Here is a 110479-nt window from a genome sequence, read left to right on the forward strand (position 1 = left end):
GATCGAGGACGGCATGGCCGAGGGCGATTGGGCCGGATGGAAACTCCTGTCGGATCGTTTGGGACAGCGCGTGCAGTTGGTCGGCGATGACTTGTTCGTGACCAACACGCGGATCCTTGAAGAAGGTATCGACAAGGGGATTGCCAACTCGATCCTGATCAAGGTCAATCAGATCGGGACACTGACCGAGACCCGTGCGGCGATCGACATGGCTCAGGCCGCCGGTTACACGACCGTGATATCGCATCGTTCGGGCGAGACCGAGGACACCACGATTGCCGATCTCGCGGTCGCGACCCATGCCGGCCAGATCAAGACCGGGTCGTTGTCGCGATCGGATCGGGTCGCCAAATACAATCAACTGATGCGCATCGAGGAGCAACTCGGCGACGAGGCCACCTATGCCGGTCGCACCGCCTTCCGGTGGCTCTGACGTGGGCGGCCCTGGTGCCGCGGGTTGCGCTGATCGCTGATCCTCGACCGGTTTCGCGTATGCGCTGGCTCATCGTCATTCTGCTGTTGCTGTTGGGTCTGCTCCAGTATCGGCTGTGGGTCGGCGAGGGCAGCCTGGCCGAGGTCCACGCATTGCGCGGCGAGATTGCGCGCCAGCACGAGGAGCTGGCGGCGATGCGCGTCCGTAACGCCGCGCTCCAGGCGGAGGTCCAGAGTCTGCGCGAGGGCTTCGATGCGTTGGAGGAGCGCGCACGCAGCGATCTGGGGATGATCAAGCGCGGCGAGATCTTCCTGCAGATCCTGGACGAGCCTGCGCACGGAGCGACGCGATGATGGAGCCTGTGAGATTCTGGGCAGTCGTGCCGGCGGCTGGCGTCGGTCGCCGCGTCGGTGCGCCGATCCCGAAACAGTATCTGCCGTTGTTCGGGCAGGCCGTCCTCGACCATAGTCTCGAGGTCCTGCTCGGCGAGTCGCGCATCGAGGGCGTCGTGGTTGCCGTCGATCCGCACGACCAGCGATGGTCGACGACCCGCTATGCCGCCCACCCGAAGGTGCGGAAGGTCGCCGGCGGTGCCGAGCGCTGTCATTCGGTTCTCAATGCGTTGGCCCTGTTGACCCAAACGGCGGCCGCCGAGGACTGGGTGCTCGTCCATGACGCGGCGCGGCCCTGTCTGCGCCAAACGGATCTGGCCGCGATGATCGACACCCTGCGGGCCGACCCGGTGGGCGGGATCCTGGCTGTCCCGGTTTGCGACACGATGAAGCAGGCCGATCGCCAGGGATGCATCGCGCGCACCGTCGTCCGCGACGGCCTTTGGCATGCGTTCACGCCGCAGATGTTTCGTCTCGGCCCACTGCGGGAAGCCTTGGCGCGCGCACTCGCGGACGGATATCTGGTCACCGATGAAGCGAGCGGGCTGGAATACATCGGCCAGACGCCGCGACTCGTCGAAGGCCATGCCGACAATATCAAGATCACGCGGCCGGAGGACCTCCCGCTGGCCGAGTTCTATTTGCGACAGCAGGGGCGAACATGCGAATCGGACAAGGTATCGATGCACACAGATTCGTGACCGGTCGCCCCTTGGTGCTTGGCGGGGTCGCGATCGACCACGATCAGGGACTGGAGGCGCACTCGGATGGCGATGTCGTGATCCATGCGTTGTGCGATGCGCTGCTCGGGGCCGCCGGGCTCGGGGACATCGGCCGGCATTTCCCGGATACCGATGCGGCCTTTGCCGGGATCGACAGCCGCATCCTGTTGCGTCGGGTCATCGCGAGTCTGCGCGAACAGGGTCTGGCCGTGCACAACGCCGATATCACGATCGTCGCCCAGCGGCCGCGGATGGCGGCCCATATCCCGGCGATGGTCGAGGTCCTCGCGGCGGACATGGGATGCCCCCCGGCGCGGGTCAATGTCAAGGCGACGACGACGGAGCGGATGGGATTCACGGGTCGCGGCGAGGGCATCGCCGCGTCGGCCGTGGTCCTCTTGTCTTCCTGATCGGTTCGCGGCGAAGCGGATGGCGGGCGCCGTGGCGCGCCTCACCGTTGGCCCGCGCGTTCGGCGCGTGCCTTGTTCGGGTTGCGCAGCAGGACGTACAGGGCGCCGGTTCCGCCGTCGCGGCGCGTCGCCGAGCAGAAGGCCAAGACGTCACGGCGCAGTCGCAGCCAGTAATTGACCTTGCGTTTGAGTACCGGCTGCCCCGAGCCGAATCCCTTGCCGTGGATGATCCGCGCGCAGCGGATGCGCCGTTCGTGGCATTCGCGCAGGAAGGCCCAGAGCGTCTCCCGGGCGAGCTCGGCGGTCAGGCCGTGCAGGTCGAGTTCCAGTCCGATCTCGAGATCGCCGCGTTGCAGGTCCGAGAAGAGCCGTTTCTGAATCCCCGGGCGGGCGAATTCGAGATATTCATGGGTGTCGACTTCGGCCTCCGACAAGGTATCGAGCAGCTCGTCGTCGTCGGCCAGTCTCGGGCGGGGCCTCGGTCTCGGCCGCTGGCGATAGGGTTCGACCTGGTCGTGGCGCAAGGGCTCGATCCCTTCGGTCTCGGCGCGAAAGAGGTCACGATCGGCTGGCGGTATGGATTTGCTCATGGTTGCTACCTCGTGCGAGGCCTCGGGGCGTGTCGCGCAGGACGCGGCGCCTTCGCACTATCCGGCCGGCCGTGGTCTGGGGTGCGGCGAGCGTATCGAGGTCGATTGGGATCTGGCATCCTTCGGCCGGGGTTGCAAGGGTCCGGTGAACAGGCGAGAGAGGGTGCATCGTGACGATGAGGATACTGGTCAGCAATGACGATGGCTATCAATCGCCGGGGTTGGCCGCGTTGGCCGACGCCTTGGCGCCACTGGGTGACATCGTCGTCGTGGCACCCGAACGCGATCGCAGCGGGGCCAGCCATTCGCTTACGCTGGATGTGCCGCTGCGCGCCGTGCGGGCCGCGAACGGGTTCATCCGGGTCGATGGCACACCGACCGATTGTGTTCACCTGGCCATCACCGGGCTCCTCGATCAGGAGCCCGACCTCGTGGTCGCCGGGATCAACCATGGCCCGAACCTCGGCGATGACGTCATCTACTCCGGGACCGTGGCGGCCGCGACCGAGGGGCGGTTTCTCGGATTGCCGGCGATGGCGGTCTCGATGGATGCCTTCGATCCGCGCCATCTGGCGACCGGGGCAAGGGTGGCTGCCGAGTTGGTGGCGCGCCTGCGTCACACCAGGTTGCAGACGGATGTCATCTTGAACGTCAACGTGCCGGATCGGCCTTACGACCAGATCCGCGGATTCGCGGCGACCCGGCTTGGACACCGGCACCGCGCGGAACCAGTCACGATGGCGCACGACCCCCGCGGTCGCCCGATCTATTGGGTCGGCCCGGCAGGCCCCGAACAGGACGCCGGCCCCGGCACCGATTTCCACGCCGTGCGCCATGGCTTCGTGTCCATCACCCCGCTTCAGGTCGATCTGACCAGGCACAGTTCGATCGGGGTCCTGGAGGAGTGGTTGGCGCGATGATCCATGCGGTCGCGTCATGCCGCGACAAGCCGACCGCCGAGGGCTAGCGCATGCTTGATGCCGCGGGTCGGTCGCAGGCCCCTGTTCCCGACATTGGTACCGGTCTTGACCAGTTAGGCCAAACCGTCCGTTCGGTCGTGGGGTCCTGTTGTCGGGGGGCAGGGCGGTGTGCGATCGGGGCCGGGCGCCGCTTTCATCGATCCGTTTCATCACCCTGTTAGTTAGAAGGCAGTCGTCGATGCGCATCTTTTCGCCGCTCTACAACCGTGTCATGCAGTGGTCGCGCCACCCGCGGGCCCCTTGGTATCTGGGGGGCTTGAGCTTTGCCGAGTCGTCCTTCTTTCCGATCCCGCCGGATGTCATGTTGGCTCCGATGAGCATGGCCAATCCTCGTCGGAGTTGGGCCTTTGCCGCCCTGACGACGGTGGCCTCGGTTGCCGGCGGCGTACTGGGTTACCTGATCGGCGTGTTCGCGTTCGAACTCGTCGAGCCCTTGCTCCATCGCTTCGATTATTGGGATCACTATCTGGCCGCTCAGGCCTGGTTCGCGAAATGGGGGTTCTGGGCGATCTTCCTCGCTGGGTTCTCGCCGATTCCCTACAAGGTGTTCACCATCACCGCTGGCGTCATTGCCATGCCGCTGTTGCCCTTCATCGTGGCATCCCTGATTGGCCGCGGCGCCCGCTTCTTCCTCGTCGCGGGTTTGATGGCCTGGGGCGGCGAGCGAATGGAAGGCATGCTCCGTACCTACGTCGACCGCATCGGTTGGCTGGTGGTGGCGTTGCTGGGCGGCGCTTTCCTGCTCTATCAGTCGGGAATCTTGTCGGGTTGAAGAACCGCACGAGCGGCGCGTCACCTGCCCGTTCCTTGTCCGCGATCCCGGTTGCGCACGGGATCGGCTCGGCGTTCCGTGGGCTGTTGATCAGCGCCCTCTGCGTGGTCGTCACGGTCGCTTGTGGTACCCGAGGTGATCCAGCGCCGGTCGTCGCGCCTTACGATCCAGCGCCGCCTGGTTTCTATCGCATTCGTCCCGGCGACTCCCTGAGTCGGATCGCTGTGGATCAGGGTATCGATATCGCGTCCCTGGCTGATTGGAACCGTCTTTCGCCGCCTTATCGGATCCAGGCCGGCCACCTGTTGCGGGTCGGGCCGCCGCCGGTCGCGTCCGGCCCGAAGCGCTCGGTTCGTGCTCCGACGCTTCCGCGCACCGAGGTCGAAAAGAGGCCGAGCCCCGCCACGCCGATGAGGACGCCTGCCAGCTCTCCAGCCGGTTCGGCCCAGCGATCGGCCATGACCGCGCGACCTGTTGCCGAGGGTCAGGCCCCCTCGATCGATTGGCAGTGGCCGTTGCGTGGTCCGGTGCAACAGACCTTCAACGCGGCCGACCGAACACGACAGGGGATCCGTATCGGCGGCGCGCTGGGGCAGGAAGTCGTCGCGGCCGCGGCCGGGTCGGTGGTCTACAGCGGCGGTGGACTCAAGGGTTACGGGAACCTTATCATCGTCCGACACCGCGACGATTTTCTGACGGCCTATGGCTTCAATCGCCGGCTCCTGGCAGCCGAAGGGGACCGGGTCGAGGGCGGGCAACGCATTGCCGAGGTTGGACAGCCGCCCGGGGGCAAGGCCCAACTCCACTTCGAAATTCGTAAGGAGGGAGCGGCTGTGGATCCGCTGAAGCTTTTGCCGTCGGTGCGCTGAGGCCCCTGACCGGGACGGAGGAAGACTGGATGGCAGCCCCCGACGAGCGAGATCAGCCACCACGCCGATCGACTTCGCGCGAGCCGGGAATCTACCTCCAGGTTGATGACGAGGAATCCGTCTCCGGTGACGACGAGCTCGAGGATGCGGATCCCTTCGTCAATGAGGATGCGGCATCGGTGCTCGTCGATCCTATCGACGGCGGCGAGGCGGACAATGAGCGCTTTCACGCCGGCGATGCGGATTTCGATGCGACCCGTCTCTATTTGAACGAGATCGGCGAGGCCAAGCTGCTCACCGCCGAAGAGGAGGTCCATTTCGCGCGCCGCGCGCAGCAGGGTGACGATGCCGCCCGGCAGCGGATGATCGTCAGCAACTTGCGGCTCGTCGTGAAGATTGCGCGCCGGTACCTGAATCGCGGTTTACCTCTGCTCGACCTGATCGAGGAAGGCAACCTCGGTCTGATTCGGGCCGTCGAGAAGTTCGATCCGGAGCGCGGCTTCCGCTTCTCGACCTATGCGACCTGGTGGATCCGCCAGACGATCGAGCGGGCGATCATGAATCAGACTCGTACCGTGCGGTTGCCGATCCACGTGCTCAAGGAGATCAACTTCTACCTGAAGGCCACGCGCCGCCTCACGCAGCGGCTCGATCACGAGCCGACCTCGGAGGAAGTCGCCGACTTGCTCGACAAGCCGATCGCCGAGGTCAAGCGGATGCTGGGCCTCAATGAACGGATTGCGTCGGTCGACACCCCGTACAGCCGTGAGACGGATAAGCCGCTGGTGGATATGCTGCAGGATGAAGCGGCCGAGGACCCGGCCGAATGCGTTTATGATCGGGATCTGCGGGACAGCCTCGATCAATGGCTGAACAAACTCAACGACAAGCAGCGCGAGGTCGTGTTGCGCCGATTCGGGTTGCACGGTTACGAGCATTCGACGCTCGAGCGGGTGGCCCAGGAACTTGGCGTGACGCGCGAGCGCGTCCGCCAGATCCAGCTGGATGCCTTGCGGCGGCTACGCGATATCCTGGAACGGGACGGTTTCTCCGTCGATTCCTTCTTCAAATAATGCCACTCGGGGTCGGTTCGGGCTGACTCCAGGACTTCCTCTCCCTGTCTTGAAGACCCGGCGACGCCAGACGGGGGCGTCTGCGTCGTTCCGCGGGCCGGCCGTCGAACCGGCTGCTCCTGTGCGCGAGTCGGGCTCCGGCCGGCCATTCGCGATCGCAACTCCGGCCAGGTGACAAATTCCGTCCGAATGTGCCCGGCAGGGTCCCGCCTACTGGCCTCGCGGGTCGCTCCCAAGGTGTCCGTGCCTCGATCCCGGCGTTCGTTCGCGGTCCTGGGTAAGTCTCTATGTCACGGTATTGAATATTTATTTTCGGCTGCATGGCGATGTCTGGGCTGCGCCGGTCGACGCGCGTTCGTCGTACGGTCGATTGTGGCATTCGCTTTGCTTCTCTGATGGTCAGGCGGACCAATGGGTCCAGATCAATGGACGGCACGCGCGGCGACGGGATGCATCGTGCGGCCGCCGAGGAAACGGGCACCCCTCGAGGCGCCGAACACGCAGGCCTTCCTGCGAGAGGTGACGAGGGGGCGACGCATCGACCCGAGTGAGGAGAGCAGAATCATGACAACACCATCGAGGGACAACGCGGAACGTCGCTTCCATTCGCGGTTGCCGATGAAGGTCTCGGTGCGGCTCGTCGCCGACGGCGGCGATCAGCCACTCGTGGTCCAGAACCAAGATATCTCTTGGGGCGGGGTTCAGTTCCTCGTGCCGAGGGACGCACTGAAGGAACGCTCCTCGGTCACCATGGCCTTTCCCTGGGCCAAGGGCGAGCAATTCAGCGTAGAGGCCGAGGTGGTTCGAACACGCAACATCGATGACGGTCACGCATTGGTCGCGGCCCGGTTCTCGAACCTATCGCGAGCCGATCAGAAGCGACTCGAGAAGCTGCTCGCGATGCTGCACGCAACGAACAATCAAGCCGCCGGGCATCGCGAGGACCAGAGCCTGCTGGCGCCGAGCCTGGAGATCCTGTTCAACGATCTCGATGACATGCAGCAGCAGTTGGCCGAGATCGCCAAGGGGCGCCTATCGGTCACCGTCTTTCAGGCCTATGAGGTCAATCAAAGCATTCGTTTGACCTTGGCGGGGATCGCTGACCTGCCGGCGCTCCGGCTTCGGGCGCGGGTCAAACGCGTTACGGCCTTGACGACCGAAGCGGCCCAGGCCTTCCGGATGTTCGATGTCGATCTGAGCTTCGAGCATCCGCTGCTGGAACTCGAGGCGGCCGTCGAATCCTTGATGAAGCGCCTGGCCAGTCCGGCCGCGACCACCCCGAACTGGTCCGACACCGAATTCTTACTTGACCGAGACATGTAACGGTACATCGCCATGAAACCTATCCTTGTCGAGAGAACGCGAATCATCAGCCCACCCGGCCGGCTGGCCGGGATCACGCTGATCGAACTGATGGTCTCGGTGGCCGTCGTCGGTATCCTGGCCGCCTTGGCGCTGCCGGCCTATGAGAGCCATGTGGTGCGATCCAAGACCAGCGAGGGGTTGTCGCTGGCGAGCGGACCGCAGGTCGCCGTGATGATGGCGTATCAGGATCTCGGGCACGCGCCGGCCGATAACGCGGCGGCCGACCTGCCGGATCCGGCGAAGATCAGCGGGCAGTATGTCGAAGCCATCGAGGTTCAAGACGGGCACCTGCGGATCCGATTCAACGACTCCGTGTCCCAGTTGGCCGGTCGTCATCTGATCCTCGGATCGAGTGAGGATCGCGGCTCGGTCACTTGGTGTTGCTACAGCCCGGACCTTCCGTCTCGCTACCTGCCGGCCGATTGTCGCGGTGATGGGGCGGCTTGCGTGTTGTTGGCGGACCATACCGAGCCCGGGACCACGACCGGGACCACGACCGGGAACACGACCGGGAACACGACCGAGACCACGACCGAGACCACGACCGGGAACACGACCGGGAACACGACCGAGAGGGCGTGTCCAGTTGGCTACAATTATGAGCAGGCCGGCAATAGCCACATCTGTAAACCGACGGCCGGTAACCGTGTACGTGGTTGGTGCCCGGAGGGTTGGGATCCGGTCGGTCGCTCCGGAAACTGCAGCGCCAAGTAGCAATCGACTGTCATAGACCGGCTGGGAAGGGACGCCCCGCCGGGCTCCCCGAACGCATCGAGTGGGGTGCGTGCGGAGCGCACCACCACTCGCCATTCCCAGCCCCCGTCAGATGGTTGGCTCGATCCCGCCGCCGAGGCTAGACCATCTTGCGCAGTTCGAACTCGAGGATGCCTTCGGCACCGGCGGCCCGCAAACGCGGGATCAGATCGCGTACCTGCTGCGCATCGACGACCGTCTCGATGGCCAGCCAGCGGTGGTCGTAGAGGTGGTTGACGGTGGGCGCGTGCAGGCTCGGTAGCAGCGCGACGATGGCATCGAGGTTCTCGGCCGCGCAATTGAGCTTGAGGACGACCTTGTGGCGGGCCGCGAGCGCGGCTTGCAACATCATCGCGATCTGTTCGATCTTGGCGCGCTTGCGCGGGTCATCCATCGCCGCCGGGTTCGCGATCAGCCGGGTCTCGGTGTAGAGCAGGTCGGCGACGATGCGCAAGCCATGGGCGCGGATCGTGCTGCCGGTCTCGGTGATCTCGACGGCCGCATCCACGAGCCCCTCGACCACCTTGGCCTCGGTCGCGCCCCAGGAGAACTCGACCTCGGCCGCAATGCGGCGCTCGGCGAGAAAGCGGCGCGTGAAGCCGACTAGTTCGGTGGCGATCTTCTTGCCGGCCAGATCCTCGATCGAGCGAATCGGCGAGTCCTGGGGCACCACGAGCACCCAGCGGCTCGGCTGATCAGAGCTCTTGGAATAGGTCAGCGGACAGATCTCGGTCACCTCGGCCTGGGTCTCGAGGATCCAGTCGAGCCCGGTCAGCCCGAGGTCGAAGGTGCCGTTGGCGACATAGGGGGCCATCTCTTGGGCGCGGACCAGGGCGCATGAGAGTTCCGGGTCGTTGACCTCCGGATAGTAATGGCGGGAACGAGGCGTGATCCGCCAGCCGGCCTGCCCGAATAATGCGATCGTCGCCTCTTCGAGGCTGCCTTTGGGGATTCCGAGTTTGATCAGAGGCATCATGCGTGATATCGCCATGGTTGGTCATCGCGGCGCGCAGAGGCTAGCAGAGCGAGCCGGCCCATTCCAGCACTGATTGTCGGGCCAACGCGGCGCGGGACCTGGCAACAGGGGCGCCGATGTGCGCGGACCTCGGCGTTTCGACGCGGTTGCGACTAGAATGGTCAGGAGCCGCGTTCTTAAGGGGAGCCCGAATGCCCAATGATGGTCGATTCGCCGCCGTTGTCCTGACGCTCTTCGTGTGGGGGCTGGCCGGGGCTCTCTTTGGCGGGTTGTTCGCCGGCCTCTACCAGATGCTCGCTGTCCTCGGCGTCAGCGGCTGGTGGCTGCCTCTGCTCGCGGCCACGGCTGCCGCGATGACCACGGCGACCTTCTATAGCGCCATGCCGGTCGCGCTGGCTGGGGCCATGGGTGGTGTTCTGGGTTCGATCGGCTATCTGGTTGCCGCGGGTCATCGAATCGACCTGGCGACGATCCTGTTCGTGACGACGCTGTCGGGTTTCGTCGCCGGCGTCTTCTACGCCTGGACGGTGCGCGGGAACCCGCGGCCGCTGGCCGGGCCCTTGACCGGTATGTTGGCCGGTCTCGGAGCCGGTGTTGTGCTGATCCTGGGTTTGAGGTTCTTCGAGGGGCCGGTCGGGATGTTCGTGCTCGCGGCCGGCGTGGTCGCGCTGGTCGGGACCTTGTTCGAGGTGACCGAGCGCCGCATCGATCGCATCGCGGGTCTTCTCCCGGTCGCCGTCGGGGCGCCGCTGATCGCGGGATTGATCGCCAGTGTCGTCGGGGCCGGCATCTGGCTGATGTCCGGGACGACGCTCGGGGCTTTGGATCCGGGCACTCGCGATGCGATCCAGCGTCTCGTCACCGAGATCCCGCCGGGCGCCCTCGGCGGTATGCTCGGCGGGGCCGTCACGGGTGTCCTGTTGGAGTTCATGGGTTATCGGCTCGAGGACCGCCTGCGCCGAGGGGGGCTGGATTGATGTCCGTACCCTGCGTTGGAACTCGGTGTGGCGGTCTCGCATCGAATCTGTCGCAGCCGAACGAGCCCCGCACCGCTTCGGCGAATCCACCCAGACCCGGGATGCCGCAATGATGAAACCATTCACCTCGCTGTTGCTCGGTTTGCTGGTGGCGTTTTCTTCGACGGTCGATGCCGAGTACGAGCGCCGCTCGCCGGGCGACCGGGACGAGGCCACTCAAGCCCTGACCGCGTCGGTCGACAAGGCCATGCCAGGTCATGCGGGCACGGCTCTGTCGAAAGCCCAGCTCAAGCCCCTGATCGATCGGATCGCCAGCCGGTACGGGGTCGAACTGGCGTTGGTGCACGCGATCGTCGCAGCCGAGTCAGCCTATCAAGTACAGGCCGTGTCGCGTGCTGGTGCCCTGGGGTTGATGCAGGTCATGCCGGAGACCGCGGCCGATTACGGGGTGACCGACCCGCAGGATCTGTTCGATCCGAAGATCAACGTCGAAACCGGTGTGCGCCACTTGCGACGCCTCCTGAGCAAATACGATAACGATTATGGTCGGGTGATCATGGCCTACAATGCCGGAGAGGGGGTCGTCGATCGCACCAACAACCGGGTCACCTATGCGGAGACCTTGAACTACACAGAGGCCGTGATCCGCTTCTACCGGCGCAACGGCGGCACCCAGCCGACCGACGACGCCCTGCGCCATGTCGCGCTGTTGCGGCGCACGACGAACCGCGGCGAGGCGCGCCGCCTGATGAAGGGCTACCTGGATCCGTCGCTGTTGTCGCTGAAGATTCAGCCGACCCTGTCGCTGGACCGGCTGGATCCTGGTCTTCACCGCGTTGGTCCGGAAAGCCGGCCCATGTTCGAGTTGCGCCCGAATCCGTCGGGGACATTCCCCGATTAGCGGCCTTGAATCCTCGATGCTCGTCCGCATGTCCGTGATCGCTTCCCGATGATCGCCGCTATGCTTATTTCTGCCGAATCTGTGCCTGCGCGACGACCGACATGTCCGACCAGCCGGATCTGAGCGCCGTTCGCGACTACCTGCGCGCGCTGCAGGACCGTTTGACCTTGGCCTTCGAGGCTGCCGACGGTCGAGCGCGTTTTCGCGAAGACCTGTGGGTCAGGCCAACTGGTGGCGGGGGCCGCACCCGGGTCCTCGAGTCCGGCGCTTTGTTCGAGCAGGCCGGAGTCGGTTTCTCCCATGTCCATGGCGAGCGCTTGCCGCCATCGGCGACGGCCGCGCGCCCTGAATTGTCGGGCTGCCGGTTTCAGGCGTTGGGTGTGTCCCTGGTCGTGCATCCGGTCAATCCCTATGTGCCGACGTCGCATGCGAACCTGCGCTTTTTTCTTGCCGAGCGCGACGGTGCCAAGCCGGTCTGGTGGTTCGGCGGCGGCTTCGACCTGACCCCTTACTATGGTTTCGACGAGGATGCCGTCGCCTGGCATCGGCAGGCGCGCGCCCTGTGCGCGCCGTTCGGCGCCGACCTCTATCCACGCCTGAAGCGCGCCTGCGACCAGTACTTCTTCCTCGAGCACCGCAACGAGCCACGAGGCATCGGCGGGATCTTCTTCGACGACCTCGACGAATGGGGGTTCGCGCGCTGCTTCGCCTTCGTTCGGGCGATCGGCGACGGTTATCTCGATGCCTACCGGCCGATCGTCGAGCGCCGTCGTCATCTGGCCTATGGCGAGCGCGAACGGGCCTTCCAGAAGTATCGCCGCGGGCGCTACGTCGAGTTCAATCTCGTCTACGACCGTGGCACCCTGTTCGGGCTGCAATCGGGCGGGCGCACCGAATCGATCCTGATGTCGCTGCCGCCCGAGGTCAGTTGGCGTTACGACTGGCGGCCCGAGCCCGGCAGCCCGGAGGCGGCCCTGACCGAGCACTTCCTGACGGCTCGGGATTGGCTCGGCCCGGAGCCAAAATGAGCCTGCGTCGCATCGGGGTTTCCAAGCGTCGCCCGTTGCGCGGCGAACGACCCCCGCCGCTTGCCGAACCGCGGTGCCCGGCATGCGAGGGCAGCCATGGCCCTGCCGTCTGACGCCTTGCCGGTGACCGACCGGTGCCTCGATGCGGCGCCGATCCATGATCATGACTTCGGCCAAGGACGGCCGCGGCGTGCCGAGCGGCGCACCCTGGTCGTCATGGTCCTGACACTGGTCACGATGTTCGCCGAGGTCGCCGGCGGGCTGATCACGGGCTCGATGGCCTTGCTCGCCGACGGCATCCACATGGGCGGGCACAGCATCGCGCTCGGCCTTGCGGCGGGGGCCTACTATCTGGCTCGTCGTCATGCGCAGGATCGGCGCTTCAGTCTCGGCAGCGGCAAGATCATGGACCTCACCGCCTACACCAGTGCGTTGCTGCTGGTCGTCACGACCCTGTGGCTGGTGGTCGAATCCGTGCACCGACTGCTCGACCCGCAAGCGTTGCGTGCCGCGGAGGCGCTGGCGGTGGCCGTGATCGGACTGGTCGTGAACCTGGTTTCGGCCTGGTTGCTAGCCGGCGCCCACGAACACCACCGGGCGGATGCTCATGACGACGGCGATTCAGCGGTGGCCGGCGCGGCGGCGCACGGACACGGCCACGATCAAGACCACAACCTGAGGGCTGCATTGGTCCATGTACTGGCCGATGCCCTGACCTCGATTGCGGCGATCGCGGGTCTGATCGCGGCCTGGTTATGGGGCTGGAATTGGCTCGATCCAGTCATCGCGCTGATCGCGGCGGTCGTGATCATGAAATGGGCCATCGGGCTGTTGCGACGAACCGGCGCCATCCTGCTCGATTCGGAAGGACCGGCCGCGCTGCGCGACCAGGTCACGGAACGGCTGGAAGGAGTCGGCCCGAGCCGGGTCACGGATCTGCACCTGTGGTCGGTGGGGCAGGGCGGCTGGACGCTGGTCGCCTCGGTCGTGACCCATGCCTCGGTGTCGCCGCAGGACTACCGGCTGGCGCTCGGGTCGGTGCACGGTCTTCACCACCCAATCATAGAAATCCACCATTGCCGACTTTGTCCGGCGCAGCCAACCGGCTCCGGCGGTCCGGGTTAGGCTGGCTCGAGGCACCTGGCCACGTCCAGGGTGCGGCACTGAGAGCCGCACCCGTCGGCGTGGCGTGGATCAGTCTTCGAGCCGGTAGTGGGCGCCGCAATAGGGGCAGACCGCCTCCCGATTCGGCTCGTCCTCGATCGGCAGGAATACGCGCGGGTGCATGTTCCATAGCGTGTCGGCCGGTCGCGGACAGCATAGCGGCAGGTCCGCGTGCGTGACCCGGATGATTCCGGATTCCGGATGGGGCGCGCTGGGGGCGGCAGGGTTTGTGTTGGGCATCGCCATCGGCATGTCTCTCGTTTCGTTTCCGCGGCGGCCTGTCGAGAGGCCGTCCCGTCAGACCAGGGTGAGCCACTCCGGGTGCTCTCCGCGACGGCCATGGACCTGATCGAAGTAGAGGCTTTGCAGCCGCTCCGTGATCGGACCCCGGGTACCACAGCCGATCGCGCGCCCGTCGACCTCACGAATCGGCGTGACCTCGGCGGCGGTGCCGGTGAAGAAGGCCTCGTCGGCGATGTAGACCTCGTCGCGGGTGATGCGCTTTTCGATGACCGGCAGGCCGATCTCGGCGGCCAACGTCATCACCGTGCGGCGCGTGATGCCGTCGAGCGCCGACGTCAGGTCCGGCGTGTACAGGACGCCATCGCGCACGATGAAGATGTTCTCGCCGCTGCCCTCCATCACATAGCCGGCCGTATCGAGCAGCAGCGCCTCGTCGTAACCGTCGCGCAGCGCCTCTTGCAGTGCCATCATCGAATTCATGTAGTTGCCGTTGGCCTTGGCCCGGCACATGGTCACGTTGACATGGTGGCGCGTGAAAGACGACACCCGCACGCGGATCCCGCGGCGCATGTTGTCTTCCCCCAGGTAGGCGCCCCAGGACCAGGCAGCGACCATGACATGGACCTTCAGGTTGTCGGCGCGCAGGCCCATCCCCTCGGAACCATAGAAGCACATCGGGCGGATGTAGCCGGAGCTCAAGCCGTTCTCGCGAACCGCGTCGCACTGCGCCTGGTTCAGCGTGGCTCGGTCGTAAGGGATCGTCATGCCGAGGATGTGCGCCGAGTTGAATAGACGATCCGTGTGCTCCCGGAGCCGGAAGATCGCTGCTCCCTGGGCCGTTTCGTAAGCCCGGACACCTTCGAAGACCCCCATGCCGTAATGCAAGGTATGGGTCAGCACATGGATCTTGGCCTCGCGCCAAGGCCGCATCTCGCCGTCCAGCCAGATCAATCCGTCTCGGTCTGCCATCGTCGTCATCGCATCACTCCAGATCGGCGGTCGGTGCCGCCCGATACCCAAAAGCCAGTCGTCGTCGTCCACCGGGTCGAGGTTGGATCCCGGGCTGTCGTGGTTACGGTTCTCATCGAGCCGACGTTCGATGGATCACGAACCGGTCCGCTCGCCCATCAGTACGGCCCACAGTTCGGCGACGCGGTGCCGCTGAGCGAGCAGCTGGTCGTCGGGGACCGATGCCGGGCGACCGCACAGCGTGCTGCGGTGGTAGGCGGCACGCAGCACCTTGTAGGCGTCGGTCAGGTCCGTGGCCGCCGAACCGGGTAGCAGATCCAGCGCCGCGAGGGTCTCGAGCAGTCGGATGTTGTCGGTCCAGCGGGTTAGTTCCGGGTGGTCCGCGGACCAACGCAGCACCGCGTATTGGACCATAAACTCGATGTCGGCAATACCGCCAGTGCCCTGTTTGAGATCGAACAGACCGCGGCCGCTTCGATCGAGGTTCGCGCGCATCTTCTCGCGCATCGCGCGGACCTCCTCGCGTAGCCTTCCGGGGTCGCGCCGACGCGCGAGGATCTCGCGGCGTAGCGCCTCGAAACCTTGCGCGAGGACTGGGTCCCCGGCGATCGGGCGGGCCCGGACCAGGGCTTGGTGTTCCCAGGTCCAGGCGTCGTTCGCTTGATAACCGGCGAAGGCGTGCAGCGAACGGACCAGGAGCCCTTTATTGCCGTCTGGGCGCAGGCGCATGTCGACCTCGTAGAGCAGACCCGAAGGGGTCCGCGTGGTCAGCATGTGGATCATGCGTTGGCCCAGCCGCAGGAAGAACTGCTGGTTGGAGATCGGGTGCGGGCCATCGGTCATCGCCGTGACCGGATGGTTGCCGTGGATGAAGACGAGATCGAGGTCCGATCCGTAACCGAGCTCGATGCCGCCCAGCTTGCCGTAGCCGATCACGACGAAACCGAGGCCCGAGCCCGAGACCTCCCGTGGTGGGCCGTGGCGCGTGGCCAGATGTCCATAGGCCAAGGGCAGGACGCGAGATACCGTGGCCTCGGCGATCTCGGTCAGGTAATCGCTGACGATCATCAGCGGAATCGCATCGGTCAGGTCCGCAGCGGCGACCCGCAGGATGTTTCCGTGTGCGAATTGTCTCAGGTACTCCATTTGTTGCTCGAGATCCTGGTCACCGACCCGCGCGAGCAGGACGCCGAGTTGTTCCTCGAGATCGCTGCGACGCAGCGGCGCATAGAGACGCTGTGGATCGATCAGCTCGTCGAGCAGCAGGGGATAACGTGCGATCTGGTCGCTGACCCACCCGCTCATCCCGGTCAACCTCGCCAATTGCGCGAGGATCGTCGGATACTCGATCAGCATGGCCAGATAGGCCGTGCGTCGGGCCACGGCCGTCAGCACCTTGAGGATCCGTTCCAGCGCGGCATCCGGCGTATCCGACGAGGCGATCACGCCGATGACGCGCGGCATCAGTTCAGCGAGCCGCTCGCGACCGCGGCGACTGATGTCCATGCGCTCGGTCGCCGCACGGAATTGATCGAGACGGGTCAGCGCCGCGGCGGGGTCGGCGAAGCCAGCCTGTGCCAACAGTTCCTGATCCCGCAAGGCGTCCGTGTCACCCCGCCACAGGGCCTCGAAAGACGAGGTGTCGGCCGCCTGTTCGACCGGGCTCGCGAACACCTGGTCGAAATGCGCTTGCACGGCGTGGCGGTAGCGATCGAGCTCGGCCATGAACGCCGTCCAGTCGGAGAACCCCAAGCCATGCGCCAATCGGCCGCGGTCTTCCGGTGCACGCGGCAGCGAGTGGGTCTGTCGATCACGCCAGGCCTGCAGGTGGTTCTCGACCCGCCTCAGAAAGCAGTAAGCGTCGTCGAGTTCTCGGACGGCCTCACCCGGTAACAGGCCTTTTGCGGCCAACCGCGCCAACACCTGGCGCAAGGGTCGTATCTGCAGATCCGGATCGCGTCCGCCGCGGATCAATTGGAAGGCCTGGGCGATGAATTCGATCTCGCGGATGCCGCCTGGCCCGAGCTTGATGTTGTCGACCATGCCCTTGCGTTGAAGATCCTTGGCGATCAGACGCTTCAGCTCACGCAACGAGTCGATGGCGCCAAAATCCAGGTAACGACGGTAGACGAAAGGCCGCAACAAGGTCATCAGTCGCGCGCCATCCGCCGGGTCTCCGGCGACGATCCGCGCCTTGATCATCGCGTATCTTTCCCATTCGCGGGCCTGGAACTGGTAATAGTCCTCGATCGCCGAGAAACTCATCGCCAGCGGGCCGGAGTCGCCGAACGGCCTGAGCCGGGTATCGACGCGAAAGACGAAGCCGTCGATGGTCTGGGTGTCGAGCGCCTGCACCAGGCGTTGTGCGAGGCGGATGAAGAACTGTTCATGGGTCAGCGGGCGGGGCGCCGTCAGCTCGCCGTGGCTCGGAAAGGCGAAGATCAGGTCGATGTCCGACGACAGATTCAGTTCGCGGCCACCAAGCTTGCCCATGCCGAGGACCACGAGTCGCAATGGCCGGCCGTCGGCATCGAGCGGCGAGCCGAGCTCCGCCACGGCCCATTGGTGGAGGCGATCCAGGGTCTGGGCGATACAGCAGTCGGCCAATTCGCTCAGCTCGGCGAGGGTCTCATCGAGGTCGGCCCAGGCGGCCAGGTCGCGCCAGATGATGCGCACCATCTGCCGCCGCCGGAAGCCGCGCAGCGCGGTCATCAAACCGGTGTCGTCGCTGACGTCGGCGAGCGCCGAGGTCAGTTGCTGGGTTAGTTCGCCCTCGCGGAGGCGGCGTTCCAGCATGCCCTCGGCGAGGAGTTCGGCGAGTATCTCCGGTGCCCTGGCGCAGCTGCTGGCGACGTACTCGCTGCCGTGCCAGACCCGCTGACGCGCCTCGCTCCAGACCGGATCGTCCGGCCATGTCACACCTTGCTCACGCGTCCAAGCGAGCCAATCTTGCCAGTGGCGTTCGGTGGTGCTGGTCGTATCGTTCATCTCAGTAGGGTGCCGTAGCACGAAGCTAGACCGCCAGCCACCCGCTTTGCTCCGGCCGCGGCATCTTCTCGCCCATGCCGCGTTGTGCGCCGTGACGGCCAGGCGTGATGGTCGACGCGATCGTCAGGGTCGGAAATCCCACGGTGATCGGGCGAATCGAGGTAGTGCCGGGTTGTGTTAGACTCCGGGCGCTTAAGCCGAGTTGAATGGATCCGAGCACCGCGAGGCCTGAATGCGTGGGCGATCCTCGAATCCAGCGAGCTCGAACGCCCAGCGTCACTCGATCGACAGAGCGCGGGTGGTCGGAGGCGAGCCATCGAAAACCTTCGCATCGCGCGATAGACGCGGCGCGAGCAGGCCGGATACGCAGCGATCATCGGGGTCTTGCACAGCGATGGCCATGAATAGACAAGCCTGTGGGCGTCGCCGGGCGACCTTTGGTTCGGGCACAACGTGCCCGGACGAACCCTATCATAAGGCATTCGCGGGGGCGAGATCGGCCGCCTTGGTCGAATCCCGGCAGCTCGCTCTGAGGTAGCCCTGGTGCGTCGAGCGGGACGTGGATTATTGCCACGGATACACGCGGATCAACACGGATATGGACCAGAACGGCTTGGTTCGAGCGGAAAAATCCGTGTTCATCCGTGTCGGTCGGTGGTCTATTTCGGGATTTCGTCGAGACTGTCGGGGCCGCGATGATGGCCTTGGAGGTGACATGATGTCTGTGTTGGACTGCGCCGACCGGCGAGCACGGCGAGCCCGTTCGAAGCCGAGGTCGGGACGGTTTCTCAGTCTCGTCGGTCTGGCCTTGGTTTGGCAATGCGTCGTCGCGGAGGAACCGATGCCGGCGGAACAGCGGATCGGCGAGGATGCCCAACGCGGGCTGTCGCTCACCATCTATCAGGATGACCTGGCCTTGGTCCGCGACCGGCGCCAGGTCGAGTTGGACCAAGGGGAGAATCGCATCGCCTGGCGGTCCGTGTCGGTCGGGATCCGCCCCGAGACGGCCTTGCTCTCGCGCAGCGATGGTCAGCTCGCGGTGAGGCTGCTCGAACAGAACTTCGACTTCGACCTGCTGACCGCCGACAGCCTTCTTCGGAAGTATGTGGGTCGCACCGTCCAAGTGATCCGAACCAATGACGCCGGGGAGCGGATCGTCGAGGAGGCCAGTGTGTTGGCCGCGAACGATGGGGTGGTCCTGCGCTACGCCGATCGGATCGAGACCCAGGTCATCGGGCATCTGGCATTTCCGGATGTGCCGCCGGACCTGCGCGACCAGCCGACGCTGGTGCTGCACCTCGAGGCGGCGGCCGGCGGCGCCGGCGAGCTCGAGCTGACGTATCTGACCGGCGGGCTCGAATGGCAAGCCGATTACGTCGCCGATCTGACGCTCGATGCCTCGATGATGGACCTCGCGGGCTGGGTGACCCTGACCAATCGCAGCGGCATCGCCTATCGCCAGGCCGAGGTCCAGCTGGTGGCCGGCGAGGTCCATCAGGTGACCGCGCCTGCACGGCTGGCGCCATTGGCGTCGCTGGCCCTCAGGGCGGAACCGATGGCCCTGCCCGAGCAGGAGGCCTTGTTCGAGTACCATCTCTACCAGCTGCCGCGCCGAACCGATATCCTCGATCAGCAGACGAAACAGGTAGCCTTGCTCGCGGCGCCCGGGGTTCCGGTGATGCAGGAACTGGTGCTCGAAGGTGCGGCCTTTGCTTATCGGACGCAGGTCGGCACCGGTTGGACCCGCCAGCCGGTCGAGGCGCGCCTGGTCTTCGACAACCGCGACGGCCCTCTCGGCATCCCGTTGCCAAAGGGTGTCGTGCGTGTCTACGGGCGCGATCGATCGGGTCGCCCTCAGTTTCTCGGTGAGGACCGGATTGACCATACGCCGAAGAACGAGACCGTGACGCTGAAGCTTGGCGAGAGCTTCGATGTCACAGCCCAACGCAAGCAAACCGCGTTTCGCAAATTGGGCGGGACCGGACCTTACGACTACCTGTTCGAGGCGGCCTTCGCACTCGAGCTCAAGAACGCGAAGACCGAGCCCGTGACGGTCAAGGTCTACGAGTCATTGCCCGGCGATTGGCGGATGCTCGATGAAAGCGAGCGTCACACCAAGGAAGCGGCGAATCGGCTGTCCTGGGTGGTCGAGGTCCCGGGCGAAGGGTCGACGACGCTGACCTGGCGCGCCGAGGTCCGCCAGTGAGGCCCCGGCGCGAAGCCGGCGGTGCGTCGAGCTCCGCGAAATCCGCGACCGCTGGAGAGCTGAGATGTCCGGTTTGACTCACTTCAATGCGGCCGGCGAGGCCCAGATGGTCGACGTCGGTGACAAGCCCGCGACCCTCCGCGTCGCGGTAGCCGAAGGCTGGATCCGGATGCGACCCGACACCCTCGCGCGAATCGTCGCGGGTGCGCATGACAAAGGGGACGTGCTCGGCGTCGCTCGCGTCGCCGGGATCATGGGGGCCAAACGAACCGCGGACTTGGTGCCCTTGTGTCACCCATTGAGCCTGACCCAGGTCACGATCGATCTGGATCCGCACCCGCAGCAGTCGGCTGTCCATTGTCGGGCCCGGGTCGCGACGCGCGGGGCCACCGGCGTCGAGATGGAGGCCCTGTGTGCCGTCCAGGTCGCCCTGTTGACCATCTATGACATGTGCAAAGCGGTCGACCGCGCGATGACCATCGAGGGTGTCAGGTTGCTCGAGAAGCAGGGTGGTCGATCGGGCCATTGGCTGGCCGATGAGCCGCAGGGTCCCTCCGCGTCGAATCGATGCGCGCATCCCCCGAAGTCCCCATGAATCGCTACGCGCCAACGGATACCACGAATTCCTTTTATCAAGGCGCCCGGTTCCTGACCGCGGCGTCGCAACTCGACCAGGCACCGCCGGATCAGGGTTCGGAGGTGGCCTTCATTGGCCGTTCCAATGCGGGGAAATCCAGTGCGATCAACGCGATCTGCCATCAGGGCAGTCTGGCTCGCACCAGCAAGACACCAGGTCGTACGCAGCAGTTGATCTTTTTCGCGCTCGACGCCGAACGCCGCCTGGTCGATCTGCCAGGTTACGGCTATGCCAGGGTCGCGATCGACATCAAGGCCGAATGGCAAGGCTTGATGTCGCACTATCTGGAGCGCCGCCGCGCGCTCACCGGGCTCGTCATCTTGATGGATTGCCGCCATCCGCTGACCGTATTCGATCGCGAACTCCTCGCTTGGGGAGACCGACGCGGCCTGCCGCGGCTGCTCCTGCTGACCAAGGCCGACAAACTGCGCCGCGGCCCAGCGGCGGCCGTTCGCAGCGAGGTCCAAAAGGGCGTACGGGACCATGCCGGGCCGATTCAGGTGGAACTCTTCTCGGCGCACGCCCGCGTCGGCATCGGGCCGGTCCAGGCGTGGCTCGACGAACGGCTCGGGGTCCCGCGCGCCGGCTAGCCGGTTTCCGGTACCCCGTCGTCGGGTGTCGCGCAGTCAGAACTCGCCCGCCGCGGCCCCTTGCATGATCCGGAGAATGGTGTCGCGGACGCGGATCGCCGAGGCCTTGAGGTCGTCTGGAAGCGGGTGGCCGCCGTAGATCATCAGATCCAGGTTCATCGAGTAGAGCCACAGGCGCCCGTCGTGATCCTCGAGCAGTGCGATCCGGCATGGCATGAAGCCGCTGTAGTGATCGCGGTAGTCGAGCATATCGCGACCGACAAGGGCATCGCAGAAGGACAGGAAGTTGACATATCGGTAGGTTTCGCCGGTGATCGCCTCGATCTGGCGATAGAAGGGGGCCTCTCCGGCGAAGAAGAAGTCGTTCGCAATGGCCAGGCTCTTCAAGGACTCGATGACGTCATCGGTGCTGAGACCTTCTTCGACCGGGACCGCCCACATCATCGCGGCACCCGGCTCACCGGTGCGCCACAGTTCGCTCGCGAACTCGCGGTAGACACTGACGAACCCTGGATCGAACTCGTCGAGTTTCGGTAACAGCCGCAGCGATACGACGATCACCAATATCAGGGTTGCGACCCCGATCAGGGCGAACAGGTTACGGATCAGTTTCATCAGGTTGGGTTCCTTGGCGGTGAGATGTCGAGGCAGGCGGTCGGCGGTGCGGCGTGTCGCCGGAGCCTCTGTCGAGCTCGATCGACACGCCGACCGTCGGCTGATTGGACCATGCCGACCGCCGCCGTTGTTGGAAGCGGCGGCGAGTCGACACGGCCCGAGGCGTTCGGACTGGACTCAGTCGTCCGCCTCCGGGACCGGCATCATCGGGGCCGGCCCTGACCACGCAGGCGGCGCGCCGTAGGGCACCGGTTCGGCATCGCCGGGCCAGGCTGGCGGATAGGCCGGGCCCCAGTAAGACCCCTTTGGGCCAGGACCCCAGCCGTCACGTGGCCCGAACTCCGGCCAGCCCGGGGCAAAGGCGGGGCCACCCCGCTCGAAGGCCGGGACGCCCGGTTCGCTGTCGAACGGGTAGGGTGCTGCGCCGAAGATCGCGGCCGCGGCCTCACGCTGTTCGTCGGTCATCGCCTCGACGGTCTCTCGATAGGTCTCCCAGCGTTTGCGCATCGCCTCACGGCGCTGCTCGACGGCCTCCCATGGCGGGCTCGCCGGCAGTTCGTAGCCGCGCTGCGCCGCTCGCGAGCGGGTCTCTTCCCAGCGTAACCTGTTCAGCGTCCGGCGTTGGTCGGCGGTCAGATCGCGCACGAAGGCGTGGTAGGCGCGGCGCTCGGCGTCGGTCGTCAGGCGCCATGGTGGCGTTTCGGGAAGCTCGATCCCTTCTCCTGCCGCGCGTTCGCGCAAGGCCGCGTAGTGCTCGTCGCGCACAGCGTCGCGTTGCATCGCGGGCATCCCGCGCCCGGCCCAGCCAGGCATTGCTGGTGGTGATTCGTGCGACCAGGGTGGCGCCTCCGGCAGGTCGAGCCCAACCTCGGCAGCACGTTCGCGTAACTCTTGATAGCGGCGTTCCCGTTCCGCGTTCGTCTGCGCGCGCCACTGCTCGGCGCGGGCCTGGGCCGCGGACCTTGGATCCGGCGCCGCCGTCTCCGTACTGGCCTGGGTCGTGTCGTCGGCTGGTTCCGTTGCGGTCGACTCGGTCTCAGCGATCGCCGACTGGGCGAGCGTGAGGCCGAGCGCCGTGACAGAGGCGAACAGGATCAGTCGGTCTGGTCTCTTCGTCATGTTGGCAAGCTCCGTTGTGGATCGATGGTCTCCCGGCGCGCGCCCGGGCGAGGCCCGGCTCGTTCGCGTGTGTCGATTATGAACGAGTCGCGGCCAGGATTCACGAGCGTGCCGAGCGAAACGGTCGGGTTTCGCCAGGGGCGCCGGGGATCGCGCTCGTGGTCCGGTCAGCCGGGTCCATGGACGCGCGCCACTTCGATCCGTCGCCGGTGGCTGCCACCAAGCTGTTAAGATCCTGACCAGAGTCCAGGCATACGGAACGAGGATGGAGGAGACCCGATGCGGATCGACGACCTGATGAGCAAGACGGGTGTCGCCTTCGGTACGAGTGGGGCACGAGGTCTGGTCGCAGCCATGACGGATCAGGTGTGCTACCTCTACGTGCTCGGCTTTCTGCAATATCTGAGGGAGCAAGGTGAGCTCGGCGATTCTGGCGAGGTTGGCATCGCCGGGGATCTGCGACCGAGCAGCCCACGCATCATGGCGGCCTGCGCCGAAGCGGTGGCCGATTTCGGTCTGCGGCCGCGCTATTTCGGCTGCATCCCGACTCCGGCCCTCGCGGCCATCGGGATCGCGCATCGGATGCCGACCATGATGGTGACCGGCAGTCATATTCCGGACGATCGGAATGGAATCAAGTTCAATCGACCCGACGGCGAGATCCTGAAGGAACACGAAGCCGGGATTCGTGCCCAGGATGTACCCTCCCCGGATGACCGCTTCACGGCCGATGGTGCCTTCGTCGCTCCCATGGCCATGGCCTTGCCGCCGGAGGACCCCAGCGCGTACGAGGCCTATATCAGGCGCTATCTGGATTTCTACCCGGCCGCGGGCCTTGCCGGGGTGCGAGTCGGGCTCTACGAGCACTCGACGGTCGCGCGGGGCGCCTTCGATGCGGTCTTGACCGCGCTCGGCGCCGAGGTCGTGCGGCTCGGACGCTCCGAGACCTTCGTTCCGGTCGATACCGAAGCAATCCGCGCCGAAGATCTGACCTTGGCCCGTGAGTGGGCCGCGGGCGGGGCGTTCGATGCGTTGGTCTCGGCTGACGGTGATGGGGACCGGCCCCTGGTCGCTGATGAGTCCGGGACCTGGCTGCGCGGCGACATCGCTGGTGTCCTCTGCGCCCGTCACCTGGGCGCCCGGTACGTGGTCACGCCGGTCAGCAGCAACAGTGTCGTCGAGCGATGTGGTCGGTTCGAGGGTGTCGTGCGGACCCGCATCGGCTCCCCGTACGTGATCGCCGCGATGGAGGAGCTGCGACGGATCGCTCCCGGCCCGGTCGTCGGCTACGAAGCCAACGGTGGATTCATGACCGCGAGCGATATCGAGCGCACCGGTCGCCGGCTCCCGGCCTTGCCAACCAGGGACGCGCTGATCGTGGTCTTGAGCCTGTTGTTCGACGGCCCCGCCCGGCGCCGGCCGATCTCGCAACTGCTCGCCGAGATGCCGGAGCGCCATACCTATAGCGATCGGCTCGTGGACTTTCCTTCCGCGCTCAGCGACCAGCGTCTCGCCGAGCTGACGCGTGGCGACGATGAGGAAAACCGCCAGGCGGTCGATGCGCTGTTCGCGGCCGACTTCGGGCCTGCGGTGGAGATCGATACGACCGATGGGTTACGGATCACCTTCGCCAGCGGAACGGTTGCGCATCTGCGCCCGTCCGGCAATGCCCCGGAGCTGCGCGCCTATACCGAGGCCGACAGTGTCGCCACGGCACGCGAGATGAATCGCCGGTGCCTCGAAATCCTGTCCGGTTGGCGTGACTGACGAGGACCAGAACGAGAGGCCGACCCAGGCCACCCTGGCGCCGAGGTCATGGCCAAGAAGGACGCCGTGCTCCGCGACTGGCTAACTAAGCGCGGGCTGCGGCCCGCCGGGCCGACCGTCTACGCCTACTGCGATGGGCCGATGATCCCGTGATTCCTGCGCCGCTGCGAGGTGCTGATCGAGGTTGCCGCCACCATGCGGCTTTCCCCGTAACGGTCGGCCGCTTGCCCGCGCCGCCTCGATTCAGGCCACCGACTCCAGATCAACCAACCGGTAGCCGGCTTTCAATAGCCCCTGTTGATGCAGGTGCTGCAGCAACCGGTTGACCCCCGCGGCGATGCTGATCTCGCCGGCGGGCAGGTGGACCTCCGCGGCGAGCGGAGGCTCGTAAGGGCTGTCGATACCGGTGAACTGCTTGATCTCGCCGCGCTCAGCGCGCGCGTAGAGACCTTTCGGGTCGCGTTCCCGGCAGATGTCGAGCGGCGTGTCGACGAACACTTCGATGAATTGACCGGGCGGCATGATGTCGCGGACGATTTGACGATCGGCACGAAACGGCGAGATGAAAGCGGCCATTACGATCAGCCCGGCGTCGGCCATCAACTTGGCGACCTCGCCAACCCGGCGGATGTTCTCCTTGCGGTCCGCGTCGCTGAAGCCGAGGTCGCCGCACAGGCCGTGGCGCACGTTATCGCCATCGAGCAGGTAGGTGTGGTAGCCCTGATCGATCAGGATCTGTTCCAGCGCGCCGGCCAGTGTCGATTTGCCCGAGGCGCTCAAGCCGGTGAACCAGACGACGGCCGGTTGCTGTCCCTTTTGGGCGGCGCGCACGTCTCGGTCGACCGGGTGATGATGCCAAACGACGTTATCCGCCATGGTGTGTCCTCCGTTCATGACTATGCGATCTCGAGGGCCCCTTGGTGTCAGATTGACCGGACTCGGGGATTCTGAGAACGACTCGAAGGCCCCGTGCGGGGCCGCTATCCCGAGCGCAGTGCCCGGATTCAAAGAGTCGCGTCGCGATCGGCTCAGATATCTCTCAGCAACGCGTTGATGCCGACCTTGCTCCGCGTTCGTTCATCGACCTGCTTGATGATCACGGCGCAGTACAGACTGTGGCTCCCATCCTTGGCCGGAAGGTTCCCCGGCACCACGACCGCACCGGCCGGGACCCGACCGTAGGTGACCTCGCCGGTTTCCCGGTGATAGATCTTCGTGCTCTGACCGATGTAGACGCCCATCGAGATCACGGCACCCTCTTCGACGACGACCCCCTCGACGATCTCCGAGCGGGCGCCGATGAAGCAGTTGTCTTCGATGATGGTCGGGGCCGCCTGAACCGGTTCCAGCACGCCGCCGATCCCAACGCCGCCCGACAGGTGGACGTTCTTGCCGATCTGGGCGCAGGACCCGACCGTGGCCCAGGTATCGACCATGGTGCCCGAGTCGACGTACGCGCCGATGTTGATATAGGACGGCATCAGGACGCAACTCGGGGCGATGAATGCGCCCCGACGGGCGGCGGCCGGTGGTACGACGCGCACGCCGGCATCGCGGAACTCGCGCGAGTTGTAATCGGCGAACTTGGACGGGACCTTGTCGTAATAGTTCGTGAACCCGCCCTTGATGAACGAGTTGTCCTCGATCCGGAAGGACAGGAGCACGGCCTTCTTGATCCAGTCATGGACCACCCAGGCGCCGTCGCGTTTCTCGGCCACCCGCAGCTCGCCGCGATCGAGTCGCTCGATGGTGTCGATGATGGCATCGCGAACCAGGGTCTCGACGGTCCGTGGCGTGATCTCGGCACGGCGTTCGAAGGCGTCATCGATGATGGAATGGTTGTCGCTCATGGCTGGCTCCAGTGGTATAGGGTTGCAATGATCGCTCAGATGGACTCGACATGATCGCGGATCCGATGGGCGCCTTCGACGCATTCGTCGAGCGTGGCCACCAGCGCCAGCCGCATCCGGCCGGACCCGGGGTCATGGCCCCCGATGGCCCGTGACAGGAAGGACCCGGGTAATACGGTGACATGCTGGTGCGCGAACAGGCCGCGTGCGAAGTCGGTGTCGGGGATCGGTGTCTTGGGCCACAGATAGAAGCCGGCGGCGGGGGCGGTGACATCCAGCGAGCCACCCAAGGCATCCAGGACCGCGGCGAACTTCTCCCGATACAGCCGACGGTTGATGATGACATGTTGTTCATCGTTCCAGGCGGCGATGCTCGCGTATTGGTGCTGCAGCGGCATCGCACAGCCATGATAGGTTCGGTATGTCAAGAAGCGCGCCAATATCTGCGCATCGCCGGCGACGAAACCAGAGCGCAGACCCGGCGCATTCGAACGCTTCGATAGGCTGTGGAAGACCACGCAGCGCGAGAAGTCGTCGATCCCGACGGCCGCGGCCGCTTCGAGCAGGCCGGTCGGTGGTCGCGACTCGTCGAGGTAGATCTCCGCGTAGCACTCATCGGAGGCAATGACGAAGTCATGGCGTTGGGCCAGCAGGACCAGCTGTTCGAGTGTTGCGCGATCGACGACCGCCCCGGTCGGGTTGCCGGGCGAACACAGGTACAGCAGCTGGCAGCGTTTCCATGTGGCCTCGGCGACAGCGGCGAAATCCGGGATGTAGCCGTTTTCGGCGCGACACGGCAAATAGTGCGGCTCGGCGCCGGCGAGCCAGGCCGCGCCCTCGTAGATCTGGTAGAAGGGGTTCGGCATCAGGACCAGGGGTGAGGAACCCCGGTCGACGATCGCCTGAGCAAAAGCGAACAGGGCCTCGCGGGTCCCGTTGACCGGCAGGACCTGCGTCTCGGCGTCGATCGGCGTGCGGTCCAACCCATAACGCCGGGTCAACCAGGTGGCAATCGCCTCGCGCAGTTCGACGAGCCCGCGCGTGGTCGGATAGACCGACAGCTTATCGAGCCGATCCGCGAGTGCTTGCCTGATCAGCGCCGGCGTTGGATGCTTCGGTTCACCGATCGACAGCGCGATATGGGCCTTGTCCGCTGGAGGTAGAAGGCCGCGCTTGAGTGTGGCGAGGCGCTCGAACGGATAGGGTTGGAGGTGGACCAGGTCCGAATTCATGCTGTGTCGCCGAATGGTGCTGATGGCTGGTCTGCCTCAGTCGCGGGGTCCTGAGCTGTCATGAGAACCGATGGAGCACGGCCTTGGTCTCGTCAGTCGGCAAGCGCGGGCCCAGGCTGGTGACGAGCTTGGCCGCGGCCGCGCAGGCCAGTTCGCCGGCACGCTGGTGACCCCAGCCCTGGGTCAGGCCGTGCAGAAAGGCGCCGGCGAACATGTCACCAGCCCCGACCGTGTCGACGGCCTGTACTTTGACGGGCGGGATCTCGATCAGGTCCTGGCCGTCGTAGATCAGCGCCCCCTTCGGGCCACGGGTGATCGCGAACTCGCGCGCGATCCGCTTGAGCGCCTCGACCGTGGTGCCGAGATCCTGGCTGTCGGCCATGCCCATCGCCTCGGCCTCGTTGGCGAATAGCAGATCCACGCCGCCGCCGATCATCTCGAGCAGGCCGTCTTTGAAATACCGGACCATGTTCGGATCCGAAAGCGAGAAGGCCGTGCGGATTTGCGCCTCGTCGGCCCAGCTCTTCGCTTGGACGGCCGCGCGACGGGCCGGCGTCGAGGTCACGAGGTAGCCCTCGGTGTAGAGGTAGTCGGCCTCGCGCAGCGCGTCGGAAACCAGTTCCCGCTCGGACAGCTCGCAACTGATACCGAGAAAGGTGCACATGGTCCGATCACTATCGGGGGTGACCAGTACGACGCAGCGTCCGGTGTGTCCGTCGTCGCGCTCGCATTGGTGATTGGTATCGACGCCGGCGGCGATCAGGTCGTGCATGTAGAACTGCCCGAGCGCGTCGTCGGCCACTTTGCAGGAATAGAAGGTTTGCCCCCCGAACTGGTTGACCGCGATGACGGTGTTCGCTGCGGAGCCGCCCGAGCCGCGCTTGTGGGGTCGTTCCGCCAGGTGGGCCATGATCTCCAATTGCCGCGCCTCGTCGACCAGCGTCATGACCCCCTTGTCGATCTGGAGGCGTTCCAGATCCTCGACCGTGACCTCGTATTCCATGTCCACCAGGGCGTTGCCGATCGCATAGACGTGATACCTGCGCATGATGACTCCTAAACAAGGGGTGAATTCGGTGTGCCGCGTGGTCGGCGCGACGCGGTCAGTTTACCGGATCCGCAGCGAATCTCGGCCGCCTGCCGTCGCGGGTCGAACCGCGTTGTTCGGGCGCTCGCCGGATCCGAGCGTGGGTTTTCCGGGCACGCCCGATCAGGTCCGGGCCGCCGGACCGGCGGCCCGGTCACCGGCGCTAGTCGGCATCCGGCGTCTTGAGTTTGACGACTTCGGCGTTGAGATCGACCGTCGCCGCCGCGCGCAGATTCATGATGGTTTCCGCTACCTTATCCCGCTGCAGCGCATTGACGAGATACGGCCTGGCCTCGTCGAAGGTAGGGGGCTGAGCCTTGCGGGTCTCTTCGAGCAATATCACGTGCCACCCGAATTGGGTCCGAACCGGCTGCTTCGTGTAACGCCCTGGTGCGAGTTCCTGTAACGCCGCCGCGAAGGGTTGAACCATCTGGTCCGCGCTGAACCATTCGAGTTCACCGCCCCGCTCGCCGGTCGGGCCGAGCGAGTGCCGACTGGCGAGTTCGGCGAAGGCCGCGCCCTTGTCGAGTTCGGCGATCAGTCGTTTCGCCTCCTCTTCATCGTCGACCAGGATATGGCGAGCCTTGTACTCGGTGCGTTCGGCGTCGGCGACGAACAGTCTGTACGCCTCCTGCAACTCGGCATCACTGGGCGGTTGTTCCTGCGCGATCGATTGAATGGTCGCGTTGGACAGGATCTTGAGCTGCTGCAGGGCAAGGGCCTGGCGCACCTCGGCGTGCCGATCCAGGCCGCGCCGCTGGCCCTCCTGGGCCGCGACCACCAGGTTGACGAACTCGTTGAAGGCTTGTTCCTGGAAGTTCGAGGTGTTGGTTGCCTGCTCCTGTTGGAGCCGTTCGAAATAGAACAGGCGAAAGAGATCCAGTGGCAACTCTTGACCGTTGATCGTCGCGATCAGGGTCTCGTCCGTCGGGGTGTCGGCGGCCCAGGGTGCCGCGATCGGCCAGGCGACGGCCAGGGTGAGGCTTGCAGCGAGTATCGTGGGACGCAACGTCTTCATCGATTGGGGTTCCTAGGGAATCGGTTTTGGTCGGGTCGAGACAGGTCAGGCGGGTAATACCTTCACAAAGGGTTTGACGGAGATGTGTTCGTAGACGCCGGCCTGAACATAGGGGTCGGCCGCGGCCCAGGCCTGGGCCGTGGCCAGATCGGGGAACTCGGCGATGATCAGGGAGCCGGTCATTCCGGCCGGTCCGGGGTCCGGGCTGTCGACTGCCGGGTGCGGCCCAGCGACCAACAGACGCCCGTCATCCTGCAGCTGTCGCAGTCGTTCCAGATGAGCCGGGCGGGCCGCTTGGCGCGCGCTCGAACTGTCAGGCCGATCCTGAGCGATGATCGCGTAATACACCTCGGTGAGTCTCCTTCTGTTGAATCGGAGAGCCAGTGGCTGGCTCGTCTCCCGGCCCTGTTCGACCCTCAGCGGTGGCCCCCGGTTCTTAAGGGCACCGTGAAAATTTCACGATGCCCGGGCGGAGCACGGAGGCCTCTTGGAAAAGGTCCTGGGTGATTTTTCAAGGTCGCCTCGAGGAAGGCGCCGCTCGGATCGTCAGGCGTGTCCTTCGCCTGGCCGAACGAGGGCAACCAACACCGGTAAGGCGATCTGAAGTAGAATCGAAAAATGAACAGGATTCCGGATCTGCACAGCCATTCCACGGCCTCCGACGGCACCCTGACGCCTGAACAGCTGGTGATCCGGGCGTGGGCCGCCGGGGTCGAGGTCTTGGCGCTGACGGACCATGATACCACCGCTGGCTTGGGCGCGGCGGCGTCGGCTGCGGCCACCTGCGGTTTGGTCCTGGTTCCCGGCGTCGAGGTCTCGGTGACCTGGGGTGGGCGCACGGTTCACGTCGTCGGGCTGCACATCGACACGCATTGTCCTGAGCTCGCGCAGGGGCTGGCGGGATTGCGCGCCTATCGCGACTGGCGGGCGCAGGAGATCGGGCGGTGCCTCGCCCGCTGCGGGATCGCCGGGGCGTATGACGGGGCACTGGCCTTCGCTCGGGGTCCCTTGATCGGCCGCACCCACTTTGCCCGTTTCATCGTGCAACAGGGGCGGGCCAAGAACGTCGCCGACGTCTTCAAGCACTTTCTGGTGCGCGGCAAACCCGGCCATGTCCCGGGCGATTGGGCGACGCTGGAGGACGCCGTGTCCTGGATCCTTGCGGCGGGCGGTCAAGCCGTGATCGCGCACCCGGGTCGCTACGGTTTCAAGCGCGCCAAGATGCGCGAACTGTTGGGCGGCTTCCGCGAGCTCGGCGGGGTGGGCGTCGAGGTGATCTCCGGCAGCCATAGCCGTGACGATGCCTTCGTCTTTGCCCGGTGGGCGCGCGACATGCGGTTGCTTGCATCGGCCGGCAGCGATTATCACGGTCCCGAGGAGGCTTGGATCGAGCTTGGGCGTCTGCCGGCCCTGCCACCGGGTTGCACGCCGATCTGGGCGGATTGGACGAATGGGTTGCACGGGCAGCGAGCCGTGGGTTTTTCCTGACGCCAGGCGATGGGGGCCGGGCATGGCGCAGTTTTTTCAGATCCACCCGCAGAATCCGCAGCCGCGGCTGATCCGCCGCGTGGTCGAAATCCTGCTCGATGGGGGTGTCATTGTCTATCCGACGGATTCCTCTTATGCGTTGGGTTGCCAAATCGGCGAGAAAGGGGCGATGGAGCGGATCCGGCGCCTTCGTCGGCTCGACGACAAACACAACTTCACGCTGGTGTGCCGTGACTTGTCGGAGATCACCAGTTACGCGAAGATCGACAACCAGGGGTTTCGCTTGCTGAAGGTGGTGACCCCCGGCCCCTACACGCTGATCTATCAGGCGACCAAACAGGTACCGCGGCGCCTGTTGCACCCCAAGCGCAAGACGATCGGCCTGCGGGTGCCCGACAACGAGATCTGCCGAGCCTTGCTCGCGGCGCTCGACCAGCCGATCCTGAGTTCGACCTTGATCCTGCCCGGCGATGACCGGCCCTTGACCGATCCCGATGATATGCGCGAGCGGCTCGATCACGAGGTCGATGTGATCATCGATGGCGGGTTTTGCGGTCTGGAGGCGACCACGGTCGTCGACATGACGCAGGACGCCCCGGTAGTGTTGCGCGTCGGCAAAGGCGATCCGAGGCTCTTCGAGGAATAGCGCGGCGCGCCGTATAATCCGGACGTGGAGCCCATCAACAGCATCCAGCTCGCGGCCATTTTGGCCATCCCGGTCCTCTTTGCGATCACGGCGCACGAGGCGGCCCATGGCTGGGCGGCGAACCGTCTCGGGGATCCGACGGCCCTGCGCCTCGGGCGCGTGACCTTCAACCCGCTCAAGCATATCGACGCGCTGGGAACCCTGGTCGTGCCGATCCTGACCCTGATGCTGGCCGGTTTCCTGTTCGGTTGGGCGAAACCGGTCCCGGTCGATTGGCGCAACCTGCGCGCGCCGCGGCGGGACATGGCGCTGGTGGCGCTGGCTGGGCCAGGTGCGAATCTGGTCATGGCCCTGTTCTGGGGTCTGGTGGTCACGCTGAGTCTCGGTCTTGGCGATCAGTGGCCCTGGCTGACGGCGCCTTTACTGCTGATGGGCGCCGCCGGTGTCCTGATCAATGTGCTGCTGATGGTGCTCAATCTGTTTCCGTTGCCGCCGTTGGACGGCGGTCGGATACTGACCGCGCTGCTGCCGCCGCGCCTTGCGATCGGTTTCGCCCGGATCGAGCCGTTCGGCCTGGTTCTCTTGGTGCTTCTGCTGGTGTTCGGCTTGTTGGGTGCGGTGCTGTGGCCCGCGATGATGGCCGTCATCAGCCTGCTGCCGGGCGGCGATGCCGCGATGGCGATCGTGCTGGATCGGTTCGGCCGATCCGGCTAGTTCTGTCGAACCAAAGAGGAAGAGAATTCTTGGCCCCCGCGACTGCACAACATGCCCGTGTCCTGTCTGGTATGCGACCGACAGGGCGTCTCCACCTCGGCCATTATCATGGTGTCTTGAAGAATTGGCTGGAATTGCAGCACGAGTTCGAGTGCTTCTTCTTCGTGGCCGATTGGCATGCGTTGACGACCCATTACGAGGATCCTTCGGTGATCCCGGGCAGCACCGAAGAGATGGTCATCGACTGGCTCGCCGCCGGCATCAACCCCGGATCGGCGACGCTCTTCATCCAGTCGCGCATCCCGGAACACGCCGAGCTTCATCTGCTGCTGTCGATGATCACGCCGCTCGGCTGGTTGGAGCGGGTACCGAGCTACAAGGACCAGCAGGAGCGGCTGAAGGAGCGTGACCTGGCGACGTACGGTTTTCTCGGCTACCCCTTGCTTCAGAGCGCGGATATCCTGATCTACAAGGCCGGCCAAGTGCCGGTGGGCGAGGATCAGGTTGCCCATGTGGAGTTGACCCGCGAGGTGGCGCGGCGCTTCAACCACATCTATGGACGCGAGCCCGATTTCGCCGACAAGGCCGAGCAGGCCAAGCGCAAGATGGGTAAGAAGAACGCCCAGCTGTTCGACCGGCTGCGGCGGGCCTACCAGGAGCAGGGCGATCAGGAGGCCCTGGAGGTCGCCCGCGCGTTGCTGGACGGCCAAGGCAATATCACGATCGGCGATCGGGAGCGCCTGTTCGGCTATCTCGAAGGCAGCGGCCGGGTCATTCTGCCGGAACCGCAACCGCTCTTGACCCGTGCCTCGAAGATGCCCGGCCTCGACGGGCAAAAGATGTCCAAATCCTATAACAACACGATCGCGCTGCGCGACGACCCGGCGATGATCGAAAAGGCCCTGCGCACGATGCCGACCGATCCGCAACGGGTCCGCCGCACCGACCCGGGTGAACCGGAAAAATGCCCCGTGTGGGCCTTTCATCAGGTCTACTCGGGGGATCCGGTGCGAGCCTGGGTCCAGCAAGGTTGTCGTAGCGCCGGCATCGGTTGCCTCGAGTGCAAGCAACCGGTCATCGATGCGGTGCTCGCCGAGTTGGCCCCGATCCAGCGACGCGCCGAGGAGTATGCCCAGCAGCCGGAGCTCGTGCGTAGCGTCATCAACGAAGGTTGCGAGCGTGCCCGGGCAGTCGCGCGGGAAACCCTCGATGAGGTCCGCCATGCTATGTCGCTGATCACGGTCTGAACCCGTGGTGCGGGAGGAATGCGTCGGGCCAGCAGAGGGGGAGCGGACCGACGGCGGACCGACGGTGGTCCCCTTTGCCGTGGTCCTCGGTGCACCGCTGTTCAAGTTGCCGGAGGATCTCTATATCCCGCCGGATGCATTGGAGGTCTTCCTCGAAACCTTCGAAGGTCCCCTCGATCTGTTGCTCTATCTGATCAAACGGCAAAACCTCGATATCCTGGATATCCCGATCGCGCGCATCACCGAGCAGTACATGGAATACGTCGAGCTGATGAAGCAGGCCCGCTTGGAGCTCGCGGCCGAGTATCTGGTGATGGCCGCGATGCTGGCCGAGATCAAGTCGCGGATGCTGTTGCCCCGTCCGGCTCAGGATCATGACGAGGATCAGGATCCGCGTGCCGAGTTGATCCGGCGTTTGCAGGAATACGAGCGTTTCCGGCAGGCGGCGTTGGATATCGATGCCTTGCCGCGCCTCGATCGCGATCATTACCAGACCCGCGTTGCGGTTCCGACGGATCGGATTCGCCGGATCCCTCCCGATGTCGCGTTGCACGAATTGCTCGGCGCGCTCCGCGATGTGATCGCGCGCGAGGGCCTGTTCGCGAGCCATCGCGTCGAACGCGAGGCCTTGTCGGTTCGAGAGCGCATGACGCGCATCCTGGAGCGGCTCTCCGCCGGCGGCTTCGTCTCCTTCGTCGAGCTGCTCGACGCCCGTGAGGGACGCGCCGGTCTGGTCGTCACCTTTCTTGCCGTGCTCGAATTGGTCAAGGACGCGACGCTCGAGTTGGTGCAATCCGAGCCCAGTGCGATGCTCCATGTGCGTCCGCGTCGCTCCGAGGCCCTATGACCCGGCCCCCGCTTGAACACATCATCGAGGCGGCCTTGCTGGCGGCCGGTCAACCACTGACTCTCGATCGCTTGCTGGGTCTGTTCGGCGACGACGAGCGCCCCGCCCGGGAGGCCGTGCTGGACGCGCTGGCCGCGCTGGATCGCGACTATCGCCACCGCGGTCTCGAGTTGGTCGAGGTGGCAGGGGGTTACCGAGTCCAGGTGCGGCGCGAGGTGGCGCCTTGGGTGGCGCGTCTGTGGGACGAGAAACCGGGCCGTTACTCGCGGGCCCTGCTCGAGACCTTGGCGCTGATCGCGTACCGCCAGCCGATCACCCGCGGCGAGATCGAAGAGATTCGGGGGGTGGTCGTCAGCACCAATATCATGCGGACCCTGCTCGAGCGGGAATGGGTGCGTATCGTGGGCCATCGTGACGCGCCAGGACGCCCAGCGCTGTTCGGCACGACGCGCCAATTCCTCGACTATTTCGGTCTGCGCTCGCTCAATGAGCTGCCGCCGCTGGCCGAGTTACGGTCGCTCGATGCCATCGCGGCCGAGCGGCCTGAGTTTGGCATGCCGACCCAGGCCATCGCCCATGCTCAGCCCGAGGAGGCCGATTGAACTTGGCGGCAAGACCCGTGGTTGCGGGGATACGGAAAGACGGGTGCGCCGCCTCGTTCGTGATCGACCCGATCGCGGGCAGGGTAAGCGCGGCCTTCAATCTGGTCGATTCTGGGCGGGCCTGGAGCCGGTGCGCGATTGGGCATGTCGGCGCGACATAGGCGTCCTTTCGGTGGACGGACGCAACGAGCAGGCCCTATCGAGCCGCTCGTTGGCATGTATTTTGGTACCGGGGGCCGGACTCGAACCGGCACGGTGTTGCCACCGTCAGATTTTGAGTCTGATGCGTCTACCAGTTTCGCCACCCCGGCGTGGTGTTCCGCATGGGCGTGCAAGTATAGCCATTCGCCGCCAAAGGACAAGCCTTGATTCGCGCGACTGAGGTAAGATCCGCGACCATGCGGCGCGCGGACTTTCATTACGACCTCCCTCAGGACCTGATCGCGCAACGGCCATTGGCCGAGCGGGGCGCGAGTCGTCTGCTGCGCCTCGATGGGCCGACCGGTGCCCGCGAGGATTTGGTCTTTGGCGACCTGCCACGGCTTCTCCGTAGCGGCGATCTGTTGGTGTTCAATGATACGCGGGTCATCCCGGCCCGGCTGTTCGCCCGCAAGCCGACCGGCGGTCGCGTCGAGATCCTGATCGAGCGGTTGCTCGGGTCCGACGAGGCCTTGGCCCATTGTCGTGGCGGCAAAGGGCTGCGCCCTGGGGCCGAACTGGCGGTCGAGGGCGGCGGGACCTTGGTCATGATCGCGCGTGATGAGGGGCTCTTTCGTTTGCGCTGTCCGGATGAGGATCTGCGCGCGCTGATGCGGCGTACCGGGCATGTGCCCCTGCCTCCGTACATCGAACGGTCCGACGACGCGGCCGATCTGGTCCGTTATCAGACCGTCTACGCGCGTCGTGACGGGGCCGTCGCCGCCCCGACGGCGGGGCTGCACTTCGATGATGCGATGCTGGCGCGTCTGCGCGCGCAGGGCGTGCGGATGGCCTCCGTGACCCTGCACGTCGGGGCCGGAACCTTTCAGCCGGTGCGAGTCGAGTGGATCGAGGCGCACCAGATGCATGCCGAATGGCTCGAGGTCGATGCCTCGGTCTGCGCCGCGGTGCGGGCGACCCGCGCGGCGGGTGGTCGCGTCGTCGCGGTCGGGACGACCAGCGTGCGCAGTCTCGAGACGGCCTCCGCCGACGGTGCGATCGCGCCGTTTCGCGGCGACAGCCGTCTGTTCATCCGGCCCGGTTATCGCTTCCAGGTCGTCGATGCGATGATCACGAACTTCCACCTGCCGGAGTCGACGCTGTTGATGCTCGTCAGCGCCTTCGCCGGCCATGATCAGGTGATGGCCGCATATCGTCATGCGGTCGCGTACCGCTACCGTTTCTTCAGCTACGGGGACGCGATGTTCGTGACGCGGCGGGACCGATAAAAAATAGCGCGGCAAGGGATGCCGCGCCAATCAATACCACCAAAGGAGGATGGAGGAGTGTGCCGCTCGCGTAAACGCAGATCGGCACATGGTTATTTTCTTAAATACCGATACTCCTGTCAAGGATCGGCGGGGTACGGCTGACCGCAACCGCCGAGCCCGCAGTACCCTCCGGGGTTCTTGGCCAGATACTGTTGATGCTCGTCTTCGGCATAATAGAAGGGCGGCGCCGCGACGATCTCGGTCGTGATCGGGCCAAGACCGGCGGCGTTCAATACGGTCTGGTACCGTGCACGGCTCGCGCCGGCGGCGGTTTCCTGGGCCCTGTCGTAGCAGTAGATCGCGGACCGGTACTGGGTGCCGATGTCGTGGCCCTGACGCATGCCCTGCGTCGGATCATGGCCCTCCCAGAAGCCTTTCAGCAGATCCTCGTAACGGAGCGCCGTCGGCTCGTAAACGACCAGCACGACCTCGTTGTGGCCGGTGAGCCCGCTGCAGACCTCGGCGTAGGTCGGGTTCGGCGTGAGGCCACCGGCATAGCCGACGGCGGTCGTGTAGACGCCGGGCATCGACCAGAAGAGACGCTCAGCGCCCCAGAAGCAGCCCATGCCGAAGAGCGCGGAGGCCAGCCGGTCGGGGAAGGGCGGTTGGATCGGATGGCCGTTGACGGCATGACGGTTCGTGACCGGCATTGGTTGCGAACGGCCTGGCAAGGCCTCGTCGGGTCTGGGCAGCCTGGTGGATTTGCGAAACATGGATCAAGATCTCCCGGTTGGTGCCGAAGGCGCGGTCACAGACATGGGCGAAGAGCGAATGGATTTCACCTTTTGCGCCCCTTGACGGCACAATGCGGCCTTTCGCGGTGTCGCCAATGCCCTGAACCCGATGACCTACCGGCTCCTGACGATCGATCTCGACGATACCCTCTGGCCTTGTGCGCCCGTGATCGAGGCCGCCGAGGCCGCCCTGCATGCCTGGCTGACGCGCGCCGCACCGCGTCTGGTCGCCGTGCATGACCCCGCGAGCCTGAGCCGCCATCGCCGCGCCCTGATGGCGGCGCACCCGGCGCGCGCGCACGATCTGTCGTGGGTCCGACATCAGTCGCTCGTCGAGCTGCTGGTCGACTTCGGCTACGATCCGGCGCTGGCCGACCAGGGTCTGGCGCTATTCCTCGAACACCGCCGGCAGGTCGTGCCATTCGCGGATGTGGTGCCGGCCCTCGAGGTCCTGGCGGAATCCTGTCGTCTGGTCTCGATCACCAACGGCAATGCCGATGTGACCCGCAGCCCATTGCGCGATCTGTTCGACCTGTCGTTGACTGCGGCCGCGGTCGGCGCGGCCAAGCCGGATCCGGCGATGTTCCACCGGGCGCTGGACTGGGCCGGCGTGTCGGCCGACCAGGCCCTGCACATCGGTGACGATCCCTATCTCGATGTCGCGGCGGCGCGCGACCTGGGTTTCGCCACGGTCTGGGTCAACCGCTCAGGGCAGGCCTGGCCGGCGGCGTTGGCCCCGCCCTCCCGGATCGTTGGCGACCTCGGCGAACTGGTGCCCTGGCTCACTGGGGACGATGATGCATTTTGAGTTGCTCGCTTGCGATGGCGCCGCGCGCCGCGGTCGTCTGAGCTTCGCCCGGGGAATGGTCGAGACGCCGGCCTTCATGCCGGTCGGCACCTATGGCACCGTCAAGGCGATGACGCCGGAGGAGCTCACGGCGCTCGGTGCGCAGATCGTGCTGGGCAACACCTTTCACCTGATGCTACGTCCGGGTGCCGACGTGATCCGCCAATTCGGTGGTCTGCATCGCTTCATGAACTGGTCCGGGCCGATCCTGACCGACTCCGGCGGCTTCCAGGTCTTCAGTCTCGGCGCCATGCGGCGTATCAGCGAGGCCGGTGTGCGTTTCAAATCGCCGATCGACGGCTCTCCGGTGTTTCTGGGGCCGGAGGAGTCGATGGCGATGCAGCGGGCGTTGGGTGCGGACATCGTCATGATCTTCGATGATTGCACCGCCTATCCGGCGACCCCGGCCCAGGTGCGTGCATCGATGGAGCTGTCGTTGCGATGGGCCGCGCGCAGCCGCGTCGCGCACGGCGACAACCCGGCGGCCTTGTTCGGGATCGTGCAGGGCGGCATGGATCCAGCGCTGCGTTCGGCATCGCTCGCCGGACTTCAGCAGATCGGTTTCGATGGCTACGCGGTCGGCGGTCTGTCGGTCGGCGAGCCACCGGCCGAACGGCTGAAGGTGCTCGATCACCTCGCCGACCGCCTGCCCGCCGACCGACCGCGTTACCTGATGGGCGTCGGGACGCCGGCGGACATCGTCGCGGCGGTCGAGCGGGGCATCGACATGTTCGACTGCGTGCTGCCGACGCGCAATGCGCGCAATGGCCATCTGTTCACGCACGAGGGTGTGGTGCGGATTCGCAACGCCCGCTACAAGACGGACGAAGGGCCGCTCGATCCGCACTGCGATTGTTACACCTGCCGCCACTACAGCCGGGCCTATCTGCATCACCTGGATCGCTGCAACGAGATCCTCGGTGCCCGGCTGAACAGTCTGCACAATCTTTACTATTATCAGAGTTTGATGGGTGCGCTGCGCGCGGCGATCGAGGCCGGCCGCTTCGCGGCCTTCGCCGCAGCCTGGCGGGCCGGTTTGCAGGCGGGTGGCTAGCGCCGGGGTGGAAGGGTGCCTTCCACTTTGCCCCGGCTGTGTCATAATGCGGCGCCGAATTCCACTTGACTCCGTGTGGCCTTGTAGGCGGCTCCCGCTTCCATGGCTGCGTCAGGGTCATACCCCGAGGATCTTACTCACATGAATTTCTTCATCTCCGATGCGTGGGCTCAGTCGGCCGCCGGAACCGGCGACATCATGCTCAGCCTGCTGTTTCCGATCGGCCTGATCGTCGTGCTCTATTTCCTGATGATTCGGCCCCAGATCAAACGTCAGAAGGAGCACTCGAAGATGGTCGCGAATCTCGCGAAAGGCGATGAGGTCGTGACCCTGGGTGGCATCGCCGGGCGCATCGTCGACCTCGGCGAAAGCTTCGCGCAACTCGAGGTGGCCGAAGGCGTGAACGTGAAGATTCGACGCCAGGCCGTCGAGGCCGTCATGCCCAAGGGTTCGATGAAGGAACTCTGACCAGCCGCCCCTGCCTCAGTCTGTTCGGATGGGTGTCGTCTCGCCATCGCTGCGAGACGGCGCGAGATCCTCAGGCTGACCTCTGTTGCGTTGCATCGTCATGGCTCCCGCCAGCTCGCAGGTACCCTCGTTCAGGGACTCCCGATGAATCGATATCCGTTATGGAAGAATCTGCTGATCCTGTTCGTGATACTGATCGGCTTCTTTTTCGCGCTCCCCAACCTCTACTCGCAGGATCCATCGATCGATATCTCGGCGGCGCGCGGTGGTGAAATCACCGAGGCCAGCGCCGGCGAGATCGCGCGCGTCCTCGAGTCTGCCGGGGTTCCGTTCAAGGAGATCGAACCGCGTGGCGTCGATCGGTTGCTCGTGCGCTTCCCGAGCAGTGGTGACCAATTGCGCGGTCAGGAAGTGATCGCGGCCGGGCTCGGTGACCGGTACAACGGCGCCTTGACCCTGGTCGCCGATCTGCCCGGCTGGATGCGCGCGATCAATGCCCAACCGATGTACCTCGGATTGGATCTGCGTGGCGGCATCCATGTACTGATCGATGTCGACATGGACGCCGCGATCGAGCAGTCGCTGGAGCGCTACATGGGCGATGTCCGCAGTCTGTTGCGGCGTGACCGGATCCGTTACCTGACCGTCAGCCGCGACGCCGCCCAGATCACAGCGCGGTTCGCCGAGGCCGAGAGCCGCGATCAGGCCGAACGGCTCATCGGCCGCGAGTTCCGCGAACTCACGATGGAAGCCGTTCGTGTCGGTGACAGCTATGACCTGGTCATTCGCCTGAATCCGACCGAGGAACAGGAGATTCGCACCTTCGCGCTGCAGCAGAACATCACGACCTTGCGCAACCGCGTGAACGCCTTGGGTGTTGCCGAGCCGATCGTGCAGCGCCAAGGCGATCGACGCATCGTCGTGCAGTTGCCCGGTGCCCAGGATCCGTCGCGGCTCAAGGAGATCCTCGGCGCGACCGCGACCTTGGAGTACCGTCTCGTCGATACCGAAGGGAACGTGCAGGATGCCCTCGACGGTCGGGTGCCGCTCGGCAGCCGGCTCTACGAGGATCGCGAGGGCAATCCGGTGCTGCTGCGCCGCAGCGTGATCGTGACCGGCGATCAGATCAAGAGCGCCTCGTCCGGCTTCGATCAGCGATCCGGGCAGCCGGCCGTGTTCGTGAACCTCGACAGCCAGGGCGCGCGGCGCATGCTGGATGTGACCACCGAGAATGTCGGCAAGCCGATGGGTGTCGTCTTCATCGAGTCCCGGACCGTCACTCGGATCGTCGACGGGGAGCCGGTTCGCCAGCGCGAGCGGACCGAAGAGGTCATCAGCGTCGCCAATATCCTCGAGCCCTTCGGGCGCCGCTTCCAGACGACCGGGCTCGACAGCTCCGACGAGGCGCACAATCTGGCGCTGCTGCTGCGCGCCGGCGCGCTGGCGGCGCCGATCGAGATCGTCGAGGAGCGCACGATCGGCCCGAGCCTCGGACAGGAGAACATCGACCAGGGCTTTCGTTCCGTGATGTTCGGGCTGGCCCTGGTGCTGGTGTTCATGGCGCTCTACTACCGGGTCTTCGGCCTGGTCGCCAATGTAGTGCTGGTCATCAACCTGGTCATGATCGTCGCGATCCTGTCGTTGCTGCAGGCTACGCTGACCCTGCCGGGCATCGCCGGTATCGTCTTGACCGTCGGCATGGCTGTCGATGCCAACGTGCTGATCTACGAACGCATTCGCGAGGAGATCCGCAATGGCAACTCGCCGCAGGCGAGTATCCACGCCGGCTATGACAAGGCCCTGTCGACGATCGTCGACGCCAATATCACGACGCTGATCGCGGCGGTCGTGCTGTTCAGCTTCGGCACTGGTCCGATCAAGGGGTTCGCGGTGACGCTGTTCATCGGCATCCTGACGTCGATGTTCACGGCCATCCTCGGCAGCCGCGCCCTGATCAACCTGATCTACGGCGGCCGGCGTCTGACCAAACTGGCGATCTGACGGAGAGCCGACCATGCAACACGCACAGCTTCTCAAGCGGACCAGCATCGACTTCATGGGCTGGCGGTATCCGGCCGTCATCGTCTCCGCCGCGCTGGTTCTGCTACTCCTGGTCGTGATGATCTTTCGCGGCTTCAACCTGGGCCTCGACTTCACCGGCGGCTCGGTGATCGAGGTCGGCTACGAGAACCCGACCGAGCTCGCACCGGTCCAGCAGGCGCTGGCCGATGGCGGATTCGAGGGTGCCTTGGTGCAGCATTTCGGCTCGCGTCGGGATGTCGCGATTCGACTCCCGCCGGTCGAGGGTCAGGAGGCCGGCGCCGAGCTCAGCGACCGAGTCTTTCAGACCCTGAGCGCGGCCAGTGACGGCCAGGTCGAGTTGCGGCGCGTCGAGTTCGTCGGACCGCAGGTCGGCGAGGAGTTGCGCGAGGATGGCGGCCTCGCCGTGTTGTTCGCGCTGATCGGCATCCTGATCTATGTGGCGCTGCGATTCGAATGGCGCTTCGCGGTCGGGGCCGTGATCGCGACGATCCACGATGTATGGATCACGGTTGGGCTGTTCTCGTTGTTTCAGATCGAGTTCGGTCTGCCGGTCCTCGCGGCCGTGCTGGCCGTCATCGGCTATTCGCTGAACGACACCATCGTCATCTACGATCGGATTCGCGAGAACTTTCGGCGCATGCGCAAGGGCACGGTGATCGAGATCATCAACTTGTCGATCAACGAGACCCTGTCGCGCACGATCGTGACCAGCGGCACGACCCTGCTGGTTCTGCTCGCGCTCTTCATCTTCGGCGGGGAGGCGATCAGCGGCTTCTCGCTGGCGCTGATCATCGGCGTCATCGTCGGGACCTACTCGACTATCTACGTGGCGACGGCCGCCGTCGTTTGGCTCGGCATCAGCAAGGCGGACCTGATCCCGCCGCCGAAGGAAGGGGCCGAGTTGGTCGACGGCCGTCCCTAGTCGCGCGCTGCCCGGCGGCGACGCCGCCGAAGCGGCCCAGGCACCGATAGGTTGGATGAGGGCAGCGGGAGGTGACACGGGCCGGCGAATCGGCCCGCCCGTGTCCTGTTGGTCCTGAAGTGGCGTCTCGGTATCAGCCCGCGGGCTTGCCTTCGAGCGAGGGCCGCAGGCGGTCGACGAGAACTTGATGAAGCCGCGGATTCGCCGCGACCAGATTGCCGGAATCGAGATAGTCGCGGCCACCGGTCAGGTCGCTGACCAGTCCGCCGGCCTCGGTGATCAGCACCGCGCCCGCGGCCAGGTCCCAGGGCGCAAGACCGATCTCCCAGAAACCGTCGAGCCGGCCCGCCGCGACGTAGGCGAGGTCCAGCGCGGCCGAACCGGCGCGACGGATCCCCGCGGCTTCCTGCATGACCGTCTTGAGCATGCCGAGGTACCGATCGGTATGGCGATGCTCGCGGAACGGAAAGCCGGTTCCGATCAGCGCCCCGTCCAGCGACGGCCGTTTCGCGACGCGGATCCGGCGGTCATTGAGGTGAGCCCCTTGCCCACGGGCGGCCGTGAAGAGCTCCTCGGACAGGGGGTCGTAGACGACGCCGAGCTCCAGCTTGCCACGGCATTCGAGGCCGATCGACACCGCGAACTGCGGGAAACCGTGCAGATAGTTCGTCGTGCCATCGAGCGGATCGATGATCCAGACGAACTCGCTGTCACCTTGGCGGCCGCTCTCCTCGGCAAGGATCGCGTGTTGTGGAAATTTGCTGCGTAACTCCTTGACAATCGTAAGCTCAGCCGCGCGGTCGACCTCGGTGACGAAGTCGTGACGGCCCTTGTCATGGATCGTTAGCTGCTCCGTGCGCTCGTAATAGCGCATGAGGACCCGGCCGGCCTGACGGGCCGCGCGGGTCGCGATATTCAACATGGGATTCATGGTGCGCACGATAACCGAATCGAGGGTTCGACAAAAGCTTGACAAGCACCAGTCCTCGTCACGAAGCTGCACACCCCATGACAACCTCTGAACAACTGCCGATCGACCGGATCCGTTTCGTGCTGGTCGAGACGACGCACACCGGCAACATCGGTGCGGTCGCTCGCGCGATGAAGACCATGGGGTTGCGTCGCCTGCATCTGGTGAGGCCGAGCCGAACGCCGGATGCCGAGGCGATTGCCCGCGCCTCGGGCGCAGACGACCTGCTGGCCGCTGCGCCCGTGCACGAGGATCTGCTGGCGGCGATCGCCGATTGCCGGCTCGTCGTGGGCTCGAGCGCGCGGGCGCGAACCATCGCTTGGCCCGAACTGGATCCGACCGAGGCGGCCCGGTTGATGTTGGCCGAAGCGGAACAGGGGCCTGTGGCTTTGCTGTTGGGGCGGGAGCGTTCTGGGTTGACCAACGACGAGCTGGCTCGCTGTCAGTATCTGGTGCATATCCCGACCGACCCTGGGTTCAGCTCGCTCAATGTCGCCGCCGCGGCGCAGATCTTTGCCTATGAATTGCGCCGTGTCTGGCGCGAGGCCGGTGAGCGGCCGCCGATCGACACCCGTGATCTCGCGACGGCCGATGCGATGGAGGGTTTCTTTGTCCATCTGTCGCAGACCTTGGTCGCGATCGGCTATGCCGATCCGCAGCAGTCCGATAAGCTGTCGCGGCGGCTGCGGCGATTGTTTTTTCGCGCGCGGCCAGACTGGACCGAACTCAACATCTTGCGCGGGATTCTCAGCGCCGCCCAGGGTCGCAAGTCACCCGATCGCTTTCGTCGACGTACGGATGCCATCGGACGGCAGGGTCCCGGCGACGGCTCGCAAGGCCTGGATTGAACACCGCGGAATCGATGGAGTACCGAATGCCATTGTTCGAACGGGTGCGCGAGGATATCCGTTGCGTATTCGAGCGCGATCCGGCGGCCCGCTCCGCCTTCGAGGTCATCACGACCTATCCCGGGTTTCATGCGGTTTTGATGCACCGCTTGACCCACCGGCTGTGGCGCCACGGGCTCAAATGGCTGGCGCGGGTGTTGGCGAATGTCGCACGCCTGTTCACAGGCATCGAGATCCATCCCGGTGCCCGGATCGGTCGGCGTTTCTTCATCGATCATGGGATGGGGGTCGTGATCGGCGAGACCGCCGTCATCGGCGACGACTGCACCCTGTATCATGGCGTGACCCTCGGTGGCACCAGTTGGCAGAAGGGCCAGCGCCATCCAACGCTTGGGCGGGACGTGGTCGTCGGGGCCGGGGCCAAGGTGTTGGGCCCGATCACGGTCGGCGATGGCGCGCGGATCGGTTCCAACGCGGTCGTCGTCAAGTCGGTACAGGCCGGTGCCACGGTCGTCGGCGTGCCCGGTCATGTGATCGAACGGCCATCCGGTGAGCTGTCAGAGCGGCGCGCGGCCACCGCAAAGCGGATCGGCTTCGATGCCTACGGCGCGACCCGCGATGCCCCCGACCCGGTTGCGCATGCGGTCAATCGGATGCTTGACCATATTCATCTGATTGACGAACGCCTGGAGGCCATGTGCGAGGCCTTGCAGCGTCACGGTATCGTCAACCATTTCAAGGAACTGCCGGATATCGGCGATTGCGAGATCCGCTCGGCCGTGGCGGATCCGAGCGACCTGTCGGGCGATCCGCACGCCGGCGATGCGGTAGACGCGCGACCCGAGCAGAGGTAGGTGTCAACCCGTCGCGGCGCGGCGGACTTCAAGATCCTGGTGCCCAACGGCGAGGCCAGGTACGAAGGCGGGCGCCAAGCGCCGCACCCTCGGCGACCGACTCGGCGCGCAACGCTCGCGAGTGCGGTGACACTCCGGGGTCGTCCCGGGTCGGTGTCAGGAGGATTCCCACATGACGTGCTTGTTCGCCGCGGCCGCTGCCTTCAGCAGTTCGATCAGCGGGAACGCGCGGCGCGCGAGACTGACCTGGACGACCTCCTCATCGCGCGACGAGGCCGCATCGTCTGGGTCGAGCGGCCTGTCGGGGTGGGCGCTGACCTCCTGCCTGAGCCGTTCGAGGGCAGCTGGGACGTCGTCGGCGTGCAGCGCACCCGGCACTGTTCCACTGTGCCCCATCAGCTTGATGAGCGTGACGGCGACATGGCCGAACATCGTGATGTCGGCGTAGACCGGTGTCCGAAAAGTGACCAGCATCGTGCGGCCTCCTGTATCGAGTCAGTTTGACGGTCGGTTCGCATCAGGTCGGATCCGCTCGAGTTCGACGAAGTCGAGGTCGTACGGGTTGCGTGCATCGGCGGGGCGCCTCTTGCGTGCGACCTCGCGCCAGCAGTCCGTCTGGATCTCCGGAAAGAAGGTGTCACCATCGATCGCGGCATCGATCTCGCTCAGGTGGATGCGCTGCGCCAGTGGCAACATGGCCTGGTATAGCGCGGCCCCGCCGATGACCATGATCTCGGCTGCGTTGGTCGCGGCGATCGCCTCGTCCGGCGAGGCGACGACGGTGGCGCCCTCGATTCGATAGGTCCGGTCGCGGGTCACGACGATCGGGTACCGGCGCTCGAGCCGGCCCGGGAGCGACTCCCATGTCCGTCGTCCCATCAGGATCGGCTTGTCGAGCGTGAGCTGACGGAAATGTGCGAGGTCGGCCGGCAGGTGCCAGGGCAGCCTATTCCCACGGCCGATCACGCGCTGATGGGCCATGGCGACGACCAGGCTGATGCGGGGGCGCGTCAGCCGACGCTGTGTCGCGCACGGGTCTCGGTCGCTGGTCATGGGTCCGATCGCGTGCGCTCAGGACGCGGTCGCGGCACGCGCCACCAGGGTGGGGGCTGACCAGAGCCGCTCGAGATTGTAGAAGTCACGCACTTTCGGCAGCATTACGTGCACGACTACCCCATTGAGGTCAACCAAGGCCCACTCGCCTTCATTGAGACCTTCGCAACCCAGAGGGGCTTCGCCGGCGTCTTTCGCCCGGAAGGCGACCGTCTCGGCGATGGCCTTGACATGGCGATCGGAGGTGCCGGATGCGACGATCATATAATCGGTGACCGAGGTCTTGCCGCGGACATCGAGCACCGTGATGTCGCGCGCCTTCAGGTCGTTCAGGGTGTCGAGGACGAGGGTCTTGAGTTGCTCAAGCTGCATGCGATCTCCTCTGTCGTGGTTCGTGGCGCCGTCAGACGGCGCGGTGGGTGTTCGGAGGCTCGATAGAGCCCTTTGCGTTCGATGATCGCGATCACCGGGTCCGGGACCAGATAACGTGGCGAACGGCCGGCCGCGACCAGCGCCCGGATCGCCGTGGACGAGATCGCCAGCTGGGTGACCGGGTGGCGATAGATCCGACCGGCGGGACGCGTCGCCAGCGCCGCCGGGTCCATAGCGCGTCGCGCGGTGTACAGAGCCGCCAGGGCTGGGTTCAACCGAGGGCCGGGAATGGGGCGAGCCATCACGACCAGGTGGGCGAGGGTCAGGATCTCGCTCGAACGGCGCCAGGACAGGAAACCGCGGAACGCGTCTTCTCCCAAGAGCAGGCAGAGCGGGCGCTCGATGCCGAATTCCGCGCGGAACGAGGTCAGGGTGTCGTAGGTATAGGACCCCCCATGGCGTTGCAGCTCGCGGGGGTCGGCGACGAAACCCGGCTGATCGGCGACGGCCGCCTCGACCATCGCCAGTCGATCGGCGGGTGTGGTCTGCGGGGGTTCGCGGTGCACGGCCTCGCGCAACGGGATCAGTCGCAATTCGTCGAGACCGAGGATCTCGAAGACCTCGAGGGCGGGCCGCAGATGCCCGTAGTGGATCGGGTCGAAGGTACCGCCGAACAAGCCGATCATGGGTGGCCGTGGTCGGGTGCCTGGTGGCGGTTTCCCGAGGGCGGTGCCTCGCCCACCCGGTCACGGGCGCGAGCCAATTGGTCACGCCAGGTCATAGGTAACGCATCGGCGGCGGTTCGCGGGAGATGAGACGTTGCGGCATACCCTCTGCGTGGGTCGAAAGTCGACGGCCTGACGAAAAAGGTAGCAGAATCGCGACGGCTTGTCGCGGCGGCGAGGCCGTTCGGCCCCGGGTCGATGGCATGTGGATCGCGATCGGCCGGCTGGGCGGGAGTCCGAGCGCGGGCGTCGTCGAGCGTCGGCTGTTCCTACGTTTAGCCTCATCCGCGGATGTGGCCGTCGCCGAGAACGACGAACTTCTGCGACGTCAAACCTTCGAGCCCCACTGGGCCGCGCGCGTGAAACTTGTCCGTGCTGATGCCGATCTCGGCGCCGAGCCCGTACTCGAAGCCATCGGCGAATCGGGTCGATGCATTGACCATCACGGAGCTCGAATCGACCTCGCGCAGGAAACGGCGGGCGCGCGCGTAATCGCTGGTGACGATCGCATCCGTGTGTCCGGAGCCATAGCGGGCGATGTGGTCGATGGCCTCGTCGAGACCCGCCACCACGCGTACGGCGAGGATCGGGGCCAGATACTCGGCCTCCCAGTCGGCCTCGGTCGCCGGCAGGGCCTCGGCGACGATCTCGCGGGTCCGCGGACAACCGCGCAACTCGACGCCTCTGTCGCTGAAGGCCGCCGCGAGTCGCGGGAGTATCTGCCCCGCTGCGGCCTCGGCGACCAGCAGGGTCTCCATCGTGTTGCAGGTGCCGTAACGTTGGGTCTTGGCGTTCAGCGCGACGGCATGGGCCTTGTCGAGATCGGCGCCCTCGTCGATATAGACGTGGCACACGCCGTCGAGGTGCTTGATCACCGGGACCCGCGCCTCGCGGCTGATGCGTTCGATCAAACCCTTGCCGCCACGCGGGATGATCACGTCGATCGCCTCGGGCATCCGGATCATCGATCCGACCGCGGCCCGGTCGGTCGTTGCCAGCACCTGCACGCCATCGATCGGCAAACCGGCCTCCGCCAGGCCCCGATGGATGCTGGCGGCAATCGCCTGGTTCGACGCGAAGGCCTCGGAGCCGCCGCGTAGCACGCAGGCATTGCCCGATTTCAGGCACAGGCCAGCCGCATCGGCCGTGACGTTGGGGCGCGACTCGTAGATGATACCGACGACCCCGAGCGGGACCCGCATGCGCCCGACCTGGATGCCACTCGGGCGGAAGTCGAGCTCGGTGATGGCCCCGATCGGGTCCGGCAGTGCCGCGATCTCGCGCAGCCCGGCGACCATCGCATCGATGCGCGGCGGCGTCAGCTCCAAGCGATCCAGCAGTGCCGCATCGAGGCCCTTCGCGGCGCCAGCCTCCAGGTCATGGTGATTCGCGGTCGCGATGGCATCGCGACTGTGTTCGATGTCGGTGGCGATCGCGAGCAGCGCGCGGTTCTTGGCCGCTGTCTCGCTGCGGGCCAAGGCCCGCGCCGCCCGTCGCGCACGATGACCCAGGTCGGCCATGTAGGCGGTGACATCGGCGATTTGCATCTCGCTGTAGGGGTTATCGGTTGGGGATGACAAGGACATTGAGAACACCTCGAAACGGGGCCGCCGATCACGACCCTTGATGCGGTCGGCCGGAACCGCGCCCGCCCTGGCCCGGCGGGTTGGCTCGACATGGCCCCGATGTTAGCCAGGCGCGGCGGAACGGGCAAGTTGGGGGCGGACGCTGCCATGGGGGCGTCGGGGCCGATTCGTGTATCATGCGATCCGCACGGCTTCTGCTAGAATCGCCGCGCATCACCTCGGCACCCGGTCATTCCCACCCTTGAACGCGTCTTACCTTAACCCAGCCAATCCGATCGGAGTCTTCGATTCCGGGGTCGGTGGGTTGTCCGTGTTGCGGGAGATCCGCCGGGAGTTGCCGCATGAAGACCTGATCTATGTCGCTGATTCTGGGTTTGCCCCTTATGGTGACCGGCCGTCGGAGCTGGTCGCGTCGCGCGCGATGGCGATTGCGGGATTCCTGCTCGATCAGCCGGTCAAAGCCATCGTGATCGCTTGCAACACGGCCACCGGAGTCGCGGCCAGGTCGTTGAGAGATCAATTTACGCTACCGATCATCGCGATGGAGCCAGCCGTCAAACCGGCCGTCGCATGCACCCGTTCCGGTGTCGTCGGCGTCCTGGCGACGAGCCAGACGCTGGCGGGCCACGGCTTTCGACAGCTGTTGGAACGACTCGGCGGTGGCGTCCGAATCCTCGCCCAGCCCTGCCCGGGGCTGGTCGAGCGGATCGAGGCTGGGGATCTGACGGGCGCCGGCACGCGGACCCTCGTTGATCGCTATGTGTCACCCTTGTTGGCGCAGGGGGCCGACACGATCGTGCTGGGGTGCACCCATTACCCGCATGTGACCCCGCTGATCGAAGAGCTCGCCGGCCCTCGTGCTCTGGTCTTGGATTCCGGGGCCGCGGTCGCCCGTCAAGTCAAGCGACGTCTGGCCGAGAGCGGCTTGCTGCGAGTCGGGCCGGAGGTTGGTGCCGTGCGCTTCTGGACGAGCGGCGAGCCGCGAAGCACGACCCGCATCATGACCCGTTTCTGGACGTCACCGATCGATGTGTCGCCGTTGCCGGTCCGTGATGGGTGAGTCCGTGGGCGCGTGGACGCAACCGCTTTTTCGGCGGGCGCGGAAGGCGCGCGGCGCCCTTGACCTGGATCGCGACTGGTTCTACCGTTGAATAGCCAATCCGCGATGCCTGTCGGCCCTGCATTTTCGTGTACCTGAACTACTTCGGACTCAAGGAACCGAGCTTCTCGATTGCGCCGGATCCAGAATTTCTCTACCTGAGCCAGCAACACCGCGAGGCCTTGGCGCATCTGCTCTATGGGGCCGGCGAAAGCGGCGGCTTCGTGTTGCTGACCGGAGAGGTCGGCACCGGAAAGACGACCGTCTGTCGGGCCTTCCTCGAACAGTTGCCACCGGAGGTCGACGTCGCCTTGGTGTTGAATCCGGCGGTCACGGGCTACGAGTTGTTGCGGACCATCTGCGATGAATTCCGGATCCCGGTCTCGGTCGACGAACGATCGACAAAGACCTTGATCGATCGACTCAATCAATACTTGCTCGCGGCCCACGCGAAAGGGCGCCGTCCGGTGTTGATGATCGACGAAGCCCAGAATCTGCGCCCGCGGGTGCTCGAGCAGGTCAGACTCCTGACCAATCTCGAGACGAACAAGCAGAAGTTGCTCCAGATCTTCCTCGTCGGACAGCCGGAGCTGCGTCGGCTGATCGACAGCGAGGCCCTGCGTCAGCTCAGTCAGCGAATCACGGCCCGTTTCCATCTCGGCCCTTTGACGGCGCGGGAGACAGCCGCCTATGTCCGCCACCGGTTGGCCGTTGCCGGTGTCGATCGGCCATTGTTCACGCGTCGTGCGCTGCGTCGCGTACAGGCCCTGACCGGCGGTGTCCCGCGCTTGATCAACCTGCTGTGCGATCGGGCCTTGCTCGGGGCCTGTGTCGGTCGCCATTTGCAGGTGACGCCGCGGATCCTGAACCGAGCGGCAAAGGAATTGCGGGGCGCGGCTGGCCCCGCGTGGCGCGGTCCGCCCCGGCCGATCTTCACCGGGGCTCTGATCCTGGCCTTGCTGTTCGGGGCGGGTTGGTTGGCCCGCGATTGGGTCCCAATGCCCGCTGGTTCCGGCCTGGAGGCGGTCGTGGCGGCTTGGCGGCGAGATGAGGGTGCATCGCATGCCGTCGCCACGGAGCCGGCGTTGGACGTCGATGTCGGGCCTTCCGAGTCGAAACCGGTGGCGAACGGCGCGGTGGCGGTTCCTCTCGAGACCCCCGAGATGGCACCGAGTCCGATCCTCTCGAACATGGGCCGCGAGTCGGCGCTGCGCCTGTTGCTGCGACGCTGGGGCGTCGATGTCGATGATCTCGGAACCGATGACCCTTGCCGGCGGGTGGCCGCCTTCGGCTTGCGTTGCGAACAAGAGCAGGGTACCTGGGCGAACCTGAGGTTCTTCGATCGGCCAGTCCTGTTGCGGAGCATCGACGACGAGGGTACGGATGGGTATCTGGTCCTGAGCCGGCTGCGCGACGATCGGGCAACCCTCGATCAGCCGGATGGGTCGATCGAGTTGCCCGTGGCGATGCTTGACGATGACTGGACCGGTGATTATCTGTTGATCTGGCAGCCGCCGCCTGTCGGGACCGCCTTGATCGGGCCGACTTCGTCGGGCGAAGCCGTGCGTTGGTTGCGGCAACTACTGGCCCAGGTGCCCGATCTGGGGTTTGCCGATTCGGGATCGGGTCGGTTCGATGACGAGCTGGACCAGACCTTGCGGCAGTTTCAGCAGGGGCGTGGGTTGGTGCCGGATGGCTTGGCCGGTTACCGCACGCTGATTCAGCTCCATAACGTTGTCGGTATCCCCGGCATCCCGAGGCTCGTCGAGGTCGAGTGAACCATGTCCTTCATCCTGGAGGCATTGAAGAAATCCCAGCAGGAGCGTGCGCTTGGGCAGGTTCCGCGAATCGATACCGGCCTGCTGGTCGAGGAACCGGCTGGTCCCCGGCTGAATCCATGGGTCGGTTTGGCGTTGGGACTGGCCTTCGTCGCCGTGGCCATCGCGTTGGTCGCCTTGTGGCGCGTTGTGGCGCAGCCAACGACGGCACCTTCGCCGTCGCTAACGGCTCCGTTGCCCGACGCTGTCGCGTGGTCGTCGCCTGCTCCGGTGGGTCTGACCACCGATCGCGGTGGTGACGATCGCGCCGGGCACCGAGCTCAGGCGGTGTTGGAGCAAGGTGCCGTCGATGTCGCAACGGAAACGCTGGGTCTGCGTTTTGGACCGGCAGCGCCCGGGGCCGAGGCCCCGGCTCCCACGCCGTCGGCCGGGCCTGCGCCGGTGTCGGCCGAGCCCGGACCAACGGGGCCCCGTTCTCGATCGATCGCCGCAGGGATACCGGAAGACCTGGTCGAGGAGATCACCAGTTTCCGCGAGCAGATCCGTCGCGAGCAGCAGGGTCTACCCAGTCGCGATGAGGTCGCCGATGTCGAACCTTTGCGGCCCGCCGAACAACCGACCCTGCCGGCCTTCATCATGACCGCTCACGTCCACGACGCCGATCCGCAGAGGCGTTTCGTCGTAATCAACTCGTTGCGGTACGGGGAAGGCGAGCAGACCCGCGAGGGTCTCGAGGTGCTCGAGATCCAGCCGGATGGGGTGTGGCTGGGGTATGGCAACGTGCAGGTCTTCAGGAAACCTTAGGCGGTTTTTGCCGCGTCATGCGCGACATCGCTCACTACTTCGTCCGCCTTTCGTGTCGTACCGGCCGTCAGATCGTGCAGCCATGATCTGTCGGCGCTTCGCGATTCGTACCTGATCGTCCGGTCATCGCCGCAGCGGCCACGGGCCGCCCGGCGCCGGAACCGGATGCCGAGAGCCGATCGCTGCGGACGCGGTCACCGAGCGCCGCTTGTCAACCGGCCCCGAGGTGTTCGTTGATCAGCAGATACTGGCGCTCGGCCTCGTTCGAAAAGCCGCTTTCCTGGCCCTCCATCATGGCGCAATTGACCGCCATGCGAGCTTGGACGGCGGCCTTCCAGGCTCGGTTCTGCTTATCGGTCAACAGCGATCCCGGGGTCAAGGCCGCCGCCGCGGCGGCGGCGACGAAATGATCGGCCTGGGCCAACCAATTGGTGTCCTTTCCGCAGTCCGTATAGGTTTTCGTCGCATGGGATTTCGCGGCCCGATAGGCGTCCTCGATCTCGCCAGGGCTGGCATCTGGTTTCAGGGCGGTTTCGATGGCTCGGCTGACCCGAGGTTCCCGGCCCCACCGGGCGACGCTGTCAGCGAAGCGGGCGCCGAGGATCCGCTGTTCGATCTCGGGCAGCTCGTTGAGGGCCTGGCGCAGGTCGTGGTCGTTGCTGATGGATGCCATGGGTGCGGTCCTGTGGCTTAGAATGGCGTTACCCGAACCAGTCGGTTGGGAAGCGGGAGCCGAACGGTCGAAACGCCCGACGACCCGTACCGACCGCACTGGATGTGTATCAAGGGCCCGGTCGATGGGATCCGGCCCGGCCGCGATATTGAACGCGAGACGCGACGAATCATGAGACGCACGGTCTTCTACGTATCCGAAAGCACGGGCATCACGGCCGAGACGATGGGGCACAGCCTATTGTCGCAGTTCGAGGCGCTCGATTTCCAGCAGGTCTACATGCCCCACATCAACACCGAGGCGCGCGCCCATGCCCTGGTGCAAAGGATGCAGGAGGCCTTCGATCGCGATGGTGCGCGCCCGATCGTCTTCGCAACCATGCTCGACGATCGGATCCGTCAGGTCCTCCGAGATGGCAACTGTTTCTACATGGAGCTGTTCGAGGGCTTCATCGAACCCCTCGCGGTGGAATTGGGGATGGCGCCGAGCCGTCAGTCCGGACGCAGCCACGCGATCACGAAGCCAAGTTCCTACACCAAGCGGATCGAGGCGATCAATTTTGCGATGTCCAACGATGACGGGATCCGACCGGACAATTTCGATCATGCCGATGTCGTGCTCATCGGCGTGTCGCGCTCCGGCAAGACCCCGACCTGTCTCTATCTGGCGATGCACTATGGCCTGCGTAGCGCGAACTATCCGCTGACCGAAGAGGACTTCGACCGGGATGACGTACCGCCGGAGGTCTGGGCCAGTCGTCGGAAGTTGTTCGCGCTGACGATCGACCCGCAACGTTTGCAGCTGATCCGCGAGGAACGTCGCCCGGGCAGCGACTATGCCTCCCTGGCGCGTTGTCAACTGGATACCAAGCGGGCTCAGGCGATCTATCGGCGCCTCGATGTCCCGGTACTCAATACAACCAGCCAATCGATCGAGGAGATCTCCTCGCACATCGTCAAGGCCATCCGCAACAAGATCGACTGATGGGGCGAGGTCGGCTTCGGCGTTGACCGCAGGTGCTCGGCATCGGGTCGCTGGGACGGTCGGGCCCTGAGCGGCCGGCGGGTCAGTGCCTTGCGCGCGAGCCGTTATAGCGAGTCCCGCGGAACGAACATCCTTGACCCAAGAGGTCGGTGGTCATTCGGTCATTCATCACGAACAGGTCCTCGTGGACCTCCCTCCCGGTGTTCGGTACACTGCCGGGCGTCGGCGCTGCGCGTCGAGTCTCAGCGCTCGGCGGACTTCAGGGCGTGCCCAATCTTGCCGTTGACGTCGCGTCGCGGGCAAACTAAACTGTAGCGCTCGTTTGGAGGGGTTCCCGAGCGGTCAAAGGGATCAGACTGTAAATCTGACGGCTCAGCCTTCGGAGGTTCGAATCCTCCCCCCTCCACCAAATCGTGTTTTGCTCCGTTGTCCTGCATGCGGGTGTAGTTCAATGGTAGAACCTCAGCCTTCCAAGCTGATGGTGTGGGTTCGATTCCCATCACCCGCTCCATCGCGGTAATGGTTAGAGTATGGCCCATGTAGCTCAGTCGGTAGAGCACACCCTTGGTAAGGGTGAGGTCACCGGTTCAATTCCGGTCATGGGCTCCAAAATAGGCGAATCGCGCGAATCGCGCGCTGTTTGTGGTCATCTTGCGGAGGTCCGTCATGTCCAAAGGAAAGTTTGAGAGAAAGAAGCCGCACGTGAATGTGGGGACGATTGGGCACGTGGATCATGGCAAGACGACGTTGACGGCGGCGATCACGTTGCGTCAGGCGAAGAAGTTTGGTGGTGAGGCGCGGGCGTACGATCAGATTGACAATGCGCCGGAGGAGCGTGAGCGAGGGATTACGATTGCGACGGCGCATGTCGAGTATGAGACGGACAATCGTCATTATGCGCATGTGGACTGTCCTGGGCACGCGGATTATGTGAAGAACATGATCACGGGTGCGGCGCAGATGGACGGGGCGATTTTGGTGGTATCGGCGGCGGACGGTCCGATGCCGCAGACGCGCGAGCATATTTTGTTGGCGCGGCAGGTGGGTGTGCCGTACATCGTGGTGTTTTTGAACAAGGCGGACATGGTGGACGACAAGGAGTTGTTGGAGTTGGTGGAGATGGAGGTTCGCGAGTTGTTGGATGCTTATGGATTTCCGGGTGATGACACGCCGATTGTGACGGGTTCGGCGCTGAAGGCGATGGAAGGGGACGAGACCGAGCTGGGTGGTCAGGCGATTGACCAGTTGATGGAGGCGTTGGACAGTTACATTCCGGAGCCGGAGCGGGCGATTGATGGTCCGTTTTTGATGCCGATTGAGGATGTGTTTTCGATTTCGGGTCGTGGCACGGTGGTGACGGGGCGTGTTGAGCGTGGTGTGGTGAAGGTGGGTGAGGAGGTTGCGATTGTAGGGATTCGCGACACCACGAAGACCACGTGCACGGGTGTGGAGATGTTCCGGAAGTTGTTGGACCAGGGGCAGGCCGGGGACAACATTGGGGTGTTGTTGCGTGGTACGAAGCGGGACGATGTGGAGCGTGGTCAGGTGTTGGCGAAGCCTGGGACGATCACGCCGCACACGCACTTCGAGGCGGAGGTGTATGTGTTGAGCAAGGAGGAAGGTGGTCGACACACGCCGTTTTTCAATGGATATCGTCCGCAGTTTTATTTTCGCACGACGGATGTGACGGGGGCGTGCGAGTTGCCGGAGGGCATCGAGATGGTGATGCCGGGTGACAATGTGCGGATGACGGTGAAGCTGATTGCGCCGATTGCGATGGAGGAGGGGCTGCGTTTTGCGGTTCGTGAAGGTGGTCGCACGGTCGGCGCCGGCGTCGTCTCCAAGGTGATCGAGTGAGGTTTATCTTGCTGGTGGTGTCGCGGTGTCTCAGGCAGTCACCTGTCGGGTGCCATCAGTAGTCAATTTCTAGGCCAGTAGCTCAATTGGCAGAGCAGCGGTCTCCAAAACCGCAGGTTGGGGGTTCGAGTCCCTCCTGGCCTGCCATATTTCTAGTGCAAGCGACCGAACGGCCCCATCATGAACTCACGCGCTGAAGTAACCGGTAGCCGCATGGATACGGCCAAGCTTGCGGCCGCGGTCGTCCTGTTGCTGGCAGGCCTGTCGGCCTTCTATTTCTTCTCCGATTATTCGACTCTGGTGCGGGTCATTGGGTTGCTGGTCGTCAGTGCTGGGGCTGGCGCGATCGCATTGCAAACCTCCCAAGGTCGGCGTCTCTGGCAGTTCGCCGGCGACGCGCGCGCCGAGGTGCGCAAAGTGGTTTGGCCGACGCGTCAGGAAACCATGCAGACGACCTTGGTCGTCATCGTGATGGTGTTGATCCTGGGCCTGATCTTGTGGTTTTTCGATAGTATCCTGATGGCGATCGTGCGTTTCTTGGTCGGCCACGGAGGCTGACATGGGGAAACGCTGGTACGTCATTCACGCCTATTCGGGTTTCGAGGCGCAAGTCAAGCGTTCTCTCGAAGAACGTATTCGTCGCGCGGGCATGGAGGAGAGCTTCGGCCCGATTCTCGTTCCTACCGAAGAGGTGGTCGAGATGCGTGGCGGGCAGCAGCGCAAGAGCGAGCGAAAATTCTTTCCCGGTTACGTGCTCATCAACATGGAGCTCACGGACGACACCTGGCACTTGGTGCGCAGTGTGCCGAAGGTGATGGGCTTCATTGGTGGGACTGGAGATCGCCCGGCGCCAATTCCCGAGAAGCAGGCAGAGGCGATTCTGTTGCGCGTGCAGGAGGGTGTCGAGAAGCCTCGTCCGAAGGTGCTCTACGAGCCTGGCGAGGTCGTTCGGGTGGTCGATGGCCCCTTCACGGACTTCAACGGCGTCGTCGAGGAAGTCGACTACGAAAAGAGTCGTCTGAAAGTCTCCGTCCTGATCTTTGGGCGGTCGACTCCGGTTGATTTGGAGTTTGGTCAAATCGAGAAAGGGTGAGCAGGCTCGCCCTTGCGTTTCGGCTTGCTATTTCTGGGCTTGTGCTGTGGTTGGCCCGCGCTGACTGTTACCTTTTGTTGGTTTTTTGGGTGTGTGGCCCGGGCCGTGGCCGCTCGTCCGGCTGGTGATATCCCGAATGATGGCCGATCTGGCAGTGCCGGCTTGGTTTCGGGTGGCAAATCGGGGAGCTGGTTCCTAGCGGGCCGGCGTTAGACCCACGGGAGATTTCAATGGCTAAGAAGATCACAGCTTACATCAAGCTGCAAGTGAAGGCCGGCGAGGCTACGCCAAGCCCGCCCGTCGGGCCGGCGCTCGGTCAGCACGGCGTCAATATCATGGAGTTCTGCAAGGCGTTCAATGCGCGAACCCAAGGGATGGAAAAAGGGATGCCGACGCCGGTCGTCATCACCGTCTATTCCGATCGCAGCTTCACCTTCATCACGAAGACGCCGCCGGCCTCGGTTCTCCTGAGGAAGGTCACGGGGCTGGCCAAAGGCAGTGCCGATCCGAACCGGGACAAGGTCGGGACCGTGACGCGCGCGCAACTCGAAGAGGTCGCGAACATCAAGATGCCGGATCTGACGGCGGCCGATCTCGATGCAGCGGTGCGGACCATTGCTGGTAGCGCGAAGGCGATGGGTTTGGTTGTCGAGGAGGTGCAGTGATGGCTAAGGCATCCAAGCGTCTCAATGCGATGCGTCAGCGCGTCGATCGCAGTCGCCTGTATCCGGCCGAGGAGGCGTTCGCGCTCCTCAAGGATTTGTCGAGCGTCAAGTTCGTCGAGACGGTCGATGTCTCGGTGAATCTCGGCGTGGATCCGCGTAAGTCGGATCAGGTGGTGCGTGGTTCGACCGTGCTGCCGCATGGTATCGGCAAGACGGTCAAGGTCGCCGTGTTCGCGCAAGGCGCCAACGCCGATGCGGCGCTGGCGGCGGGTGCCGACCGGGTGGGTATGGAGGATCTGGCCGAGGACATGAAGGCCGGGAACCTGGCCTATGATGTGGTGATCGCGTCGCCCGACGCGATGCGGGTCGTAGGGCAGCTCGGAAAACTGCTGGGGCCACGCGGCTTGATGCCGAACCCCAAGGTCGGCACCGTCACGCCGAACGTCGCCGAGGCCGTCAACAATGCGAAGGCCGGGCAGGTTCGTTATCGCACCGACAAGGCCGGGATCATTCACTGTCCACTCGGCAAGATCGATTTCGATCCGGTTGCGCTGCGCGAAAACCTACAGGCCTTGCTGGCGAACCTGATCAAGGCGAAGCCGAGCAGTTCGAAAGGCATCTATATGCGGAAGGTGACCGTGTCCACGACGATGGGGCCCGGGATCTCGGTGGATCATGCGGCCTTGGGTCTGTGAGATCCAGGGCTGCTAGAGGGGGCGCGAAGCGCTCTTCAGTCAGGCTTTGGGGCCTCGGCCGTCGGTCGAGGGCCGTCAAAGACCGCAGGTGCCCGTGCGCGTCGATGCGCCGACGGGCTTAAATCATCCAGCCTGCGCAGACGGTGCTCCCGATTCAGGTTGATCCTGAAGACGGTGCACGGATGAGGTCGTCGCGCCGGACCGAGGTCCGCGGCGGCGGATGTAATCGAGGTTGTTTTCCTCGAGAACCGTGATCAGGAGGTGACGATAGTGGCGTTGAATCTCGCCCAAAAGGAGGCCGTCGTTGCTGAGATCGCGGAGGTTGCTAGGAGTGCCTATTCGGCCATCGGAGCCGAGTACCGGGGGTTGACGGTCGAGCAGATGACGCAGTTGCGTGCCGAGGCGCGCAAGGCTGGCGTCTATGTTCGCGTCGTCAAGAATACCCTGGCGCGCCGGGCCTTGGTGGATACCGACTTTGCGTGCATGCGCGACGGGCTCAAGGGCCCGCTGGTTCTCGCGTTCTCGCAGCAGGATCCCGGGTCGGTGGCGCGCGTCTTAGAGACCTTCGCGAAGGCGAACAATAGCTTCCAGGTCAAGCTGATTGCTGTGAGTGGTCGGCTCTTGCCGCCCACCGAGATCGGCACTTTGGCGAAGATGCCTACCTATGATGAGGCGGTCAGCCAGTTGATGGCCGTGATGAAGGCGCCGGTCCAGAAGCTGGCCGCGACGATGAACGAGGTCCCGGGCAAGCTGGTCCGTACCTTGGCCGCGGTTCGCGAGGCCAAGGAAGCCGCCTAACCGTCTGTCGATATCAACCCTATATTTTTGTTTCGGAGTAACCCATGTCCGTCTCGAAAGACGAAATCCTTGAAGCCATCGCGAACATGACCGTGATGGAAGTGGTCGACCTGATCAGTGCGATGGAAGAGAAGTTCGGCGTGACGGCGGCCGCAGCGGTTGCGGTGGCCCCGGGCGCCGGTGGCGGCGCGGATGCGCCGGTCGTCGAGGAGCAGACCGAATTCAACGTCGTTCTGACCTCGTTCGGTGCCAATAAGGTCTCGGTGATCAAGACGGTGCGGGCACTGACCGGCTTGGGCCTGAAGGAAGCCAAGGACGCGGTCGAGGGCGTGCCGACGGTGCTCAAGGAAGGCGTGTCGAAGGCCGACGCCGAAGAGGCGAAGAAACAATTGGAGGAGGCCGGCGCTGCCGTGGAGATCAAGTAACGACGACCTTGCGTCGTCGCAGTTTGCTGTTGGCATTGCGTCATGGCTGGCGGCACGAGCCGCCGGCCTTTTGCCGTTTGTGCGAAGGAGTAAATGCTCAGGGCCGGTTTACGGCACGGATTGAGTAACCATATCGATTTCACGCGCTGGCGGATTTTCCGGACCCGCCACCGCTCCGTCACGACGGTGCCCCGTCGCCGGGTCATCTCTAAGCACTTTCGAGGGAAGGCAGTATGGCCTATTCTTTCACCGAGAAAAAGCGCATTCGCAAAGATTTCGGCAAGCGTCCCGGCATCCTGGACGTGCCCTTCCTCCTTGCGACCCAGATCGAGTCCTACTGCGATTTCCTGCAGGCGGATACGGCAGCGAAGAAACGTGCCGACAAGGGTTTGCACGCGGCCTTCAAGAGCGTTTTTCCGATCGAGAGCTATTCCGGCAATGCCGTGCTGGAGTATGTCAGTTATCGCCTCGGTGATCCGCCCTTCGATGTGCGCGAGTGCCATCTGCGCGGTGCGACCTATGCTGCGCCTTTGCGGGTTCGGCTGCAGTTGGTGATCTATGACAAGGAGGCCCCGGCAGGGTCGAAGGTCGTCAAGGACATCAAGGAGCAGGAAGTCTACATGGGCGAACTGCCACTGATGACCGAGACCGGCACCTTCATCATCAACGGCACCGAGCGGGTGATCGTTTCGCAGCTGCATCGGTCGCCCGGGGTCTTCTTCGACCATGACAAGGGAAAAACGCACTCATCCGGCAAGCTGCTGTTCTCCGCTCGCGTAATTCCTTACCGTGGGTCCTGGCTCGATTTCGAGTTCGATCCCAAGGACAACCTGTTCGTTCGCATCGACCGGCGTCGCAAATTGCCGGCCACGGTGTTGCTGCGTGCACTGGGGTATGGCGTCGAGGAGATCCTCGGCTGCTTTTTCGAGACGGATGCGTTTCATCTGGGGCGCGAGTCGACCAGTCTCGAACTGGTGCCAGAACGTTTGCGCGGGGAGACGGTCAGTTTCGATATCCGCGTCGGCGAAGACCTGTTGGTCGAGGCAGGGCGGCGGGTCACCCAGCGCCACATCCGCGAGCTTCAGAAGGCGGGCATCGAGCGCCTGGACGTGCCCGCCGATTTTCTGGTGGGCCGCGTATTGGCGCATGCGCAGGTGGATCAGGAGACCGGCGAGGTCCTGGCCGAAGCCAATTCCGAATTGACGCTTGAGTTGGTCGAGACGCTGCGCCAGAAAGGCGTCGAGCGGATCGAGACCCTGTTCGTCAACGATCTGGACCATGGGCCCTATATCTCGGAGACGCTCCGTATCGATCCGACGACGTCGGATCTGGAGGCGCAGGTCGAAATCTACCGGATGATGCGACCCGGCGAACCGCCGACGAAGGAGGCGGCGCAGAACCTGTTTCACAACCTGTTCTTCACGCCGGATCGCTACGACCTGTCCGCGGTCGGCCGCATGAAGTTCAATCGTCGCCTCGGGCGTGAGTCGGAAGAAGGGCCGGGCGTGCTCTATGACGGGCGTTACTTCCGGGAGCGCGCCGATGAGTTCTCGCAAACCCTCTATCAGGCATTGGGCGACACCTCGGATATCGTCGACGCGATGAAGGTGCTCGTCGAACTGCGCAATGGGCGAGGCACCGTCGACGATATCGATCATCTCGGCAATCGTCGCATCCGTTGTGTCGGCGAGATGGCCGAGAACCAGTTCCGGGTCGGGTTGGTCCGAGTCGAGCGGGCCGTCAAGGAGCGTTTGTCGCTGGCCGAGTCGGAAGGTCTGATGCCGCAGGAGTTGATCAACGCCAAACCGGTCTCGGCGGCAATCAAGGAGTTCTTCGGGTCGAGCCAGCTATCGCAGTTCATGGATCAGAACAATCCGCTGTCGGAAGTCACGCACAAGCGGCGTGTATCGGCGCTCGGTCCAGGCGGGCTGGCCCGCGAGCGCGCCGGTTTCGAGGTGCGCGACGTGCATCCGACCCACTACGGCCGGGTCTGCCCGATCGAGACACCGGAGGGGCCGAACATCGGTTTGATCAACTCGCTCGCCGTCTATGCGCGCACCAACAGGTTCGGCTTTCTCGAGACCCCTTATCGCAAGGTCGAGAATGGGGGCGTGACCGATCAGATCGATTATCTGTCGGCCATCGAGGAGGGGCATTTCGTCATCGCGCAGGCTAATGCGACGTTGGATGACGAGGGCCGGCTGATCGATGCGTTGGTGTCCTGCCGACATATGAACGAGTTCACGATGAAGGCGCCGGAAGAGGTCCATTACATGGACGTTTCGCCGCGCCAGATCGTCTCGGTGGCAGCCTCGCTGATCCCGTTCCTCGAGCACGACGACGCGAACCGGGCCTTGATGGGTTCGAACATGCAGCGCCAGGCCGTGCCGACTTTGCGTGCCGAGAAACCCTTGGTGGGGACCGGCATGGAGCGGGTCGTGGCCAAGGATTCGGGCGTCGTCGTGTGGGCGCGACGCGGCGGGGTGATCGAATCGGTCGATGCGGCGCGTATCGTCGTGCGGGTGAATGATGACGAGGCCGAGCCCGGGGTCCCGGGGGTCGATATCTACAACCTGACGAAGTACACGCGTTCCAACCAGAACACCTGCATCAACCAGCGGCCCTTGGTGCGCCCGGGTGACCAGGTCGCCCGCGACGACGTATTGGCCGACGGTCCCTCGACGGACATGGGCGAGTTGGCGCTCGGACAGAATCTGCGCGTCGCCTTCATGCCCTGGAACGGCTACAACTTCGAGGACTCGATCCTGATCTCCGAACGGGTCGTTCAGGAGGACCGCTTCACGAGCGTCCACATCGAGGAGCTGACCTGCCTGGCGCGCGACACGAAGCTGGGGCAGGAGGAGATCACTGGCGATATCCCGAACGTTGGCGAGGCGGCCTTGTCGAAGCTCGATGAGTCCGGGATCGTCTACATCGGTGCCGAGGTTCGCGATGGCGACATCCTCGTCGGCAAGGTCACGCCGAAAGGCGAGACGCAATTGACCCCGGAGGAGAAACTCCTGCGGGCGATATTTGGCGAAAAGGCGTCGGACGTGAAGGATACGTCGCTGCGGCTGCCGTCCGGCATGGCCGGGACCGTGGTCGATGTCCAGGTCTTCACCCGTGATGGCGTCGAGAAGGACAAGCGCGCGCTGCAGATCGACGAGATGGAGCTGGACCGGTTTCGCAAGGACTTGGCCGACCAACAACGCATCATGGAGAACGATGCCTTCCAGCGGGTCGAGCGGATGCTGCTGAACAAGGTCGCCGATGGTGGTCCTCGGGGCCTGCGGCCAGGTGGCAAGATCACCAAGACCTATCTCGCCGAATTGGTGCAGACGGATGGGAGGGATGCCTGGCTGGAGATCCGGCTGCACAGCGAGGATCTGGCCGGCCAGCTCGAAGCGGTCGCGCTTCAGATCAAACAGTTGCGTGAGGAATTCCGTCAGCGTTACGAGATCAAGAAACGCAAGATCGCCAGTGGCGACGACCTGGCCCCGGGTGTGCTCAAGATGGTCAAGGTCTATGTCGCCGTCAAACGGCGGATTCAGCCGGGCGACAAGATGGCCGGTCGCCATGGTAACAAGGGTGTTATCTCGATGATCGTACCGGTCGAGGATATGCCGTTCTCGGCCGATGGGGAGCCCGTCGATATCGTGCTGAATCCTCTCGGTGTTCCGTCGCGAATGAACGTCGGCCAGGTGCTCGAGATGCATCTGGGTTGGGCCGCGAAGGGGTTGGGCCGAAAGATCGACGCGATGGTGCGCAGCCAAGTCGAGATCGCCCGGCTTCGGGCCTTCTTGGGCGAGATCTACAACACCAGTGGCAAGCCCGAGGATCTCGACAGCCTCGATGATGCCGAGATCCTCGAATTGGCTCGCAACCTGACCGGTGGCGTACCGCTCGCGACACCGGTCTTCGATGGGGCGTCCGAGGAAGAGATCAAAGCGATGCTGCGTTTGGCCGATCTCTCGGAGACCGGGCAAACGGTCTTGTACGACGGTCGCACCGGTGATCGGTTCGAACGCGAGGTATCGGTGGGGTATATGTACATGCTGAAGCTCAATCACCTGGTCGATGACAAGATGCATGCGCGCTCGACCGGGCCCTATAGCCTCGTGACCCAGCAGCCGCTCGGCGGCAAGGCCCAGTTCGGTGGTCAACGTTTCGGCGAGATGGAGGTCTGGGCGTTGGAGGCATACGGTGCGGCGTACTCGTTGCAGGAGATGCTGACCGTCAAGTCCGACGATGTGAATGGTCGCACCAAGATGTACAAGAACATCGTCGATGGCGACCATCGCATGGAGGCCGGTATGCCCGAGTCCTTCAATGTGCTTGTCAAGGAGATCCGCTCGTTGGCCATCAACGTGGAACTGGAACAGGACTGAAGCCAGTCATGTCGCTGAAGGGTAAGCTCAGACAGGAGGCACGGTCTTGAAAGATTTATTGAACATTATCAAGCAGCAGGGTCAGGCGCTCGAGTTCGACGCGATCAAGATCGGTCTGGCGTCGCCGGACATGATTCGCTCTTGGTCCTACGGCGAGGTCAAGAAGCCGGAGACCATCAACTACCGGACCTTCAAGCCGGAGCGCGATGGGCTCTTCTGCGCCAAGATCTTCGGTCCGATCAGCGATTACGAGTGCCTGTGCGGAAAGTACAAGCGGCTGAAACATCGCGGCGTGGTGTGCGAAAAATGCGGGGTCGAGGTGACGCTCGCAAAGGTGCGGCGCGAGCGCATGGGGCACATCGAGCTGGCCAGCCCGGTGGCGCACATCTGGTTCCTGAAGTCATTGCCGTCGCGGATTGGGCTGCTGCTCGACATGACCCTGCGCGACATCGAGCGGATCCTGTACTTCGAGTCCTTCGTCGTCGTCGATCCGGGTATGACACAGCTCGAGCGCGGCCAGATGCTGACCGACGAACAGTACCTGGATGCCCTCGAGGAGAACGGGGACGAATTCGATGCGCGCATGGGGGCCGAGGCGGTTTTCGAACTGCTGCGCACGATCGACATGCCGAAAGAGATTCGGCTGATGCGCGAGGAGATCGAAACCACGAACTCCGAGACCAAGGTCAAGAAGCTGTCGAAGCGACTGAAGCTGATGGAATCGCTGCTGGACTCCGGAAATCGGCCGGAGTGGATGATCCTGACCGTGCTGCCGGTGTTGCCTCCGGACTTGCGGCCGTTGGTGCCGCTCGACGGTGGGCGTTTCGCGACCTCCGACCTCAATGACCTCTACCGGCGCGTCATCAACCGAAATAACCGACTCAAGCGGTTGCTCGATCTGGTCGCGCCCGACATCATCGTCCGTAACGAAAAGCGCATGCTCCAGGAATCGGTCGATGCGCTGCTCGACAACGGCCGCCGCGGCCGTGCCATCACCGGGACGAACAAGCGGCCGCTCAAGTCGCTTGCCGACATGATCAAGGGCAAGCAGGGGCGTTTCCGGCAGAACCTGCTCGGCAAGCGGGTCGACTATTCGGGGCGTTCGGTGATCGTGGTCGGACCGACCTTGAAGCTGCATCAGTGCGGCCTGCCGAAGCGCATGGCGCTGGAGCTGTTCAAGCCCTTCATCTTCAGCAAGCTGCAATTGCGCGGCCTGGCCGCGACCATCAAGGCGGCGAAGAAGATGGTCGAGCGCGGGGCGCCCGAGGTCTGGGACATCCTCGAGGAGGTCATTCGCGAGCACCCGGTCATGCTCAACCGCGCGCCGACGCTGCATCGTCTCGGCATCCAGGCCTTCGAGCCCGTGCTGGTCGAAGGCAAGGCGATCCAGCTCCATCCGCTCGTTTGCACGGCTTTCAATGCCGATTTCGATGGCGACCAGATGGCCGTCCACGTTCCTCTGTCACTCGAGGCGCAGATCGAGGCGCGGGCGCTGATGATGGCGTCGAACAACATCTTGTCTCCGGCGAATGGTGAGCCGATCATCGTGCCGTCGCAGGACGTGGTGCTGGGCCTCTACTACATGACGCGCGAACGCATCGGGGCGAAAGGCGAGGGGTTGGTCTTGAGCGGCATCGACGAAGCGCGACGCGCCTACGAAACCGGGCGGGCGGACTTGCACGCCCGGTGCCGGGTAAGGATTCGCGAGGTCATCAAGGCCGAGGACGGCGCGTTTCAGGAGCAGGTCAAGATCCGGGATACAACGGTCGGTCGGGCCCTGGTCTTCGAGATCGTCCCCAACGGGCTTCCGTTCGATCTGGTCGATCAGCCGCTCGGGAAAAAACAGATCTCGCGGCTGATCGACTCCTGCTATCGCCGCCTGGGTCTGAAAGAGACCGTGGTATTCGCTGATCAGATCATGTACCTCGGTTTCCGCATGGCGACGCGGGCCGGTGTCTCGATCGGTCTCGAGGACATGGCGGTGCCCGAGGAAAAGGCGCGGATCCTGGCCGAAGCCGAGATCCAGGTCAAGGAGATCCAGGATCAATACGCGTCGGGGCTAGTCACGAATGGCGAGCGTTACAATAAAGTCGTCGACATCTGGTCCTATACCAACGATCAGGTGGCCAAGTCGATGATGGCCAAGCTCGGTAAGGAGCAGGCTCTCGACCCCGAAGGCCGCCCAGTCCAACAGGATTCCTTCAACTCGATCTACATGATGGCCGACTCGGGCGCCCGCGGGTCAGCGGCCCAGATTCGGCAGCTGGCCGGGATGCGCGGGCTGATGGCGAAACCCGATGGTTCGATCATCGAAACGCCGATCACGGCGAATTTCCGCGAGGGCCTGAATGTCATCCAGTACTTCATCTCGACGCATGGTGCCCGCAAGGGTCTCGCCGATACCGCGCTCAAAACCGCGAACTCCGGGTATTTGACGCGACGGTTGGTCGATGTGGCGCAGGACATGGTCGTGCTGGAGACGGATTGCGGCACCGAGAAGGGGCTGTTGATGACCCCGATCATCGAAGGGGGTGACGTGGTCGAGCCGCTGCGCGAGCGGATCTTGGGTCGTGTCATCGCGGTCGACGTCTTCCTGCCCGCGACGGGGGAGCTGGTCTGTCAGGCGGGCACCTTGCTCGATGAGGCCTGGGTCGAGCGGCTCGAGTCGCGGGGGATCGATCAGGTCTACGTTCGTTCGCCGATCACATGCGAGTCGCGTCTGGGCGTCTGCGCCCAGTGCTACGGTCGGGACCTGGCGCGTGGCCACCGGGTCAACCTCGGCGAGGCCGTGGGCGTCATCGCGGCGCAATCGATCGGCGAGCCGGGCACCCAGTTGACGATGCGCACCTTCCATATCGGTGGTGCGGCCTCGCGCGCCGCGGCCGTCAACAGCATCGAAGTCAAGTCATCCGGTACCGTGCGGCTGCACAACATCAAGACGGTGCGCCATCACAGTGGCAATCTCGTCGCTGTCAGCCGCTCCGGAGAACTCACGGTCTCCGATGACAAGGGTCTCGAGCGTGAACGCTACAAGGTGCCTTACGGGGCGACGGTGCGAGTCAATAACGGTGACGCCGTCGCCGGTGGGCAGATCATTGCGACCTGGGACCCTCATACCCATCCGGTCATCACCGAGGTAGCCGGGCGGTTACGCTTCGAGGATTTCATCGAAGGGGTCACGGTCCACATCCAAACCGACGATATCACCGGCTTGAGCGCCCACGTGGTCATTGACCCGAAGCAGCGGCCGGCGATGGGTCGGGATCTGCGGCCCATGGTCAAGCTGGTCGATGAGGAAGGGGGCGATCTGAACATCGCGGGTACCGACATGCCGGCCCGCTACTATCTGCCGTCGGGTGCGATCGTCAGCGTAGCCGATGGTGCCGAGGTGGCCGTTGGTGATGTCATTGCCCGCATTCCGCAGGAGTCGAGCAAGACCCGTGATATCACCGGTGGTCTGCCGCGTGTCGCGGATCTGTTCGAGGCCCGCAAGCCCAAGGAGGCCGCGCTGTTGGCCGAGGTGTCCGGGACCGTGAGTTTTGGCAAGGACACCAAGGGCAAGCAGCGTCTGATCATCACTCAGGACAACGGCGAAACCTATGAAGAGCTGATCCCGAAATGGCGACATGTGAATGCCTTCGAAGGCGAGCGTGTCGAGCGCGGCGAGATCATCTCGGATGGCGAGTTGGCTGCCCACGATATCCTGCGCCTGAAGGGGGTTCGAGCGTTGGCCGAGTACCTGGTCAAGGAGATCCAGGACGTGTATCGGCTGCAGGGTGTGAAGATCAACGACAAGCACATCGAGGTGATCATTCGCCAGATGTTGCGCAAGGTCGAGGTCACGGATCCAGGTGATACGCGCTTGCTGCGCGGCGAGCAGGTCGAGTACACGGCGCTGTTGGTCGAAAACGAGCGGGTCGCAGCCGAAGGCAAGGTCGCGGCACAATGGCAGCCCTTGTTGCTGGGTATCACGAAGGCGTCGTTGGCCACCGAGTCCTTCATCTCGGCGGCTTCGTTCCAAGAGACGACCCGTGTGCTGACCGAGGCCGCTGTGCGGGGATCGACGGACAAGCTGACCGGGCTCAAGGAAAACGTGATCGTTGGTCGGTTGATCCCGGCGGGTACGGGGCTTTCGCACCATCGTGCGAGACGCCGTCAACGTCAATCCGAGCGTCTGCAAGAAGGCGGGAGCGGGCGGGTCGAAATGACGGCCGCTGAGCTCGAGCAAGCCCTCAAGCAAGAGCTGAACGTCTCGAGTACCGACTGAGCGGGTCTTCTCGCCACCGGGAGGGGCGCGCACCCTCCCGGAACCTGGCCAGGTAGGCAGTTGACTTGCCTGGCTCCTTTTCCTACAATGCTCGGTCTTAGCTCGGCCGGCTCATCGCCGGCTTGCTTGTTTCCTGAATCGGGCGTTCGATGCCCAGGCACAGCTTCAAGTCAAGTGCGAAGGCCCCTGGTTTGTTGCCTCCTGGTCGCTAGGGCAACCAGTCGCGCCCTTTGCCCTTGATGTCTGGATAGCGCTGCGGCGCCGGTGGAGATCGATTGCATGGCAACTATCAATCAGTTGGTGCGCAGGCCCCGAAAGCGTCGCGTGGCCAAGAGTAACGTGCCGGCCCTCGAGGCCTGTCCGCAGAAGCGGGGCGTTTGTACGCGCGTCTATACCACGACGCCGAAGAAGCCGAACTCGGCGCTGCGTAAGGTGGCTCGCGTCCGGTTGACCAATGGCTTCGAGGTCGCCTCCTACATCGGAGGTGAGGGGCACAACCTGCAAGAGCACTCGGTGGTGTTGATTCGCGGGGGGCGGGTCAAGGACCTGCCGGGTGTCCGCTACCACACGGTCCGCGGTGCCTTGGATGCGTCGGGCGTCGAGAAGCGGCGCCAGGGGCGTTCGAAATACGGCGCCAAGCGGCCGAAGAAATAGGTCGGTCTTGGCGAGCGTCGAGGCCGTTTCGTATCTGTTGTGATCGTATTCCCGCGAGTCTTTTGGACGGAGTCCGTACATCATGCCGAGAAGACGCGTCGTTGCCCGTCGTCAGATCCTGCCCGATCCGAAGCACGGGAGCCAGTTGCTTGCCAAGTTCATCAATATGATGATGAGGGATGGCAAGAAGTCGACCGCCGAGCGGCTCATCTATGGGGCGCTCGATCAGGTGTCTGAGAAAAAGGGGGTCGAGCCGATCGGGCTTCTGGATCAGGCCATGGAAAACGTGCGTCCGATGGTCGAGGTCAAGTCGCGGCGTGTCGGCGGGGCCACTTATCAGGTGCCGATCGAAGTTCGGCCGTCGCGCCGCAATTCGTTGGCCATGCGTTGGATCATCGATGCGGCTCGCAAGCGTTCGGAGAAGTCGATGGCGCATCGTTTGGCCGGCGAGTTGATGGACGCCGCGGATTCGCGTGGTGCGGCGGTCAAGAAGAAAGAAGATACGCATCGGATGGCCGAGGCCAACCGGGCCTTCTCGCACTATCGCTGGTAGCGGCGGTAACGCGCTGACACAGATTTGAGGCGGAAACACTCGTGGCACGCAGCACACCCATAGAAAGGTATCGGAACCTCGGCATCATGGCCCACATCGATGCCGGCAAGACCACCACCACCGAACGCATCCTGTTCTATACGGGTGTGTCGCACAAGTTGGGGGAGGTGCATGACGGGGCCGCGACCATGGATTGGATGGAGCAGGAGCAGGAGCGTGGCATCACGATCACGTCAGCGGCGACGACCTGCTTCTGGAAAGGCATGGACATGGCACGGCCGGAGTATCGCATCAATATCATCGATACCCCGGGTCACGTCGATTTCACGATCGAGGTCGAGCGATCCTTGCGGGTCCTCGATGGGGCGTGCGCGGTCTTTTGTGCGGTCGGCGGTGTCGAGCCTCAATCGGAAACCGTATGGCGGCAGGCGGACAAGTACCAGGTGCCCCGTTTGGCGTTCGTCAACAAGATGGATCGGATGGGGGCGAACTTCCTCCGGGTGGTTCAGCAGGTCCGTGATCGGCTGGGCGGTAACGCGGTGCCGCTTCAGTTGCCGATCGGTGCCGAGGAGCACTTCAAGGGGGTCGTCGACCTGGTGCGGATGCAGGCGATCTACTGGGACGACGATTCCAAAGGCATGCAGTTCGAGCTGGCTGAGATTCCGGCTGAGCTCGCTGGTCAGTGCGATGAGTGGCGTGGTCATCTCGTCGAGGCCGCCGCCGAGGCCAACGATGAATTGATGGAGAAGTACCTCGAAGGCGTTGAGCTGACGCGCGAGGAGATCATGGGCGGCCTGCGTGCGCGCACGCTGAAGGGCGAGATCGTTCCTATGTTGTGCGGCTCGGCGTTCAAGAACAAAGGCGTGCAGGCGATGCTCGACGCGGTGATCGACTATCTGCCGTCTCCGGTCGATGTTCCGCCGATTCGAGGCGTGCTGGACGATGCGGCCGAGACCGAGGGCGAGCGCGCGGCATCCGATGATGCACCCTTTGCGGCCTTGGCGTTCAAGATCGCAACCGATCCTTTCGTCGGTACCCTGACCTTTTTCCGTGTCTATTCGGGGGTGTTGGGCTCCGGCGACACGGTGTTCAACCCGGTCAAGGGTCGCAAGGAGCGAGTCGGGCGTATCCTGCAGATGCACGCGAATGAGCGAAAAGAGATCAAAGAGGTGCGTGCCGGCGACATCGCGGCCGCCGTCGGCCTCAAGGACGTGACCACGGGTGACACTCTGTGTGACCTCAATAAGGTCATCACGCTCGAGCGGATGGAATTTCCCGAGCCAGTCATCTCGGTCGCGGTCGAGCCCAAGACGAAGGCCGATCAGGAGAAGATGGGGGTTGCCCTGTCGAAACTGGCGCAGGAAGATCCCTCCTTCCGGGTCAACACCGACCAGGAGTCGGGTCAGACCATCATTTCCGGGATGGGCGAGCTGCACTTGGAGATCATCGTCGACCGGATGCGCCGCGAATTCAAGGTCGAGGCGAATGTCGGTGCGCCGCAAGTCAGCTATCGCGAGACCATTCGGCAGTCCGTTGAGCAGGAAGGCCGGTTCGTGCGCCAGTCGGGGGGGCGCGGTCAGTTCGGTCACGTCTACCTGCGTATCGAGCCGCAAGAGCCGGGAGCGGGTTACAGTTTCGTCAACGGGATCGTCGGCGGTGTCGTGCCCAAGGAATATATTCCGGCGGTCGATAAGGGCATCCAGGAGGCTATGGCCAACGGTGTGCTTGCCGGTTTTCCGATGGTCGATATCAAGGTCACTCTTTATGACGGGTCGTACCACGAAGTCGACTCGAGCGAGATGGCCTTCAAGATCGCTGGCTCGATCGGGTTCAAGGAGGGTTGTGGCAAGGCGAAGCCTGTCTTGCTCGAGCCGATCATGAAGGTCGAGGTCGTCACCCCAGAGGACTACATGGGCGATGTCATGGGCGATCTGAATAGTCGTCGCGGTATGGTGCAGGGTATGGATGACGCCCCCTCGGGCAAGATCATCCGAGCCGAAGTGCCGTTGGCCGAGATGTTTGGCTATGCGACGGATCTGCGTTCAGCGACCCAGGGGCGCGCGACCTATAGCATGGAGTTCTCCAAATACAACGAAGTGCCCGCCAGCATTGCCGAGGCGGTCGCGAAGAAACAGTAACGATCTGATTAAGGGGTAAGGCCTCATGTCCAAAGGAAAGTTTGAGAGAAAGAAGCCGCACGTGAATGTGGGGACGATTGGGCACGTGGATCATGGCAAGACGACGTTGACGGCGGCGATCACGTTGCGTCAGGCGAAGAAGTTTGGTGGTGAGGCGCGGGCGTACGATCAGATTGACAATGCGCCGGAGGAGCGTGAGCGAGGGATTACGATTGCGACGGCGCATGTCGAGTATGAGACGGACAATCGTCATTATGCGCATGTGGACTGTCCTGGGCACGCGGATTATGTGAAGAACATGATCACGGGTGCGGCGCAGATGGACGGGGCGATTTTGGTGGTATCGGCGGCGGACGGTCCGATGCCGCAGACGCGCGAGCATATTTTGTTGGCGCGGCAGGTGGGTGTGCCGTACATCGTGGTGTTTTTGAACAAGGCGGACATGGTGGACGACAAGGAGTTGTTGGAGTTGGTGGAGATGGAGGTTCGCGAGTTGTTGGATGCTTATGGATTTCCGGGTGATGACACGCCGATTGTGACGGGTTCGGCGCTGAAGGCGATGGAAGGGGACGAGACCGAGCTGGGTGGTCAGGCGATTGACCAGTTGATGGAGGCGTTGGACAGTTACATTCCGGAGCCGGAGCGGGCGATTGATGGTCCGTTTTTGATGCCGATTGAGGATGTGTTTTCGATTTCGGGTCGTGGCACGGTGGTGACGGGGCGTGTTGAGCGTGGTGTGGTGAAGGTGGGTGAGGAGGTTGCGATTGTAGGGATTCGCGACACCACGAAGACCACGTGCACGGGTGTGGAGATGTTCCGGAAGTTGTTGGACCAGGGGCAGGCCGGGGACAACATTGGGGTGTTGTTGCGTGGTACGAAGCGGGACGATGTGGAGCGTGGTCAGGTGTTGGCGAAGCCTGGGACGATCACGCCGCACACGCACTTCGAGGCGGAGGTGTATGTGTTGAGCAAGGAGGAAGGTGGTCGACACACGCCGTTTTTCAATGGATATCGTCCGCAGTTTTATTTTCGCACGACGGATGTGACGGGGGCGTGCGAGTTGCCGGAGGGCATCGAGATGGTGATGCCGGGTGACAATGTGCGGATGACGGTGAAGCTGATTGCGCCGATTGCGATGGAGGAGGGGCTGCGTTTTGCGGTTCGTGAAGGTGGTCGCACGGTCGGCGCCGGCGTCGTCTCCAAGGTGATCGAGTGACGATATGACGAGCCAACGAATTCGTATACGACTGAAGGCGTTCGATCATCGATTGATCGATCAGTCTGCGCGGGAAATCGTCGATACCGCCAAGCGGACGGGTGCTCAGGTGCGTGGTCCGGTGCCATTGCCGTCGAAGAAGGAGCGTTTCACGGTCCTGGTCTCGCCGCATGTGAATAAGGATGCGCGGGATCAGTACGAGTTGCGCACGCACAAGCGGCTGATGGATATCGTCGATCCGACGGACAAAACGGTGGATGCCCTGATGAAACTGGACCTGGCGGCTGGCGTCGATGTTCAGATCAGGTTGAGTTGAGGTTAGAGCAATGGCGATCGGACTTATCGGGCGCAAGGCCGGCATGACCCGTATCTTCACCGAGGATGGTGCGTCCATTCCGGTAACGGTCATCGAAGTGCAGCCGAACCACATCGCGCAAGTGAAGACCGTGGAGCGGGATGGTTATCGTGCGCTGCAGGTGACCGTTGGTGCGCGGAGAGCTTCGCGTGTAACCAAACCGTTGGCCGGGCATTTTGCAAAGGCTGGCGTCGAAGCCGGTCGTTATGTTCATGAATTCCGTTTGGCCGAAGGCGGCGACGACGAATGGGCACCGGGTGGGCAGATTCCTCTGTCGATTTTTGCGCCGGGCCAGAGTGTCGATGTGCGGGGCGTCACAAAGGGGCGTGGATTTGCCGGTGTGGTCAAACGCCATCACTTCAGCACCCAGGACGCGACCCACGGCAACTCGCTCTCTCATCGGGCGCCAGGCTCGATCGGCCAAAATCAGAGCCCCGGCCGCGTGTGGAAGGGCAAGAAGATGGCTGGTCAGATGGGTAACGTACAACGCTGTCAGCAGAATCTCGAGGTCGTTCGTGTCGATGAGGCGCGCAACCTTCTGCTGGTTCGTGGTGGCGTTCCGGGTCCGGCCGGCGGTCGCTTGGTCGTGACCCCCTCTGTCAAGCGTGCGAAAAAAGGCGGATAGTCAATGGAACTCGCGATGCGAAGTGAAGCCGGAGACCCGAGCAGATTGGACGTGTCCGACCGGGTTTTCGGCGCCGAATACAAGCCTGGGCTGGTTCACCAGGTGGTGACGGCCTATCTCGCGGCCGCACGCGCCGGCACCCGGGCACAGAAGAATCGTGCCGCAGTGCGGGGCGGTGGGGCAAAGCCGTGGCGGCAAAAGGGGACCGGGCGGGCGCGCGCTGGTACGAGTCGCAGCCCACTGTGGCGCGGTGGCGGCGTGACCTTCGCGGCCAGTCCCGCCGATTACTCGCAGAAGGTCAATCGAAAGATGTATCGCGGCGCGGTCCGGGCGATCCTGTCGGAGTTGGTGCGCCAGGAGCGTTTGCATATCGTGCCGTCATTCGGCGTCGCGGCCCCGAAGACCAAAGAACTGGTGACGCTTTTGGCGGGCCACGGTGTGGCGAATGTGTTGATCGTGACCGAGGAATTGGACGACAACCTCGTCCTCGCGTCCCGCAATCTCAAAGATGTCGAGGTCTTGGCGGCGCGGGAGGTCGATCCGGTCAGTTTGATGGCGTTCGATGCGCTTCTGGTCACCGAAGCGGCTGTTCGAAGGCTGGAGGAGCGTTTGTCGTGAATCAGGAACGTCTCGCAAAGGTCTTGCTCAGTCCGGTGGTCTCCGAAAAGGCAGCGCGCGGAGCCGATTTTTATGGTCAGTACGCGTTCCGGGTCTTGCCTGACGCGACGAAAGAAGAGATTGCGAAAGCCGTCGAGCAAATGTTCGATGTGGCCGTTGATGGTGTCCAGGTGTTGAACGTCAAAGGCAAGAAGAAGCGCTTCGGTCAGCGCTTTGGAAGGCGCCGAGATTGGCGTAAGGCCTACGTGCGTCTCGCGCCGGGCCATAGCATCGACTTCGGCGGTGGCGCTTGACGGCGCGATCGTTCCGTCAGTAATTTGGACGAATCCCATGCCAATCGTAAAGACAAATCCGACGTCGGCTGGCCGTCGTTTCGTCGTCAAGGTGCAAACGCCGGACCTTCACAAAGGCGAGCCCTACGCGCCGCTGGTGGCGAAGAAGGTCAAGCGCGGAGGTCGAAACAATGCCGGGCGGATCACGGTTCGCCATCAAGGCGGTGGACACAAGCAGCGCTACCGAATCGTCGACTTCAAGCGCAACAAGGCAGGTGTCCCCGCGACGGTCGAGCGCCTCGAGTACGATCCGAATCGAACGGCGCACTTGGCCCTGCTGCTCTACGCCGATGGTGAACGCGCGTACATCATCGCGCCGAAGGGGTTGAAGGCCGGTGCCGTTATCCAGGCCGGCGAAGATGCCCCGATTGCCCCCGGCAATTGCTTGCCTCTGCGCAATATCCCGGTCGGGACCCTGGTCCACTGTATCGAGATGCGGCCCGGCAAGGGCGCCCAGTTGGCGCGAGCGGCTGGCAGCTCGGCGCAGTTCATCGCTCGAGAAGGCAGCTACGCGACGCTCCGCATGCGCTCGGGTGAGATGCGCAAGATTCATGTCGAGTGTCGCGCGGTGATCGGCGAGGTCGGAAACGCCGAAAACAGTCTGCGGAAGCTTGGCAAAGCGGGTGCGTCCCGGTGGCGTGGTGTCCGGCCGACGGTTCGTGGCGTCGTGATGAATCCGGTCGACCACCCGCATGGCGGCGGTGAGGGTCGGACCTCCGGTGGCCGGCACCCGGTGACGCCTTGGGGTGTCCCGACGAAAGGCCACAAGACGCGCAAGAACAAGCGGACCGACGGCATGATCCTACGCCGCGGTGGTCGGAAGTGATATAGGCGAGGTTTAGCAAGTGCCACGTTCAATTCGCAAGGGACCCTTCGTGGACCTTCATCTTGCCAAGAAGGTCGACCAAGCGGTCGCGCAAAACAGCAAGCGCCCGATCAAGACTTGGTCGCGTCGCTCGATGGTTCTTCCGGAGATGGTCGGACTGACGATTGCAGTTCACAATGGGCGCCAGCATGTGCCGGTTCTGGTCAATGAGAATATGATCGGTCATAAGCTTGGCGAGTTCGCGCTGACCCGCACGTTTCGGGGTCACGCCGCCGACAAGAAGGCGAAGAAGCGTTAAGGAGGCAATGAGTCATGCGAGCCGAGGCGCGACTGAAACATGCGCGAATTTCTGCGCAGAAGGCCCGGTTGGTTGCCGATCAGATTCGTGGTCAGCATGTGGAGCAAGCGCTGAACACCCTGGCCTTCAGCACCAAGAAGGGCGCAACCCTTATCAAAAAAGTCCTCGAATCGGCGATTGCGAATGCCGAGCACAACGAGGGTGCGGACATTGATGAGCTCAAGGTCGAGAGCATTCAGGTGGACGAGGGCCCGACGATGAAGCGTATGCATGCGCGCGCGAAGGGACGCGGTAACCGTATTCTCAAAAGGACCAGTCATATCCGCCTGGTCGTGGCAGAAGCATAAGTATTCGAGAGGCCAGAATGGGGCAGAAAGTTCACCCGACCGGCATTCGGTTAGGGATAGTCAAGGGCTGGAATTCGAAGTGGTACGCCAATTCGAAGGACTATGCAGAGTTTTTGAATACGGACTTAACGGTCCGTGGATATCTCAAGAAACGTCTGTCCCATGCCTCGGTTAGTCATATCCAAATCGATAGGCCAGCGAAAAACGCGCACATCACGATCCACACGGCACGCCCCGGCGTCGTGATAGGCAAGAAGGGCGAAGACATCGACGCGTTACGCAACGACGTCGCGAAGATGATGGGTGTCCCGGTGCATATCAGCATCGAAGAGATCCGCAAGCCGGAGCTCGATGCGCAGTTGGTCGCGGAAGGCATCGCGCAGCAGCTGGAACGACGGATCATGTTTCGCCGCGCGATGAAGCGAGCGGTCCAGAACACCATGCGTCTCGGCGCAGGAGGGGTCCGGATCAATATCGCGGGGCGTTTGAACGGCGCGGAAATCGCCCGCAGCGAGTGGAACCGAGAAGGTCGGGTTCCGTTGCATACGCTGCGAGCGGATATCGACTACGGGTTCGCGGAAGCGCGGACGACCTATGGCATTCTGGGCGTGAAGGTATGGATCTTCAAGGGTGAAATCTTTACCGATCAGGTCGCCGGAGAACCGTCGGGTCGGGCCGTAGGCAAAAGGGGATAGATGATGCTGCAACCGAAACGTACGAAATTTCGCAAACAGCACAAGGGTCGCAACCGTGGCTTGGCACAAAGCGGTAATCGCGTCAGCTTTGGTGAATTTGGACTGAAGGCGATCGACCGGGGTCGATTGACAGCGCGGCAGATCGAGGCGGCGCGCCGCGCGATCACGAGAAAGGTCCGCCGCGGCGGTAAGCTTTGGATCCGCGTCTTCCCCGATAAGCCGATCTCGAAAAAGCCGCTGGAGGTTCGGATGGGCAAAGGAAAAGGCAACGTCGAGTACTGGGTCGCGTTGGTGCAACCGGGAAGCATGCTTTACGAGATCGAAGGGGTCTCGGAAGAGATGGCCCGCGAAGCCTTTCGGTTGGCCGCGGCCAAGCTTCCGGTGCAGACCACCTTTGAAAAACGGACGGTGCTGTGATGAAGGCCAGCGAGCTTAGAGAGCGGTCGTCGGACGAGCTGCGGTCGCAGCTCCATGATTTGCTGAAAGAGCAGTTCAATCTGCGAATGCAGCGCGGAACGGGGCAACTCAGCCGGCCCTCTAGGATGAAAGAGGTGCGACGCGAGATCGCCCGTGTCAAGACGATCATGAACGAGCTGAAGTCGGGCGGTGCGTTGTGAACGAAGAGACCAAGACAAACAAGGTTCTGACGGGGCGGGTCGTCAGCGACGCGATGGACAAGACCATCACGGTTCTTGTGGAGCGTCGTGTCAAGCATCCGCTCTACGGCAAGTTCATGACGAGATCGACCAAGATCCACGCCCACGACGAAGGCAATGTGTGCGGCGATGGAGACCTGGTGCGCGTCGAACAGTGTCGGCCACTGTCGAAGACCAAGTCCTGGCGGCTGTTGGAGGTCGTCGAGAAGGCGCGCTGACACCTTCTTGGCACCCGTTTCGCTGTGCCCGCTTGTCGTTAAGCCCGCAGCCGACTAACACATGGTGTAAAGAACAATGATCCAGATGCAGACAAGTTTGGCGGTAGCCGACAACAGTGGTGCGAAACGCGTGGAGTGCATCAAGGTGCTGGGCGGTTCGCGGCGGCGTTACGCTGGAATCGGTGATGTGATCAAGGTCACCGTGAAGGACGCCATTCCGCGGGGCAAGGCGAAGAAGGGCGACGTCTTCAACGCGGTCGTCGTGCGCACCCGCAAAGGTGTGCGTCGGCCCGATGGTTCGCTGATTCGTTTCGATGGCAACGCCGCGGTCTTGTTGAACAATCAGCTGCAGCCGATTGGAACGCGCATTTTCGGGCCCGTCACCCGAGAACTGCGTGGTGAACGCTTTATGAAGATTATTTCGCTCGCGCCAGAAGTGTTGTGAGGTCGCCTCGTTATGCGCAAGATCAAATCAGGCGATGACGTGATCGTGCTCGCCGGCAAGGATAAGGGTAAACGCGGCACCGTGCTCAAGGTTGTCGACGCGGACCGTGTTGTCGTCGAGAACATCAATATCGCGAAGAAGCACCAAAAGCCGAATCCGCAACGCGGCGTGTCAGGCGGGATCATGGACAGGCCGATGCCCATCCACGTATCCAACGTGGCGCTCTATAACCCGCAGAAGGGCGCGGGAGATCGGGTCGGATTCAAGTTCCTGGCGGATGGCACCAAGGTCCGGGTATTCAAGTCGAACGGCGAAGTCGTTGACGCGTAGGGTGAGCCAAGCCATGTCGAGATTACAAGACATCTACCGTAATGAGATCATCGGTCAGCTTCGGGATCGCTTCAATTACGGTAGCGTGATGCAGGTGCCGCGGATCGAGAAGGTCACGCTGAACATGGGCGTGGGCGAGGCTATCGCGGACAAGAAGATCATGGATAACGCCGTCGGCGATATGCGCACGATCTCCGGACAGCAGCCGATCGTGACCAAGGCGCGTAAGTCGGTAGCGGGGTTCAAGATCCGTGAAGGATGGCCGATCGGGTGCAAGGTGACGCTACGGCGTGATCGGATGTACGAGTTTCTCGACCGTCTGATCAACATCGCGATCCCGCGGATTCGCGATTTTCGCGGCCTCAATCCGAAGGCCTTCGACGGGCGCGGGAATTACTCGCTCGGCGTGCGTGAGCAGATCGTGTTTCCAGAGGTCGACTACGACAAGATCGATACCCTGCGAGGGTTGGACATCACGATCACGACCACGGCGCAAACGGATGAAGAGGGTCGCGCGTTACTCGAGGCCTTCAAGTTTCCTTTCCGGACCTGAGGACGGTTCATGGCGAAGAAAAGCATGGTTGCGCGCGATGCAAAGCGCGTGAAGACCGCGGCCCGGTTTGCGGCAAAAAGGGCTGCGCTTAAGGCGGTCATTGCCGACCGCGGGGCTGATCCGGAGCAACTCGACGAGGCGCTTCGGGCGCTTCAGAGCTTGCCACGTGATGCCAGTCCGACGCGGCAGCAGCGGCGGTGTCGGGTCAGCGGGCGTCCGCATGCGGTCTACAGGAAATTTGGCCTGGGGCGCAACAAACTGCGGGAGGCGGTGATGCGCGGAGACGTGCCGGGGGTCGTCAAGGCGAGTTGGTAGCGACTGCGCGGCAGCGGACGCCGTTGAAATTCGTTTGATCCAGCGCGGGCGGGGGCCTGACCCGCGAAAGTGGCCGAGGGGTCGTCGCGGCGCGGCCGGTCCGCCCGTTTTCGGATTGTCCGGCATTTCGAATCGTTCCGGATGTGGCGTCCAGGACGCCTGGCCGGGCTTCAGGCTCGACGCGTTTTCTCGCACATTGAGGCGCGCCGAGGTGGCTGCGAGGCCGATCGCAAAGGCATGGCTGGGTGTCGCCAGCGGTCATCGGGGTTGTTTTTACGAGGGTATCGCGCCTGATGGTGGGCGGTCTGACCCATGGAGCATATGCATGAGTATGTCGGATCCGATCGCGGACATGTTGACGCGTATCCGCAACGGTCAGGAGCGGGGCAAGATTACGATCACGATGCCCCTGTCAAAGAAGAAATTGGCGATTGCCGAGCTACTTCGCGACGAAGGCTACATTGCCGACGCGGCCGTTGATGGCGCGGGCCCGAAGGCAACCCTGGTCCTCAAGCTCAAGTATTTTCGTGGCAAGCCGGTCATCGAGTACATCAAGCGCGTATCGCGCCCGGGCTTGCGGATTTATCGCGGCAAGGATGAGTTGCCCAAGGTCTGGGGTGGTCTCGGTATTGCCATTGTCTCCACGTCACAGGGTTTGATGACCGATCGTGCTGCGCGCAAGTCGGGGCACGGTGGCGAAATCCTGGCGTACGTGGCTTAACGGAGATCACCACTATGTCGCGTGTTGCAAAGGCCCCAATTGGCGTGCCACCCGGTGTCGTCGTGGAGATCACCGGGCAGGCGGTTCGGGTCAAAGGTCCGAAGGGGACGCTTCACTGGTCGGTTCACCCGGCTGTCAAGGTGTCCGAATCGGATGGTCGTCTGCGAGTTGCGCCCGTCGACGAAGCGCAACCGAATGCTTGGGCACTGACGGGGACCACGAGGGCATTGCTCAACAACATGGTCCTGGGCTGCGGTACGGGGTTCGCCCGCAAACTGACCTTGGTCGGGGTGGGGTACCGGGCGGCGGCGCAAGGCCGTGTCCTCAATCTGGCGCTCGGGTTTTCGCATCCGGTCAACTATGCGGTGCCTGACGGCATCGAGATCGCGACGCCGTCCCCGACGGAGATCGTCGTCAGCGGACCGGACAAGCAGCAGGTCGGTCAGGTTGCCGCCGAAATCCGACGCTTCCGGCCTCCGGAGCCCTATAAAGGGAAAGGCGTGCGTTATGCGGACGAAGACGTCCGGCGTAAAGAGGCGAAGAAGAAGTAAGGTGGCGTAATGGACAAGAAACAAGCACGTCTGCGGCGGGCGACCAAGGCCCGGGCAAAGATACGCGAAATTGGCTCCTATCGGCTCTGTGTCCATCGCACACCGCGGCATATCTATGCCCAGGTCATCGCGCCGGAGGGTGGAAAGGTCATCGTGAGTGCGTCGACCTTGGAGAAGGGCTTCCGTGAAACGATCGGGGGGCATTCGGGCAACGCTACGGCGGCGGCGGCCATCGGGAAGGCGATCGCCGAAAGGGCTCGCTCTGCCGGCGTGGCCCAGGTGGCCTTCGATCGATCCGGGTTTCGCTACCACGGCCGCGTCAAGGCCCTGGCGGACGCGGCACGCGAAAACGGTCTGCAATTCTAGGTGCTGAGACGATGTCAAATGTGAATCCACGGCCGGAAGGCGGCGACGAGATACTGGAAAAATTAGTGACCGTCAACCGTGTCGCCAAGGTGGTCAAGGGCGGTAGGCAGTTCGGCTTCGCGGCCCTGACTGTCGTCGGGGACGGAAAGGGGCGAGTCGGCTTCGGTACGGGCAAGGCGCGCGAGGTTCCGGTCGCGATCCAAAAGGCGATGGAAAGCGCGCGGAAGAACATGATCGACGTCAAGCTCAACGGGACGACGTTGCAGTACGCGCTGAACGGCCGGCATGGTGCCGCACGCGTCTTCATGCAACCCGCCTCCGAAGGTACGGGAATCATCGCCGGCGGGGCGATGCGGGCGGTCTTCGAGGTGCTCGGCGTGCAGAATGTCCTCGCGAAATGCATCGGTACGAACAACCCGATCAATGTCGTGAGGGCGACCGTCGCGGGATTGCAGTCGATGAAGGATGCGGAGACGATCGCTGCGAAGCGCGGCAAGACCGTGGACCAGATTCTGGAGTGACCCATGACTGACAAGCCAATGATGAAGGTCACCTTGTATCGCAGCTTTCACGGTCGCTTGGCCGCGCACAAGGCCTGCGTTCGCGGTCTCGGTCTGCGGCGCATGCACCAGGTCGTCGAGGTCGAGGATACGCCCTGCACGCGTGGCATGGTGAACAAGGTCTCCTACATGGTGAAGGTTGTCGAGGAATCCTGACATGCGTTTGAACGAACTACATCCAGATGCCGGGAGTCGGGCGGCACCCAAGCGTGTCGGGCGGGGCATCGGTAGCGGGCTTGGCAAGACCTGTGGTCGTGGCCACAAAGGGCAAAAGGCTCGGGCCGGCGGATTCCACAAGGTCGGGTTCGAAGGTGGCCAGATGCCCCTTCAGCGTCGCCTGCCGAAGGTGGGCTTTCGCTCGTTGAAGGCACCCTATCGCGACGAGATCCGGCTGCACGAGATCGCGGAGGTCTCCGCGGATGTCGTCGATCGTCAGGCCCTGTTGGCGGCGAATCTGATCTCGCGTGGCACCAAGTACGTGAAGATCATCGCCTCGGGCCAGATCGACAAGGCCGTCACCGTGCGCGGTATTCCTGTGACCAAGGGTGCCCGTGCCGCTATCGAAGCGGCGGGCGGCCGGATCGAAGATTAATCGAGGTTCGCTAGCTGCCATGGCCAAGAACACATCCTCCGTGATGGGGGCGCTGGGTAACATGGGTCGCCTGAAAGAGCTGCGGCAGCGGTTGCTGTTCGTGCTTGGTGCTCTGCTCGTGTACCGGATAGCGACCTTCATCCCTGTGCCGGGCGTCAATCCCGAGGCCTTGGCCGCGTTGTTCGATCAGCATCAAGGGTCGATGCTGGACCTGTTCAACATGTTCTCCGGTGGCGCACTGGAGCGCGCGAGTATCGTCGCGTTGGGCATCATGCCCTACATCTCCGCGGCGATCATCATGCAACTGCTGACGGCCGTGGTGCCGAAGCTCGAGCAGCTCAAGAAGGAGGGCGAGTCTGGGCGACGCAAGATCACGCAGTACACGAGATATGGAACGCTGGGTCTCGCGACCTTCCAGGCGATCGGTATCTCGGTGGCCTTGCAGGGTCAGGCGGTCGCCGGCTCCTCGATCGTGACCCAGGTCGGTTTCGGCTTCGTGTTCACGGCCGTCGTGTCGCTGGTCACGGGCACCATGTTCCTGATGTGGCTGGGTGAGCAGATTACCGAGCGAGGCATCGGTAACGGTATATCGCTGATCATCTTCGCCGGTATCGTCGCTGGGCTGCCCGCCGCGGCTGGTGGAACGCTGGAACTGGTTCGGACCGGCGAGATGAATACGTTGGCGGTGCTCGCGATCTTCACGCTGGCCTTGGCGGTGACGGCCTTCGTGGTGTTCATCGAGCGCGGCCAACGGCGCATCACGGTTAACTATGCGCGGCGACAGCAGGGCCGGCGGGTGATGGCCGCGCAGAGCACCCATCTGCCGTTGAAGCTCAATATGGCCGGTGTGATTCCGCCGATCTTTGCATCGAGCATCATCCTTTTCCCGGGGACGCTTGGGCAGTGGTTTGGCGCATCCGAGGATATGCGTTGGCTTGCGGACATCGCTTCGACACTGTCTCCCGGTGAGCCTGTGTATGTGATGCTCTACGCATCCGCCATCATCTTCTTCTGCTTCTTTTACACGGCCCTTGTGTTCAACCCGAAAGACACGGCCGATAACCTCAAGCGCTCGGGTGCCTTCATACCGGGGATCCGGCCTGGGGAACAGACCGCACGCTATATCGACTTGGTCATGACACGCCTGACCGCGGTCGGCGCCATCTATATCACTGGCGTCTGCCTGTTGCCCGAGTTCCTGATCGTGGGCTGGAACGTGCCCTTCTATTTTGGCGGCACGTCGCTGTTGATCGTGGTGATCGTGACGATGGATTTCATGGCGCAGGTGCAGGCCCACTTGGTCTCGCATCAATACGAAGGGTTGATGAAAAAAGCGAATTTGAAGGCACCCGGTGCCGGTATGCTCCGGTGATGGGTTCCCGGGTGTCATGAAGATCATCGAAGGTGGAATGAGACAATGAAAGTACGTGCATCGGTCAAACGCCTGTGTCGCCACTGTAAGATCATCAAGCGAAATGGTGTGATTCGGGTGATCTGCAAAGACCTGCGGCATAAGCAGCGTCAAGGTTGACAGCCTCTCTTCGGTTGACGTTGGAGTGTTGTTTGCGTAAACTAACCTGTTCACGGCAGGATTCTAGGACTGAGGATTGATCCGATGGCCCGTATCGCCGGTGTCAATATTCCTGATAAGAAACACGCTGTGATCGCGTTGACCGCGATCTATGGTGTCGGTCGTACCCGAGCCGGGGAGATCTGCGATGCGGCTGGCGTCCCACGGGATGTCCGTATCCAGAACCTGACGGAAGAGGATGTCGACCGTTTGCGCGCTGCGGTGGCGCAATACACGGTGGAGGGGGACCTGCGTCGTGAGGTCTCTATGAATATCAAGCGTTTGATGGATCTCGGTTGTAACCGGGGCATCCGTCATCGCCGAGGTCTGCCGCTGCGTGGTCAGCGCACCCGTACCAACGCTCGTACCCGGAAAGGGCCGCGGCGTCCTATCAAGCGATAAGGCACTTCAACAGTGCGAGATGTTCGGTAAGATTCGATGGCAAAACCCGTTCGAGCGAAGAAAAAGGTCAAGAAGACGGTCGTGGATGGCATTGCCCATGTCCATGCGTCTTTTAATAACACCATCATTACGATCACAGATCGGCAAGGCAATGCGCTGGCGTGGGCGACTTCCGGCGGGTCCGGATTTCGTGGTTCGCGGAAGAGTACTCCGTTCGCCGCGCAGGTCGCCGCGGATAAGGTCGGGCAGGCCGTCAAGGAGTTTGGGCTCAAGAATCTCGACGTGAACGTCAAGGGTCCGGGGCCGGGCCGGGAATCGGCGGTGCGGGCGCTCAACAATGCCGGTTTCAAGATTGCGAGCATCACCGACGTGACGCCGATACCGCATAACGGTTGCCGCCCCCCCAAGAAGCGGCGCGTCTAGGACCCGAATTAGGAAGCGACATGGCAAGGTACATTGGTCCGACCTGTAAACTGGCTCGACGTGAAGGTACAGATCTTGGTCTGAAGAGCCGCGCTCGCGCTCTCGACTCCAAGTGCAACCTCGAGAAGATGCCCGGCCAGGCCGGCGATCGGCGTCGCCGGTTGTCAGACTACGGCGTTCAGTTGCGCGAGAAGCAGAAGGTGCGCCGTATCTACGGCGTCATGGAAAGGCAGTTTCGCAATTACTACAAGAAGGCGGCGCGTCGTAAGGGCGCCACCGGTGAGATCTTGTTGCAGTTGCTCGAACGTCGCTTGGATAACGTCGTGTATCGGATGGGCTTTGGGGCCACGCGCGCGGAGGCGCGGCAGCTCGTTTTGCATAAGGGAATCGTCGTCAACGGTCGGGTTGTCAACATACCGTCGTTTCAAGTGTCGACGGACGATCAGATCGCGGTCAGGGACAAGGCAGCCAAGCAGGTTCGCGTACAGAATGCGTTGGCCCTCGCCGAGCAATACGGTTTTCCGGAGTGGATCGAGGTCGATACCAAGGTCCTCAAGGGGGTCTTCAAGCGAGTTCCAGACCGGACAGATCTGCCCGCGGACATCAATGAGTCGCTGATCGTCGAGCTGTACTCCAAGTAGGAGTCTTCAGGGGGTTCTTGCATGGTAGAGGTTGTTGGCGACTTCCTTAGGCCGCGCTCGATAAAAGTCGAGCCGGTCGAGGGGCGGGTCAATCAAGCACGGGTCTCGCTGGAGCCGTTGGAGCGCGGGTATGGGCATACGCTGGGTAATGCCCTGAGACGTGTGCTGCTATCCTCGATGTCCGGATGCGCGGTGACCGAGGTCGAAATACAAGGCGTTCTTCATGAGTACACGACTCTCGAGGGGGTGCAGGAGGATGTCCTAGAGATCCTTCTGAACCTGAAGGATGTTGCGATCTCGTTGAGCGGAAAAGACGAGGCGACCTATACCTTGAGCAAAAAGGGGCCGGGTGTCGTGACCGCGGCGGATATCAGCCTGGATCATGCGGCGACCTTGTTCAATCCCGATTTGGTCATCGCGAATCTGACTGGTCCGGTCGAACTCAGCATGTCGTTGACAGTGCGTCGAGGGATCGGTTACGAGCCGGCGGTGCAGCGCGAAGGTTACGGATCCGAGGACCGTCCGATCGGCAAGTTGCAGCTGGATGCGTCTTTCAGTCCTGTGCGGCGGGTCGCGATCGAGGTGCAGGCGGCGCGTGTGGAGCAGCGTACCGACCTGGATCGATTGGTGATCGACCTCGAGACCAACGGGACGATCGAGCCGCGGAACGCGATCCAGACAGCGGCGCAGATCCTCAGGGATCAGTTGTCGAGCTTCATCGCGCTCGAGGGCGACGATAAGGTCGACACCGAGGAGCCGGTCGGTGCTCGAACCCCCGAATGGGATCCGGTTCTGTTGCGTCCGGTCGACGACCTGGAGTTGACCGTTCGATCGGCGAACTGCCTGAAGGCCGAGAACATTTATCTGATCGGCGATCTGATCCAGCGCACCGAGGTGGAGCTGTTGAAGACTCCGAATCTTGGCAAGAAGTCGCTGACGGAGATCAAGGACGTGTTGGCGACGCGTGGCCTGTCGTTGGGCATGCGCTTGGAGAATTGGCCGCCCGAGAACATCGACGAACTGACCATTCGTTAGAACAAGCATTCAGGATTCGATCATGCGTCACCGAAAAGCCGGAAGGCAACTTAACCGCACCAGCTCGCATCGCCAGGCCATGTTTCGGAACATGGCCAATTCATTGTTTCGCCATGAGCTTATCAAGACCACCGTGCCGAAGGCCAAAGAACTCAGGCGTGTTGCGGAGCCTTTGATTACGCTCGCGAAGACCGACTCGGTGCACACCCGAAGGCTGGCGTTCGCGCGCCTGCGGGACAAGGAGATGGTCGGTAAACTGTTCAACGAACTTGGCCCGCGATACCAGGAGCGCCCGGGCGGTTATCTGCGAATACTGAAGTGCGGGTTTCGTTCTGGGGACGCCGCTCCGATGGCCTACGTCGAGCTTGTTGGGCGGCCCGAGGTGGCCGTGGCTGCCGAAACCGACGACTGAAGTCGGTTCTTCGTCGGCCAGAGAAAACCGGGCGTTGACCCGGTTTTTTTTGTGCCGGCCGGTCAGTCATCGCAGTCGGTCACGGTCCAGCCGGAGCCGTCGGTACACGAAAATCTGACCACCTTCTCCGCGCAGCGCTATGCCGTCGTCGTGCAGTGCGTAGTCGAACCGATGCTCGAAGCCCTCGTGCCGGTTGCGCATCCTGACCTGTCGGTCATCATGACTTAGCGTGCCCTCGACATAACCAGCACCCGGTTCATAGAGGCGATAAAAGCGGCCCTGCACGATCAACAGGCCGCCGGTGGGGCTCTCCCAGAGTCCTTCGAATGGCCGTCCGGTTCCCTGTCCGACGATCTCACCGAGGTCTGACAGGGAACCGTCGAACGGTTCGAGGAATGGCCTCAGCCCATGGCCCATGCTCTCATCCATCCGCGGCGGGGTCATCAGGTTCGGATCAGGCGCCGGTATATTGCCGAAGGCGCCCATGGCCTCCATCATTCGCGACATGGCGTCGGCCATGGCCTCGCGACCGGTTTGGGCGCTGGCAGAGGGTGGCCCGACGCCGGTCAGGAAGCCGCTGACGAGCAACACTAGGGCTATCGACAGAGTGCGGGTCATCGCTGAAGCACCAATGCGGAAGTGGTCGAGGGTTGCGGTCTCAAGGGTTAACCGGGTTGAATGACGTGGCCCCTATGGCGTCACGACGAGCGGGCCAGCCAGAGGCGGAACTGCAGTTCGAATGGTGGCGCATAACCCTGTTTACGAAAGAGGATCCGCCCGTCGCCGTCAATGACGAAGGTGGCTGGCACGCCGCGGACCTGGTACCGGTCGGCAAGGGATCCGTCGACGTCGGCGATCACCTTCGATCGGTATCCTCGGTCACCGAGGTAGGTTGCAATCTCATCGTGGCTTCCGGATCGTGTCGCGACGGTCAAGACGGCAAATGAGCGGGATAAACGGAGGATCTCGCCCTCTTCGAGTCGACAGATCGGGCACCAGGTGGCCCAGAAGTGAAGCAGCAGCGGTTCGCCCGCGTAATCGGCCAGGGTGACCGATTGGCCATCGACCAATTCCGCCACGAAGGGTGGCGCCGGCCCCTCGGCCATGTCGTGCGCGGTGAAGGCGCGCACTGCCACGACGAGCGCGACGATCAGCGCACCCTGGAGAAGCACCCGAGTGACTCGGCGGGTTGCCGATCTCGCCCGTCGGTGCTTTGGATTCGATATGCGCAACAGGCTATGCTCCGTGCTTCGAAGTCCGGATCAGCTCACTACCATGACAGCAGGGGTGTCCCGAAGATCAAGCCGACGATGATACCCAGATTGCTGACGTAGATGGCGCGATGCAGCGAGCCCTTGAAGGACGCCAGTGACGTGAGGTGATCCGGATCGGCGGTCTTGAATTCACGGAGCGCTGCGGCGACGAATAGCGCGGGCAACACCACGGTCAGCAAAGCCGATGCCGGATGATAGATCCCGCCGAGGATGTATCCGGTGCATAGCAAAACGCTGCCGACCGTCGCCGCCAGCGCGATGACACGGGCCCGTTCTCCACCGAGGAGAACGGAAAGGGTTCGCTTGCCGGTGACCCGATCGGCGGGCTGGTGTTTGAGGGTGCTGATCAGGGAACTCGCCAGCGCCAAAAGCAGGACCGGGCCGACGGCCAGCAGGGGCAGCGCGAGATCTCCTGTGTACAGGTAGAATCCGAACCATACCAATCCGCCGCCGATGGTCAGGGTCTCGAGCAACTCGCCGCGTCCGCGGTAATTCAGTCGGATCGGTGGGAAACTATAGGCCCACATGAAGAAGACCGATGCGACGCCGAATACCGGCGCGAGCGGGCGCTCGAACGCCGCCGCGAGTGCCAGACAGAGCGTGATCTGTAGCCCGATCACGAGGAGGCCGGCCTTGAGCAGGTCCTGTCGGTCAAGGAGGCCGAGAGGTACCACGCGCGGATCGATCAGCTGCGGGAACAAGCGGGTATGCAGTCGATCCGCGTCGGCGTCCGCGTAGTCGTTCATGAAGATGATCATCAGCTGCGCGAACAACGCGAACAAGAGCCCGGCCGCGATGAGGACCGGCTCGAGCGACCCTGTCCCGGCCGCGCCGACAGCGAGTCCGATCGCGACCGGCAAGACCACCTTGATCAAGGACCCCGGTCGGGCCGCCAGCCACCAGACCCTGATCATCGAGCCGCCACCCGGGTCAAGCGCGCCAGGCCCTGCTCTGGATGCCGATTCTGGCACGCGACCCAGTGACGCAAGGTCTCGAGGGCGCGGCCGGATTGCACGGCTGCGCGCGCTATCTCTAGACCCTGGGCCAAGTCGGTCGCTCGATCGACGATATACAGGACCGCCGCCGCGTTGAGACACGCAATGTCGCGCCGGGCTCGCGAACCTTCCGGGGACAAGGCATCGATGACCATCCGGGCTGCGTCCGGCGCATTGGTCGCTGTGGCGACCTCCTCTGGCCGTGCCCGCGTCAACCCGAGATCCTCCGGGGCCAGCGTCGCGCGCCGGATCTGGCCATCGGACAGCAGTTCGACCATCTCCGTCTCGCCCAAGGTCGAGAGTTCATCCATGCCGGCGTTGCGTTTGCCGTTCCAGCCGAAACATACGAGGGCCCGTTGATAGCCGATCGCTCGCATGGTTTCGGCCGTCCTTTGGAGGAGGGTGGGGCTGAAGACGCCACGTACGGCGCGAGTTGGTCGCGCTGGGTTGGCCAATGATCCGGCGATGTGCAGCGTCGAGCCGAAGCGAATCTGCGCCAGTATTCGGAAAAGGGCCTGGGGGTGAACGGCTGGGCTCATGCCATTGAATAGCCCTATACCGACCCTCTCGATACTGCGTTTGACGGTGGCGACATCGCAATCGACATCGACGCCGAGTGTCTCGGCGACATCGACGGTACCGACCTTGGATGTCACCGACCGGGCGCCATGGCGGGCCATGACCGCACCACAAGCGGCCGCGATGATCCCCGCCGCTGTGCTGACGTTGAAGGTCTTGAAACTGTCCCGACCGGTGCCGCTGTTGTCGACGAGCATTGCCGATGACCCGAGATCGACCTTGTTCGTGTCCAGTTCATAGATGGCCTCGAAACTCCCAGCGATTTCGTCGGTCGTTTCGCCCTTCGTGGCCAATGCGGCCATGAAGGCCCCTTGGTGGAGGTCCGGCTGCTCGTTGGCGATGATCTGTCGCCAACACTCCCGCGCCTCGTCTCGGCTGAGGTCATGCCCCTGGATCATTCGGGCGATCCGCTCGCCGAAGTAGGTCAGTCTTGATTCGTCCACATGCGGCCTCGTTGCGTGGCTGGTCCCGCTGCCAGTCGGACGCCCGGCGCACCGGGCGACTGGCGCGATTCGATCGCGTCTCTACTCTGGCCACGTAGGTGGCGGCTGCGTCGCGCGATTTCACGCCCCGGCCGAGACCGGCCCCTGCTCTGCTGCGCTGCGAATTGACGGCTCCAGCGGTTCGGCTGGATACTGCCGCACCGGCCGTCCGCTGCACCGCGCAGCCCGGCTCGAGTGCGTCGCCGCGGACCTGGCGCGATGATCCCCGTCCGATGACCTGGTATTGTCCCAGATCGAGGGCGCGGGTGTGATTTCGCTGTACGGCGACTTTCCTCGGTCCTGACATGGCTGATCTCATTTGCCAGATGCCTTGGGATGCTTGGCTCACCGCCACGGTCGTGGTCGCCCTGTTCGCCGTGTTGGCCTTTACCCGGGCGGCGCCGGATCTGGTCTTCGTCGCGGCCGTGGTGCTGCTGCTGGCGATCGGGATCATCGACCCCGCGCAGGGGTTGGCGGGCTTCTCGAACCAAGGGGTGATCACGGTCGCTGCCCTCTATGTCGTCGTGGCCGGGATCCGGGAGACCGGTGGCGTCCAATGGATCGTCCATCATCTCCTTGGCCGACCGCGTTCGCTGATGCGCGCCCAGTGGCGTCTGACCGCGCCCGTGACGCTGATGAGCGCCTTGCTGAACAACACCCCGGTCGTCGGCATGTTGATACCGGCCGTCGGCGAGTGGGCGCGCAAGTACGATCTGTCGGTCTCGAAATTACTGATCCCTCTGTCCTACGCGGCAATCCTCGGGGGCACCATCACGCTGATCGGAACCAGCACGAACCTGGTCGTCAATGGCTTGATGCTCGATCGCATCGGTCAGGGCTTCGAGCTTTTCGACATCGCCTGGGTGGGCGTACCGGTGGCCTTGGTTGGGTTGGTCTTCATGATCCTTACCGGCCGTTGGTTGCTGCCGAATCGCCCGTCGGTTCGCGCGCAGCTCGAGGATCCCCGTGAGTACACGATCGAGATGGAGGTCGCGCCGGACGGTGCGCTCGTCGGTCGCAGCATCGAGGAGGCCGGTCTTCGTCATCTGCCCGGTGCCTTCCTGATCGAGCTGAATCGCGATGGCACCATCCTGCCGGCCGTGTCGCCGCAGGAGCGCTTGCGCGGCGGAGATCGTCTGATCTTCGTCGGCATCGTCGAGTCGGTCGTCGATCTGCAGAAGATCCGCGGGCTGTGGCCGGCGACCGGTCAGGTTTTCAAGCTCGATGGGCGCCGAGCCGATCGCCATCTACTCGAAGCCGTGGTGTCCGATAGCTGTCCTTTGGTCGGCCGGACCGTCCGCGATGCACGGTTTCGCAATCGCTACAACGCTGTCGTGATCGCGGTCGCGCGCAACGGGCACCGTCTGCCGGGAAAGATCGGCGATATCGTGCTCAGGCCTGGCGATACCCTACTGATCGAGGCCGGCGCCGGCTTTCAGGCTCAGACTTGCAACAGCCGTGACTTTTTCCTGGTCAGTCGGATCGAGGAGGCGGCCACCCCGCGCCATGAGCGCGCCTTGCTCGCCGCATCGATCCTCATGGCGATGATCTTTGCCGTGACGATCGGTCTCATATCGATGCTGGTCGGGGCCTTGTTGGCGGCGATCGCGATGATCCTCACCGGTTGCCTGACTTTGGAGCGGGCGCGGCAAAGCCTCGACTGGTCCGTGCTCTTCACGATCGCTGCCGCGTTCGGTGTCGGTGCCGCGGTCGAGGCGACCGGGCTCGCCGCCACCTTGGCGTCGGGGCTGGTTGGATTGGCCGGCCAGGATCCCTGGCTGGTCCTGGTGATGGTCTATGTGACGACCGCGCTCTTCACGGCCGTGATCACGAACAATGCGGCCGCCGTTCTGGTCTTTCCGATTGCCGCCACATTGGCCCAGGATCTGGGAGTCAGTCCCTTGCCCTTCGCGGTGGCCATCATGATGGCGGCTTCGGCAAGCTTTGCGACCCCGATCGGCTACCAGACGAACCTGATGGTCTACGGTCCCGGTGGATACCGTTTCAGTGACTATCTGCGCGCGGGGATACCACTCACCCTGGTTACGGCCCTGGTGGCGCTGCTCCTGATCCCGCTCGTTTGGCCTTTCTGATGTCGGGCAAGGGGGCTCTCCGAATCCGGCGCAAACCCGTGCGCGCTCCTCTGGCAGGGTGGGCGCGGGCTCCGTTCGCTTCGGTGTTCCGGTGCCCTTGCCTTGACGATTCATACATCGCGGGGCTCGCGGGCCAGGACGCGACCGCCGTTGGCAACGCCTCGCCCCGCGACGCCGGTCATGCCGCAGCGGTCTTGTCGGTGACCTCGATGACCGGCCCTTCACCCATTCGCGTAATGGTTTCGTGGACCGTGCAGAACTCGGCAGCTCGCTTCAAGGCCGCCAAGCGATCCCCGACGACGGCGTTCGGTAGATCGATCCGGACGACGAAATTGGTCAGATGCACGGGTTTGTCGGCCTTCTCGAATGACAACTCGACGGTCAGGCCGGTGCTGTCTAAGCCCGCGCGATCGCAGTACTGAACGACGAAGGCGGCGATGCACGACGAGATCGATGTGACGAAGTAATCGGGAGGCGTCGGATGACGGCCCTTGCCGCCCCATTCGGGGGTCGGCATCACGTCGTTCAGGATCCGGTGGCTTCCGACCTCGGTCTCGAAAACCATGTCCCCGTTGTGGCGGGTGATGATGGAAGGCATGACGTTTTCCTCGCAGGTGAATGTCCTAGGAGTCGTGAGGCTCAATGATATACCCGTCACACATGGATTTTCCGCCGCGATGGTTCAAGCGAGCAACCTTTCGTGCCGCCCGAGTCTGCGATGAAGGTTGCCCGCAGGCATGCGTTACCTTATAACCTGCACTCTGCTCGCATGACTGCCATTGAGGACCAAACCTGTGACCATCGAGCTGCCGCCGGGTTATCGCCCCGATGAAGGCGAGGAATACATGAGCCCCGTTCAGTTGCAGTATTTTCGACAGACGTTGTTGAACTGGCGAGCTGAACTCCTCGAGCAAGCGCAGCAGACCCTCGACGGGCTGCGCGACGAGAGCCATCACGAGGTGGGTGATGAGGCCGACCGGGCCAATCGCGAGGCAGATCAAACGCTCGATCTGCGAACCCGAGATCGCTATCGCAAACTCTTGCGTAAGATCGATGCCGCGCTGAAACGGATCGAGGATGGCAGCTACGGCTACTGCGAGGAAACCGGCGAGCCGATCGGTTTGCGTCGGCTCGAGGCCCGGCCCATTGCGACCTTATCCGTCGAGGCGCAGGAACGTCGCGAACTGCTCGAGCGCCAGTCGCGCGGCGAGTAACGATGTCCTCGGCTGGGTTGCTTGGGCCGGGTTGATCGGTCGCGCTCGCCGCGCTGGCTGGTTCGGGAGTCGGGGCGGTTAGTAACCGCCTTTGCGCCTGACCTGAGGAAGACCCGCTACCTTGGTGCCTTGCTTCGTCGGTGCGAGCGGAAAGAGCTGATAGAGATCCTTGCTCGTCAGCTTTTCCCCCCACCTCTTGCTCATCTCCTTCAGCACGATGCGCTCCATCGGCTGATTCTGGCCGTTATCGATATACTCGTCACGCAGGTAGCGGATGAGGTCCCAGTGCCGGTCGGTGAGCTCGATGCCCTCGGCTTTCGCCAAGGCTTCGGCAACTTCCTCGCTCCAATCCAGATGGTTGACAAGATAACCGGTTTCGGTGAGTTCGATATGTTTGCCGTTCACATCGATCGACATCTTCTTTCCTTTCCTCTCATCTTGCGGGCTGCCCGGAGCGGTGTTCGCCCCTTCCAGATTTCGCGACGATCCCGGGATCAGCGCGCTCGGGTGTCGCTTGCTTGTTGTCAGAAGTCGGGCTTGATCCGTGTTCGCGCTGCGGCGCCCCGGGCCCCGGTGCGTGCGGTTTCCGCTGGGGTCGGGGCACCCTGTTCTCGGATCTGTCGGTTGGTCGTCTCGGTGTCTCCAACACACCGACCGGCTCGTCACCGGTCGGGATTGCCTCTGCTTGTCAGGGCTCGCCGATAATAATGACAATGCCAGGTGGTGGTCCAGCCTGGGCAGTCCGGTGAGTCGGCATGGTGCCGAGCCTGACCGACGACCCTGCGCAAGAGGCTGCTGGCCGCCGCCGCGACGCCCACCGCTGCGTCGAGACCATCGACCGGGCCCGCGCGCTCATGAGCGCGATTCGCGGCACGGTCGGCGGCGATGTCAGCCAGGTCCGGTCACGGCTTCGACGCTTTTGTGAGGGATGAACAACCCGCAACCCATGTCGCGCCCGGGGCCCAGCCCCTCCTGTTGCAGACGTATGGAATCGGACAGGCTCAAGTCAGCGAGCAGCAAGCTCCTCGTCAGTCGAGGGCCATCGGCTGTCGCCAGTTGGGTCGGCTTACCGCAGAGGGCTTTGCGCACTCGCAGCGGCATGGATCGCAGTTCGGCGACTGCCCATTCCAGAAAACGCCCTTCGTCCTCGCCGAAGGGGTCGAGGATATGGCGGGCGAACAGCGTCTTTTCGCGACTCAGGGGGCGTATCTTTCCCGCTCCAACGGTCAGCGGGCAACCAGCCACGTCGAGCGTGCAACCGGTCAAGGCCTCGGCCACCGCGGGTACGTGGACCTGCGCGACACGGATCATCAGCCGGGTGCGCCGCGAGAGCATGAGGTATTGATCGGTGGCGTGACTTGGCCGTTGCCAGCCGTTCTGCGATCCGGCGACGTGTATCGAGTGAACGCCGAGTGGTACCCTCTCCTGGCTGCGATGCCAACAGCGCGATATCGCCTGACTCAGCGCGTAGACGTGATCGACGGGGATTTGCCGGCCGGAAAGCGAAAACTGGATATCCACTACCTCGTCGGCGATCGGTCGCTGTGGATCCGATGTCTCTTCCTGCCAGAGCATGTCAGCGGCCTCCATTCGTCCCGGCCGCTACTGCGGTCGGCGCCTGGTGGTCGTCGTCGATCGGCAAGCGGGCGCGCAGCTCTTCAGGATCGAACCACCAGTTTCCCTGAACCAGCACATCGACGATGTCGCGCAAACGAACGAGGAACTTCTCCGGTTCGCGTAGCTCCAATTGGTCCATCCATCGATCGAATTCTTGCTGGCTGCTGACCGAGCTGTGACGATGGGCCACTTGACTCAGCACGCGCGTGGCAAAAAACATCAGGTTCTCCCGGCTTTTGCCCGTAGCCCGGAGATCGGCGAGAAATAGGGCGGTCGTCGCGGCGATGGCTGCGCCGTCCGAATCATCGGGTGTTTCCTCGATCACGTGATTCAGGAGTTCGATCGTGAGTTCGGGGTCGATCGGGTAGGTGACCGCGAGCCAGATGCCTTGGCCAAGGGCCGCGACCGACTCGGGTTGGTTTGCTTGGAATAGGATGTCGCAGGCGTCAGCCGCCGATTCGAAGTCATCCGCGAACAAGAAAACGTCGAGTGCCTCGCGTGCGAGGGTCCAGGCCTCGCTTCCCCGCTCCAGGTTGACCAGTGCTCGGGCGATCTGGAGCTTGATGTCGGCGAGCCTGTCGGCCTGTGCTCCGTGGCGCACGAGCTCCTCGAGCCGCTCGCGGAGCGTCGAAAGGTGCGCCTCAACGGCGCCTGCCTCGCTCCGGTGCCGTGCCGCTGCGTCCGCGGCATGGAAGTTCGTCAAATCGGTAGCCTTCATCGTCATTGCCTTCGACTTGATGGTCTGGTTCGACCCGATCTAGCGGATCAGACCGCTGAACGCGGCCTCGAGACGATCCTCCCAGTTCTCCGGTGTGTCGGGGAATGGCGGCTTGACATCGATGCGGAAGAACCTCTCGCCGTTCCTGGCCACGCCCTGGATGAGCGGGATCAGTTCATCGAAGGATTCGATCTGTTTATGTTCCAGCAGTATGTCGCTGAGCCTGAGCATCGTTCTCCCCCTTGGCCTTCTGGTTTCGTCATCGCGATGCTGATCGCCTGCCCCGCCGTCCTCTCCGCGTCGCGGTCTCGGCCGTGCGCTGGCGCCCCGATCGGCTGGTGGGCGTCAGCGGAATTCAGCCGCGACGCGATCGAGGTATCTGACCCGCAACAACACGCGTTCCCGGCCTGCCCCGGCGGGATTCTCGAAGCCGCTTCGGTTATGCAGCACGTTGTGCGTGACGTAACCCTCGCCTGGCTTCAGCTTGTGGCGATACATGAAGGTGTCGCCATGCGAAAACAAGCGCGTCAGGGCGTCCCGCGCGACCTCTACCGTGGTCCCGGGCGCCCAGCGAACATGTTGCTTGCGAGCCGTATAGCGCATGTGCAGGCGCCCTTCCGGCCACGAAAAGACCGGTCCCACCGCGACTTCGCGCAATGTCCGGCCGCCCTCGACATTTGCCGGGATGGTCAAGACATCCGGGGCCATCAGGGTCGCGATGAGCTCAGGGTTCTGGTCGCGCAGACGTAGGTAAGCGATCTCGGGGTCGAGCAACGCGTTCTCGCCACCGTCAACGGCATCCTGAACGCAAAACAGCATCCAGGATCGCACCGCTCGTGACGGCGTGTTGTAGTAGCCATCGGTGTGCCAGCTCAAAGGGCGGTTGGTGTAGGGGATGTAGTCACCAGCCGCCCCCCCGCCTTCGACCTTGAGCTGGCTCACTGCATCCGTGCCGGCGTTGAGCGGGCTGTCGGTGCGCCTCAGGCCCAGGTGGTGGCCAAAACGCAGCAGGGCCGATGGGGTCACTTGGCGCGGATTCTCGCAATCGATCAGCGCCATGTTGCACTTGGCGAGGCGTTCGGCGATCGCGGCGATCTCCGTACGAGTCGGTTCGCTCAGCCGCGCGACCTTGACCCGCAGTCGCGAGAGATCCTCCGGATAGTGCGCGAGCTTGCTGGCGCGCCACGCCCGGTAGGCTTGGTCATCGGCGAGTGGATGTCGGTTCGGCATCGTGCTGGACCTCAAGATTAGAACTCTCTTATATTAGGAAACATTGACCTTACCATTGTCCTTCCGTAGTATGGTCGAGGATTTTTGTCGGACATGTGGGCCGCCGGCGCCATCTGAAGGCCAGAACGGGATATCCCGAAGGGGATAGGGCCGATGAGGGAGCATCCCCCGATGGTGGAATGGAGTACGCGACTTCCGGTTGTCTATAGTAACGATTGACGACTGGTCCTTGGATCGTCTGCGCACCGGGTCCTCAAGATGGCTTCCGGGTGGTCGGAAAGATCGGGAAGAGACGAACGTGTCGCGCCCTGGCTCGACTAGCCGAGGGGCGGCGAGACCGGTCTGATGGGATACCTTCGGGTTTTTGACTCCGCGACAGACTACCGACGGGAGAGATAGCGCCATGGCACTCGAAAAACACCCTACGCCGATGCTCGATCAGCTCGAGACTGGGCCCTGGCCAAGTTTCATATCCGGTATCAAGCGTTTGCGCGATCAGCACCCTGATGTTCGCATCAACGAAATGACGAACGACCTGCTCGGGCAGCTCGAGCACTCGTACGAGACGCGCAAGGGTTACTGGAAAGGTGGGACCGTATCGGTTTACGGCTACGGCGGAGGCATCATTCCGCGCTTTTCCGAGGTGGGCAAGGTCTTTACCAAATCGAAGGAGTTTCACACCTTGCGGGTGCAGCCGCCCGCCGGGAATCACTACACGACCGCTATGCTGCGGCAATTGGCCGATAGTTGGGAGAAGTACGGATCGGGCCTCGTAACCTTCCACGGGCAGACCGGTAACATCATGTTCATCGGCGCCGACACCAAGGCCACACAGCATTTCTTCGACGAAATCAACGAGTACGGGTGGGATCTGGGCGGGGCCGGTCCCTGCGTGAGGACGGCGATGTCCTGCATCGGTTCGGCTCGTTGCGAGATGTCCTGTACCAACGAGTTGAAGGCTCATCGCCGCTTGGTCAACAACTTCGTCGATGATGTGCATCGCCCGGCGTTGCCGTACAAGTTCAAGTTCAAGGTGTCTGGTTGCGCCAATGACTGTCAGAACGCGATCGAACGGTCCGATTTCGCCGTGATCGGCACCTGGCGCGACGACATGAAGGTCGATCAGTCCGAGGTCCGAGCCTACGTCGCGCAAAAAGGTCGTCAGTACCTCATCGACAACGTCATTACCCGCTGTCCCACCAACGCTTTGTCCTTGTCCGACGACGACGCGCTGATCGTCAACAATCGCGACTGCGTGCGCTGCATGCACTGTCTGAACGTCATGCCGAAGGCGCTGCATCCCGGTGACGACAAGGGTGTCACCATCCTCGTCGGGGGCAAACGTACGCTCAAGATCGGAGATTTGATGGGTACGGTCATCGTGCCGTTCAAGAAGCTGGAGACCGAAGAGGATTACGAGTCATTGGTCGAGCTGGCGGAAACCATCATCGATTTCTGGGCAGAGAATGGCCTGGAGCACGAACGCTGCGGCGAGATGATCGAGCGGATCGGCCTTTCCAACTTCCTAGAAGGGATCGGGATCGATCCGGACCCGAACATGCTCAGTCATCCGAGGCAAAGCTCCTACGTTCGCATGGACGGTTGGGATGAGGCCGCGACGGAGTGGTTCGAGCGGCGCGCCGAGGCCGGATGATGCCGTAAGCGATGGTGCTGGCTGAGCGCCAGCGCAAGCATCCCTTTTCTTCATTCCAAATCCTAACGGAGGCAGGCGATGGCGGACATGCGCGAGCCAATCGAAACCGGTTGTCCAGATCCATGGCAATACATGCATCCCGTGATGCGCAAGAATTTCGGTCAGTGGAAATACCACGAGCATCCGCGACCCGGTGTGCTCCGCCACGTCGCTTACAGCGGTGATGAGATCTGGACTGTGAAGGCCGGGACGCAGCGTATCCTAGACGTGTTCTCGCTGCGCAAGCTATGTGACATCGGTGATCGCTATGCCGACGGCTACGTTCACTTCACGATTCGCTCGAACATCGAATTCCTCGTCAAGGATCCGGCCAGCGTCGAGCCGTTGATCAAGGCATTGGAAGATGCTGGGTTTGTCGTCGGCGGGACGCAAAACTCGGTGGCCATGATCTCGCACACGCAGGGTTGGTTGCATTGCGATATCCCGGGCACGGACGCATCCGGTGTCGTCAAGGCGATGATGGATGAGCTGATCGACGAGTTCCGCAATGCGACCATGCCGAATCGCGTGCATATCACGACCTCCTGCTGCCAGATCAATTGCGGTGGTCAGGGCGATATTGCGATCAATGTCCAGCACACCAAGCCTCCGAAGATCAATCATGATCTCGTCGCCAATGTTTGCGAGCGGCCGTCGGTCGTCGCGCGCTGCCCAGTGGCCGCGATTCGTCCCGCATTGGTCAATGGGAAGCCGTCACTGGAGGTCGATGAGCGCAAGTGTATCTGCTGTGGTGCCTGTTATCCCCCATGTCCGCCGATGCAGATCAATGACGCGGAGCACACGAAGCTGGCGATCTGGGTCGGTGGCAATCACTCGAACGCGCGTGGCAAGCCGACTTTCCAAAAGCTCGTCGCCGCCGGCATCCCAAATAATCCGCCGCGGTGGCCAGAGGCGACCGCGATCGTCAAGCGGATTCTGAAGGCCTACAAGGAAGGCGCGCGCGATTGGGAGCGCATCAACGAGTGGATCGAGCGTATCGGCTGGCCGCGCTTCTTCGAAGAGGTGGAGTTGCCCTTTACCAAGTATCATATCGATACTTGGCGTGGCGCGCGAAGCAGTTTCAATGCCTCGTCATACATTCGTTTCTGAGGATCACACAGCGCCGGGAGGTCATTCGAGGTCGCCATGAGGTTTGCAATACAGATCAATGAGGGACCCTATCAACACCAGGCGTCCGATACGGCCTATCGTTTCACGAAGGCAGCCCTCGAGAAGGGTCACGAAGTGATGCGGGTGTTTTTCTATCACGACGGTGTATACAACGCGTCTCGTCTGACGACTCCGCCACAGGACGATCGTCACGTCGTCAACATGTGGGCCGAATTGGCCGAGCGATACGACCTCGACATGGTGGTCTGCGTCGCGGCGGCACAGCGCCGGGGGCTTGTCGATGAGGGCGAAGCCAAGCGTAATGGGAAGGATGCGACCAACATCCACCCGCGATTCCGGATTTCCGGCCTGGGGCAACTGGTCGAGGCCGCGATACAGTCGGACCGCTTGGTCTGTTTCGGCGATTGATGGGGGTTGTCGTGTCCGAAGTCGTTAAGAATTTTCTGTATCTGAATCGGAAGGCGCCCTACGGTACGATCTACGCGTGGGAATCGCTCGAAGTCGTCCTGATCGGAGCGGCCTTCGACCAACAGGTCAGTCTGATGTTTGTCGACGATGGCGTCTACCAGTTGATGAAGACCCAGGATACATCTGGGATCGGCGTCAAGAACTTCTCCCCGACCTATCGGACCCTGGGCGATTACGAGGTCAAGAACGTGTATGTCGATCGCGAGTCGTTAGCGGCGCGGGGGCTGACCGAGGATGATCTGGTGCAAATCCCGTGGGAGGACTGGGAATCGGGCGAAGAACGAGACAACATCGTCGAGATTGTCGACGTGGCCCGGGCTCGCGCGATCATGGATGAGTCCGATCTGATCTTCAGCTTCTAGAGGGCAAGGGCGATGGCAATTCTGCATACCGTGAATAAGTCGCCGTTCGAGCGCAACGCGCTCGACTCGTGCCTGAAATTTGCTTCTGATGGTGCCGCCGTGCTACTGATCGAGGATGGCGTCTACGCGGCCCTTCGTGATACCGCTGTCACGGAGCGGGTCGCGTCGGCGTTGGAACGGGTCAGTCTGTTCGTGCTCGGGCCGGATCTCAAGGCGAGAGGCTTCGCTGAAGAACGACTGATTGCTGGGGTGAAGGTCGTCGACTACGATGGTTTCGTGGACCTCGCCGCGGAGCACGACAAGGTTCAGGCTTGGCTGTAACGACAATTACGCAATATCTCTCGATAAGGAGAACATCATGCCAATCGAAGTCAATGGTAAGAACCTCGACACCGATGAAGAGGGTTACCTCGCCAACATCAACGAATGGGAGCCCGAGGTGGCCGTCGTCATGGCTAAGGAGGACGATCTAGCACTCACCGACGAGCATTGGGATATCATCAATTTTCTTCGCGAATACTATGAGGAATATCAGATTGCACCGGCGGTTCGCGTGTTGACGAAGGCCGTCGGCAAGAAGCTCGGCAAGGACAAGGGCAACAGCAAGTACCTGTATGGGCTGTTCCCTTACGGCCCAGCGAAACAGGCTTGCCGTTATGCCGGCCTGCCCAAGCCGACGGGTTGCGTGTAACGGCGATCAGCGTCACGCGCTAAGGCGTCGCCCGTCGCCGGAAAACCGCGCGTCGGGCGATGTTCTGGGCAGATATTGCCAGCGAGGGGGCGGTTGCTCCCCGGCCTGGCCCGGTGACACCGAGGTAGTGGGAGCATGTCGTTCTTATCGGGTTTTTACGCGTCCTTGTTCTATCTTGCGGTGGTCGTGTTGATCCTTGGCTTGATCAACAAGACTATTCAGTACGCGCGTGCTCCAGCCCCCCTCAAGATTCCGACCACGCCTGCTCCGACGACGCGTGCGGGGGTCGTGTTGCGGATGGCTCGGGAAGTCGTATTCTTCGAGAGCCTGTTCAAGGGCAATAAGTGGATCTGGATATTTGGCTGGATCTTTCACTTCGGCTTGTTCCTCGTCACCTTACGTCACCTGCGTTATTTCCTCGATCCCGTCCCGGCATTGATCGCCTTCATTCAGCCGTTCGGCATCTACGGTGGTATGGCGATGGTCCTTGGTCTCGTCGGTCTTTGGGCGCGACGAGTTCTTGTCGATCGGGTGCGCTTCATCACATCGGCGTCCGACCACCTGATGCTGCTGCTGCTGGTCATGATCGGCGTCTCCGGTTTGTCGATGACCTACGTCGTCCATACCGATATCGTCGCCCTGAAGAACTTCTTCATCGGACTCTATAGCTTCCAAGTCAATCCGCTGCCGTCGGATCCCCTGCTTCTGATCCATCTGTTCCTGGTGGCGCTGCTGATGATCATCTTCCCGTATAGCAAGCTCCTTCATGCTCCGGGAATGTTTTTCAGCCCGTCGCGCAATCAGGTCGATAATCCCCGGGAGAAACGTCACGTGGCGCCGTGGGCCGACCGCCTCGAACAGCGAGAGCTATAACCGGTTCCCGGCTCACGATAGGTGTCGAAGAGGTCCCACCATGGCCAAGGCCGATTTTCAAGTCCCCGAGCTGCAGCCCTACGCGGAGATCCCCCCGCTGCAGCCGGGCACCATGTCCCACAGCAAACCCTTCGTGGCCAAGCAGGAATTTCAAGCACCGCTCGGGTATCCAGGGGAGTTGGTGGATGGTTGGGAACGGAAGGCGATCGACAAGATGGGCGAGTTGCTGGGCAAGTATCGCTCGTTGCGTGTTTACCTGGATTCCTGCGTCAAGTGCGGTTCCTGCACCGACAAGTGCCATTACTACTTGGGTACCAAGGATCCGAATAACATGCCTGTCGGACGGCAGGATCTTATGCGGAAGGTGTATCGGCGGCACTTCACATTGGCGGGTCGGCTGTTCCCCAAGTTGGTCGGGGCGAGTGACTTCACGAGGGAAGTACTCGACGAGTGGTACAGCTATTTTCACCAATGCTCGCAGTGTCGCCGCTGTTCGGTCTTCTGCCCTTACGGAATCGATACCGCCGAGATTTCGATGGCGGCCCGCGAAATCATGGACAGTATCGGTGTCGGTCAAAAATACTGTAACGAGATCATCGGCAAGGTATACAAGATTGGGAACAATCTCGGTTTGCCTGGTCCGGCACTGAAAGACACGCTGGAAGGACTCGAAGAGGACGTGTTCGACGACACGGGTGTCAGCGTCCGGTATCCGATCGACGAAGAGGGGGCCGAGATCCTCTTGGTGACGCCGTCGGCCGACTTTTTCGCCGAACCGCATGTCGACGGGTTGATCGGGTACGGCAAGGTCTTCCACGAGGCCGGTGTCTCCTGGACGCTCAGTTCCCATGCCTCCGAGGCGGCCAACTTCGGCCTTTTCATCGGGTCCTACGACAACATGCGGCGTATCGCGCAGCGAATTCGCGAGGCCGCAATTCAACTCAAGGTCAAGCGGATCGTCTTCGGTGAATGCGGACACGCTTGGCGCGTGGCCTACAGTTTCCTAAATACGCTCGCGGGTCCGTGGGATTTTCTCGATCCACGCTATCCGGTGCCGCAGCATATCTGCGAGTTCACCCATGATCTGATCCGGCAGGGCCGGCTTAGATTCGATAAGTCGCGCAACGATGACATGGTGCTTACCTTCCATGATTCGTGCAATGTCGCGCGGGCCTCGCGGATGGGTGAGCGCGCAGGCGGCCAGTTCGAGATCCCGAGAGCGATCATCCGGGCTACCTGTAATCATTTCTTCGATATGGAAGAGGAGACGATACGCGACCGGACCTTCTGCTGCGGTGGTGGTGGCGGTCTGCTGACCGACGATCTGATGGAGCTGCGGGTCAAGGGCGCCATGCCTAGGATCCAGGCCCTGAACAACGTCATCAAGGAAAAAGGCGTCACGCACATGGCCGCGATCTGCGCGATCTGCAAGAGCCAGTTCACGAAGGTGCTTCCCTACTATGGGATGGAAATGGACCAGATCGTCAGCCTCCATCAGTTGGTGTCGAACGCAATCATCTTGACTGGACAAGAGACGGGCGATGAGGAGGACGACGAGGAGGCGGAGGGGGTCTCCACCGAGGCTGCCTGATGCTGGCCTGAATAATGAATGAGCCAACGGTCTACCACGGCCGTCGGCGGCATCCGGTCGATACTGTCGACTAACACGGGGTGTAACTGGTTTAGGAGAGTGATCGATGGCGACCTCGAAAGACGAAGCGAAGAAAAAGCCATCCTGGCGTCGGTTCCGCGATGGCGACTACGAATGGGATTCGTTGACCGAAAAGATATTCGTCCAGGATACGTCGCATAAGTGTCCAACCTATGTCCACAAGACCCCTCCATGCCAGGGGAGCTGCCCCTCCGGCGAGGATATTCGCGGTTGGCTGGCGATCGTGCGCCAGCAAGAGAAGCCGCCGGCCGGTGTCGATTGGCGGGAGTACGCCTTCCAACGTTCGACGGACGCGAATCCGTTCCCTGCGATGATGGGGCGCGTGTGCCCGGCCCCCTGTCAGGATGGTTGCAATCGCAACGAGCTCGAGGATTACGTCGGCATCAACGCGGTCGAGCAATTCATCGGAGACACGGCGATCGAGAACGGCTACGGCTTTCAGGCCGGAGCCGACACCGGCCATCGGGTTGCGATCATCGGCGGCGGCCCGGCCGGCCTCGCGGCGGCCTATCAGTTGCGCCGCCGCGGTCACGCCTGCACCATCTTCGAGGCAAACGATGCGTTGGGCGGCATGTTCCGCTTCGGCATCCCTGGGTACCGCGTCCCGCGCGACAAACTCGATGCGGAGATCCAACGGATTCTCGACATGGGTCAAGTCGAGTGCCGATTCAACACCCGCGTTGGGGTCGATATCAGCATCGCTGAATTGGAGGCGCAGTTCGGCGCGATCCTCTGGGCGATCGGCTGCCAGACGGGCCGTGGCTTGCCCGTCCCCGGCTGGGAGGGCACCCCGAACTGTGTCTCGGGCGTCGCTTTCTTGAAGGCTTTCAACGAGGGACGGATGAAGATCACGGCCGAGAAGGTCGTTTGCGTGGGCGGCGGCGACACCTCGATCGACGTGGTCTCGGTGGCCAGACGCCTGGGACACATCGGTCAAGCGGGCAAGTCCGATTTGCCCGAAACCGTGATTCACGATGGCTATGTCGCTCACGATGCGGTCATGACGGCCGCCGCCGAAGGCGCCCAGGTCACCCTGACCTCGCTGTTCACGCGCGATAAGATGACGGCGGCGGAGCACGAGGTCCATGATGCGTTGCACGAAGGGGTGACGATCCTCGACGGGGTCATGCCGGTGGCCTTGATCAAGGATCAGGCGGGCCGCGCAACAGGGCTCAAGATCGCCGACTGCGAGATGATCGATGGCCGCCCGACGCCGATCGAGGGTACCGAGCGGGTCCTCGATGCGGATTTGGTCGTCGCGGCGATCGGGCAAGGCGGGGATCTGCGCGGGCTGGAAGAGCTCGACAGCGGTCGCGGATTGATCGCCGCCGATAAGTTCTTCCAGGTTCCGGATCGGCCCGGTCATTTCGTCGCTGGCGACATCATCCGCCCGCATCTGCTGACGACGGCGATTGGCCAGGCCTCGATTGCCGTCGAATCGATCGATCTCTACTTGAAGCAGGCCGAATACAGGCGCCGTCCGAAGGTCGATGTACACCATTTCGATCTACTGAAGAAGCTCGCAGAGGCTGACCTGGCACCAGATGCCTTCCGTCTGGATGCCGCCGGCGATCTGCGCGGGACCTCAGCCGGCGATTGGGCCGTGCACAACTTCGAGGATCGCGGGGCGGCCGAGGTCATCCCGCAGGATGAGCTCTTCCTCGGCCATTTCGGCTACCACGCGAGGAACCTGCGCAAGGAGGAGGTGCCGAGCGCCGAGGAGGTGTTGGGCCACTTCAAAGAGCGCGTGATCGGTTTGACCGAGGCCGAGGCCATCGACGAGGCCAAGCGCTGCATGAGTTGCGGAATGTGTTTTGAATGCGACAACTGCGTGATCTTCTGTCCGCAGACGGCGGTGTTTCGCGTCGCGAAAGATCGACGCACGACCGGTCGCTATGTGGATACCGACTACGCGAAGTGTATTGGCTGCCATATCTGTGCCGATGTATGTCCGACGGGCTACATCAAGATGGGCCTGGGCGAGTGACCAAGACCGGGAGGCGTCGATGGCCCATGCCGTAACGAGCGGCCGTTTCATCCATGTCGTGCTAGCCTGTTTGCTGGTCATGCCCGTGGCCCAGGTCGGCGCTGGCAGTTTTGTCGTGCCGGGATCCGAGGCGGCGCATCTCGGTCAGTGCGTCGAGCCGACGGAGCAGATGCGCCGCAATCATATGGTGTTCATTCGGCATCAGCGCGATGACACGGTCCACGGTGGGATCCGTGGGACCAAGCATAGCCTGGCTGGTTGTGTTGCCTGTCATGTCGCTTACGACGATCGGCACCGGCCGATCCCGATCATGGCTGACGGACAGTTCTGTCATGCTTGTCATGCCTACACGGCGGTCACGCTCGATTGCTTTCAGTGCCATGCGGCGGTGCCGATCGATGATCCCGCGGCCTTGGCGCGATATGCAGCGCACGGGGATCACCCAGTCGGCGTGGACGGGTACCGAGAAGGCGAAGAGCGATGAACGACAGAGATGATGCGACCGATACGGGACGGCGCCGCTTCCTCGGCGCGGCGACCGGTGTCGCGGCGGCCGTCTTGGCCCCCGGGGTTTTCTTGTATACCTCGGCAACGGCGACACCCCGGTCCGAGGCGGTCACCAGCGCGACCCGCTGGGGCATGTTGATCGATACCGCGAAATGTGCCGATGGTTGCTCCGCCTGTGTCGATGCATGTGATCGGGAGAACGGCTTGACCTTCCAGCCGCAGCCCGAGGGCGCGGATGATACCCGTTGGGCCAACCAGCAAGCCGTCTGGATCCGCAAGGTTCGTTTGCAGGACGACCTGACCGGCCGTATCACGAATGTGCCGATGCTCTGTCAGCATTGCGAACATCCGCCGTGCGTCGATGTCTGCCCAACCGGCGCCTCGTTCAAGCGGGCCGATGGTGTCGTGCTGGTCGATCGGCATACCTGCATCGGTTGCCGCTACTGCATGATGGCTTGCCCCTACAAGGCCCGGTCCTTCATCCATGCGAAAGTCGAGCATCAATTGACCAGGGCACCGCGTGGCAAGGGTTGTGTCGAGAGCTGCACCTTCTGCGTCCATCGGCTCGACCACGGCGACATCTCGACCGCGTGCGCCGACGCCTGTGCCGCAGAGGGTCACCAGGCCATCGTCTTCGGCGACCTTAGGGACCCTGACAGTGACTTGAACAAGGCACTGCGGGCGCAGCCGAATCGCCAGATCCGCGAGGATCTGAAGCTCAATACCGGTGTGCGCTACGCAGGCATCTAATCCGGACGGGATCCGCACGACCTCATGAAACGAATCATCTACCGCGAATGGCGGATCGAGCCTGGCCGCTACTGGGGATTGCTCGCGATCCTGTCGTCGGTCGTGGCCATTGGAGGACTGGCCGCCCTCTACACCTTCCAGCAGGGTCATTGGATCACCGGCATGACCAACTCGGTGGTCTGGGCCACCCCTCACGTCTTCGCCGTCTTCTTGATCATCGCTGCTTCCGGTGCGCTCAACCTGGCCACGATCGGCACCGTTTTCGGTAAAGGCGCCTACAAGCCGCTCGGGCGCTTGTCCGGTCTGTTGGCGGTCGCGCTGCTGATGGGCGGCTTGTTGGTCCTGGTGTTGGATCTTGGTCGCCCGGATCGGTTGATCGTCGCGATGACCCACTACAACTTTCGGTCGATTTTCGCGTGGAACATCTTCCTCTACACCGGTTTTCTGATTCTCGTCATCGCCTACCTTTGGACAATGGCGGAACGCAAAGGAAACCGATACATGAAGCCGGTCGGAGTCTTCGCGATGTTTTGGCGTCTGGCCTTGACGACCGGCACGGGCTCGATCTTCGGTTTCCTCGTGGCCCGTGATGCCTACGAGACCGCGATTCTCGCGCCGATGTTCGTGATCATGTCCTTCGCGTACGGTCTTGCGATCTTCCTGCTCGTCCTGATGTTCACGTTTCGCGAAGAGGGCCGTCCGATCGGCGGCACGATCATGCGGCGGCTCTCGTCTCTGCTCGGGCTGTTCGTCGCGGCGATCCTCTATTTCACGTTGGTTTATCACCTGACCAAGGTCTACGGCGCGCAGCATTACGGACTGGTGTCCTGGATCCTCCGCGATGGCGGCGCCTACACGGCCTTCTTCTGGTTCGGTTGGGTCTTGGTGGGCGGTTTGATGCCGCTTGGCATCCTGTTCCATCCGACCCTCGCCGGCGATCGCCGTTGGATCGCGGCCGCCTGCGGCTTGGTGGTCACCGGCGGGCTCTCGGCGATGGTCGTGATCATCATCGGTAGCCAGGCTTATCCGATGCCGATGTTTCCGGGACACACGATCCTGGAATCCGGCTTCTTCGATGGCGTGGGCGGTGCCGCCGCGAGCTATCGCCCGGCGGTTTCCGAGATTCTGCTGGGGGTTGGCGGCGTCGCTGTCGCGTTGCTGATCACCGCGGTCGGTGTGCGGGTCTTGCAGTTCCTGCCCGAGTCCTTGGCCGACGAGATCGTGGACCCGCATGTCCAGACCGCCCGCGCGTGACGCCGTCGTCCGCGTCGTGTTCGGTCGGCCTGGGGTCCGTCTGGTCGTCTCGGTTGTGATCGCGATCCCATGACGTGTCTTTATATCGCGGCAACGCAGAAGTCTTCCGGTAAGACGACAGTGACGATCGGGCTGTGCCGGGAACTGATCCGGCGTGGCCTGTCGGTTCAGCCCTTCAAGAAGGGGCCGGATTATATCGATCCGCTCTGGCTCGGTCGGGCCACTACCCGGACCTGCTTCAATCTCGACTTTCACACGATGGCCAGGGACGAAATCCAGGCCCTGTTCGCACGGGAACAGCGGTGTGCGAACCTTTCTGTCATCGAGGGCAATGTCGGCCTGTTCGATGATATCGACATCGCCGGATCCACCAGCAACGCCGAGATGGCCAAGCTGCTGCGGGCGCCGGTGCTGCTGGTCATCGATTGTCATGGGATGGCGCGGGGCATCGCCCCGTTGCTGCTCGGTTATCGGTCCTTCGATCCGGATCTTCGTCTCGCCGGAGTCCTGCTGAACAAGGTCGGTGGTACCCGCCATGAAACGAACCTGCGCCGGGTTGTCGAGCATTACACGGACCTGCCCGTGGTTGGCGCGATCCATCGGTCGGCCGAGATACAGATCACCGAGCGGCACCTGGGTCTGATTCCGAGTAACGAGTTCGAGCAGGCGGAGTCGCAGATCGAGTCGATTCGACAGGCGGTGATGGCGCAGGTCGATCTGGATCGAGTCTTGGCCATCGCCGCCGAGGGTGGTCGGCCGTACGGCGACCAAATGACGCTTCAGGACGAGCCGGCCCGCGTCGCGGGGCGCTTTGCCGGAGTGCGCCTGGGGATCGCGCGCGATGAGGTCTTCGGTTTCTACTATCCGGATGACCTGTTGGCGCTCGAACGGGCCGGGGCCGAACTGATCCCATTCAGTCCTCTTCACGATGGCGCCTTGCCGCCTGTCGACGGGCTCTTCATCGGCGGTGGGTTTCCCGAATGCCGCATGGCGGAGCTGGAGGGCAACCACATGATGCGTCAAGCGGTAGCGGATTTCGTCGCTGACGGGCGCCCCGTCTATGCCGAATGTGGCGGGCTGATGTACCTGTCACGTCGCATCGAGTGGGGCGACCAGAAGCGCTCCATGTGCGGAGCCCTGCAGGCCGATGTGCGCATGCATCCGCGCCCCCAGGGGCGTGGCTATGTTCGATTGCTAGAAACGGCGGCCTTCCCGTGGCCGAGATCATCGAGCGAGCAACCGTGGCCCGAGATCCGTGCCCACGAGTTTCATCATTCCGCGATCGTCGCCCCCGATCCGGCCTGGCGCTACGGGTATCGGGTCTTGCGCGGAGCTGGGATCGATGGGCGCCACGACGGTGTCGTTCACAAGGGTCTGTTGGCCTCGTACAGCCACCTGCGCGATGTTGGCGGGACCCGCTGGACCGAGCGCTTTCTGGCTCACGTCGCCGGCTAGCGGACCGGATGCGATGCGCCCTATCGGGCGCTGGTGGCCTTCGGGCACTGGCTGATCCGGGTTACACTGTGCTTACGGTCCCGGGTCGGCATTGGTATTGTCGGCCGCGGCCTGGCCCCTCCCCGAGCGACGACGGGCGCCGGGCTCGGCCGTTTCTTGGGACCGCTGAGGTCGAGCAACACCGAAAGAGAGGCGACCAGGCATGTTCAAGGTCACGGCAGCCGCCGCAGAACAGGTATTGAAGGC

124 protein-coding genes and 5 tRNA genes (2 of these 129 only partly in view) are annotated in these 110479 nt (G+C 63.3%); 97 read left to right on the forward strand and 32 right to left on the reverse strand.

All coding sequences use genetic code 11. From position 1 onward, the window contains the following. The 4 genes in view from eno to ispF are tightly spaced (at most 59 nt apart) and all read left to right on the forward strand, a layout consistent with a single transcriptional unit that may run on beyond the window. Positions 1-433: the end of a phosphopyruvate hydratase gene (gene eno / locus ABC977_RS00500; protein ID WP_369665268.1), read on the forward strand. It extends 845 nt beyond the left edge of the window; only the last 433 of its 1278 coding nucleotides appear in the window; its start codon lies off the left edge, out of view; it ends in the stop codon at positions 431-433. Positions 434-492: 59 nt separating this feature from the next. Further along, positions 493-786 carry a cell division protein FtsB gene (gene ftsB / locus ABC977_RS00505; RefSeq protein WP_369665269.1) on the forward strand — a complete coding sequence of 98 codons (294 nt, stop codon included), beginning with the start codon at positions 493-495 and terminating at the stop codon, positions 784-786. Further along, a complete protein-coding gene (gene ispD / locus ABC977_RS00510; protein ID WP_369665270.1) occupies positions 783-1526 on the forward strand; it encodes a 2-C-methyl-D-erythritol 4-phosphate cytidylyltransferase in 744 nt (247 codons plus the stop codon). Before ftsB ends, ispD begins: the two co-directional genes overlap by 4 nt. Then, the gene (gene ispF, locus ABC977_RS00515) at positions 1487-1957 is read left to right on the forward strand and encodes a 2-C-methyl-D-erythritol 2,4-cyclodiphosphate synthase (RefSeq protein ID WP_369665271.1); all 471 of its coding nucleotides are present in this window, start codon (positions 1487-1489) and stop codon (positions 1955-1957) included. The genes ispD and ispF overlap by 40 nt, the downstream gene beginning before the upstream one ends. Positions 1958-1998: 41 nt before the next feature. Here ispF and ABC977_RS00520 read toward each other — a convergent pair whose 3' ends face one another. Further along, positions 1999-2547, reverse strand: coding sequence for a Smr/MutS family protein (locus ABC977_RS00520; RefSeq protein WP_369665272.1), 549 nt, complete (start codon positions 2545-2547; stop codon positions 1999-2001). Between the two features lie 176 nt (positions 2548-2723). Between ABC977_RS00520 and surE the strand changes: the two genes are divergently transcribed. The 6 genes from surE (at position 2724) to ABC977_RS00550 (ending at position 8320) form a co-directional block, all read left to right on the forward strand. Then, a complete protein-coding gene (gene surE, locus ABC977_RS00525) occupies positions 2724-3467 on the forward strand; it encodes a 5'/3'-nucleotidase SurE (protein ID WP_369665472.1) in 744 nt (247 codons plus the stop codon). Between the two features lie 238 nt (positions 3468-3705). After that, a complete protein-coding gene (locus tag ABC977_RS00530) occupies positions 3706-4299 on the forward strand; it encodes a YqaA family protein (protein WP_369665273.1) in 594 nt (197 codons plus the stop codon). Next, positions 4296-5168 (forward strand): peptidoglycan DD-metalloendopeptidase family protein, encoded by an 873-nt coding sequence (locus ABC977_RS00535; protein WP_369665274.1) that lies wholly within the window; start codon positions 4296-4298, stop codon positions 5166-5168. The genes ABC977_RS00530 and ABC977_RS00535 overlap by 4 nt, the downstream gene beginning before the upstream one ends. Before the next feature lie 29 nt (positions 5169-5197). Next, on the forward strand, positions 5198-6241 hold the full coding sequence (gene rpoS, locus ABC977_RS00540) for an RNA polymerase sigma factor RpoS (protein WP_369665275.1): 1044 nt from the start codon (positions 5198-5200) through the stop codon (positions 6239-6241). 564 nt (positions 6242-6805) lie between these two features. Next, complete coding sequence (locus tag ABC977_RS00545; RefSeq protein WP_369665276.1) at positions 6806-7564, forward strand: PilZ domain-containing protein; 759 nt, start codon at positions 6806-6808, stop codon at positions 7562-7564. Between the two features lie 12 nt (positions 7565-7576). Next, on the forward strand, positions 7577-8320 hold the full coding sequence (locus tag ABC977_RS00550; RefSeq protein ID WP_369665277.1) for a pilin: 744 nt from the start codon (positions 7577-7579) through the stop codon (positions 8318-8320). Between the two features lie 139 nt (positions 8321-8459). Here ABC977_RS00550 and hisG read toward each other — a convergent pair whose 3' ends face one another. Beyond that, positions 8460-9335 carry an ATP phosphoribosyltransferase gene (gene hisG / locus ABC977_RS00555; protein ID WP_369665278.1) on the reverse strand — a complete coding sequence of 292 codons (876 nt, stop codon included), beginning with the start codon at positions 9333-9335 and terminating at the stop codon, positions 8460-8462. Positions 9336-9526: 191 nt separating this feature from the next. On the opposite strand from hisG, the gene ABC977_RS00560 reads away from it, so the two are divergent. The 4 genes from ABC977_RS00560 to dmeF all read left to right on the forward strand — a co-directional run bounded on the left by ABC977_RS00560 (position 9527) and on the right by dmeF (position 13366). Then, on the forward strand, positions 9527-10312 hold the full coding sequence (locus ABC977_RS00560) for a spermidine synthase (protein WP_369665279.1): 786 nt from the start codon (positions 9527-9529) through the stop codon (positions 10310-10312). Positions 10313-10421: 109 nt separating this feature from the next. Beyond that, a complete protein-coding gene (locus ABC977_RS00565; RefSeq protein ID WP_369665280.1) occupies positions 10422-11213 on the forward strand; it encodes a lytic transglycosylase domain-containing protein in 792 nt (263 codons plus the stop codon). A 101-nt stretch (positions 11214-11314) separates the two neighbouring features. Next, a complete protein-coding gene (gene hemF, locus ABC977_RS00570) occupies positions 11315-12241 on the forward strand; it encodes an oxygen-dependent coproporphyrinogen oxidase (RefSeq protein WP_369665281.1) in 927 nt (308 codons plus the stop codon). 96 nt (positions 12242-12337) lie between these two features. Continuing rightward, complete coding sequence (dmeF, locus tag ABC977_RS00575) at positions 12338-13366, forward strand: CDF family Co(II)/Ni(II) efflux transporter DmeF (protein ID WP_369665282.1); 1029 nt, start codon at positions 12338-12340, stop codon at positions 13364-13366. A gap of 69 nt (positions 13367-13435) precedes the next feature. On the opposite strand, the gene ABC977_RS00580 is transcribed toward dmeF, so the two are convergent. The 3 genes from ABC977_RS00580 to glnE form a co-directional block, all read right to left on the reverse strand. After that, positions 13436-13657 carry a zinc-finger domain-containing protein gene (locus ABC977_RS00580; RefSeq protein ID WP_439849136.1) on the reverse strand — a complete coding sequence of 74 codons (222 nt, stop codon included), beginning with the start codon at positions 13655-13657 and terminating at the stop codon, positions 13436-13438. Positions 13658-13702: 45 nt separating this feature from the next. After that, complete coding sequence (locus ABC977_RS00585; RefSeq protein WP_369665283.1) at positions 13703-14626, reverse strand: branched-chain amino acid transaminase; 924 nt, start codon at positions 14624-14626, stop codon at positions 13703-13705. Positions 14627-14752: 126 nt separating this feature from the next. Continuing rightward, positions 14753-17605, reverse strand: a complete 2853-nt coding sequence (gene glnE / locus ABC977_RS00590; RefSeq protein ID WP_369665284.1) for a bifunctional [glutamate--ammonia ligase]-adenylyl-L-tyrosine phosphorylase/[glutamate--ammonia-ligase] adenylyltransferase — start codon at positions 17603-17605, stop codon at positions 14753-14755. A gap of 715 nt (positions 17606-18320) precedes the next feature. Between glnE and ABC977_RS00595 the strand changes: the two genes are divergently transcribed. The 3 genes from ABC977_RS00595 (at position 18321) to yihA (ending at position 21038) form a co-directional block, all read left to right on the forward strand. Beyond that, the gene (locus ABC977_RS00595; RefSeq protein WP_369665285.1) at positions 18321-19811 is read left to right on the forward strand and encodes a DUF4139 domain-containing protein; all 1491 of its coding nucleotides are present in this window, start codon (positions 18321-18323) and stop codon (positions 19809-19811) included. Positions 19812-19875: 64 nt separating this feature from the next. Then, positions 19876-20406 carry a cyclic pyranopterin monophosphate synthase MoaC gene (gene moaC / locus ABC977_RS00600; RefSeq protein WP_369665286.1) on the forward strand — a complete coding sequence of 177 codons (531 nt, stop codon included), beginning with the start codon at positions 19876-19878 and terminating at the stop codon, positions 20404-20406. Further along, entirely contained in the window at positions 20403-21038 is a 636-nt protein-coding gene (yihA, locus tag ABC977_RS00605) for a ribosome biogenesis GTP-binding protein YihA/YsxC (protein WP_369665287.1), read from the forward strand. The genes moaC and yihA overlap by 4 nt, the downstream gene beginning before the upstream one ends. Before the next feature lie 36 nt (positions 21039-21074). On the opposite strand, the gene ABC977_RS00610 is transcribed toward yihA, so the two are convergent. Together ABC977_RS00610 and ABC977_RS00615 are read right to left on the reverse strand one after the other, a co-directional pair. Then, complete coding sequence (locus ABC977_RS00610; RefSeq protein ID WP_369665288.1) at positions 21075-21653, reverse strand: DUF302 domain-containing protein; 579 nt, start codon at positions 21651-21653, stop codon at positions 21075-21077. 177 nt (positions 21654-21830) lie between these two features. Continuing rightward, entirely contained in the window at positions 21831-22772 is a 942-nt protein-coding gene (locus tag ABC977_RS00615) for a hypothetical protein (RefSeq protein ID WP_369665289.1), read from the reverse strand. A 279-nt stretch (positions 22773-23051) separates the two neighbouring features. Between ABC977_RS00615 and ABC977_RS00620 the strand changes: the two genes are divergently transcribed. Then, a complete protein-coding gene (locus ABC977_RS00620) occupies positions 23052-24539 on the forward strand; it encodes a phosphomannomutase (protein ID WP_369665290.1) in 1488 nt (495 codons plus the stop codon). Between the two features lie 243 nt (positions 24540-24782). Here ABC977_RS00620 and cysC read toward each other — a convergent pair whose 3' ends face one another. From cysC to ABC977_RS00650, 6 genes are all read right to left on the reverse strand, one after another. After that, positions 24783-25415 (reverse strand): adenylyl-sulfate kinase, encoded by a 633-nt coding sequence (gene cysC / locus ABC977_RS00625; protein ID WP_369665291.1) that lies wholly within the window; start codon positions 25413-25415, stop codon positions 24783-24785. A 152-nt stretch (positions 25416-25567) separates the two neighbouring features. Then, positions 25568-26389 (reverse strand): 2,3,4,5-tetrahydropyridine-2,6-dicarboxylate N-succinyltransferase, encoded by an 822-nt coding sequence (gene dapD / locus ABC977_RS00630; protein WP_369665292.1) that lies wholly within the window; start codon positions 26387-26389, stop codon positions 25568-25570. A gap of 35 nt (positions 26390-26424) precedes the next feature. After that, positions 26425-27621 (reverse strand): succinyldiaminopimelate transaminase, encoded by a 1197-nt coding sequence (gene dapC, locus ABC977_RS00635; protein WP_369665293.1) that lies wholly within the window; start codon positions 27619-27621, stop codon positions 26425-26427. Between the two features lie 58 nt (positions 27622-27679). Continuing rightward, positions 27680-28669, reverse strand: a complete 990-nt coding sequence (locus tag ABC977_RS00640; RefSeq protein WP_369665294.1) for an adenosine kinase — start codon at positions 28667-28669, stop codon at positions 27680-27682. A 202-nt stretch (positions 28670-28871) separates the two neighbouring features. Then, positions 28872-29726, reverse strand: a complete 855-nt coding sequence (locus ABC977_RS00645) for a peptidylprolyl isomerase (protein ID WP_369665295.1) — start codon at positions 29724-29726, stop codon at positions 28872-28874. A 45-nt stretch (positions 29727-29771) separates the two neighbouring features. Then, entirely contained in the window at positions 29772-30074 is a 303-nt protein-coding gene (locus tag ABC977_RS00650) for a YciI family protein (protein ID WP_369665296.1), read from the reverse strand. Positions 30075-30344: 270 nt separating this feature from the next. Here ABC977_RS00650 and ABC977_RS00655 point away from each other — a divergent pair, with 270 nt between their 5' ends. The 6 genes from ABC977_RS00655 to scpB all read left to right on the forward strand — a co-directional run bounded on the left by ABC977_RS00655 (position 30345) and on the right by scpB (position 35270). After that, positions 30345-31214, forward strand: coding sequence for a PHP domain-containing protein (locus ABC977_RS00655; protein ID WP_369665297.1), 870 nt, complete (start codon positions 30345-30347; stop codon positions 31212-31214). A 22-nt stretch (positions 31215-31236) separates the two neighbouring features. Continuing rightward, the gene (locus ABC977_RS00660) at positions 31237-31860 is read left to right on the forward strand and encodes an L-threonylcarbamoyladenylate synthase (RefSeq protein ID WP_369665298.1); all 624 of its coding nucleotides are present in this window, start codon (positions 31237-31239) and stop codon (positions 31858-31860) included. 24 nt (positions 31861-31884) lie between these two features. After that, entirely contained in the window at positions 31885-32574 is a 690-nt protein-coding gene (locus ABC977_RS00665) for a site-2 protease family protein (protein ID WP_369665299.1), read from the forward strand. Between the two features lie 29 nt (positions 32575-32603). Beyond that, positions 32604-33821, forward strand: a complete 1218-nt coding sequence (locus ABC977_RS00670; protein ID WP_369665300.1) for a tryptophan--tRNA ligase — start codon at positions 32604-32606, stop codon at positions 33819-33821. A gap of 64 nt (positions 33822-33885) precedes the next feature. Continuing rightward, on the forward strand, positions 33886-34668 hold the full coding sequence (locus ABC977_RS00675; RefSeq protein ID WP_369665301.1) for a segregation and condensation protein A: 783 nt from the start codon (positions 33886-33888) through the stop codon (positions 34666-34668). After that, positions 34665-35270, forward strand: a complete 606-nt coding sequence (gene scpB / locus ABC977_RS00680; RefSeq protein ID WP_369665302.1) for an SMC-Scp complex subunit ScpB — start codon at positions 34665-34667, stop codon at positions 35268-35270. Before ABC977_RS00675 ends, scpB begins: the two co-directional genes overlap by 4 nt. 224 nt (positions 35271-35494) lie before the next feature. Here the strand turns inward: scpB and ABC977_RS00685 are convergent. Further along, positions 35495-35581 (reverse strand) — tRNA-Leu (locus ABC977_RS00685). An 87-nt stretch (positions 35582-35668) separates the two neighbouring features. On the opposite strand from ABC977_RS00685, the gene queA reads away from it, so the two are divergent. Beyond that, on the forward strand, positions 35669-36697 hold the full coding sequence (gene queA, locus ABC977_RS00690) for a tRNA preQ1(34) S-adenosylmethionine ribosyltransferase-isomerase QueA (RefSeq protein ID WP_369665303.1): 1029 nt from the start codon (positions 35669-35671) through the stop codon (positions 36695-36697). 119 nt (positions 36698-36816) lie between these two features. On the opposite strand, the gene msrA is transcribed toward queA, so the two are convergent. Next, a complete protein-coding gene (msrA, locus tag ABC977_RS00695; protein ID WP_369665304.1) occupies positions 36817-37452 on the reverse strand; it encodes a peptide-methionine (S)-S-oxide reductase MsrA in 636 nt (211 codons plus the stop codon). A gap of 130 nt (positions 37453-37582) precedes the next feature. Here msrA and ABC977_RS00700 point away from each other — a divergent pair, with 130 nt between their 5' ends. From ABC977_RS00700 to secF, 5 genes are all read left to right on the forward strand, one after another. Further along, the gene (locus tag ABC977_RS00700; protein WP_369665305.1) at positions 37583-38281 is read left to right on the forward strand and encodes an HAD family hydrolase; all 699 of its coding nucleotides are present in this window, start codon (positions 37583-37585) and stop codon (positions 38279-38281) included. Further along, positions 38271-39374, forward strand: coding sequence for a tRNA guanosine(34) transglycosylase Tgt (gene tgt / locus ABC977_RS00705; RefSeq protein ID WP_369665474.1), 1104 nt, complete (start codon positions 38271-38273; stop codon positions 39372-39374). The genes ABC977_RS00700 and tgt overlap by 11 nt, the downstream gene beginning before the upstream one ends. A 141-nt stretch (positions 39375-39515) precedes the next feature. Beyond that, on the forward strand, positions 39516-39842 hold the full coding sequence (gene yajC / locus ABC977_RS00710; RefSeq protein WP_369665306.1) for a preprotein translocase subunit YajC: 327 nt from the start codon (positions 39516-39518) through the stop codon (positions 39840-39842). A 144-nt stretch (positions 39843-39986) separates the two neighbouring features. Then, positions 39987-41843 (forward strand): protein translocase subunit SecD, encoded by a 1857-nt coding sequence (gene secD / locus ABC977_RS00715; RefSeq protein WP_369665307.1) that lies wholly within the window; start codon positions 39987-39989, stop codon positions 41841-41843. Between the two features lie 13 nt (positions 41844-41856). After that, the gene (secF, locus tag ABC977_RS00720) at positions 41857-42807 is read left to right on the forward strand and encodes a protein translocase subunit SecF (RefSeq protein WP_369665308.1); all 951 of its coding nucleotides are present in this window, start codon (positions 41857-41859) and stop codon (positions 42805-42807) included. A gap of 133 nt (positions 42808-42940) precedes the next feature. Here the strand turns inward: secF and ABC977_RS00725 are convergent, their stop codons facing one another. Beyond that, the gene (locus tag ABC977_RS00725) at positions 42941-43738 is read right to left on the reverse strand and encodes an inositol monophosphatase family protein (RefSeq protein ID WP_369665309.1); all 798 of its coding nucleotides are present in this window, start codon (positions 43736-43738) and stop codon (positions 42941-42943) included. Between the two features lie 77 nt (positions 43739-43815). On the opposite strand from ABC977_RS00725, the gene ABC977_RS00730 reads away from it, so the two are divergent. Together ABC977_RS00730 and cysE are read left to right on the forward strand one after the other, a co-directional pair. Continuing rightward, the gene (locus tag ABC977_RS00730) at positions 43816-44625 is read left to right on the forward strand and encodes an RNA methyltransferase (RefSeq protein ID WP_369665310.1); all 810 of its coding nucleotides are present in this window, start codon (positions 43816-43818) and stop codon (positions 44623-44625) included. Positions 44626-44657: 32 nt separating this feature from the next. Then, positions 44658-45479 carry a serine O-acetyltransferase gene (gene cysE / locus ABC977_RS00735; RefSeq protein WP_369665475.1) on the forward strand — a complete coding sequence of 274 codons (822 nt, stop codon included), beginning with the start codon at positions 44658-44660 and terminating at the stop codon, positions 45477-45479. Between the two features lie 156 nt (positions 45480-45635). Here the strand turns inward: cysE and ABC977_RS00740 are convergent, their stop codons facing one another. From ABC977_RS00740 to ABC977_RS00760, 5 genes are all read right to left on the reverse strand, one after another. Continuing rightward, positions 45636-45953, reverse strand: a complete 318-nt coding sequence (locus ABC977_RS00740; protein WP_369665311.1) for a DUF1840 domain-containing protein — start codon at positions 45951-45953, stop codon at positions 45636-45638. Between the two features lie 21 nt (positions 45954-45974). Continuing rightward, a complete protein-coding gene (locus ABC977_RS00745; RefSeq protein WP_369665312.1) occupies positions 45975-46532 on the reverse strand; it encodes a dihydrofolate reductase in 558 nt (185 codons plus the stop codon). An 18-nt stretch (positions 46533-46550) separates the two neighbouring features. Then, on the reverse strand, positions 46551-46904 hold the full coding sequence (gene rsfS / locus ABC977_RS00750; RefSeq protein WP_369665313.1) for a ribosome silencing factor: 354 nt from the start codon (positions 46902-46904) through the stop codon (positions 46551-46553). Next, the gene (gene nadD, locus ABC977_RS00755) at positions 46862-47590 is read right to left on the reverse strand and encodes a nicotinate-nucleotide adenylyltransferase (protein WP_369665314.1); all 729 of its coding nucleotides are present in this window, start codon (positions 47588-47590) and stop codon (positions 46862-46864) included. The genes rsfS and nadD overlap by 43 nt, the downstream gene beginning before the upstream one ends. Positions 47591-47910: 320 nt before the next feature. Next, complete coding sequence (locus tag ABC977_RS00760; RefSeq protein ID WP_369665315.1) at positions 47911-49215, reverse strand: glutamate-5-semialdehyde dehydrogenase; 1305 nt, start codon at positions 49213-49215, stop codon at positions 47911-47913. A gap of 241 nt (positions 49216-49456) precedes the next feature. On the opposite strand from ABC977_RS00760, the gene murI reads away from it, so the two are divergent. The 3 genes from murI (at position 49457) to ABC977_RS00775 (ending at position 52896) form a co-directional block, all read left to right on the forward strand. After that, positions 49457-50275: a glutamate racemase gene (murI, locus tag ABC977_RS00765; RefSeq protein WP_369665316.1), complete on the forward strand. Its 819-nt coding sequence runs from the start codon at positions 49457-49459 to the stop codon at positions 50273-50275. Between the two features lie 128 nt (positions 50276-50403). Further along, positions 50404-52092: an ExeA family protein gene (locus tag ABC977_RS00770; RefSeq protein WP_369665317.1), complete on the forward strand. Its 1689-nt coding sequence runs from the start codon at positions 50404-50406 to the stop codon at positions 52090-52092. A 3-nt stretch (positions 52093-52095) separates the two neighbouring features. Then, positions 52096-52896, forward strand: a complete 801-nt coding sequence (locus ABC977_RS00775; RefSeq protein ID WP_369665318.1) for a general secretion pathway protein GspB — start codon at positions 52096-52098, stop codon at positions 52894-52896. A gap of 211 nt (positions 52897-53107) precedes the next feature. Here ABC977_RS00775 and ABC977_RS00780 read toward each other — a convergent pair whose 3' ends face one another. Beyond that, positions 53108-53569, reverse strand: coding sequence for a hypothetical protein (locus ABC977_RS00780; protein WP_369665319.1), 462 nt, complete (start codon positions 53567-53569; stop codon positions 53108-53110). Between the two features lie 171 nt (positions 53570-53740). Here ABC977_RS00780 and ppsR point away from each other — a divergent pair, with 171 nt between their 5' ends. From ppsR to rplQ, 46 genes are all read left to right on the forward strand, one after another. Then, entirely contained in the window at positions 53741-54553 is an 813-nt protein-coding gene (gene ppsR / locus ABC977_RS00785; protein WP_369665320.1) for a posphoenolpyruvate synthetase regulatory kinase/phosphorylase PpsR, read from the forward strand. A 324-nt stretch (positions 54554-54877) separates the two neighbouring features. Then, positions 54878-54962, forward strand: a tRNA-Tyr gene (locus tag ABC977_RS00790). A gap of 28 nt (positions 54963-54990) precedes the next feature. Next, positions 54991-55064, forward strand: a tRNA-Gly gene (locus ABC977_RS00795). 22 nt (positions 55065-55086) lie between these two features. Continuing rightward, positions 55087-55162 (forward strand) — tRNA-Thr (locus tag ABC977_RS00800). Positions 55163-55219: 57 nt separating this feature from the next. Next, a complete protein-coding gene (gene tuf / locus ABC977_RS00805; protein ID WP_369665321.1) occupies positions 55220-56410 on the forward strand; it encodes an elongation factor Tu in 1191 nt (396 codons plus the stop codon). Positions 56411-56481: 71 nt separating this feature from the next. Then, positions 56482-56557, forward strand: a tRNA-Trp gene (locus tag ABC977_RS00810). 33 nt (positions 56558-56590) lie between these two features. Further along, positions 56591-56968 carry a preprotein translocase subunit SecE gene (secE, locus tag ABC977_RS00815; RefSeq protein WP_369665322.1) on the forward strand — a complete coding sequence of 126 codons (378 nt, stop codon included), beginning with the start codon at positions 56591-56593 and terminating at the stop codon, positions 56966-56968. Position 56969: 1 nt separating this feature from the next. Further along, the gene (nusG, locus tag ABC977_RS00820) at positions 56970-57503 is read left to right on the forward strand and encodes a transcription termination/antitermination protein NusG (RefSeq protein WP_369665323.1); all 534 of its coding nucleotides are present in this window, start codon (positions 56970-56972) and stop codon (positions 57501-57503) included. A gap of 230 nt (positions 57504-57733) precedes the next feature. Then, a complete protein-coding gene (gene rplK, locus ABC977_RS00825; protein WP_369665324.1) occupies positions 57734-58168 on the forward strand; it encodes a 50S ribosomal protein L11 in 435 nt (144 codons plus the stop codon). Then, on the forward strand, positions 58168-58863 hold the full coding sequence (rplA, locus tag ABC977_RS00830; RefSeq protein ID WP_369665325.1) for a 50S ribosomal protein L1: 696 nt from the start codon (positions 58168-58170) through the stop codon (positions 58861-58863). The genes rplK and rplA overlap by 1 nt, the downstream gene beginning before the upstream one ends. A gap of 270 nt (positions 58864-59133) precedes the next feature. Continuing rightward, positions 59134-59661 (forward strand): 50S ribosomal protein L10, encoded by a 528-nt coding sequence (gene rplJ / locus ABC977_RS00835; protein ID WP_369665326.1) that lies wholly within the window; start codon positions 59134-59136, stop codon positions 59659-59661. 44 nt (positions 59662-59705) lie between these two features. Next, the gene (gene rplL / locus ABC977_RS00840) at positions 59706-60086 is read left to right on the forward strand and encodes a 50S ribosomal protein L7/L12 (protein WP_369665327.1); all 381 of its coding nucleotides are present in this window, start codon (positions 59706-59708) and stop codon (positions 60084-60086) included. A gap of 233 nt (positions 60087-60319) precedes the next feature. After that, positions 60320-64474 carry a DNA-directed RNA polymerase subunit beta gene (gene rpoB / locus ABC977_RS00845; RefSeq protein ID WP_369665328.1) on the forward strand — a complete coding sequence of 1385 codons (4155 nt, stop codon included), beginning with the start codon at positions 60320-60322 and terminating at the stop codon, positions 64472-64474. Between the two features lie 46 nt (positions 64475-64520). Further along, positions 64521-68741, forward strand: a complete 4221-nt coding sequence (gene rpoC, locus ABC977_RS00850; protein ID WP_369665329.1) for a DNA-directed RNA polymerase subunit beta' — start codon at positions 64521-64523, stop codon at positions 68739-68741. A gap of 279 nt (positions 68742-69020) precedes the next feature. Beyond that, positions 69021-69395 carry a 30S ribosomal protein S12 gene (gene rpsL / locus ABC977_RS00855; protein ID WP_369665330.1) on the forward strand — a complete coding sequence of 125 codons (375 nt, stop codon included), beginning with the start codon at positions 69021-69023 and terminating at the stop codon, positions 69393-69395. Positions 69396-69477: 82 nt separating this feature from the next. Next, positions 69478-69948 carry a 30S ribosomal protein S7 gene (rpsG, locus tag ABC977_RS00860; RefSeq protein ID WP_369665331.1) on the forward strand — a complete coding sequence of 157 codons (471 nt, stop codon included), beginning with the start codon at positions 69478-69480 and terminating at the stop codon, positions 69946-69948. A 41-nt stretch (positions 69949-69989) separates the two neighbouring features. Beyond that, a complete protein-coding gene (gene fusA, locus ABC977_RS00865; RefSeq protein ID WP_369665332.1) occupies positions 69990-72086 on the forward strand; it encodes an elongation factor G in 2097 nt (698 codons plus the stop codon). 25 nt (positions 72087-72111) lie between these two features. Next, positions 72112-73302, forward strand: coding sequence for an elongation factor Tu (tuf, locus tag ABC977_RS00870; RefSeq protein ID WP_369665321.1), 1191 nt, complete (start codon positions 72112-72114; stop codon positions 73300-73302). Positions 73303-73306: 4 nt separating this feature from the next. Beyond that, positions 73307-73618, forward strand: coding sequence for a 30S ribosomal protein S10 (rpsJ, locus tag ABC977_RS00875; RefSeq protein ID WP_369665333.1), 312 nt, complete (start codon positions 73307-73309; stop codon positions 73616-73618). Positions 73619-73628: 10 nt separating this feature from the next. After that, positions 73629-74282 (forward strand): 50S ribosomal protein L3, encoded by a 654-nt coding sequence (gene rplC / locus ABC977_RS00880; RefSeq protein ID WP_369665334.1) that lies wholly within the window; start codon positions 73629-73631, stop codon positions 74280-74282. A gap of 3 nt (positions 74283-74285) precedes the next feature. Next, the gene (gene rplD, locus ABC977_RS00885; protein WP_369665335.1) at positions 74286-74900 is read left to right on the forward strand and encodes a 50S ribosomal protein L4; all 615 of its coding nucleotides are present in this window, start codon (positions 74286-74288) and stop codon (positions 74898-74900) included. Continuing rightward, positions 74897-75193 carry a 50S ribosomal protein L23 gene (rplW, locus tag ABC977_RS00890; protein WP_369665336.1) on the forward strand — a complete coding sequence of 99 codons (297 nt, stop codon included), beginning with the start codon at positions 74897-74899 and terminating at the stop codon, positions 75191-75193. The genes rplD and rplW overlap by 4 nt, the downstream gene beginning before the upstream one ends. 37 nt (positions 75194-75230) lie before the next feature. Continuing rightward, a complete protein-coding gene (gene rplB / locus ABC977_RS00895) occupies positions 75231-76058 on the forward strand; it encodes a 50S ribosomal protein L2 (protein WP_369665337.1) in 828 nt (275 codons plus the stop codon). A 19-nt stretch (positions 76059-76077) separates the two neighbouring features. Then, positions 76078-76356 (forward strand): 30S ribosomal protein S19, encoded by a 279-nt coding sequence (rpsS, locus tag ABC977_RS00900; RefSeq protein WP_369665338.1) that lies wholly within the window; start codon positions 76078-76080, stop codon positions 76354-76356. Positions 76357-76370: 14 nt separating this feature from the next. Beyond that, complete coding sequence (gene rplV / locus ABC977_RS00905; RefSeq protein WP_369665339.1) at positions 76371-76703, forward strand: 50S ribosomal protein L22; 333 nt, start codon at positions 76371-76373, stop codon at positions 76701-76703. 17 nt (positions 76704-76720) lie between these two features. Beyond that, positions 76721-77398 (forward strand): 30S ribosomal protein S3, encoded by a 678-nt coding sequence (gene rpsC, locus ABC977_RS00910; RefSeq protein ID WP_369665340.1) that lies wholly within the window; start codon positions 76721-76723, stop codon positions 77396-77398. Between the two features lie 3 nt (positions 77399-77401). Next, complete coding sequence (rplP, locus tag ABC977_RS00915; RefSeq protein ID WP_369665476.1) at positions 77402-77815, forward strand: 50S ribosomal protein L16; 414 nt, start codon at positions 77402-77404, stop codon at positions 77813-77815. Then, on the forward strand, positions 77815-78015 hold the full coding sequence (rpmC, locus tag ABC977_RS00920; RefSeq protein WP_369665341.1) for a 50S ribosomal protein L29: 201 nt from the start codon (positions 77815-77817) through the stop codon (positions 78013-78015). Before rplP ends, rpmC begins: the two co-directional genes overlap by 1 nt. Further along, entirely contained in the window at positions 78012-78272 is a 261-nt protein-coding gene (gene rpsQ, locus ABC977_RS00925; RefSeq protein ID WP_369665342.1) for a 30S ribosomal protein S17, read from the forward strand. Before rpmC ends, rpsQ begins: the two co-directional genes overlap by 4 nt. Positions 78273-78348: 76 nt before the next feature. Then, positions 78349-78717 carry a 50S ribosomal protein L14 gene (gene rplN / locus ABC977_RS00930; protein WP_369665343.1) on the forward strand — a complete coding sequence of 123 codons (369 nt, stop codon included), beginning with the start codon at positions 78349-78351 and terminating at the stop codon, positions 78715-78717. Positions 78718-78729: 12 nt separating this feature from the next. Beyond that, on the forward strand, positions 78730-79047 hold the full coding sequence (gene rplX, locus ABC977_RS00935; protein WP_369665344.1) for a 50S ribosomal protein L24: 318 nt from the start codon (positions 78730-78732) through the stop codon (positions 79045-79047). Positions 79048-79060: 13 nt separating this feature from the next. Beyond that, positions 79061-79600: a 50S ribosomal protein L5 gene (gene rplE / locus ABC977_RS00940; RefSeq protein WP_369665345.1), complete on the forward strand. Its 540-nt coding sequence runs from the start codon at positions 79061-79063 to the stop codon at positions 79598-79600. A 9-nt stretch (positions 79601-79609) separates the two neighbouring features. Then, a complete protein-coding gene (rpsN, locus tag ABC977_RS00945) occupies positions 79610-79915 on the forward strand; it encodes a 30S ribosomal protein S14 (RefSeq protein WP_369665346.1) in 306 nt (101 codons plus the stop codon). A gap of 325 nt (positions 79916-80240) precedes the next feature. Next, on the forward strand, positions 80241-80636 hold the full coding sequence (gene rpsH, locus ABC977_RS00950) for a 30S ribosomal protein S8 (RefSeq protein WP_369665347.1): 396 nt from the start codon (positions 80241-80243) through the stop codon (positions 80634-80636). A gap of 14 nt (positions 80637-80650) precedes the next feature. Further along, a complete protein-coding gene (gene rplF, locus ABC977_RS00955) occupies positions 80651-81187 on the forward strand; it encodes a 50S ribosomal protein L6 (protein ID WP_369665348.1) in 537 nt (178 codons plus the stop codon). A gap of 9 nt (positions 81188-81196) precedes the next feature. After that, positions 81197-81553, forward strand: coding sequence for a 50S ribosomal protein L18 (gene rplR, locus ABC977_RS00960; protein WP_369665349.1), 357 nt, complete (start codon positions 81197-81199; stop codon positions 81551-81553). Positions 81554-81564: 11 nt separating this feature from the next. Then, complete coding sequence (gene rpsE / locus ABC977_RS00965) at positions 81565-82074, forward strand: 30S ribosomal protein S5 (RefSeq protein WP_369665350.1); 510 nt, start codon at positions 81565-81567, stop codon at positions 82072-82074. Between the two features lie 3 nt (positions 82075-82077). Next, positions 82078-82269 (forward strand): 50S ribosomal protein L30, encoded by a 192-nt coding sequence (gene rpmD, locus ABC977_RS00970; protein ID WP_369665351.1) that lies wholly within the window; start codon positions 82078-82080, stop codon positions 82267-82269. Position 82270: 1 nt separating this feature from the next. After that, positions 82271-82705: a 50S ribosomal protein L15 gene (rplO, locus tag ABC977_RS00975; protein ID WP_369665352.1), complete on the forward strand. Its 435-nt coding sequence runs from the start codon at positions 82271-82273 to the stop codon at positions 82703-82705. 19 nt (positions 82706-82724) lie between these two features. Then, positions 82725-84077, forward strand: coding sequence for a preprotein translocase subunit SecY (gene secY / locus ABC977_RS00980; RefSeq protein WP_369665353.1), 1353 nt, complete (start codon positions 82725-82727; stop codon positions 84075-84077). A 45-nt stretch (positions 84078-84122) separates the two neighbouring features. After that, on the forward strand, positions 84123-84236 hold the full coding sequence (rpmJ, locus tag ABC977_RS00985) for a 50S ribosomal protein L36 (protein WP_369665354.1): 114 nt from the start codon (positions 84123-84125) through the stop codon (positions 84234-84236). Between the two features lie 84 nt (positions 84237-84320). Then, entirely contained in the window at positions 84321-84677 is a 357-nt protein-coding gene (gene rpsM / locus ABC977_RS00990; protein ID WP_369665355.1) for a 30S ribosomal protein S13, read from the forward strand. A gap of 36 nt (positions 84678-84713) precedes the next feature. Continuing rightward, positions 84714-85100, forward strand: coding sequence for a 30S ribosomal protein S11 (rpsK, locus tag ABC977_RS00995; RefSeq protein WP_369665356.1), 387 nt, complete (start codon positions 84714-84716; stop codon positions 85098-85100). A 20-nt stretch (positions 85101-85120) separates the two neighbouring features. Further along, a complete protein-coding gene (gene rpsD / locus ABC977_RS01000) occupies positions 85121-85741 on the forward strand; it encodes a 30S ribosomal protein S4 (RefSeq protein ID WP_369665357.1) in 621 nt (206 codons plus the stop codon). A gap of 21 nt (positions 85742-85762) precedes the next feature. Then, entirely contained in the window at positions 85763-86776 is a 1014-nt protein-coding gene (locus ABC977_RS01005) for a DNA-directed RNA polymerase subunit alpha (protein ID WP_369665358.1), read from the forward strand. 22 nt (positions 86777-86798) lie between these two features. Then, the gene (gene rplQ / locus ABC977_RS01010) at positions 86799-87188 is read left to right on the forward strand and encodes a 50S ribosomal protein L17 (RefSeq protein ID WP_369665359.1); all 390 of its coding nucleotides are present in this window, start codon (positions 86799-86801) and stop codon (positions 87186-87188) included. Positions 87189-87254: 66 nt separating this feature from the next. On the opposite strand, the gene ABC977_RS01015 is transcribed toward rplQ, so the two are convergent. The 4 genes from ABC977_RS01015 to trpD form a co-directional block, all read right to left on the reverse strand. After that, entirely contained in the window at positions 87255-87806 is a 552-nt protein-coding gene (locus tag ABC977_RS01015) for a hypothetical protein (protein WP_369665360.1), read from the reverse strand. Positions 87807-87886: 80 nt separating this feature from the next. Next, on the reverse strand, positions 87887-88360 hold the full coding sequence (locus tag ABC977_RS01020; protein ID WP_369665361.1) for a redoxin domain-containing protein: 474 nt from the start codon (positions 88358-88360) through the stop codon (positions 87887-87889). Positions 88361-88458: 98 nt separating this feature from the next. Further along, positions 88459-89376 (reverse strand): prenyltransferase, encoded by a 918-nt coding sequence (locus ABC977_RS01025; protein WP_369665362.1) that lies wholly within the window; start codon positions 89374-89376, stop codon positions 88459-88461. Beyond that, positions 89373-90479, reverse strand: coding sequence for an anthranilate phosphoribosyltransferase (gene trpD, locus ABC977_RS01030; protein ID WP_369665363.1), 1107 nt, complete (start codon positions 90477-90479; stop codon positions 89373-89375). The genes ABC977_RS01025 and trpD overlap by 4 nt, the downstream gene beginning before the upstream one ends. Positions 90480-90844: 365 nt before the next feature. Here trpD and ABC977_RS01035 point away from each other — a divergent pair, with 365 nt between their 5' ends. After that, on the forward strand, positions 90845-92611 hold the full coding sequence (locus ABC977_RS01035; protein ID WP_369665477.1) for an SLC13 family permease: 1767 nt from the start codon (positions 90845-90847) through the stop codon (positions 92609-92611). Positions 92612-92789: 178 nt separating this feature from the next. Here the strand turns inward: ABC977_RS01035 and ABC977_RS01040 are convergent, their stop codons facing one another. Further along, positions 92790-93209: an OsmC family protein gene (locus ABC977_RS01040; protein WP_369665364.1), complete on the reverse strand. Its 420-nt coding sequence runs from the start codon at positions 93207-93209 to the stop codon at positions 92790-92792. A gap of 247 nt (positions 93210-93456) precedes the next feature. Here ABC977_RS01040 and dksA point away from each other — a divergent pair, with 247 nt between their 5' ends. Beyond that, entirely contained in the window at positions 93457-93825 is a 369-nt protein-coding gene (gene dksA, locus ABC977_RS01045; protein WP_369665478.1) for an RNA polymerase-binding protein DksA, read from the forward strand. Between the two features lie 78 nt (positions 93826-93903). Here the strand turns inward: dksA and ABC977_RS01050 are convergent, their stop codons facing one another. The 5 genes from ABC977_RS01050 to ABC977_RS01070 all read right to left on the reverse strand — a co-directional run bounded on the left by ABC977_RS01050 (position 93904) and on the right by ABC977_RS01070 (position 97390). Then, a complete protein-coding gene (locus ABC977_RS01050; RefSeq protein ID WP_369665365.1) occupies positions 93904-94242 on the reverse strand; it encodes a TusE/DsrC/DsvC family sulfur relay protein in 339 nt (112 codons plus the stop codon). A 471-nt stretch (positions 94243-94713) separates the two neighbouring features. After that, positions 94714-95400 carry a type I-MYXAN CRISPR-associated protein Cas6/Cmx6 gene (gene cas6, locus ABC977_RS01055; RefSeq protein ID WP_369665366.1) on the reverse strand — a complete coding sequence of 229 codons (687 nt, stop codon included), beginning with the start codon at positions 95398-95400 and terminating at the stop codon, positions 94714-94716. Between the two features lies 1 nt (position 95401). Next, positions 95402-96160 carry a hypothetical protein gene (locus ABC977_RS01060; protein WP_369665367.1) on the reverse strand — a complete coding sequence of 253 codons (759 nt, stop codon included), beginning with the start codon at positions 96158-96160 and terminating at the stop codon, positions 95402-95404. A gap of 39 nt (positions 96161-96199) precedes the next feature. Further along, entirely contained in the window at positions 96200-96391 is a 192-nt protein-coding gene (locus tag ABC977_RS01065) for a sulfur relay protein DsrC (protein ID WP_369665368.1), read from the reverse strand. Between the two features lie 114 nt (positions 96392-96505). Beyond that, positions 96506-97390: a TauD/TfdA family dioxygenase gene (locus tag ABC977_RS01070; protein WP_369665369.1), complete on the reverse strand. Its 885-nt coding sequence runs from the start codon at positions 97388-97390 to the stop codon at positions 96506-96508. A 403-nt stretch (positions 97391-97793) separates the two neighbouring features. On the opposite strand from ABC977_RS01070, the gene dsrA reads away from it, so the two are divergent. The 14 genes from dsrA to ABC977_RS01140 form a co-directional block, all read left to right on the forward strand. Then, positions 97794-99044 carry a dissimilatory-type sulfite reductase subunit alpha gene (gene dsrA / locus ABC977_RS01075; RefSeq protein WP_369665370.1) on the forward strand — a complete coding sequence of 417 codons (1251 nt, stop codon included), beginning with the start codon at positions 97794-97796 and terminating at the stop codon, positions 99042-99044. A gap of 78 nt (positions 99045-99122) precedes the next feature. After that, positions 99123-100193 (forward strand): dissimilatory-type sulfite reductase subunit beta, encoded by a 1071-nt coding sequence (dsrB, locus tag ABC977_RS01080; RefSeq protein ID WP_369665371.1) that lies wholly within the window; start codon positions 99123-99125, stop codon positions 100191-100193. A 36-nt stretch (positions 100194-100229) separates the two neighbouring features. Then, on the forward strand, positions 100230-100622 hold the full coding sequence (gene tusD, locus ABC977_RS01085; RefSeq protein ID WP_369665372.1) for a sulfurtransferase complex subunit TusD: 393 nt from the start codon (positions 100230-100232) through the stop codon (positions 100620-100622). An 11-nt stretch (positions 100623-100633) separates the two neighbouring features. Beyond that, a complete protein-coding gene (gene tusC / locus ABC977_RS01090) occupies positions 100634-101044 on the forward strand; it encodes a sulfurtransferase complex subunit TusC (protein WP_369665373.1) in 411 nt (136 codons plus the stop codon). 12 nt (positions 101045-101056) lie between these two features. After that, the gene (gene tusB / locus ABC977_RS01095) at positions 101057-101365 is read left to right on the forward strand and encodes a sulfurtransferase complex subunit TusB (protein WP_369665374.1); all 309 of its coding nucleotides are present in this window, start codon (positions 101057-101059) and stop codon (positions 101363-101365) included. A 37-nt stretch (positions 101366-101402) separates the two neighbouring features. Further along, positions 101403-101735, forward strand: coding sequence for a TusE/DsrC/DsvC family sulfur relay protein (locus ABC977_RS01100; RefSeq protein ID WP_369665375.1), 333 nt, complete (start codon positions 101403-101405; stop codon positions 101733-101735). Positions 101736-101870: 135 nt separating this feature from the next. Then, the gene (locus ABC977_RS01105; protein ID WP_369665376.1) at positions 101871-102608 is read left to right on the forward strand and encodes a respiratory nitrate reductase subunit gamma; all 738 of its coding nucleotides are present in this window, start codon (positions 101871-101873) and stop codon (positions 102606-102608) included. Positions 102609-102648: 40 nt separating this feature from the next. Continuing rightward, on the forward strand, positions 102649-104199 hold the full coding sequence (gene dsrK / locus ABC977_RS01110) for a sulfate reduction electron transfer complex DsrMKJOP subunit DsrK (RefSeq protein WP_369665377.1): 1551 nt from the start codon (positions 102649-102651) through the stop codon (positions 104197-104199). Positions 104200-104305: 106 nt separating this feature from the next. Then, the gene (locus tag ABC977_RS01115; protein WP_369665378.1) at positions 104306-106267 is read left to right on the forward strand and encodes an NAD(P)-binding protein; all 1962 of its coding nucleotides are present in this window, start codon (positions 104306-104308) and stop codon (positions 106265-106267) included. 19 nt (positions 106268-106286) lie between these two features. After that, positions 106287-106751 carry a sulfur reduction protein DsrJ gene (locus ABC977_RS01120; protein ID WP_369665379.1) on the forward strand — a complete coding sequence of 155 codons (465 nt, stop codon included), beginning with the start codon at positions 106287-106289 and terminating at the stop codon, positions 106749-106751. Continuing rightward, the gene (gene dsrO / locus ABC977_RS01125; protein ID WP_369665380.1) at positions 106748-107524 is read left to right on the forward strand and encodes a sulfate reduction electron transfer complex DsrMKJOP subunit DsrO; all 777 of its coding nucleotides are present in this window, start codon (positions 106748-106750) and stop codon (positions 107522-107524) included. The genes ABC977_RS01120 and dsrO overlap by 4 nt, the downstream gene beginning before the upstream one ends. A gap of 24 nt (positions 107525-107548) precedes the next feature. Then, on the forward strand, positions 107549-108778 hold the full coding sequence (gene nrfD, locus ABC977_RS01130; RefSeq protein ID WP_369665381.1) for an NrfD/PsrC family molybdoenzyme membrane anchor subunit: 1230 nt from the start codon (positions 107549-107551) through the stop codon (positions 108776-108778). Positions 108779-108847: 69 nt separating this feature from the next. Further along, positions 108848-110233: a cobyrinic acid a,c-diamide synthase CobB gene (locus ABC977_RS01135; RefSeq protein WP_369665382.1), complete on the forward strand. Its 1386-nt coding sequence runs from the start codon at positions 108848-108850 to the stop codon at positions 110231-110233. A 202-nt stretch (positions 110234-110435) separates the two neighbouring features. Beyond that, positions 110436-110479: the beginning of a HesB/IscA family protein gene (locus ABC977_RS01140; protein WP_369665383.1), read on the forward strand. The gene runs 271 nt beyond the window's last position; only the first 44 of its 315 coding nucleotides appear in the window; its start codon is at positions 110436-110438; the stop codon falls past the right edge of the window.

It is taken from the genome of Thioalkalicoccus limnaeus, assembly GCF_041197575.1.
Lineage (GTDB): Bacteria > Pseudomonadota > Gammaproteobacteria > Chromatiales > Chromatiaceae > Thioalkalicoccus > Thioalkalicoccus limnaeus.

Coding starts and splice junctions, on each gene's coding strand:
- ftsB (WP_369665269.1), top strand. CDS start 493: ATGCGCTGGCTCATCGTCATTCTGCTGTTGCTGTTGGGTCTGCTCCAG.
- ispD (WP_369665270.1), top strand. CDS start 783: ATGATGGAGCCTGTGAGATTCTGGGCAGTCGTGCCGGCGGCTGGCGTC.
- ispF (WP_369665271.1), top strand. CDS start 1,487: ATGCGAATCGGACAAGGTATCGATGCACACAGATTCGTGACCGGTCGC.
- ABC977_RS00520 (WP_369665272.1), bottom strand. CDS start 2,547: ATGAGCAAATCCATACCGCCAGCCGATCGTGACCTCTTTCGCGCCGAG.
- surE (WP_369665472.1), top strand. CDS start 2,724: ATGAGGATACTGGTCAGCAATGACGATGGCTATCAATCGCCGGGGTTG.
- ABC977_RS00530 (WP_369665273.1), top strand. CDS start 3,706: ATGCGCATCTTTTCGCCGCTCTACAACCGTGTCATGCAGTGGTCGCGC.
- rpoS (WP_369665275.1), top strand. CDS start 5,198: ATGGCAGCCCCCGACGAGCGAGATCAGCCACCACGCCGATCGACTTCG.
- ABC977_RS00545 (WP_369665276.1), top strand. CDS start 6,806: ATGACAACACCATCGAGGGACAACGCGGAACGTCGCTTCCATTCGCGG.
- ABC977_RS00550 (WP_369665277.1), top strand. CDS start 7,577: ATGAAACCTATCCTTGTCGAGAGAACGCGAATCATCAGCCCACCCGGC.
- hisG (WP_369665278.1), bottom strand. CDS start 9,335: ATGATGCCTCTGATCAAACTCGGAATCCCCAAAGGCAGCCTCGAAGAG.
- ABC977_RS00560 (WP_369665279.1), top strand. CDS start 9,527: ATGCCCAATGATGGTCGATTCGCCGCCGTTGTCCTGACGCTCTTCGTG.
- ABC977_RS00565 (WP_369665280.1), top strand. CDS start 10,422: ATGATGAAACCATTCACCTCGCTGTTGCTCGGTTTGCTGGTGGCGTTT.
- hemF (WP_369665281.1), top strand. CDS start 11,315: ATGTCCGACCAGCCGGATCTGAGCGCCGTTCGCGACTACCTGCGCGCG.
- dmeF (WP_369665282.1), top strand. CDS start 12,338: ATGGCCCTGCCGTCTGACGCCTTGCCGGTGACCGACCGGTGCCTCGAT.
- ABC977_RS00580 (WP_439849136.1), bottom strand. CDS start 13,657: ATGCCGATGGCGATGCCCAACACAAACCCTGCCGCCCCCAGCGCGCCC.
- ABC977_RS00585 (WP_369665283.1), bottom strand. CDS start 14,626: ATGACGACGATGGCAGACCGAGACGGATTGATCTGGCTGGACGGCGAG.
- glnE (WP_369665284.1), bottom strand. CDS start 17,605: ATGAACGATACGACCAGCACCACCGAACGCCACTGGCAAGATTGGCTC.
- ABC977_RS00595 (WP_369665285.1), top strand. CDS start 18,321: ATGATGTCTGTGTTGGACTGCGCCGACCGGCGAGCACGGCGAGCCCGT.
- moaC (WP_369665286.1), top strand. CDS start 19,876: ATGTCCGGTTTGACTCACTTCAATGCGGCCGGCGAGGCCCAGATGGTC.
- yihA (WP_369665287.1), top strand. CDS start 20,403: ATGAATCGCTACGCGCCAACGGATACCACGAATTCCTTTTATCAAGGC.
- ABC977_RS00610 (WP_369665288.1), bottom strand. CDS start 21,653: ATGAAACTGATCCGTAACCTGTTCGCCCTGATCGGGGTCGCAACCCTG.
- ABC977_RS00615 (WP_369665289.1), bottom strand. CDS start 22,772: ATGACGAAGAGACCAGACCGACTGATCCTGTTCGCCTCTGTCACGGCG.
- ABC977_RS00620 (WP_369665290.1), top strand. CDS start 23,052: ATGCGGATCGACGACCTGATGAGCAAGACGGGTGTCGCCTTCGGTACG.
- cysC (WP_369665291.1), bottom strand. CDS start 25,415: ATGGCGGATAACGTCGTTTGGCATCATCACCCGGTCGACCGAGACGTG.
- dapD (WP_369665292.1), bottom strand. CDS start 26,389: ATGAGCGACAACCATTCCATCATCGATGACGCCTTCGAACGCCGTGCC.
- dapC (WP_369665293.1), bottom strand. CDS start 27,621: ATGAATTCGGACCTGGTCCACCTCCAACCCTATCCGTTCGAGCGCCTC.
- ABC977_RS00640 (WP_369665294.1), bottom strand. CDS start 28,669: ATGCGCAGGTATCACGTCTATGCGATCGGCAACGCCCTGGTGGACATG.
- ABC977_RS00645 (WP_369665295.1), bottom strand. CDS start 29,726: ATGAAGACGTTGCGTCCCACGATACTCGCTGCAAGCCTCACCCTGGCC.
- ABC977_RS00655 (WP_369665297.1), top strand. CDS start 30,345: ATGAACAGGATTCCGGATCTGCACAGCCATTCCACGGCCTCCGACGGC.
- ABC977_RS00660 (WP_369665298.1), top strand. CDS start 31,237: ATGGCGCAGTTTTTTCAGATCCACCCGCAGAATCCGCAGCCGCGGCTG.
- scpB (WP_369665302.1), top strand. CDS start 34,665: ATGACCCGGCCCCCGCTTGAACACATCATCGAGGCGGCCTTGCTGGCG.
- queA (WP_369665303.1), top strand. CDS start 35,669: ATGCGGCGCGCGGACTTTCATTACGACCTCCCTCAGGACCTGATCGCG.
- msrA (WP_369665304.1), bottom strand. CDS start 37,452: ATGTTTCGCAAATCCACCAGGCTGCCCAGACCCGACGAGGCCTTGCCA.
- ABC977_RS00700 (WP_369665305.1), top strand. CDS start 37,583: ATGACCTACCGGCTCCTGACGATCGATCTCGACGATACCCTCTGGCCT.
- tgt (WP_369665474.1), top strand. CDS start 38,271: ATGCATTTTGAGTTGCTCGCTTGCGATGGCGCCGCGCGCCGCGGTCGT.
- yajC (WP_369665306.1), top strand. CDS start 39,516: ATGAATTTCTTCATCTCCGATGCGTGGGCTCAGTCGGCCGCCGGAACC.
- secD (WP_369665307.1), top strand. CDS start 39,987: ATGAATCGATATCCGTTATGGAAGAATCTGCTGATCCTGTTCGTGATA.
- secF (WP_369665308.1), top strand. CDS start 41,857: ATGCAACACGCACAGCTTCTCAAGCGGACCAGCATCGACTTCATGGGC.
- ABC977_RS00725 (WP_369665309.1), bottom strand. CDS start 43,738: ATGAATCCCATGTTGAATATCGCGACCCGCGCGGCCCGTCAGGCCGGC.
- ABC977_RS00730 (WP_369665310.1), top strand. CDS start 43,816: ATGACAACCTCTGAACAACTGCCGATCGACCGGATCCGTTTCGTGCTG.
- ABC977_RS00740 (WP_369665311.1), bottom strand. CDS start 45,953: ATGCTGGTCACTTTTCGGACACCGGTCTACGCCGACATCACGATGTTC.
- ABC977_RS00745 (WP_369665312.1), bottom strand. CDS start 46,532: ATGACCAGCGACCGAGACCCGTGCGCGACACAGCGTCGGCTGACGCGC.
- rsfS (WP_369665313.1), bottom strand. CDS start 46,904: ATGCAGCTTGAGCAACTCAAGACCCTCGTCCTCGACACCCTGAACGAC.
- nadD (WP_369665314.1), bottom strand. CDS start 47,590: ATGATCGGCTTGTTCGGCGGTACCTTCGACCCGATCCACTACGGGCAT.
- ABC977_RS00760 (WP_369665315.1), bottom strand. CDS start 49,215: ATGTCCTTGTCATCCCCAACCGATAACCCCTACAGCGAGATGCAAATC.
- ABC977_RS00775 (WP_369665318.1), top strand. CDS start 52,096: ATGTCCTTCATCCTGGAGGCATTGAAGAAATCCCAGCAGGAGCGTGCG.
- ABC977_RS00780 (WP_369665319.1), bottom strand. CDS start 53,569: ATGGCATCCATCAGCAACGACCACGACCTGCGCCAGGCCCTCAACGAG.
- ppsR (WP_369665320.1), top strand. CDS start 53,741: ATGAGACGCACGGTCTTCTACGTATCCGAAAGCACGGGCATCACGGCC.
- tuf (WP_369665321.1), top strand. CDS start 55,220: ATGTCCAAAGGAAAGTTTGAGAGAAAGAAGCCGCACGTGAATGTGGGG.
- secE (WP_369665322.1), top strand. CDS start 56,591: ATGAACTCACGCGCTGAAGTAACCGGTAGCCGCATGGATACGGCCAAG.
- nusG (WP_369665323.1), top strand. CDS start 56,970: ATGGGGAAACGCTGGTACGTCATTCACGCCTATTCGGGTTTCGAGGCG.
- rplK (WP_369665324.1), top strand. CDS start 57,734: ATGGCTAAGAAGATCACAGCTTACATCAAGCTGCAAGTGAAGGCCGGC.
- rplA (WP_369665325.1), top strand. CDS start 58,168: ATGGCTAAGGCATCCAAGCGTCTCAATGCGATGCGTCAGCGCGTCGAT.
- rplL (WP_369665327.1), top strand. CDS start 59,706: ATGTCCGTCTCGAAAGACGAAATCCTTGAAGCCATCGCGAACATGACC.
- rpoB (WP_369665328.1), top strand. CDS start 60,320: ATGGCCTATTCTTTCACCGAGAAAAAGCGCATTCGCAAAGATTTCGGC.
- rpsL (WP_369665330.1), top strand. CDS start 69,021: ATGGCAACTATCAATCAGTTGGTGCGCAGGCCCCGAAAGCGTCGCGTG.
- rpsG (WP_369665331.1), top strand. CDS start 69,478: ATGCCGAGAAGACGCGTCGTTGCCCGTCGTCAGATCCTGCCCGATCCG.
- tuf (WP_369665321.1), top strand. CDS start 72,112: ATGTCCAAAGGAAAGTTTGAGAGAAAGAAGCCGCACGTGAATGTGGGG.
- rpsJ (WP_369665333.1), top strand. CDS start 73,307: ATGACGAGCCAACGAATTCGTATACGACTGAAGGCGTTCGATCATCGA.
- rplC (WP_369665334.1), top strand. CDS start 73,629: ATGGCGATCGGACTTATCGGGCGCAAGGCCGGCATGACCCGTATCTTC.
- rplD (WP_369665335.1), top strand. CDS start 74,286: ATGGAACTCGCGATGCGAAGTGAAGCCGGAGACCCGAGCAGATTGGAC.
- rplB (WP_369665337.1), top strand. CDS start 75,231: ATGCCAATCGTAAAGACAAATCCGACGTCGGCTGGCCGTCGTTTCGTC.
- rplV (WP_369665339.1), top strand. CDS start 76,371: ATGCGAGCCGAGGCGCGACTGAAACATGCGCGAATTTCTGCGCAGAAG.
- rpsC (WP_369665340.1), top strand. CDS start 76,721: ATGGGGCAGAAAGTTCACCCGACCGGCATTCGGTTAGGGATAGTCAAG.
- rplP (WP_369665476.1), top strand. CDS start 77,402: ATGCTGCAACCGAAACGTACGAAATTTCGCAAACAGCACAAGGGTCGC.
- rpmC (WP_369665341.1), top strand. CDS start 77,815: ATGAAGGCCAGCGAGCTTAGAGAGCGGTCGTCGGACGAGCTGCGGTCG.
- rplN (WP_369665343.1), top strand. CDS start 78,349: ATGATCCAGATGCAGACAAGTTTGGCGGTAGCCGACAACAGTGGTGCG.
- rplX (WP_369665344.1), top strand. CDS start 78,730: ATGCGCAAGATCAAATCAGGCGATGACGTGATCGTGCTCGCCGGCAAG.
- rplE (WP_369665345.1), top strand. CDS start 79,061: ATGTCGAGATTACAAGACATCTACCGTAATGAGATCATCGGTCAGCTT.
- rpsN (WP_369665346.1), top strand. CDS start 79,610: ATGGCGAAGAAAAGCATGGTTGCGCGCGATGCAAAGCGCGTGAAGACC.
- rpsH (WP_369665347.1), top strand. CDS start 80,241: ATGAGTATGTCGGATCCGATCGCGGACATGTTGACGCGTATCCGCAAC.
- rplF (WP_369665348.1), top strand. CDS start 80,651: ATGTCGCGTGTTGCAAAGGCCCCAATTGGCGTGCCACCCGGTGTCGTC.
- rplR (WP_369665349.1), top strand. CDS start 81,197: ATGGACAAGAAACAAGCACGTCTGCGGCGGGCGACCAAGGCCCGGGCA.
- rpsE (WP_369665350.1), top strand. CDS start 81,565: ATGTCAAATGTGAATCCACGGCCGGAAGGCGGCGACGAGATACTGGAA.
- rpmD (WP_369665351.1), top strand. CDS start 82,078: ATGACTGACAAGCCAATGATGAAGGTCACCTTGTATCGCAGCTTTCAC.
- rplO (WP_369665352.1), top strand. CDS start 82,271: ATGCGTTTGAACGAACTACATCCAGATGCCGGGAGTCGGGCGGCACCC.
- secY (WP_369665353.1), top strand. CDS start 82,725: ATGGCCAAGAACACATCCTCCGTGATGGGGGCGCTGGGTAACATGGGT.
- rpmJ (WP_369665354.1), top strand. CDS start 84,123: ATGAAAGTACGTGCATCGGTCAAACGCCTGTGTCGCCACTGTAAGATC.
- rpsM (WP_369665355.1), top strand. CDS start 84,321: ATGGCCCGTATCGCCGGTGTCAATATTCCTGATAAGAAACACGCTGTG.
- rpsK (WP_369665356.1), top strand. CDS start 84,714: ATGGCAAAACCCGTTCGAGCGAAGAAAAAGGTCAAGAAGACGGTCGTG.
- rpsD (WP_369665357.1), top strand. CDS start 85,121: ATGGCAAGGTACATTGGTCCGACCTGTAAACTGGCTCGACGTGAAGGT.
- ABC977_RS01005 (WP_369665358.1), top strand. CDS start 85,763: ATGGTAGAGGTTGTTGGCGACTTCCTTAGGCCGCGCTCGATAAAAGTC.
- rplQ (WP_369665359.1), top strand. CDS start 86,799: ATGCGTCACCGAAAAGCCGGAAGGCAACTTAACCGCACCAGCTCGCAT.
- ABC977_RS01015 (WP_369665360.1), bottom strand. CDS start 87,806: ATGACCCGCACTCTGTCGATAGCCCTAGTGTTGCTCGTCAGCGGCTTC.
- ABC977_RS01025 (WP_369665362.1), bottom strand. CDS start 89,376: ATGATCAGGGTCTGGTGGCTGGCGGCCCGACCGGGGTCCTTGATCAAG.
- ABC977_RS01035 (WP_369665477.1), top strand. CDS start 90,845: ATGCCTTGGGATGCTTGGCTCACCGCCACGGTCGTGGTCGCCCTGTTC.
- ABC977_RS01040 (WP_369665364.1), bottom strand. CDS start 93,209: ATGCCTTCCATCATCACCCGCCACAACGGGGACATGGTTTTCGAGACC.
- dksA (WP_369665478.1), top strand. CDS start 93,457: ATGAGCCCCGTTCAGTTGCAGTATTTTCGACAGACGTTGTTGAACTGG.
- ABC977_RS01050 (WP_369665365.1), bottom strand. CDS start 94,242: ATGTCGATCGATGTGAACGGCAAACATATCGAACTCACCGAAACCGGT.
- cas6 (WP_369665366.1), bottom strand. CDS start 95,400: ATGCTCTGGCAGGAAGAGACATCGGATCCACAGCGACCGATCGCCGAC.
- ABC977_RS01060 (WP_369665367.1), bottom strand. CDS start 96,160: ATGAAGGCTACCGATTTGACGAACTTCCATGCCGCGGACGCAGCGGCA.
- ABC977_RS01065 (WP_369665368.1), bottom strand. CDS start 96,391: ATGCTCAGGCTCAGCGACATACTGCTGGAACATAAACAGATCGAATCC.
- ABC977_RS01070 (WP_369665369.1), bottom strand. CDS start 97,390: ATGCCGAACCGACATCCACTCGCCGATGACCAAGCCTACCGGGCGTGG.
- dsrA (WP_369665370.1), top strand. CDS start 97,794: ATGGCACTCGAAAAACACCCTACGCCGATGCTCGATCAGCTCGAGACT.
- dsrB (WP_369665371.1), top strand. CDS start 99,123: ATGGCGGACATGCGCGAGCCAATCGAAACCGGTTGTCCAGATCCATGG.
- tusD (WP_369665372.1), top strand. CDS start 100,230: ATGAGGTTTGCAATACAGATCAATGAGGGACCCTATCAACACCAGGCG.
- tusB (WP_369665374.1), top strand. CDS start 101,057: ATGGCAATTCTGCATACCGTGAATAAGTCGCCGTTCGAGCGCAACGCG.
- ABC977_RS01100 (WP_369665375.1), top strand. CDS start 101,403: ATGCCAATCGAAGTCAATGGTAAGAACCTCGACACCGATGAAGAGGGT.
- ABC977_RS01105 (WP_369665376.1), top strand. CDS start 101,871: ATGTCGTTCTTATCGGGTTTTTACGCGTCCTTGTTCTATCTTGCGGTG.
- dsrK (WP_369665377.1), top strand. CDS start 102,649: ATGGCCAAGGCCGATTTTCAAGTCCCCGAGCTGCAGCCCTACGCGGAG.
- ABC977_RS01115 (WP_369665378.1), top strand. CDS start 104,306: ATGGCGACCTCGAAAGACGAAGCGAAGAAAAAGCCATCCTGGCGTCGG.
- ABC977_RS01120 (WP_369665379.1), top strand. CDS start 106,287: ATGGCCCATGCCGTAACGAGCGGCCGTTTCATCCATGTCGTGCTAGCC.
- dsrO (WP_369665380.1), top strand. CDS start 106,748: ATGAACGACAGAGATGATGCGACCGATACGGGACGGCGCCGCTTCCTC.
- nrfD (WP_369665381.1), top strand. CDS start 107,549: ATGAAACGAATCATCTACCGCGAATGGCGGATCGAGCCTGGCCGCTAC.
- ABC977_RS01135 (WP_369665382.1), top strand. CDS start 108,848: ATGACGTGTCTTTATATCGCGGCAACGCAGAAGTCTTCCGGTAAGACG.